The sequence below is a fragment of the Asticcacaulis machinosus genome, from assembly GCF_028550435.1.
Classification (GTDB): domain Bacteria; phylum Pseudomonadota; class Alphaproteobacteria; order Caulobacterales; family Caulobacteraceae; genus Asticcacaulis; species Asticcacaulis machinosus.
Genome location: NZ_JAQQKV010000001.1, coordinates 1,323,158 through 1,438,500 on the forward strand (window position 1 = coordinate 1,323,158; position 115,343 = coordinate 1,438,500).

Genomic DNA, 115,343 nt, shown 5'->3' on the forward strand with positions numbered 1-115,343 from the left:
CAATTCCATAAGGGCACATGCCATACCATGAGCGCACGCTAATCTCTTCGGGAACACCCTGCCCTTTGAGAACTTTCGATACGGTCAGTGTTATGTAGTCGTTTTTACGGTCAAGGCCACCTGCAAAAGCTTCATTTCCCCCAGATCGACGCTCACCGATAACGATCACTTCAGCTTTATGAATCGTGTCTGGCAACGACAAAGCCTCTCCGCAAGGCTGACAAGCCAAAGCGTTAAAACCAATAAATACTGGAACAACGCCCAATACCCATGAGTTTATATGACGTTTAATCCGTCCCATCTGCATCCCCTTTATGAACTTCTTTAATCGCCTTACTCAGTCTCTTTTCAATATCCATCGCTGGATGCAAGACGTTGAGAACTTCGACACGCCCAAGTTTTGCATTATGGCGGTAAATGATCAGATGGCTGCCGACCGCGTAGGCCAGATAAGGCGGCGGAATATCCGGCCTTGCACGGCCAATGCCGGGCCGTTGCGCCAGTTTTTCAAAGGCCGCGAACAGCCCCCTCACATAGTTAGCGGCTTTTTGGTCATTCCACTGGCGGGCTGAGTAATCTTCAATTTCGCGAATGTCGCGTTCCGCTTGCCGCGAAAGCGAAAATTTTCCCGCACTCAAGCCTCTTTCCTGCGGGCACGTCCCTCAGCAATTATGCTTTCCGCCGTAGCGTCGGAAAACTCGCCGTCATCCAATTCTTTAGCACTAATGGCTAAAAGCTCCCACAGCGGATTGCGCTCAAGCGGCACCCGCTTAGCCTGATCCTGACGGATGAGGTGCCTGATATATTCGCTGGCGCTATATTGCCCCGCCTTGGCTTGCTGCTCGACATAGTCGCGCATGGCGTCGGGCATGGAAATGTTCAATGTGCTCATGATAAGCTCTCCGTGCTTGAAATCTAACACATGGCCAAGCCTTGTCAAACCTTGGCCATGTGAGCGCAGCACTAACAATCCCCTTACAAACTCTGACACCCTTCCCCTTTGCCTTGAGGGCGATCTGAGCCTATAGTTTCATAGAACAACCATAGGGGATGACCGCATGAAATGGGATCTGGGCCGCAGAGGTGGCGTCGAAGACCGCAGAGGCTTAAGCGGCGGCGCGATTGCTGGTGGCGGTGGCATCGGGGTGATTGTCATCGCCCTGATCGGTTATTTCCTTGGGGTTGACCCGCAGCAACTGACCCAGATCGTTAATCAGGCCCAAGGCCCCACCCAACAGGCCGGTGTCGAGGGCACGCCCGCGGACGAAGAAGGCGCGTTTGCCGATGTCGTCCATACTTCGGCCAATGATGTCTGGGGCCGGATTTTTCAGGATTCCGGCCGCTCATACCGCCCGTCAACCGTTGTGCTCTATACCGAAGGCACCTCGACCGGCTGCGGCTACGGTCAGGCGGCGATGGGGCCATTTTACTGCCCGGCCGATGAGCGGGTCTATCTTGATCTCAACTTCTTTCAGACGCTCGATACCCAAATGGGTGCCGGCGGGGATTTCGCTAAGGCCTATGTCATCGGTCACGAAGTCGGCCACCATGTCCAGAACGTGCTGGGCCTCAGTGCGCGCGTGCAAAACGCCCAAGGCCGCCTAAGCGAGGCCGAAGGTAACAAACTGTCGGTCAGGCTGGAGCTTCAGGCCGATTGTTATGCCGGTATCTGGGCGCGGCAATCGAACGATCAACTGAACTGGCTGGAGAGCGGCGACCTTGACGAAGCCCTGCGCGCGGCGTCGGCGGTCGGTGATGACACCCTGCAAAAGCGCTCGACCGGCCATGTGGTTCCGGACAGCTTCACCCACGGCTCCTCAGCCGAGCGGATGCAGTGGTTCAAAACCGGCTACAACTCCGGCAATCCCGATTCATGCGATACGTTTGGGTAAGCCCTATTTTGCCCTTATTCTGAGCGGTTAATAACCGTCAGGCCTCAAAGGATAGCCCCTTGCGTTCGTTTTATTTAGCTGCCGCCCTTGCCCTGTTTGCGCCCTCTGTCATGGCCCAAACCACCTGCCCGGCTGATCCGGTAGTCGCCACGGGCTATGAAACCTGGCCCACACCTGCTGAGGTCAATGCCGCCACTAATGCCGCCAATGCCCCCTTCCTTGAGACCGGCAAGGCCTACAAAACCACATTGGTCGCCACCCCGCAGGTAACCTTTGCCGCTGAACCGGGCCGTAAGTCCGAAACCGCAAGCTTTTCCGGCCTGATGATGGTGCATATCGCAGATAGCGGCACCTACGGCGTTGCGGCCTCCAGCGGCGTCTGGATTGATCTGATCAAGGATAAAACGCCGCTGAAATCCATCCGTCATGGCCACGGCCCTGACTGCTCCGGCATCCGCAAAATTGTCAGCTATGATCTGCAACCGGGCGATTATGTGCTGCAAATCGCGTCCAGCAAGACGCCCGATGTGACCGTCCAGATACAGCCCCTGCCCTGATCGGTAAAGTTTCCGCGAACGGCAACTTTTTGCTTTGACATTTCCAAATCCGCGCTATGTTAGCTTAACAAAAAGCCCCGTGAACAGCTAAGGGGCGCGTACCTACAGGCATTAGCGGAAACCGGATATGAACCTGATTGACGGGATCAAGCGCGAATTTATCTTTCTCAAGCGGCTGGCGCGGCTGCTGAAGCGTATCAAGCCGATCGACCCCAAATCGTCCAATCTGGTCTGCGATGATTTTGAACGGGTGGTTGACAGCCACGGCGGCGCGTCCGCCATTATCTTTGATGGCAAAAGCCTGACCTACCGTGATCTGGATGCGATGGCTAACCGCTATGCCCACTGGGCGCGGGCACGCGGCCTCAAGATCGGCGATACGGTGGCCCTGCTTATGCCGAACCGCGCCGAATATATCGCCGTGTGGATGGGGCTGAACAAGGTCGGCGTGGTCACCGCCCTGATCAACAATGGCCTGACCGGCGCAGGCTTAGCCCACTGCATCAATATCTCCGGCGCCAGCCATACGATCGTTGACCAGAGCACCCGTCATGCCTTTGAGGACATAACCTCCCAGCTTAGCCACCATCAGACCGAGTGGGTGCTGGGGATGGATAAGGATCATGAGACGGACACCATCCGCAGCCTGGATCATGCCCTGCGCGGGGTATCGTCGGTGCGGCCGGATCGCCAGATCCGTCAGGACATGACCGCCCATGATACGGCGCTTTATATCTATACCTCCGGCACCACCGGCCTGCCGAAGGCCGCCAAGATTTCCAACTCGCGCGCCCAGCTTTATATGCAGGCCTTTGCCGGCATTTCGCGCATGAAGGAAGGTGAGCGCATCTATATCACCCTGCCGCTGTACCATTCGACTGGCGGGCTATGCGGGGTAGGTGCAGCTTTGATGAACGGGGCAGCGATTGTCCTGAAGTCACGGTTTTCCGCCACCCAGTTCTGGAGCGATATCCGCACCTATAACTGCCAGTACTTTGTCTATATTGGCGAATTGTGCCGGTATCTGGTGAACCACGAATCGCCCACCCCGGAAGATGAAACCCGCCACAGCCTGAAGATGGTCTTTGGCAACGGCATGCGCCCCGATGTGTGGAAGACGTTCAAAGCCCGCTTTCGTATTCCGGTGATTATCGAATTTTATGGCTCAACCGAAGGCAATGTGTCGCTGTTCAATTTCGATGGTCAGGCCGGGGCTATCGGACGCGCCCCGCCTTACCTGCGCAGCGCCTTTAACATCCGGCTGGTCAAGTTCGATGTCGAACAGGAACTGCCGGAACGCAACGCCAAGGGCCTGTGCATCGAATGTAAGCCTGATGAGATCGGCGAAGCTATCGGCATCATTGGTCAGGACGCCCGCCATTCATACTCAGGCTATGCCGATAAGGCGGCTTCGGAGAAGAAAATCCTGCGCGACGTCTTTAAAAAAGGCGACATGTGGTTCCGTACCGGCGACCTGATGAAGCAGGATAAGGACGGTTATCTCTATTTCGTTGACCGCATCGGCGACACCTTCCGCTTTAAGGGCGAAAACGTCTCAACCTCCGAGGTGGGCGAGGTTTGCGCCGGTGCACCGGAAGTCGAAGAGGCCATCGTCTACGGCGTCGAAGTGCCCCACTATGATGGCAAGGCCGGCATGGTCGCCCTGATCGTTCGTGACGGGTTCAGGATCGAAGACTTCTGCCAGCATGTTCTGGCCGGTTTGCCGAGCTATGCGCGGCCGCGGTTTGTACGCCTGCTGCAACAGGCCGAGACCACCGGCACCTTCAAGTACAAGAAGATGGATCTGGTCAAGGTGGGCTTTGATCCGGCCGAGGTCAGCGATCCGTTATTTGTCATGAAGGAAGACGGCGGGGTTTATGAACCGTTCGATGCCGCCTGTTACGCGCGGTTAGTGTCGAGGGCGTACCGGCTGTGATCCCTAATTAGCCCCAGCTTTCGCTGACGCCCTGACGGCGGGCCGCCACCGGTGATGCGGTCGCCAGCGGCAAGTCGGGGCTGGGGCGACCAAACAGGTAGCCTTGCCCGAACTCAATGCTTAGTTGGCGGGCCATCTCATCCATTTCCGGATTTTCGATCATCTCGCCGATAACCTGACAGCCCAGTTCGTGGCTTAAGGACACAATTGAACGGATCAGGGCGCGTTGGCGGTTATCATTCACGGCCTCTCTAAGAAACGGCCCATCGATCTTGACGAAATCGACCTCGAACTGGCGCAGATAGTTATAGGACGCGGCCCCCGACCCGAAATCATCAAGGCACACCCGAAAGCCCATCTGGTGCAGCCAGGATATAAAGCGGCGGGCGGTCTCGAAATCCTCGACCTCACCCGTTTCGGTAATTTCAAACATGATGCGTTTGTTAAGGGCGCGATAGGGCTGGATCAACTTGCGGAAGTCATGGCCGAACTGCGGGCTTGAAATCGACTGGCCCGACACATTTACCGCGACCACGGCATCCTTGTGAGCCTCGACCGCCGCCAACACCTTGGCGCATACCGCCAGATCCAGATCGTGAATCAGGCCGATCTGTTCGGAGAAATTGATGGTCTCATAAAGATTGCGGCCATCCTTGAGGCGCAGCAGGGCCTCGTGATGGTGCACACTACGGTCATACAGTTTCACAATCGGCTGATAGAAAACCAGAAAATCGGAGCTATCAATAACCGACTTGATTGAAGAAAACTCGGCCACCGTCGAATCCATCGCTGCCGCCAGACTGTCTTCGATCGTCGGCGGCTCCATGTCCGGCGTCTTGGCAAAGGTCGTAGTGATATAGGCCAATGCCTTTTTGATCGACGCCGGATCAAGACTACCGGTCGCCAGATGGATCGACATCATCTTGGGCCCCAAAGCGCCCTTGGCCAGCCCGACCGACTGACCGGCGGCATCGATTTCAGCCATCAGCCGCGCTTCGGCCTGCGCATCGTGGCTGTGCTTCAATACGCCAAAGCTGTCGTCGGGTAAGGCCGCACTCTGGCCGCCCACCGAATTGGCCCGCAGCGCGGCGGCAATTTCCTGCATCAACTGGGCCTGAAGATCATCGCTCAGGCTTGAGCGTACCTTGGTCAGGCCTTTGAGCTTGATCAGGGTCATATCCAGATCAGCCGCACCCGATGCGCCATCACGAATGATGTTAAGCGCCAGTTCATTGAACCGCTCCGCCGTCACCAGCCCCGATCCATCGTGACTGGCTTCATTATCGGGGCGAACCTGATTAAGCACACTGAGGGTCAGGTGAATATCATCCGGGCGGGACGGAATAAAACAGGCCCCGACATTGACCAGGATGGGGGCCTTACCCTCAGCTTTCAGATAAACAGCGACCGGGTCGATACGGCCCTTTTGAAGGGTATCCTTCAGTTTACGCTCGACAAAAACCTGATCGTGCGCCTGAAACAGTTCAATAACGGGACGACCTTTGAGGGCCGCGGCATCCGCGCCCAAAAGGGTGCGCGCGGCACCGACGACCGACTTGACGGTGAGGTCATGGCCGATCTCGATAAGCAGATCCGCCGCGGCCAGAGAATAGGCAATATAGCTATCCCGCTGGGCCTTGTAATTGTCACTCATGCCGCTGGCCTTTTGCCATGCCTGTCGTGTAGCACGACCGGCCTTAATACTCAGAGTTTAAATCGTATACCCGTTAATCTTTATAATTTTCCTAATGGCCAAAGAATTGACAGCGGCGCGCGTGTGTTGGCAAAGATCGCCGTGTACCCAAAGGATTTCCTATGCCGAACCTGCCCATCAGCGTGACCACGATCGGCCTTCTGATCGCGTCAAATATCTTTATGACCTTTGCCTGGTATGGCCACCTGAAGTTCAAGACCGAGAAATTATGGGTAGTTATTCTGGTCAGTTGGGGGATCGCGTTTTTTGAATACTGCCTGATGGTGCCTGCCAACCGCATCGGCTACGGTACGTTCAATGCCGTACAGCTAAAAACGATACAGGAGGTCATTACGCTGACGGTATTTGTAGCGTTTTCGGTCTGGTATCTGGGTGAGCCGCTGAAATGGACGACCGTGATCGGCTTTACCCTGATCGCAGCAGGCGCCGCGTTTATATTTTACAAGCCCTAAGTGAACGATATGACACCTTCTCATCCTCTCGACCGGCCGGTATGGAGTGCCCTTAATTCCGGCTGGGCACATTTGGCACGCGGTCATGATCGGGCGCTACGGCTTGATCCGGCGTTTGGGCCGTTTGCCGCCAGCTTTGACGGATCGCCGGAGCCCTTAGCCGGCTTGACGCCGGGGCCTGATGGGTTTTGGGTGGTGGAAAGCGGCGCGGTTTCGGCCCCAGAGGGATTCGAGGTCGTTAAGCGCGCCCCGCTACATCAGATGGTGGCCTCACACATAACGGCGGGTGGCGAGGATTTTCAGGCGATTGAACTTAACCACACCGATGGGGCCGAAATGCTGGCTCTGGCCCGCCTGACTGAGCCCGGCCCGTTTGCTGAGCGCACCCACGAACTGGCTCAGTTTGTCGGGATAAAGCACAACGGGCGACTGGTCGCTATGGCCGGCGAGCGCATGAAAATTGACGGTTTTTCCGAAGTCAGCGGCGTCTGCACCCATCCTGACTTTCGCGGCCGCGGCTATGCGGCAGGCCTGATGCGCACTGTTGCCCGCCGCATCCTCGCGCGGGGTGAGACAGCCTTTCTGCACACCTATGCCGACAATCAGGTGGCGATTGATCTCTATAAATCGCTGGGATTCACATACCGGGCGAGCTTAGTGGCGACGGTGTTAAGGCCGGTAATAAGCCTCCCATAGCTTGTTCCGAAACTTGTAACTCGGATCGACCCGTTGCTTTAGTTCAAAATATTCCGGCGCACGCCCATAGGCTTTCAGAAACTGTTCCCGTGTTGCATGGATCTGGTAAGGCAAGTAATAACGGCCGCCATTATCCAAAGCCGCATCTATAAGTTCACGCGTCCAGACTCCTACCGCCTGTTTATCCGCCTCGGTTGTGCCTTGTTGGTAGTAAAGAACAAATGAAAATACCTCGGTCGGCGCCCACGACAACAGGGTGTCCTGATCTGGCAAGGCATGCCGAATTGCTACATTAAGTACATTTACCTTACGATCATTCAATATGGCACGTAATCGAGGTACAAACGCATCGAAATTTTCAACCGGAATAAAGTATTCCTGCAAAACATAAGTCGTTTTCTCTCGCGATTCAGGCTCTATGCTGCCCACATCCAGACTGGCCTCATAGTTTCGCCACGCGACACGTGGTTCTGCATAAATCGCAGGATCGTAAATATATTGTTTGACCTGTTTGCCGAAAAGACCGTTCGAAAGCCATCCAATAAGTGAGCGTTTTGTACTACCCGCCGGGTTTGGTGGCGCCAGACGATCCTGAATATCGACCGGCTTCGAAGTTGTGCTGATTGTGACAACATTCAGGTCTTTATATTCATTAGGATATAGGGTCGCATTATGAAACACTGCCGTCTTCGATCCGCGAATATTCTCAAAAAACCAGGCTTTATAATCTTTAACTTTCATTCGCATCGCTACGCGTTCAACCGACACATTATCAGTTAGGTTCAGTGTGGCCTCAACAATGACGCCCAAACCGCCATAGCCTCCGATAGCACCGAAAAACAGTTGCGGATTTTCGGTGCGGCTAGCCATTACAATCGATCCATCCGCCAAAACCATCTTTATCGAGTCAACGGAGCGTACAATCGGCCCCTCCCCGACATAGCGCCCATGCGCATTGACACTTAAAGAACCACCCACTGTGAAATTGGAAAAGCTCTGCATAATCCGCATCGATAGATTTTCGGGATCAATGACTTCCTGAACGGCGCGCCAGCTTATACCGGCTTCAACCGTTATTTGTTTACGCGCCAGATCGAGCTTCAAATCCCGGTTCATCTGGCGCATATCGATAAACAGGCAGGCTTCACACGCGGTTTGACCGCCCTGACTGTAACGCCCCCCACCAATGGAAATTGGCCCGTTATGACTGCCCACTAGCTGACTGATTTCCAAGACAGACGTTGGTGCTATAACCCGCTCAACCATTATTGGGTTGAGCTGTGTAATATCATTGACAGTTTCCTGCGCTGACGCTGCCATTTGAAACGGCAATATCACGACCAAACAGACCAAAAGCTTGACGTACAGGCGCTTAAACATGACATCCCCCATCATCGAAATTTGAACATTGTTCAAAACATAATTTCAGTCAAGCGTTTTCCATAAAAAAAAGCGCCAACCTGTCGGCGAGCGCTTTCGTAACTAACGGGTGCAGGGGGTATTGTTAGTGCGCTACCACTGCGCTGCTTGAGCGCAGGCTCTACCGGGCGAGCCTAGTGGCAACGGTGCTGAAGCCAGTTTAACCCGCAACTATAGCAACCTTGAAAACAACGACTGGCTCGCTATGCTACGCTCCTTGAGGGGCATTTTAGGGGGACAGTCATGGGGAGAATCATCCGTTTAACGGTCACGGCTGGTATTGCTGTTCTGTTCGTATACTTATGCGAGATTGGATACTTGCCCAGCAGCAGAAGTTATGGCGATCCGCATATTTTGCCTCCGCTGTTCTCAGCCTTATTATGGGGCCTGTTAATTGCGGCTGTGATCTGCTTCGGCTGGTTCCCATATGACACCAAAACCACTGCCGAACCCGTGCGCGAAACGTCATCTGGCCTGACGGACTATGGTGTTGAGGCCTATGCCGCGCAGTACGGTGCTATAGATAAAGATCCTTATATTTCAGGTCGCATTGTTATGGTCGTTATAATTTTGACCTACGCCTTTGTATCGGCATTTATACCCGATTACGATCTTGCTGACGAGGTGCCGCTCAATCGTGGCATTTTACTGGTTCTGTCAGGACTGAGCGGGGGGTACTGGCTTTATCGCCATATTCTGCGCCGGAACCTGATGGCCACAGTACAAAATGCAGCCATTACACTGGCCCTGTTTTCGGGTTTCTACGCACTTTATGTCTTTGATATCTTTGCCATGACCATTGAGCGCGATCCGTATGAATTTGATATGATTGCGCTCTACGCGGCGGCCGCGTTGGGTATCAGTGCCGGGTTAATAGCTGCCGGTACCCCTCCGTCCGCTTCGCGGCCACCTCCCCATCTTCGCCAAAAGGCTCGATAGGGAGGAGAAACAAAACAGGCGGGGATGTCGCCATCCCCGCCTGTCTTGAATTTTCTTAACTGTCCGTGATAACCCGCTGCGGGATGGCGAAAAGGACTGGCTTTTGAGCACCTGACGCGACGTGTACATTGGGTACACGAGCAAAGGCGCGTATAAAAAGACGGTTCTTTGCAGCCCGCCGCAGCAGGGTTAACGGGCGAACTTCTGGAACTTGATCCGGTGCGGGATCAGGCTGTCGGTACCCAGACGACGCTTTTTGTCTTCCTCGTACATTTCAAAGTTGCCTTCGAACCATTCGACGTGGCTGTCGCCTTCAAAGGCAAGGATGTGGGTTGCCAGACGGTCAAGGAACCAGCGGTCGTGGGAGATAACCACGGCGCAGCCGGCGAACTCTTCCAGCGCCTCTTCGAGGGCCTGCAGGGTTTCGATATCCAGATCGTTGGTCGGCTCATCGAGCAGGATGACATTGCCGCCGGACGCGAGGGTTTTGGCGAGGTGGACGCGGTTGCGCTCACCACCGGACAGCAGACCGACCTTCTTTTGCTGGTCGCCGCCCTTGAAGTTAAAGCCACCGACATAGGCGCGGCTGTTGATTTCGCGCTTGCCGACAATCATCACGTCGGTGCCACCGGAAATGGCCTGCCAGACGGTGTGCTCAGGGTTCAGGTCGTCGCGGCTCTGGTCGACATAGGCCAGTTTCACCGTCTCACCAAGGCGAAGCGTCCCGGCGTCGGGTTGCTCCTGACCGGTGATCAGCTTGAACAGGGTCGATTTACCGGCACCGTTCGGGCCGATAACGCCAACGATACCGTTAGGCGGCAGGCGGAAGGTCAGATCCTTGAACAGCAGCTTATCGCCGTATTCCTTCTCAAGGCCGTTGACTTCGAGCACGACGTTACCGAGGCGCGGGCCGGGCGGGATCTGGATGGTGGCAAAGGACTGAGCCTGACGCGAATTTTCCTGTTCGCGCACCATTTCGTCATAGGCGGCCAGACGGGCCTTGGACTTGGCCTGACGGGCCTTGGCGCCGGAGCGCACCCAGTCCAGTTCCTTGGTAAGGGCGCGTTGGCGGGCTTCGGATTCCGATTGCTCCTGCACCACGCGCTTTTGCTTGGCCTCAAGCCAGCTTGAGTAATTGCCTTCGTGCGGGTGGCCCTTGCCGCGATCGAGTTCCAGCGTCCACTTGGTGACCTGATTGAGGAAGTAACGGTCGTGGGTGACAAGGATCACGCAGCCCGGAAACTGCTCAAGGTGGTGCTGAAGCCACGCCACCGATTCCGCATCCAGGTGGTTGGTCGGTTCATCGAGCAGCAGCATGTCAGGCTTTGAGAGCAGCAGACGGGCAAGTGCTACCCGGCGCTTTTCACCACCCGACAGCTTGGTCACGCCCGAATCGTTAGGCGGACAGCGCAGGGCGTCCATCGCCATTTCAATGCGGGAATCAATATCCCACAGGTCACCGGCGTCGATCTTTTCCTGAAGCGCGTTCATTTCCTCCATCAGTTCGTCGGAGTACTCTTCGCCCATAAGTTCGGCGACCTTGTTGAAGCGATCAAAGGTCTTTTTTTCTTCGCACCAGTCGATGACGTTTTCCCAGACGGTCTTGGAATCGTCCAGATGGGGTTCCTGCTGCAGGTAGCCCATCTTGGTACCGTCGGCGGCCTTGGCCTCACCGGAGAATTCTTTGTCGAGACCGGCCATGATCTTGAGCAGGGTCGATTTACCCGACCCGTTAACCCCGACCACGCCGATCTTGGCGTCGGAATAGAAGGAGAGCCAGATGTTCTCGAAGATTTTCTTGCCGCCGGGGAAGTGCTTGGTCAGCCCCTGCATCTGGAAAATATACTGTTGCGCCATGTCTACGGGCACCTTTTTTAGGAGCGCATTCCGAAAAGTGTGAAGCGGTTTTCGGATTCAAATGCGCGTTAAAACAATAGTGGTTTATGATTGCGGCGGGTTTAGCTGAGGGGCCGTTAAATCTCAAGGCTTAATGTGCTTGATGCGGCGGGCGTCATGGGGTCTATTGCGCCGCCAGACGGTAAATAAAGCAGGGACAGGGCATGGATCGGCGCAAGATTTTGACAGGGTTTGGGGCGGCAATGGTGGCCGCATCTCTGCCCCGCACCGGCGCAACTCAGGACGCCCGAAACCTGATCCCCATCCGATTTTCGCCAGATGAGATTTTCCGCACCACGGTCTGCCTGCGCCCGTTCAGAGCCGCCGGACCACGGATTGAAGCCGAAGATCTGGGTCGCAAACGGATTGTGCATAATTACGGCCACGGCGGTGCGGGCTGGTCTCTGTCATGGGGCTCAGCCGAAGCGGCGGTAAAACTGGCTATGCAAAACCGTCCCAAATCTATTGCCGTCATCGGGGCCGGAGCGATTGGACTTACCACGGCTTTGACGGCCCAAAGGGCGGGCGCTGAGGTTACCATCTACGCCAAAGAGCGCTTCCCCGATGTGCGCTCGGCGCGTGCCACCGGCACCTGGTCGCCGGATTCGCGCGTCGCCAAAACCGATGCTGTCGCGGCGGACTTTGCGGATCAATGGGAGCACATGGCGCGACGGTCGTGGGGTCTGCACCAAAGCTATGTCGGACTGGCGGGGAACCCTGTTGAGTGGATGGATCATTACTATCTGCGCAACCCACGGCCGCCCGCTGCCGATGCCGCCCCTCATGTCGATCCCGGCTTTCTGTACCTGGAGCAGCGCTTAGGCGACATCGTGCCCGCCTCACACGCCCTCACGGCCGATCAGCATAGGTTTAATGCCGAGCAGGTCCGCCGCCGAAGCGTGCTGACCTTCAACATCGCCGCCCTGTCGCATCAGTTGACCGAGGACTTTCTGATCGCCGGTGGCCGGTTTGTGCCCATGACGTTTGAGGCACCGTCTGATCTTAACCGACTGAAAGAAAAGGTCATTATCAACTGCACGGGTTACGGGGCACGCACCCTGTTTAAAGACGAAACGATCACGCCTGTGCGCGGCCAGATCGTGTGGCTGCCGCCACAGGCAGGCGTCCACTATGGCTTCATGTGTAAGGGCGTATTTGTGGTCGCCCGCAGAGATGGCATTGTCGTTCAGGCTTTAGGGCCGGACGAAAGCTTTGGCTGGAATGATGACAATGAACAGCCTGATATGGCCGCCGCCAAGGCCTCCCTGGCCACGCTAACCGACGTATTTAAATCGTAGTTTTGGCGAACACCGAGGCCATGATGGTCTCCAGCCCCGCCTTATCGGTTTCATCGAATGAGGCGTGGTGTTCGGAATCAACATCAAAGACCGCAATCAACTCTCCCGACACATCAAACACCGGCACCACGATTTCAGAATTGGAGCGCGAATCGCAGGCAATGTGCCCCGGAAAGGCGTGGACATCCTCGACAATAATCGTTTTACGTTGCGTCGCCGCCGCCCCGCATACACCGCGTTTGAAATCGATACGCAGACACCCCAGCGTCCCCTGATAAGGCCCGATCACCAGTTCATTAACGCCTTGGGCCTTTTTCACCGCATCGACCACGTAAAAACCGGTCCAGAAATAGTAATCGAAGGCCTGAGCCAACAGACAACTGACGGTCGCCATGCGCGCTACGATATTTGCCTCGCCCTCAAGCACCGCCTCGATGTCACGCTTGACCTCGGCATAGGTTTCAGCTTTGGACAGCTTGGATGCAGTGGAAACGTCAGGGTTCATGGGTGAAAACTCCGGCACAGATTTTAACTTCACCCCATATAAGAATTCGGCTGTCACGCGCCAGCCGCACTCAACGCACAGGGGAATTTCAGGGCTAATTAACCACAAACCCTACGGAATTTTTACGGCTTTTCTACTTTACCCCTAGCCTTTTATCGTGCATTAGAGCATGATTGTTACTGGGTTGATACGTGCGCCGGGGTGGCGTTTTTTAAGTGCACGAACCAATCTTTTGGCCAAGCCGCGACAATCCGGCAACGCCTTTTATAATTGCTGTCGTTCGGGGGGAACTAAGCTTGACAGTTTTGGCAATCCTCACGACAAGTTTCGTTAACCATGTTTTAAGCCGACGCTGTCGGGGCGATTTTTGATGTCAAAATGTGACGGGACACAACCGGAGACGGGCGAAAAACACGCCGCGAACTTCGGGCGCAGGGAGACGAAGACCCCGACGTGGCGTAAAATGTCACGCATCGGCGCGTTGTCTCTTATGGCTGTCTGCGTCAGCCTGACCTTAAGTGGCTGCGACCGTCCGTGGTGGAAGTGGGGCCGCGGCGGGCCCGGTGACGAAGGCGGCTATAGCTGCCCGCGTCCGGCCCTGATGCAAAACGCCGGTTTCAACGATCAGGAATTTGAAATCCGTTACTTCCGCCGGGCGGCGTTCAAGAACGATTTCTTCGCTCAGCTTGAACTGGCGGATCGCTACGCGGCTGAAAAATCGACTGATAAAAATCTCGAAGATCCGATCGAGGGTTCGGTGTGGCTGGTGATGGCCCTGGCCAATCAGGAAGGCTACGCGCCGATGAACCGCATCCTGACCAATGACGGGAAGCTGGCCTCGCGCTATGACAAGTGCCGGGCGTTCGAGCGGGCACGCGCCTATCGCCGTCTGGATCGTAATCTGGCCATGATGGATATGAGCGAGCGCGATAAGGTGCGCGACCGCGTTCTCTATATATTATCGACACTGGGGGCGGATGGTTTCCGCACCCTGGGTCGGCTTTATGATGTGCAGTACGGCCCGATGGGTGAGCCGGCCGACAACCGCGAAGCCGTGCGCGCCATGATGCGCAATTCTGACGATGGCCGCCGCAATGTCCGCAGCCTGTTTCAGCGCTCGGACGTCGATGCTTATCTTTATAACTACAAAGCCACAGAAACCGGTGATGTCGGTGCCTACGTCCTGCTGAAGGATTTTGAGCGCTCGGCTGGTGACCGTAAGGACTACGCCTCCTTCGTGGTCGGTAAGGCCAAGCGCTGGGTGGCGCCTTATGAGTTCTACCCGCCCGAAGCTCCCGGCGGCGGCGTGCCGCATTCGGATGAAAGCATCCGTTCCGACGCGCAGGATTATGCGCTGGTGCGCATGGAAGAACTACCGTTCCTGCATGTCGGACGCGCCCTCGTCTATCTGGATCTAACGCAGGTTCTGTATTCCAGCCCGTCCGAAGTGCCTGCTGATACCCTGACCGGCCTGCGTGCCATTCTGGGCAAAGCCACGACCGGACGCGCCGAAATGGTGCGTATGACCAATGCCGAAAAGCTGCGGGCCATTCAGTTGGCGGCGATTAACGGCTCATCGCAGGCGCAACTGGCTCTGGCGGTCATGTATTCCGAAGGGGTGGGCGTGCCGGCTGACTATGCGCGCGCCTTCTACTGGTATCAGCAGGCCGAAAAGCAGGGCTCACCTGAAGCGCGCTTTGCGATGTCGACCTATTTCGCACTCGGTCTGGCGGGTGTGGCCGATCAGTCCAAGGCGTCGGCTGTGGTTCTGCGACTGGACTCGGCTATGGGTGGCTACCGCCCCTCGGCCCAGCGTCTGCGGGCCATACTTGAGCAGGTATCGCGTAATCCGAACGGATAAGACTTTGAGGGAGCGCCGCGGCATTTAAGGATGATGACCATGTGGATGCGTAAAGCGATGAACAAACTGGCGAAACCTGCGCTCGGTGCTGTCTCCGGGGCGTTAGCGCTGGGTTGTGTCTGGCTGGCGTCCGGGGCGGTCACGCGCGATGTCGCTTCGGCGCAAATGCCGATGGGTTACAATGCCGCTAAGGTCGAAGCCCTGACCCGCCCCTGCTTTGGCGTGCTGCTCGATCCGCGCCTGAAAACCTGCGGCGGTTATCCCTATTATCCGTATCGCTCCAAGTACGGCTATTACGGCAGCCCACGCACCATCACGGTTAATTGCGATACCTACCGCGCCGATCCGAACCGTCCTGATGCCTGGATTGAGCGCCAGATCGAAAAGCTGCCGTCCTATTCCAAGGTGCGCTTTATCTCGAAGACCCGTTCGTGCGTGATGTCACTGCGTCTGGAACGCTCTATCATCCTCGAAGGAGTTTCGACCAACCACCGTATCCCTGCGATTGTCGCCCGCCACGGCTCACCCTGTATCCGGATTGAACCCAGCGCCGATCTGGTGGTGTTACGCAACATCAGCCTGTCGTCACAACGCGGCGACAACACCTCCTGCATATCCTCGTCAGGTAAGGAACTGACGCTTGAGCAGTCGCAAGTGCGCTATGACGGCGACGCCCCGGCAGTCGATATCGACGCGGGCCGGTTCAATCTGGTCGATTCCACGCTGGTTGCGCGCACACTCACGGCGGCGCTCAGTGTCCGCAATGCTGAGTTGTTCAGCCAGAACAGCTACATCGCCACCACCTATCATGGCCTGAAAGCCAATCTGGTCGGCGACAGCCGCCTGGAAGGCATTACCTTCATTCAACTGGCCGACTGGCATGGCTTTGAACGCGGCCAGAATGCCCGCGCCATCGATATTACCCTGTCGACCTATAAGAGCATCATCACCCTCAACCGCCTTCAGGTGCTGAACTTTGCGCAAGGACTGCACATCGAAGGGGTAGGCGAAGGTCTGATTTCAAACTCGCTGTTTGAAAACACCGAACACGCCATTGTCTCTGATCTGGATCGTGTCCGCATCCTGAACAACTTCATCATGGCGCGTGAAATCGGGATCGATGTCACCCGCGGCGAAGCCTTTATCGGCGGCAACAAGATAGCACTTGTGCGCACGGCGGGTATGCTGGCCAAGGACGGGGCGAAAATCCGCGCCGTTGATAATATGATCGATGCCGATCCCGAAGGCTGCCGTCACCTGAAATGGGGCGATCTTGATCCATCGGTGCGCACCTGCACGCCGTGGTATAAGGGGTCTGAGTTCGAAGTCCCTGGCGGCCCGGTCTATGTCTCCGGCCCCGAAGGCCCGGAAGAAGTCGCTGAAAGCCGCCGCTCTGCCATACTGCAACTGTTTGATGATTTCTGGCCCAAAGTGCCGGCATCGCTGGCGGAAAACGGCTACACACCGTCTAACTACGTCGCAGATCCTATCCGGGCCAATAACTAACGCTATCGACAGCTATTCACCAAAACAAAAGGCCCGAACCTTAGTTCGGGCCTTTTAGTTATCAGAGTAAAGAATATTACCAGCCGTCTTCGCGGCATACATCGAAATCAGCGCCCTTATCGGTGCCACCTTTGACGCCCGTAGCCGTGCGCTGCGGCTTGTTCTGCACTGAGTATTTGTACTCATCGCCCTCATTGGAGGCATGGGTTTCAGTGCGGCTGGCCGTGTCATAGGTCATGATCTGTGGGGCTTTTTTGCCGTCCGTCTTACGCACGCAACGGCTGGCCTGCTCACTGGTCGATAAAACCGCAACCGGCGATGTGTAGGTGCTAACGCAGCCCGACAGCATAGCGCCCGCTCCCAAAACCGCGATTATTAACTTCACACGCATCACATCCCCCGAAATATGGTTAACGTCGCATAATGGCATATTTCAAAAGCCATTCAAAGCCTTGAATCTTGGACATGCTATAATGACATCAGGCGTTACCTGCCCGCCACGGCCGGGCTGTGATAAGAAGCTGGCATAGGCGCCGTCTCATCAGGATGATCGAACATCAGAACACTGAACGCCTGCGATTCGCCGGTTCCGGCGGCATTGGCCCCCATCACAGGATCGCTGGCATAGGTCGACACGCACCCCGTCAGGCCTGCCGCTGCCACAACCACCATTCCGATCCATATGCGCATACCGTTTACTCCCTTAATCCGCTCAGTCTGACCGAAGTTCGATAAATTTCTGATGGTCTAAGTGCAGCCAAAAATAAAGGGCGCGAAAGCCCCCTTCGCGCCCTTTGCAATTTATCCTTTTGAGATCTTACAGCCCCAAGGCCTCCATCTCTTCGTCAGAAATGTCGAAGTTGGCATAGACGTTTTGCACGTCGTCATCATCGCTGAGGGCATCGATCAACTTCATCAGGGTGCGCGCCTGATCACCTGCAATCGGTGACAGGGTTTGCGGCTTCCAGATGAACTTTGTCGATTTGGGATCGCCCAGAACCTTGGACATGGCTTCGGTGACAGCGTTCAGGTCTTCATAGGCCGTGAAGATGAGGTGACCGCCCTCTTCCGGGTCTTCGTCGGTCTCGACATCGGCGGCACCGGCTTCGATCGCGGCTTCCATGATGGCGTCCGCCGATCCGGCTTTCAGCGGATATTCGATCTGGCCCAGACGATCCCACATGAAGCTGACCGAATTGGATTCGCCCAGATTGCCGCCGTATTTTGAGAAGAACGAGCGGACATTGCCGCCGGTACGGTTGCGGTTATCGGTCAGGGCCTCAACAATAATGCCGATGCCCGCCGGGCCAAAGCCTTCGTAGCGCACGTCTTCTAAGGTATCCGCATCGCCGGCGGCGCCTTTTTTGATGGCGCGGTCGATATTGTCCTTGGGCATGGACTCGGCCTTGGCGTTGTTGACCGCAAGTCTCAGGCGCGGGTTCATAGCCGGGTCAGGCATGCCCGATTTCGCGGCCACGGTGATGTCGCGCGACAGCTTGGAAAACAGCTTTGAGCGCACAGCATCGGCGCGCCCTTTTTTGTGCATGATGTTTTTGAATTTACTATGGCCGGCCATTAGTCCTCACTCACAAAAAAGTTTCGGCGGCACAGCCGCCAAATACATTTTTTGTGTTTTCAGTATCAAAGTTGGTTTGTGCTGGTTCTAGCCAAAACCTAAACCTCTGGCAAGGTCGGCTTAAGGCGTCCGCCGAAACGGATCGGCTCAATACGAAGAGCCAGACCGGTTTTATCGTCGGTTTCGACAAACACCCCGCATACGGTCGCGGGGCCTGACGCCGGGCGATAGCGGTCGCGGGAAATCCGGGTCGTAAAGCGGCGCAGAGGTTCTTCCTTATCATTGCCGATCACGCTGTCATAGTCAGCACAAGCTCCGGCATCGGTCTGATAGGCCGTCCCACCGGGCAGAATCTGGGCATCGGCGGTCGGAACATGGGTATGGGTGCCGACCACCAGTGAGGCGCGGCCATCGCAGAAATGGCCCATCGCCATTTTCTCTGAGGTCGCTTCACAGTGCATGTCGATAACAATCGCATCGGCGGCCACGCCCAGCGGACAGGCCTCCAGTTCCTTGTCGGCGCTGGCGAACGGGTCGTCCATCGACGCCATGTGAACGAGGCCCAGCAGATTGACCACCAGAATAGATTTACCGCTTTCGGTCTGAAACAGATTGGCCCCTCGCCCCGGCGCATCGGCCAGACGCGGATAGTTATTGGGTCGGATCAGGCGCGGCTCACGCACAATATAGGTCAAGGCTTCTTTCTGATCCCAGCTATGGTTGCCCAGCGTCAGGCAATCAGCACCGGCCTCAAACAGTTCGCGGGCGGTATTTTCGGTAATCCCGAACCCTGACGCGGCGTTTTCGGCATTGACGATGACGAATTCCAGCCCCAGCTTTTTGCGGATCATCGGCAGATGTTGCGTCAGGCCATCCCGGCCAGATTTACCAACGACATCTCCGAAAAACGCAAAGCGCATAGTTTAACTTTCAGACGCTGATCATGCCGTTTTCCGTCAGGATGAGATCAAGGCACTGATCATGGGGTTCAAGGGGAACTTCGTCGAGCTCCTGCCCCGCAAAGCCAATGCCCCACGCTTTAATCTCTTTTTGCGATTTAAGAAAGTCCAAAGCGCGATCATAAAACCCGCCACCATAACCCAGCCGCCCGCCCTTACGGTCAAAGGCCAGAAGCGGCACCAGCACGACATCGGGCAGGATCATGGGCTTATCGGCGTCGGGCTGGCTGATGCCGTAAGGGCCGAGTTCCAGATGATCCCCCAACTCGAAGCGGCGAAAGGCCATGATAAAGCCCCCGCCATCTGCCGGTATCAGGCACGGCAAAGCCAGCGCGCAGCCTTGCTCCGATAGTTTTTGCATAAATGGCAGGGGAGATAATTCGGACTGAATGGGCCAGTAACCGGCCACGACCCCCGCCGCATCGATATCAGCCATATGGGTCAGCCGATCACCTGCAGTCGGATCGGCCTGAGCCAGCCCCGCCCGATGGGCTTTCATTTCCGCACGCAACAGGGATTTATCTATCATCATGCGCGCGTGCTCCACGCACGCATGGTTCTAAAAAGTGAAAAATTTTCGCAGAGCCGCCTCAAGAAAATTTTTCTCCTTATTGATTACATTGAAAAGTATTTGAGGCGTAAGCCTCATAACTTTTCAATGAGGTATTCTGTGGCGGCGCCGCGAGATCCGTTGCGAAGCGTTTAAATCCACTCAGACCTGACAAGTCAGGTGGGAGCCATGTGATAGAGACCACGGTCTCAGTCAGGGACAGCCCCCGTTCTAAGAGATTAAGGTCAGAAGGATTAGGTGATCGCTGACGTGAACCGCAGCAAGACCCGCCACCGATCAATGTAAGGCCTTGGGCTCACATCGGCAAGAGTGCGGATTTTTATATTTTATGTCCCGGAATGGTAGCGATAACGTCCGGTCGGGGACACTGCTGATATGGCGCAAGTCAGCAAAAAAGACATCGATGTCATAAATTATGACTTCACAGACACGAAATCCCGTTTTATGACTCTCCCCAACCAAAATTATAATGCCGATACTGATCAACCTGACGATCTACAAGGGACACGAAACACATGCGGATTTCCATTAAACTGGCCTTGCTGGCCTCAGCGGCGACCTTAAGCCTCAGCTTCCCCGGCTATGCGCAGGCCCAAGCCCCCGCCGCATTGGCCGAACCGGCGCAAAAACCGTGGCTGAACGCAAACCAAAGCGCTGACGCCCGCGTTGAGCAAATTCTGAAAGAAATGACTCAGGCTGAAAAGCTCACACTGGTGTTCGGGCATTTCGCATCCGACGGCGCATGGATGAACGTGCGCGGCGACATCAATGGCCTGAACTGGACGCAGCCCAAGGACAGCCGTCACCAATCCGCCGGTTTTGTGTACGGCGTGCCGCGCCTTGGCATTCCCCATCAGTGGCAAACCGATGCCGGTGTTGGCGTGGCGTCCCAACGCGGGCCAACCCCCCGCCTGCGTACCGCCCTGCCGTCAGGTATGCTGACCGCCGCGACCTGGGACCGCGATCTGGCCTTTAAGGGCGGAGCCATGATCGGTAAGGAAGCGCGCCAGTCGGGCTTCAACGTCCAACTGGCCGGCGGCGTCAATCTGGTGCGTGAACCGCGCAACGGCCGTAATTTCGAATATGGCGGCGAAGATCCGCTGCTGGCCGGGATCATTGTGGGTGAGCAGATCCGCGGCATTCAGTCGAATAACATCATCTCAACCGTCAAACACTATTCCGCCAATGCGCAGGAAACCAACCGCTTTACCCTGTCGGCCAATATGTCCGATAAGGCCGCGCGCGAATCCGACCTTTTGGCATTTCAGTTTGCGATTGAGGTCGGCAATCCGGCCTCGGTCATGTGCGCCTATAACCGCTATAACGGCGTCTATGCCTGCGAACACCCGTACCTTTTGACCGAAGTCTTGAAAACCGATTGGGGCTATAAGGGCTATGTCATGTCGGACTGGGGCGCTACCCATTCGACCATCCCGGCGGCCAATGCCGGCCTTGATCAGCAGTCAGGCTATCCGTTTGATAAATCAAACTATTTCGCGGGCCCGCTCAAAGAAGCCGTCGATAATGGCTTTGTAAAGCCTGAGCGTCTGGATGACATGGCGCGGCGCATCCTGTGGGGCATGGTCTCGACCGGCCTGTTCGATAAGCCGATCGATCAGACCAAGGTGGCCGACGCCAATATCGACTTCGCCGCAAATGCCAAGGTCACTCAGGCCGATGCCGAAGGCGGGATCGTCCTGCTGAAAAATGAGCGCAACCTGCTGCCGATTGCCGCCACCGCCAAAAAGGTCGTGGTCATCGGCGGCCATGCTGATAAGGGCGTCCTGTCAGGTGGCGGATCGTCGCAAGTGTACGGCCTCGGCGGCAATGCCGTGCCCGATACCTCAAAATACGCCAATGAGTTCCCCGGCCCGATCACCTATTATCCCGACGCCCCTGTGGCCGGGATCAAGGCCCGCACAAAAGCCGAAGTCGTCTACCATGACGGTAAGGACATCAAGGCCGCCGCCAAGGCCGCGCGTGGTGCTGATGTGGTCATCGTCTTCGGCTCCCAATGGACGGGGGAATCCTTCGATGCTGAGCTAAAGCTGGATCACGGTGGCGACGCCCTAATTGATGCGGTTGCCCGCGCCAACAAAAAAACTGTGGTCGTGCTGCAAACCGGCGGGCCGGTGTTCATGCCGTGGCTATCGAAAGTCGGCGCGGTCGTTGAAGCCTGGTATCCGGGCTCCAGCGGCGGCACCGCCCTTGCCCGTGTTCTGACCGGCGAAATCTCACCGTCGGGCCGTTTGCCGGTGACCTTCCCGGCGTCACTGAGCCAGTTGCCCCGCCCCAAGCTGGATGGTGATAATTCAAAGCCAGATCTGCGTCCCGATGTGAATTATGACATCGAAGGCGCAGCCATTGGCTATAAGTGGTTTGACCTTAAGGGCCATAAGCCTTTGTTCGCCTTTGGGCATGGCCTGAGCTATTCGACCTTTGCCTATTCTGATTTGAAGGCCACGGACGCTAACGGCAAGTTGACCGTATCGTTTACCGTCACCAATACCGGTAAGGCCGAGGCCGCCGATGTGCCGCAGGTCTATGTCTCGCCGGTGGCGGGCGGCTGGGAAGCCCCCAAACGGCTCGGAGGCTGGGATAAGGTCAACCTGACACCAGGCTCGTCCAAAACCCTGACCGTCACCGTCGATCCGCGCTTGTTGGGGGCATATGACACACCGTCAAAGACCTGGAAAATCGCCGCAGGGGATTACAAGGTCTCACTGGCGAAATCCGCGGTAGATACCGGTCAATCGGTCACCATCGCCTTGCCGGAGCGGACGCTGAACGTACAGGGGAAGTAAAAAGAGAACTCCCCCTGATGCAGGGGGAGCTTGAAATGAAGTTTAACTTCGTTTCAAGAGGGGGTTACCTTGGTTCCGTTTACCCCTTCTGAGATCAACCCATATGGGCTGATCTCAGCTCCCCCTCCAAGAGGGGGAGTTTTTTCAAGCCTTATCCGCCACCAGCTTTTCAAGACGTTCGGCGGCGTCGGTAATGGCAAAGGCGGCGCGGCGTTCCATTTCATGGGCACCGGCCGACATACGCGCGGTGGCGGATTGCTGCTCTTCCAACTGGACTTTCAGATCCTGCATCTCATCGATCATCAGCAAGGCCGCCATCAGGAACAGGCGCACCTCCCCGATCGAGCCGACATCGCCCACGACCATTTCGACATGTTCATCAAACAGGCGGGCCAGTTCCTGCACGCGGCCTTCCTGACCGTCAGCGCAGCCTACCGTATAGGGCTTATTGTTGACGCGAACCGTGACCTCAGCCATCAGGCAGCCTCCCCATTATCTTTCAGAATTTTACGGATTGACTCCGCCGCCTCACCCAGCGCCTCGAACGCGCCATTGGCGGCATCGGTCACCGCCTTTTCACGCGCCTTGGTCTCCTCCAGCTCTTTCGAGAGCATAGCATCCGGCAAAACACCATCCGCCGGAAAGGACACATCACCGTGTTGCAGCATACTCAGACGGTGCTCTACCGCCAGCAGGGCCTTATCCAGCCGCTCAACCGCACCCGTTAACACCGAACCGGGCTGCCCCGCCTGTGGGGGGGTAAGAGGAGTATCCATTACCTGAGCTCTCTTCTGAACTTTAGGGCCATATGCCTCTGAAAACACTTTACATAACCGATAATGACCTAAAGAGTCTAAACGAAAAGACGTATTTTTTCAAAAGAAGCTATACCCATCCCTGCCCGCATGGGTTAAAGGCAGCGGCAAATTCATTAATCCGCTTGCGGATTCACGTCATTTATAGTCACGCGCATCTTGTCCCAAAACCGCTTAACACTTTTGGGGATGCGCTTTTAACCCCGCCGAGACCCGCCCATGTCTTCAGATATTCTCAGTTCCCTGACCGCCAAGCCTTCACCGACCGTCATGGCTGATGCCGTGCGCGTCCTGTCGATGGAAGCGGTACACCGCGCCAAGTCAGGCCACCAGGGCATGCCAATGGGCATGGCCGATGTGGCAACCGTCCTGTGGACGAAGTTTCTGAAGTACGACCCGAAAAACCCCGACTGGGCGGATCGCGACCGCTTCGTGCTGTCGGCCGGTCATGGCTCGATGCTGATCTATTCGCTGCTGCACCTGACCGGCTTTAAGTCGGTATCGATGGACGATATCAAAAACTTCCGTCAGTGGGGCTCAGCCACCCCCGGCCATCCGGAATATGGCCACACAGCCGGGATCGAGACCACCACTGGCCCGCTGGGTCAGGGTCTGGCGACCGCCGTCGGTCTGGCTATGGCCGAGCGTCATCTGAATGCGCGCTTTGGCGACGATCTGGTCGATCATAAAACATGGGTCATCGCCGGTGACGGCTGCCTGATGGAAGGGGTGTCGCACGAAGCGATTTCGCTGGCCGGCCGTCTGAAGCTCAATAAGCTGATCGTCCTGTGGGACGATAACAATGTCACCATCGACGGCGTGGCCACCATTGCCGAAACCGGCGATCAACTGGCCCGTTTCAAGGCCGCTGGCTGGGCCGTTAAGGCCGTTGACGGTCATGATCATGGTAAAATCGCCGCCGCCCTGCGCTGGGCCACCCAGCAATCAAAGCCCGTCATGATCGCCTGTAAGACCAAGATTTCCAAGGGCGCTGGTCCCAAGGAAGGCGATCCGCATTCCCACGGCTATACGCTGTTTGATTCCGACATTGAACTGGCACGCAAGGCGATGGGCTGGGAGGCCGAGTCCTTCACCGTACCGGCACCGATTAAAAAGGCCTGGGAAGCCGCCGCCCGTAAGGCAGCCAAGCCGCGCAAGGACTGGGAAGCCGCTTTGAAAGTCAGCAGCCACGCGGCCGATTTCAAACGCGCCATGACCGGCGAACTGCCCGCCAAAGCATTTGAGGCGCTGGATGCCCATATTGCTCAGGCGCTGGAAATCAAGCCCGCCGATGCGACCCGCTCGGCGTCGGGTGCCGCACTGGCGCAACTGGTGCCACATATTGATGACATGGTCGGCGGGTCTGCCGATCTGACCGGATCGAACAACACCTTCGTCAAGGGCATGACGGCTTACGACACCGACAATTACGGTGGACGTTACGTCCACTACGGCGTGCGTGAATTCGGCATGTCGGCAGCCATGAACGGCATGGCACTGCACGGCGGCGTCATCCCCTACTCCGGCACCTTCTTTGTGTTCTCGGACTATAGCCGTCCGGCGATCCGTCTGGGCGCTCTGATGGGCATCCGCACGATTAACGTGCTAACCCACGATTCGATTGGCGTTGGCGAAGACGGCCCGACCCACCAGCCGGTTGAGCACCTGGCGTCGTTCCGCGCCATGCCAAACCTTTTGGTGTTCCGTCCGGCCGATCAGGTCGAAGCCGCCGAATGCTGGAAAGCCGCCCTGAAATCAACCACAACCCCGTCCCTGATGGTGCTGTCGCGTCAAAAGGTGCCCGCCGCCCGCGAAACCGGCGACAACCTGTCGGCCAAGGGCGCTTATGAAATCCGCAGCGCGTCGTCCGAGGCCAAGGTGTCGATCTTTGCGTCCGGCACCGAAGTCTCGGTCGCCATCGCCGCCCAGAAAGAGCTTGAAGCCCAAGGCGTTGCGACCCGCGTCGTCTCGACCCCGTGCTGGGAACTGTTCGATGCGCAGGATGAGGCCTACAAAGCCTCAGTTATCGGCTCCACACCGGTCAATGTAGCGGTCGAAGCGGCTGTCTCGCTCGGCTGGGAAAAGTTTATCGGTCAGGACGGTATCTTTGTTGGCATGACTTCATTTGGGGCGTCTGCGCCGCAAGACGTGCTCTATAAACAATTCGGTATCACCAAAGAGGTTGTGGTCGAAAAAGCTTTGGCAGCCCTTAAGTAATATTGAATTTTCTAAATAAAAAAGCGCGTCCGGTATCGGCCTGGCGCGCTTTTTTTGTGGCCGATAATAAATATTCAAAAAAAATCCACATGGCTTATTAATTTGACCTTATGGATTTAAGGCTATAGAACGGACTTTCGATCTATTCTTGTCTGCTAATTTGTTTTTGCGGTTTACTAAAACCGTATCGGCGAACTTCCATTCAATTATCGAAACGAGCGAGGCACGACGCAATTTTGCGGATGTGCGTATACACACTGTCATTGAAAGGGTTCGTCATGAGCACAGGCACAGTAAAATGGTTCAACGCCACCAAGGGTTACGGTTTTATCGCCCCTGAAGACGGTTCGAACGACATCTTCGTTCACATCTCGGCCGTTGAGCGCGCGGGTTTCCGCAGCCTTAACGAAGGTCAAAAGCTGTCTTACGAGCTGGCCCGCGATCCTAAGTCCGGCAAGATGTCGGCTGAGAAGCTGGAAAACGCATAAGCTTTCAAAAGCTTAGATGTTTCGGAAAAGGTCGCATCTTCGGATGCGGCCTTTTTTATTGCCATGCCGACAGTTATGTCGCTTGAAAAAATATCGTTTGAAACTATCATTCTGCGCAACAACTCACCCGGATATAAGCGCGCCACGATATGACCTTTAGCTTTCGCTCTCTTTTGCCGAAAGATTTATCCCGATCGTCGGCGATCCTGGACGATCAGGGGCTAAAAGCGCAGGCCAAACACACCGTATTTGAAGATATCTATGCGTTCGCCATTGGCTGTTCGTTCATCGCCCTTGGGCTGGTGCTGCTGAAAACCGCAGGCCTTGTCACCGGCGGCGTGGCCGGGATCGCGCTTTTGGTATCATACCTTGCGCCCTTACCGGTCGGGCTTTTGTTCAACCTGATCAATGTGCCGTTTTTTATATTCGCGCTCCTGAGCATGGGCTGGCGCTTTACGGTTAAAACCGTTGCGGTCAATATCGCCATCATGGCTATGGCGGCTTTGTTCCCGCATCTGTTTACACCCGCGCACCTTAATCCGGTTTTTGCCTCCATTTTTGGCGGCACGATCATCGGCATGGGGATTTTAGCGCTGGCCCGGCATGGTGCAGGCGCGGGCGGCACCGGCGTTCTGTCGCTTTACCTGCAAAAAACGCGCGGCATCAATGCGGGTAAAACCCAGTTGGTATGCGATGCCCTGATCATGGCCGCCTCGGTCTTTGTGGTCAGTCCCATGAACCTGCTCTACTCGGTCATCAGCGCGGCGGCCATGAGCGCCGTCATGATGACCTACCACAAGCCCCAGCGCTATCTGGGACATTAGGTTCGCCCCTCACCCCCCCCCCCTCTCCCCGCTTGCGGGGAGAGGGACAACGTGCGATAGCGCGCCCTCAAATAGAAAAGCGATAGGGCAGCTAAATAACTCCTATGTACGATCCTGTTTTAGATACCCTTGTCCTGCCGCTCAACGATGGCCTTATTGATCTGCCTGCGGACGGCAAGGCTTTGTTCCTGCGGGCGCGGTCCGGTTTGGCCCTGCGCGATTACCGCGAACAGCTTATCTGCGAACAAAGTTTCAAACCGGCGCTCGATGCCCTGACGCAACAGGGGTTTATCGCCCGCCCCGAAGGTGATGAGGCCCGCTATGCCTTGACGCTGGTTCTGCCGCCGCGTCAGCGTGAGGAATACCGCGCACTTCTGGCGCGCGCAGTAACGTCCACGGCCGACGGCGGCACGGTTATGGCGTCAGTCTCCAATCTTGAGGGTGCCAAGACGGTTGAAAATGACCTAAAGGCCCTGACCGGCGATATCTCCAGCCTGTCAAAAAACAAGTGCCGCGTATTTTGGGCAAAGATCAAGGCTTCCAGCCTCAATGGCGACCTGATTGAGGCCTGGTCAAAACTCGATGCCGTGCGCCCGATTGAAGGGGGCCGTTTCCTCAGCCGCCCCGGCCTGTTTGCCTGGGACCGTATCGATGCGGGGTCAAGGCGACTGGTGGAAACCCTGCCCCCGCTGACTGGCAAAGGCGCCGACCTGGGGGCGGGTTTTGGCTATCTGACGGCGGAAATTTTCGCCCGCCACGCCGGCGTTACGCACATAAGCCTTTATGAGGCCGAACAGCGCGCGGTAGACTTGGCGCGTCAGAACCTGACCGACCGGTCGGTCGATGTCCACTGGCATGATGTCACCTCTGGGATCAACGGTGAGTTCGATTTTATCGTCTCCAATCCGCCGTTTCATATCGACCGCGCCGATAAGCATGATCTGGGAAAGGCCTTCATCCGCGCCGCGGCGTCAGCGTTGAAGCCCAAGGGCGCATTCTATATGGTCGCCAACCGCCACCTGCCCTACGAGGACACGCTCAAAACCGCGTTCAAGGTGGTAAAAATACTGGCCGACGATGGCGCTTACAAAGTGTTTGAGGCCTCTACGCAAAGCGAAGCCTCAGTGAAGAAAAAGCCTCGGAAACATGAAACTACCGAGCCAAAAAACGCCGCCTTCAAAGGCGAAACCTTAAGGCGCAGATCCTGATGCGCCTCGTGAAACACCTCGCTAATCTGGGCTATGGGTCGCGCAAGGATGTCCAGAAACTGATCCGCATGGGCACCTTTACCGATGCGGACGGTGAACGCCTGACCGACGACGCTAAAATCGGCCACGACGATATCCGCTACAAAGGTCGTCCGCTCGATCCTGATCATGGCGTTGTGCTTTTGATGCACAAGCCGGTTGGCTATGTCTGCTCGACCAAGGACACCGGTCAGTTGGTTTATGAACTGCTGCCCGCCCGTTTCGGTGAGCGCAAGCCGGTGCTGTCCACTATCGGGCGGCTGGATGCCAATACGTCGGGCCTGCTGCTGTTTACCGATGACGGCGATTTCCTGCACCGGATCATCTCTCCCAAAAATCACGTCCCCAAGGTCTACGAGGTGACACTGGCGCGACCATTGAATGGCCATGAAGGGGCGATTTTCGAATCCGGCACCCTGTTGCTGGAAGCCGAAAAAGAGCCGCTCAAACCCGCCTTTCTTGAGGTCACGGGCGAAAAGACGGCCCGCTTGACGCTTTATGAAGGCCGCTATCATCAGGTTCGGCGCATGTTCGCGGCTGTCGGCAACCATGTCGAGACTCTGCACCGCGCCCGCATGGGAGAACTCACTCTGGACGACCTCAAGCCGGGTAAGTGGCGGATACTGAAGCCGGAAGATATCCAGAAACTGCTGGCGCGAAATGTAGCCTGACCCGGACATAGGTTATGTTACAATCGTGAAATCTTATTGCCCCACATGACGGTCATAAGCGGATATAATCCTAACGACCGCAAACCCACGGCAAAGCTCATGACCCAGACCGCTTCGGCTTCCTCAGCCCCCGCCAACACTCCGTCGATCAAGACCTCCCGCCTGCTGGTCGTTGATGACGACCGCGACCTGCGTGACCTGATTTCCGATTTTCTGGGGCAACATGGTTTTGAGATTCACACGGCTTCCGGCGCGCGCGAAATGGATCGCGTGCTAATGCGCGGCGATATTGACCTGGTGGTGCTTGATTTCATGATGCCCGGCGAAGACGGCCTGTCGATCTGCCGTCGCCTCAATGCGGCCAAAGGCCCGCCGGTGATCATGCTCAGTGCCCGCGCCGAAGAGGTTGACCGGATCGTGGGGCTGGAACTGGGGGCGGACGATTATCTGGCCAAGCCCTTTCATCCGCGCGAACTGCTGGCGCGCATCCGTGCGGTTCTGCGTCGTGGCGAGCAAGGCCCGCGTAATGATGGCGCGTCGCCCATCACCCATTTCTTCGGCTGGCAGCTTGATAACATCAAACGCATTCTCATCCGCCCCGACGGCGTTCAGGTGGCGCTGAGTAATGCCGAGTTTGAATTGCTCAGGGTGTTTCTTGACCGTCCGGGCCGCGCCCTGAGCCGTGATCAGATTCTGGATTTCCTGCACGGCCCCAATTCCGAAAGCTTTGACCGCGCCATTGATGTTCAGATCAGCCGTCTGCGCCGTAAGTTGAATGACGACACGCAGGATGAAATTATCCGCACCATTCGCGGCATCGGCTATATGTTCAGGCCGCTGAAATAAACATGACCCAGAAATAAAGCATGACTGAGAAAAAGCATGACTAAGATCGGGGCCCCGCCCCGCAAACGCATATTGCCTGACTTGCCGATCTTCTGGCAGGTGCTGGGCATGGCGCTGATGGTGCTTGTCCTGTCGCTGGCGATCAATATTCTGATCGTGCTAAAGGCCCCCTCCCCGCCGCCGCAGGGCTATACCCTGACCGAAGCGGCGCAAGCCTTGAAGACCAGTCAGGTCAAGCTGAAAACCGGCCGCACCCTGCGCGCCGAGACGGTGGCTGAAACACCCGGCTTCGTCTCGCGTCAATTGGCAGAACCCGACCGCGCCCATCCGTTTGAAAACTTCCTGCGTGAACGTCTGGCAAAGGTTTTGGGTGTGCCGGCAACGGATGTCGTCGTCGATGGCCGGCTGAAATCCCGCAACGGCTTTGGCGGTCCTGGCCCCGGCCCGCAGCGCTGGATAGCCCCCGGCCCTGACGGGCCGCAATTTAAAAGCCCTGACGGGCTGCAGTATAAACGCCCTGACGGGCCGCAGCCCAGAGGGCCGAATGAGCCACCCCGCAACTTTGGGCCAGATGGCCCGCGCGATGACCTCAGAATGCTTGGCCGGGATTTCCGAGCATCGGAATTACCCGAAAGTCTGGACACGCAGGTAACCTTTCCGGCCTTTCGCGCCGCATGGAAGCAGGCCGATGGCAAATGGCGCGTCCTGATCCCACCCAAGCCCTTTATTGAACCGTGGCAGAGAAACCTGCTGTTCGGATTTTTACTGACCGCACTGGCCGTCACGCCGCTGGCCTTTTACATGTCGCGTCGCCTGACGCGACCGATCCGCGCCCTGGCCGAAGGTGCACGCACATTGGGCTTTGACCATGATGCCGCCCCGCTTAAAGCCCGGGGCCCCAAGGAAGTCCGTGCGGCAACCCATGTGCTGAACGACATGCAGGTCAGGCTCAAAAAACAGGTCGAATCGCGCACCGCTCTGATTGCTGCCATCGCCCATGACCTGAAAACCCCGCTGGCAAGGTTGCGGTTGCGGATTGAAAACCTGCCCGAGCCAACGCGTGACAAGATCAGTCAGGACATCGCGCACATGGACAGCCTGATCAATTCCGCGCTGGGTTTCGCCAGTGCGGAAAAAATGGCTCAGACCCTGACCAAGCTTGACCTGTCGTCCCTGATAGAAATCCTGTGCGAGGACAATGCCGACATCCACAATGTCACCTGCGGCGATATAACCGAAAACATTACGGTGCTCGGCAACGACATGGCCATCCGGCGTATTGTGACCAATCTGGTTGAAAATGCCTGCCGGTACGGCGACGGCTGTGAGGTCATTCTGAGCGCGTCCGGGCCGCAAGCCGAAGTCATTATTCGCGACCACGGCCCCGGCATGCCGTCAGAGGCGCTTGAGGCCGTCTTTGAGCCGTTTTACCGGCTCGAGACGTCGCGCAACCGCGATACCGGTGGCGCGGGTCTGGGACTATCGGTTGCCCGATCCTTAAGCCAGTCGATGAACGGATCGCTTCGGCTTGAAAACCGCTACGAGGGTGGTGTTCTGGCGGGGCTGGATGCCGTCTTTAGCCTGCCGCGGCTTTAGGCCGCAAGCGCGTGAGTTGAAACTGCCTGATAGCGTTATCATATGGCCGTTAAGACCGATTAGGTCTTGACTTGTCAGGGGTTTGGGCCAAAACGAAACCCGCATTTGATCTACGCTTCCGCCCGTCAGGACGGTTTCAAAATCTACTATAAGGGAAGCTAAAATATGGCGTTACGTGTTGCGATTAACGGGTTTGGCCGCATCGGTCGTCTGGTTCTGCGCTCGATCATCGAGAATAACCGCACCGACATCGAAGTGGTCGCGATCAACGATCTGGGGCCGGTGGAAACCAATGCGCACCTGCTGCGCTACGATTCGGTCCACGGTAAGTTTCCGGCCGAAGTTAAGGTCGACGGCGACACCATCGTCATTACCGCCAATGGCAAGACCTACGCCCCGATCAAGGTAACCGCGATCAAGAACCCTGCCGAACTGCCGCACAAAGAGCTTAAGGTCGACATTGCCTTTGAATGTACCGGCATATTTACCTCCAAGGAAAAGGCTCTGGCCCACGTCGAAGCCGGCGCCAAGAAGGTCATCATCTCGGCCCCCGGCGACAATGCCGACAAAACCATCGTTTACGGTGTCAACCACGACACCCTGACCGCCGATGATGTGGTCATCTCCAACGCTTCGTGCACCACCAACTGCCTGTCGCCGGTCGCCAAGGTCTTATCCGATCTGTGCGGCATTGAGCGTGGCTATATGACGACCATCCACTCCTACACCGGTGACCAGCCGACGCTCGATACCATGCACAAGGACCTGTACCGCGCCCGCGCCGCAGCCCTCAGCATGATCCCGACCTCGACCGGTGCGGCCAAGGCTATCGGGCTGGTTCTGCCGCAACTGAAGGGCAAGCTGGATGGGTCATCGATCCGCGTGCCGACCCCAAACGTTTCGGTTGTTGACCTGAAAATCGTGCCGTCGCGCCCGGTCACCGCCGAAGAAGTCAATGCCGCCATCATCGCCGCCGCTGACGGCCCGATGAAGGGCGTACTGGCCTATACGGATGAGCCTCTGGTGTCTTCGGACTTCAACCACAATCCGGCGTCATCGACCTTTGCGCTCAAGCAAACCCAAGTGATCGACGGTCAGTTGGTGCGTATCCTGACCTGGTACGACAACGAATGGGGCTTCTCGACCCGCATGGCGGACACGGCGGTCGCGTTTGGGAAATTCCTCTAGGATCATGGCTTAAGAACCTCCCCTGATGCAGGGGACCGGGCCGCCGGAGCGGGGTGGCCCGAAGGGACGGGTGGGGTTAAAGCTATGCGACTGTGGCACTTTAATGGTTAGATAATGGACAAAAGCAAACAGCCCCAAGTCGTTCGGTTCAGTGTCGCTAAATGGTTGTTGCTATCTGCGATTACAGGCTTCTTATGGTTTCCAATAACATTTGGATCTATGATTATTCCTTACGTCGGGAGTCAGATAGCTGTTGGCTTTGTCTTTACACCGATCATCTATCTTATGATCTTTGTGGGACGCGCCAATGATTCAAAAAAGCAAAATGGCTTGCCCACGACTGTAGCGATTTGGGCACTCGGTTTCCTCCAACTCATTATTATTTTTGTTAGCCTTTTGGTCTTTGTGACCTTGGTTTCATCGCTTCCCAACGGGCGAGACTGGATAGACATTGGTGCACATATCGCCTGACAACTTCCGGCCCCTAAGCTCTCACCAACGTCATCGTCCTCACCTTTTTATATTGAAGATGTATTTAGCCGAGCGTTCCTTTAAAACCTCCCCTGATTTCAGGGGAGGAGACCGCGCGAAATGGCGAAGCAATGAGATGCGGTGGTGGGGTTAAATTTTGACGTAAAACGTATGGCGCCTTTACCCCACCACCGCTGCGCTAACGCTTGCGGTCCCCCTCCCCTCCAAGAGGGGAGGTTCTAAACCAAATCCCCTCAGTTCTCTCCAGCCGATCATACATGCGCCTTTCTCGCTTGAAAGATGTATTTGTCCGTGTAAATAATGGTTAACAGCATCGGGGGATGACATGGACGTTTTACAGCAGATATTCACTCCACCACCACCGGCGCAAGACTCCGGTGAGAGCTGCCCCAAACCCATTAAGCCGTTTTCCAGCATGGGCGCACTGGCGCTCACTCTGGTTACGGCCACCCTGATGAATATCTTTCTCAGATACATCTATATTTCGACCGGCATTACGGGTGCTAAGGTCGCCACGATCGCCTTCGGGTTGATTTTCTATGGTCTATGTATTTGTTTTTATATTGCTTTAGCCCTTCGCCATCAGAAACGCTCCGAACCGATTATCTATCCCGGGATGCTTGAAATCGCGCTAACCGTTTTCTTTCAGGTCTTGCTGATGGCCGGTACGTTTTACGGGGCGGTGAAATTGCTGAAAGCGGTCCCGATCGTGCATTGAATTCATACGGTTCTTGCTCTAATCCGAAGGCAGACAGAGCGAGAATGGAAAAATCATGCCTTTTAAAACCCTGGACAGCCTCAAAGACGTAGCCGGCAAAACTGCCTTGGTGCGGGTTGATTTCAACGTCCCCGTCGATGGCGGAAAAATCACCGATGATACCCGCCTGCGCGTCGCTTTGCCGACCATTCAGAAACTGACCTCAAAAGGCATGAAGGTCGCACTTTTGGCCCACTTTGACCGCCCCAAGGGCAAGGTCGTGCCGGAAATGTCGCTGGCTTTCGTCGCCCCCGCCCTGTCGAACCTTTTGGAAGCGCCGGTATCGTTCAGCGATGACTGCGTGGGCGATGCAACCAAGGCCCTGATCACCAATATGGCCGACGGCGGCGTGATCCTGCTGGAAAACGTCCGCTTCCATGCCGGCGAAGAGAAAAACGATCCCGAATTCGCCGCGCAACTGGCCGCTATGGGTGACATCTATGTCAACGACGCCTTCTCCGCCGCCCACCGCGCCCATGCCTCGACCGAAGGTGTGGCCCACCTGATCCCGGCCTATGCCGGTGAGTCCATGCGCCGTGAGCTAGAGGCGCTCGATGCCGCGCTCGGCACGCCCGTGCGTCCGGTCATCGGCATTGTCGGTGGCTCTAAGGTTTCAACCAAGCTTGACCTGCTGAAAAACCTCGTCACCCGTCTGGATACCCTGTCGATCGGCGGCGGCATGGCCAATACCTTCCTTTATGCGCTCGGCTACGACATCGGCGGGTCGCTGTGTGAAAAGGACATGGCCGACACAGCCCGTGAGATCATGAAGCTGGCCGATGAAAACCACTGCGAAATCCTGCTGCCGGTCGATGTGGTCGTCGCACAGGAATTCAAGGCCCACGCCCCGTCGCGTGAACTGTCGATTGATGACGCGCTCACCCCTGACGATAAAATATTTGACGCAGGTGCGAAGACCGTGGATATACTGACGGACGCAATTTCTAAGTCTAAAACCCTTATTTGGAATGGCCCTTTGGGCGTATTTGAACTGCCGCCATTTGATAAGGCCACGGTTGCCGCCGCCCATTTTGCGGCAGCGCAAACCAAGGCAAAGCTTCTGACCGCCGTTGCCGGCGGCGGTGACACGGTCGCCGCTCTCAATCATGCCGGTGTCGTTGATGACATGACGTTTGTGTCAACCGCCGGTGGCGCGTTTCTTGAATGGATGGAAGGTAAGGAACTGCCCGGTGTGTCAGCCTTGAACGGCTAAGCACAGGTAATAGTGAGTAACCACCTCAAAGGATTGGATTTTTAATCCTTTGAGGCCCATAATGACAAAAAACATAAAAAGGGCCGATAACAGGCGGCCATGACCAAAAACTAAAGACCATAACCTTCGCCGCGCTGGCATATTTTGACGCGGCGGCCATTTGTAAACACGAAGCATGAAAGAGGGAAAATTCCATGGCTCGTATCAGTTTACGCCAGCTTCTCGACCACGCAGCCGAGAATAATTACGGCGTACCGGCCTTTAACATCAATAATATGGAACAGGGGCTGGCCGTCCTTGATGCCGCCCGCGCCACAGAATCGCCCGTGATCATTCAGGCCTCCCGCGGGGCCCGCAACTACGCCCACGACATCATGCTGGCCAAGATGATTGAGGCCCTGATTGAAATCTATCCGGAAATTCCGCTGGTGATGCACCAGGATCACGGCAATTCGCCGGCTACCTGCGCAACCGCCATTCAAAACGGCTTTTCATCCGTGATGATGGACGGCTCGCTCAAGGCTGATGCCAAGACCCCGGCTGATTTTGAATACAACGTCAACGTCACCAAGACCGTCGTCGATTTCGCTCATGCCTGCGGCGTGTCGGTCGAAGGCGAACTGGGTGTGCTGGGATCGCTGGAAACCGGCATGGGCGAAGCCGAAGACGGTCACGGCGCCGAAGGCGTGCTCGACCACTCGCAGCTTCTGACCGACCCGGATCAGGCCGTTGATTTCGTGGCCCAAACCGGTGTTGACGCTTTAGCCATCGCGATGGGCACCTCGCACGGCGCCTATAAGTTCTCACGCAAGCCGGACGGCGAAGTGCTGGCCATGAACGTGATCGAAGAAATCCATAAGCGCCTGCCCAACACCCACCTTGTGATGCACGGGTCGTCGTCGGTGCCGCAGGAACTTCAGGACGTCATCAACGCCTATGGCGGAAAGATGCCGCAAACCTACGGTGTGCCGGTCGAAGAACTGCAAAAAGCCATCAAAATCGGCGTGCGCAAGATCAATATCGACACTGACTGCCGCATGGCCATTACCGGCGTGATCCGCAAATACCTGATGGAAAACCCAGAAGGCTTCGACCCGCGCGGCTACCTCAAGCCCGCCAAGGAAGCGATGCAAAAGGTCTGTCATGACCGCTTCGTACAGTTTGGCACAGCCGGCAATGCCTCCAAGATCAAGGCCCGCTCGCTGGCCTCGATGGCGAAATACTATTCGTAATCAGGCCCACGCCTTTACGTAACAATGCCCTGCCCTCACCGGCAGGGCTTTTTTATTTGGCCTTGCTCACAATCGGCTTGACTCCGGACTACATTTGTAGACTGATAAGATTACAAATGTAGTCCGGAGGAAACCCATGTCCAATACCCCGTTTACGCCCGTTACCATTTTTCTGGATGCCGCACTGCCGGTTCAATTCCTGATCCTTGCGTTACTGATCGCCACAATCGCCGCTATTGTCATTTGCTTGCGCAAGCTATCGCAGGGCCCGCGCCTTGCGGGTGGTTCAGCCTACCTGAAAGGATTGCGGCTGGGTGGCCCCTTGGCTGGCTTTGTCGGTGCCGCGTTCGGTGGCCTGAACATGGCCATCGGTTTGTCGAACGTCGGCACCCTGCCGCCCATTGCTGTGCTGGCGCCGGGATATGCCGAAATCATGGCCCTGATCCTGCTGGGACTGATCACAGGCTCGGTAGCGGTCATTGCCAACTGGGCGGTTGAGGCCCGCATCGACCGTACTGTACTTGGAGAATAGGCGTGACCGCGCCTCATATTCCCCTTCACATTACAGATGCTGAAAGCGTCATTCTGACGGCGCTTTGGCAGCACGGCCCGCTAACGCCCACGCGCCTGATCAGCGACGTTAGATCCGGTCGCGACTGGGGGGATTCAACCATAAAAACCCTGATCGCCCGCCTGATGCACAAGGGCGCGATCCGGTCTCAGCGTGATGACGGCATTCTGCGCTATCATGCCCAGATTACCCATGACAGCTATGCCGAGGCCGAAATTCGCGACCTTATCAAGCGACTGTTCGGCAATGATGCTGAGGCGTTCACGGCGTTTATCGCTGAGCGCATAAAGATCTGATCCACACGTCTCTCAACAACTCCTAAGCGAGGCATCCCCGCGCTAAGGTAAACTGGCCCTACGCCAACCACTGGATAGTTTTCCCGGCGGCATCATTTTTTGTGCACCGCCGTTGTCTGATACATTGACAGGCCAGACCGGTTTCTGATTAATAGCGCCATTCCTTGGGGAGTAGCCGGAACCACCTCTCAGGTTCCACCAGTGTCGTCAGCACGTAGTCCTGCATCAGGACTTCCGGCACGGTAACCCGCTTTACACAGCGGGGCGGCAAGACCGGGGGTTTGGGCACTATGTCCATGCCTGAAACCCTGTCTGCCTGTTGAGGTTCCAATATGTCTGTCGGTACGCCGTTATTATGGTCGCTGTTTGCGGCCTTTGTTGTTGTCGCTCTGTTGATCGACTTTTTCGCCATGAACAAACAGGGCGCCCATAAGGTCTCTATGAAAGAGGCCACCATATGGTCGCTGATCTGGGTATCGGTCAGCTTTGTGTTCGTAGGCTTCCTGTGGTGGTACATGGGCGGCACGGGCGCAGATCTGGCGGCCAAACAACTTGCCGACACCAAAGCGCTGGAATTCATCACCGGCTATGTGGTCGAAAAGGCGCTGGCGGTCGATAACATCTTCGTCTTTTTGATGCTGTTCACCTATTTCGCGGTGCCCGCCGAATACCAGAAACGCGCGTTGATGATCGGGATTCTGGTGGCGCTGGTCTTACGCGGGGCGCTTATTCTGGTTGGCGCCTGGCTGATCGCGCAGTTCCACTGGATTCTATACCTGTTCGGGGCGTTTCTGGTGTTCACCGGCATCAAGATGTGGCTGGCGGCCGGTGATGAGCCTGACCTTGAGGCCAATCCGGCTCTGAAATGGGTGCGCAAACATTTTACCATTGCCCCGAATTTCGACGGCGAAAAGTTCTTCACCAAGGTGGGCGGCCTGAAGATGGCGACCCCGATGCTGGTGGTCGTTATCCTGATCGGCATCATCGATGTGGTGTTTGCGGTCGATTCCATTCCGGCGATCTTTGCCATCACCACCGACCCGTTTATCGTCCTGACTTCGAATGTGTTTGCGATTTTGGGCCTGCGCGCCATGTACTTCCTGCTGGCGGGCCTGCATGAGAAATTCCATCTCCTGCCCTACGGTCTGGCGTTGGTACTAGTGTTTATAGGCACCAAGATGCTGTTGCTGGATATTTATAAGGTGCCGATCGAGTGGTCGCTGGGCGGCACGGCGGCGATCCTGACGGTGACCATGCTGTTGTCAGTCCTGATCAAGCCGAAAAGCGATACGCCGCATGGGGCCTTCCCGTTCGACTCTAAGAAGGATGCTACGGACAAGCCGGAGTAAACATGGTCGGAATGATCCTTCATAGAATCATTCCGCTCAAGCCGCCATTGCGGCGGCGGCCAAGGTGGCAGAGCCACCGCCCGGCGAGGGACTAAAGACTAACGCGCGGGTTTGGCAAAAATCTGTACCCAGTACCAGCGATAGGCCTGCTTTTGCCCCGCCAAGGGCCGGTCGTCGGGCTGATAACTTAGGGCGATGCCGGTGTCCGTCATCGTGCAGCTTAAGATATTAGCGCGGTGGCCGGGGCTGTTCATCCAGCCATCGACCACATCGTCAGGGCGCATGTGACCGGCGGCGATGTTTTCAGCGACCATGATCCAGCGATAGCCGGAGGATACCGCCCGCTGCCCTGCCGATGTGCCGTCCGGGCCTTTGTGGGCAAAGAAATTTTGCCGCGCCATAGCATCGGCATGACGCTGGGCGGCGCGGGCTAAGCGCGGATCGAAGTTTAGCGGATCACAGCCCCTGTCCTCGCGTTCGGCATTAATCAGATCAAAGACATGGGCGACATTGCCATTGTCGTCATAGTCCTGAGCGGCCACCGGCCCGGCCCATAAACCCGCCATAATAAGCAAACTTAAAACACGCAAAGCTCACCTCCATACCTTGGAGCAGATTTCACCTATGAGTATGGCTTTGATAGGGCTGCGTCTTCCTCCGCCCCATTTATGGGGAGGAGAAAACTCAACCATGATACTGCGTGACTCGCGCGACTTCTTCTTTTGAACCCAGCACGACGCCGGTGCGCTGATGCAGGGCGGCCGGTGCAATATCGAGAATACGCTGATGACCGTCGGTCGCCGCCCCGCCCGCCTGTTCGATCAGCATAGAGATCGGGTTGCACTCATAAAGTAGCCGCAGCTTGCCGTTTTTGCCGCTGGTGCGCTGATCGACCGGATAAATGAACACCCCGCCGCGCGTCAGGATGCGGTGAATATCCCCAACCATGGACGCCAGCCAGCGCATGTTGAAATCGGCGCCACGCGGGCCGTCCTTGCCGGCCACGCACTCATCAATATAGCGGCGGACAGGTGCTTCCCAATGGCGATGATTGGACATGTTGATGGCAAATTCGCGGGTTGCCTCGGGGATAGCGACCTGATCGCGGATCAGCACCCACTCGCCGCGATCATGGTCAATCGAAAAGGCGAAGGTGCCTGCCCCCAGCGTCAGCATCATGGTCGTTTGCGGGCCGTAAGCCGTATAGCCTGCCGCGACCTGCTGATGGCCGGGTTTCAGGAAATCGGCCTCGGTCACCGCCCGCCCTTGGGGTGCCTCAAGCACCGAAAAGATCGTGCCGACTACGCCGTTGACATCAAGATTCGATGACCCATCGATGGGATCGAACACCAGCAGATACTCACCGCCATCAGCTATCGGATGCAGGGTATCCATTTCCTCAGACGCCACCGCCGCCACGCGGCCATACCAGCGCTCAGGCTCCAGCATCATGTCGTTGGCGATGACATCCAGTTCCTTTTGCACCTCGCCCTGCACATTTTCCTGCGCCAGCGCGCCTTGCTTGCCGGTAATGGCGCTGTTGTTGACCGTCTGACCGATATCGCGGCAGGCGGCGGCCATATCGAGCACCAACGCTTTCAGATTGGCGGGCACCGTAGCCGGCAGGGATTCCAGAAATTGGTTTAAGGTCGGCAGCATGAAAATCACTTATGAAATCTGAGATGGGAAATAGTGCGTTCAAAATTTATTGATACGATTTTGACGTACCTTGCAAGCCGGTAAACGCTGTCACCAAAACGGTTTTATGGATATGCGCCCAAAGCGCAGTCTGGCGATCACGGTTTGGTCTTAATTGCCGCGTAAAAGCCGTCATTTAAACGACTCGCCTTTTAGGTGTGAAACCATTTGGAAACCATTTCCTCATTAGGATAAGCTTAACCAATTCCCAGATTCGTAATGCGGCCCATGCTCTGACTGAGCAGGGTTCATTGTTTGGTTCAGAGTACCGTGCCGATGTTTGACCCTCGTACCCCTTCCAAAAGCTATACCCGCCGCGGCACCGTGCTGATGGCGCTGGCGGCATTGGGCGGCAGTGCGGCCGTACCCTATCTTACCGCCAAGCCCGCGCCGAAACCGGCCTCCAAAGCGCCGACACTGAAACGCGCCCCCCTGAAAGACTGGCCGAGCCTGACCCAGATCGCGCAAACCATGATCGACGATAAGCTGACGCCCGGTCTGTCGCTGACGGTCGCCCATAAGGGGGTTGTGCTGTTTTCCCAAGGCTTTGGGATGGCCGATGTGGCCGCCCAGCGCGAGGTCACGCCACAAACCACCTTCCGCATCGCCTCGATCACCAAGCAGTTCACCGCCGCCGCCATTATGGCCTTGGCCGAAGACGGCAAGCTGAGCGTCCATGATCCGCTGGCGCGCTTCCTGCCCGATTTTCCCAAGGCCGATAAGATCACCCTGGCCCAGTTGATGAGCCATACCTCAGGCATGGGTGACTATGTCAATGGCCAGAGCCATGTGGTGCTGGACAGTGCCCGCGACCGGGATTTCAACGGTACGGAACTGTTGTCGATCATCCGCGCCCGTCAGCCGCTGTACCGCGCCCAACCGGGGGCCGCCTGGCTCTATTCCAATTCGGCCTTTACCCTGTTGAGCATTATTGTTGAGCAGCTATCCGGCATGTCGTTCGCGCAGTTCTGCGCCGAGCGGTTGTTCCAGCCCGCAGGTATGACGCAGTCGTCGATTGATACGGTGGATACAGTCATCACCGGCGGCTCTAACGGCTATCGCCCTGAATTTCGTGCGCCGCATGGCTTTGTGGAAAATAAGCCCCTGTCGGCGACGTTTATCGCGGGTGCCGGTGCGATCCGCTCCACCACCGAAGACCTGATCCTGTGGCACCATGCCCTGATGAACGGCAAGGTGCTGAAGCCCGACAGTGTGGCCGCCATGATGACCCCGGCCCTGCTGAAGAACGGCCAACCGGCGTTTGAACGGCGTGGGGCCGAGCCGCTGGAGTACGGTTTTGGTCTGGGGCTGGGTCTTGAGGATGAGCGACGCTTTGCCACCCACGGCGGGCGGATCAATGGCTTTACCGGCCATCTGCGCAGCTATCATGATGACCAGTTGACGCTGGCCATCCTATATAACTGTGACGGATCGGGTGCTGCCCAGTTCATGCCGATGCAGAAAAAGCTGCGCAAGGAAGCCTCGAAACTGGGACTGGCTGAAGCCATCTCAGCCTAACCCATTGCTTAAAGTGGAAACCGTGGCAAGGTGAGGTCATGTTACCCTTGCTCGCCGCCGCTACGGCCTCTGCCCTGCTGATGATTGCGCTGTGGCTGAGACATGTCGCTTATCTTCCCGGACGGACAGATATCCGGCTGGGGCTCATCTCCGGATCAGCTTTTTATATCTATCTGGCCAGCCAAAGACCTGCATGGCTTTTGCCACTGGTGCTGGCGGGCCCGGTGGCGTGCAACCGCAGCCTCAAGGCCGGATTTGAACTGCCCCTGCGCCGACCTGTGACCGACGCAGGTGTGGCGGTTATACTGCTCACGGCGGGCTTAACCGGCTATATCTGGCCGCATGACGCGATGGCCGCGCGTCTCTATGACGGGCTGGCGCTTTATCTGTTTTGCGAACCGCTGGGGCTGATGATCCTGAAATGGTCCGACGATATGGTCGAGGGCCGCAGACGTTTGCGCGTGGCCCTCATTGGCATCAGCGCCATCATCGGCCCGGTAGTGGCCATCGGCACCGCCACCGGATCAGGTGAGACGGCAGCCACCATCGGAGCCGCCCTGACCCTGACCTTAAGTTTTATCGTTTCGGCCTTTGCCCCACGGCTGCTGAACACATGGCGCGCGCCGCCAATAACTCCATCATCTACGCCCGCCCTCGATGCCCGTGAGCAAAAAATTCTTGGCCGGCTGCGTGCCCTGATGGCAACAGACGAAGCCTTTCGCGATCCGGCGCTTACCCTGTCCAGCCTGGCCCGCCGCCTTGAGGTGCCTGAGCACCGTCTGCGCCGCATCATCCATCTGGGCGAAGGTGGGCGCAACTTCAGCCTCTATCTCAACAGCTACCGGATTGCCGCCATCAAAGCGGCCCTCGAAACCGATGAGGACATAACCATCCTCGCTCTGGCGCTGGAGGCCGGTTACAATTCGCTGTCGGCCTTTAACCGTGCGTTTATGGCCTCGGAAGGCGTCACCCCCACGGCATACCGGCGCGCCCGCATGGCGGCCCGGACCGCAAACCCAATCGCTGCGACTGAACCGGCGCCCGACACCACCACCGCCGTCAAGGCTACCTGATCCTTAAGCAGGGTGGCCGCAGCCACCGTAATCAGCGCCCCGATCAGGCCCGACATCTTAAAGGCATGTTCCGCCGGATTGAGCCACAGACGCCAATGGGCGGGCAGCAGGGTCTTTGCGACATCATAGCCGCCATAAAACAGCGTGGCTCCGATCACGCCCTTGACCAGACCCGACTCCCAAAAAAACGAGCCCCCAGAGGCCGACAGAATAAGCAGCGTCACCCCGCCCAGAAACATCATCAGGGCCGGAATCACATCGGCCATCTCACGCCCGTTGTTTTTAAGGTGCAGCGCCCTCACCCCCGACCATAGCTGATAGGCCACCAGAATACTGATGCCGATCAGATCGGGCCGCGCCCGAAACATTAACGCGCCAAACAGGGCGCTGGCCACCGTCAGAGTGATAATCCCCACAACGATCCGCCCGCCCAAGCGGTGCACCCTGTCGCCCTTGCGGCGGGCCAGCAGGAAAAGCCCGCCGATGATGGCGACCGATCCGGACACAACATGGATGATAATATTGAGGGTATGAATGGCCTCTGACGTCATCGTAACAAACTCCTTAAGTTGAGGAGTCTGATTTTGGCGCGGCCAGTGCTGCCCATCCGGTCGATTTCAGAAATCAGTCAGACCGTTCAGCCAGATATAGAACCTCAGAAAAAGTTAGGCTCTTGCGCCCGAAGTCGCGCCTCATATTCTCCGACGCTGGCCATCGCGCCGGATCTCCAATCCGGATCTACCACACGACCTAAATCCCAAGCCTGCCATGCCCTGTCCATTTCATAGTTACTGTAATGGTGATCACCAAGGTCCTTGAAGGCGTTAGAGGCGAAGGGATAGGCCGCAATATGAATCCAGTAACAGTCCTTGAGCGATGGCATGGAACCCCAAATCGCTTTATCCCACCTATCCGTCCCCTTAGATGTGCGGACAAGATTGGCAAATGTGACATAGCGGAATGTCCCAAACCTCAAACCATCAAATTGCTTAGCTCCGGCCAGATATTTAGCCGCCGCCTCTCGCCCCTCGGACACTTCCGTTGATCCCGCCAGATTCGACGCTTGCCAGAATTGAGTGGTCTTTGGCCCCTCAATCGTTTTCGTAAGTACCGGCCCCAGCGCTCTGATCTTAGCCAGTCTACCTGAATCGGGCTGCAACTCGGCGGTATATTGCTGGGTGATCAGAAAGAACCACATCAACGCCTGTTCCATCTGATCCGATGCCGCTGCCGATTGCATCTGCGTCAAGGCCTCATCGAAACCGGGCTTTGGCGATTCCATAGTTCCGGCAATGGCTTTCAGGGATGATTTTAAGCCTGACGCATATACGGTATTGCCTTCAGACATTCTGACAATGGCGGGTTTAAGATGGGCTGGCAGCGGGTATTGCGCTGTGAGACGCCGCACATTTGAAAACCTGATAGTCTCAGTGGCCCGTCGGTTCGCGTGATTACTTTCTATAGCTATTCCATGTGGAATTTGGCCGTTCTCCAAAACAGCCTTCAGTATTTGCGGATGCAGCCCCACATGGCGGGCGAAATAGCGCGCTATGGCCTTGCGTTCAGCATCTGAAAAAGGTTCGCCAGCATTACTTAGCCGTGCAACGGCTTCGTCCTCAACGGACCAGACGATCTGCTCACCCGCCTGACTTTGCACCAAGGGAAGCGATGTCTTATCAACCACAGCCAGTTCCTGTTCTGGCCAATAGCTGGCAAGCTTGGTTTCCTGTGCCGACTTTTTATCACCGGTGGCCATATTCAACAGCGACTGCAAATAACGCCGATTTTTCAGCTCCAAAATACGAAATGCCGGACTGACAAAACAGCTATCGTTGTTAAATTCTGTGTCCGTAGCTTTCCAGGTCATTGTACGGCACAGGGCAAAGTCATCGAGGTAGCGCGCATCTGCGGCTTCAACATAAATGAAGTCCGAAGCGAGCGTGACCTTGCCGCTTTCTGTTTGCACAGCTCCGTCTTTAAATCGGACTTCTTTTTGGTAGGAGAATTCGATCGTCGGCGCCTCCGCAGAGCGGGCACCACGAATGCGCGGGGCATCCCAATCCGGTGATACCGTCGCGGCCTGACATATGACGGCTGATATTCCCCACAAGACGACTAATAAGCGCTTTAACATCTTCCCCCCCTTTACACTCACCTCAGACTTATCGTCAGCCATTTCAATCTGTCAACTTTGAGCCGCAACACGCCCGCTCACATTCCGCAAGCGATCGTGATCTGTTAATTCATCCTTAATGCTGAAAATTCATTGACCCCGCAGCCTGTGGCCCCTATGTGTGCCGCCGTTTAACCTGAGCCCACCCAAGGAGTGCCAAAGCCCATGACCACTGAATTATTAAAAGGTGTTACGGGGGTTCTGGTTCTGGCCGATGGCACCGTCTATCAGGGCATAGGCCACGGTGCGTCCGGTTCCGCCCTGGGCGAAGTGTGCTTTAACACCGCCATGACCGGCTATCAGGAAATTCTGACCGATCCGTCTTACATGGATCAGATCGTGGCCTTCACCTTCCCGCACGTCGGCAATGTCGGCGTCAATCCGGACGATGTTGAGCAACTGGGCAATGATCCGACCCGCGCGGCTAAGGGCGCGATCTTTCGTGACGCCCCGACCCCGCCGGCCAACTGGCGCTCGACCATGAGCTTCAACGACTGGCTGGTATCACGCGGCGTGGTCGCTCTGTCGGGCATCGATACCCGTGCCCTGACCAAGCGTATCCGCGAACACGGTATGCCCCACGGCGTCATCGCCCACGATCCGAACGGTAATTTCGATATCGCCGCCCTGCAAAAACAAGCCGCTGAGTGGGCCGGTCTGGTCGGGCTTGATCTGGCCATCAAAGCCACCTCGGCGCAGTCTTCGGACTACACCACCGACCTGTGGCAGTGGCCGGAGGGCTACAAGGACGGCACCAGGCATGAGCACAATGTCGTGGTCATCGACTATGGTGTTAAGCAAAACATCCTGCGCGCGCTGATAGGTATCGGCGCGAAGGTCAAGATTGTGCCTGCCGAGACCAAGGCCGAAGACATTCTGGCGCTTAAGCCCGATGGCGTATTGCTGTCGAACGGCCCCGGCGATCCGGCGGCCACCGGCGCCTATGCCGTGCCTGAGATTCAGAAGCTTGTGCAGTCGGGCAAGCCGGTGTTTGGGATTTGTCTGGGCCACCAGATGCTGGCTCTGGCGCTGGGTGCGAAGACCGTCAAGATGGATCAGGGCCACCACGGCGCCAACCATCCGGTCAAGGACATCACCACCGATAAGGTTGAAATCGTGTCGATGAACCACGGTTTTGCGGTCGATCGCGAGTCCTTACCTGCCGGTGTGGTCGAGACCCACGTGTCGTTGTTTGACAACACCAACTGCGGCATTGCGCTGGCGAACCAGCCGGTGTTTTCGGTTCAGCACCACCCCGAAGCCTCCCCCGGCCCGGTCGATTCTTTGTATCTGTTTGAACGCTTCGCCGGATATATGAAAGACGCGAAGGCGGTTGTGGCGTGACCCTTAAGAACTCCCCCTGTTGCAGGGGGAGCTTTCTTTTAAGCCCAGCTTAAAAGAAAGAGGGGGTAATTACCCCACCACCACGCCGATAAATCGACGCGGTCCCCGGCACCGGCCGCCCCCCTCCCCTGCAACAGGGGAGGTTCTAAGTGAGATTAACCAAACATAAAGGGTTGCTTTACGGCCCCCAAGGCTCTAAAGCACCCGCTTAGCCTACATCAAAAATGACCTGAAATGGTCGCCCGCCCGTAACCGGATTTGCGTTTTCGCTCATCCGCTATTTGCGCACGAAAGTATCAGAAGACCTATGCCCAAACGTACCGATATTAAATCCATCCTCATTATCGGCGCCGGTCCGATCGTCATTGGTCAGGCCTGTGAGTTTGACTATTCCGGCGTTCAGGCCTGTAAGGCATTGCGCGAAGAAGGCTACCGGATCATTCTGGTGAACTCCAATCCGGCGACGATCATGACCGATCCCAATATCGCCGACGCCACCTATATCGAACCGATCACCCCTGATATTGTTGAGAAAATCATAGCCAAAGAGCGTCCCGATGCGCTGTTACCTACTATGGGCGGTCAAACGGCGCTGAACTGCGCGCTGGCGCTGGATGCCGCAGGCATCCTTACCAAATACAATGTCGAAATGATCGGCGCCAAGGCCGAAGTCATCGATAAGGCCGAAGACCGCCAGAAGTTCCGCGACGCTATGGACAAGCTCGGCCTAGAGTCAGCCAAGTCGGCGGTCGCCCATAGCTGGGATGAGGCCGTGGCGGGCTTAGAGGCCATCGGCGGCCTGCCCGCGGTCATCCGCCCCAGCTTTACGCTGGCCGGCACCGGCGGCGGCATTGCCTACAATCAGGAAGAGTTTAAGGAAATCGTCGAACGCGGCCTTGACCTTTCCCCCACCACCGAAGTCCTGATCGAGGAATCCATCGTCGGCTGGAAAGAATATGAGATGGAAGTCGTGCGTGACCGCGCCGACAACTGCATCATCGTCTGTTCCATTGAAAACGTCGATCCAATGGGTGTGCATACCGGTGATTCGATCACCGTCGCTCCGGCCCTGACCCTGACCGACAAAGAATATCAGATCATGCGCTCGGCCTCGATCGCCGTCCTGCGCGAAATCGGCGTGGAAACCGGCGGCTCGAACGTGCAGTTCGCGCTCAACCCTGCCGATGGCCGCATGATCGTCATCGAGATGAACCCGCGCGTGTCGCGCTCTTCCGCTCTGGCCTCCAAGGCGACCGGCTTTCCAATTGCCAAAATCGCGGCCAAGCTGGCGGTCGGCTATACGCTGGATGAACTGTCCAACGACATCACCAAGGTCACCCCGGCCTCGTTTGAGCCGTCGATCGACTATGTGGTCACCAAGATCCCGCGCTTTGCCTTTGAGAAATATCCGGGCTCTGAGCCCCTGCTCGGCACCTCGATGAAGTCGGTCGGTGAAGTCATGGCCATTGGCCGCACCTTTGCCGAGTCGGTACAAAAGGCCCTGCGCGGTCTGGAAACTGGCTTGTCCGGCTTTGATGAGGTCGATATCCCCGGCGTGAAAACGGCGGAAAGCGCCCATGCCGTGCGTGAAGCCGTGGTGCGTGAGCTGGGTCGCCCGACACCTGATCGTCTGCGCGTGATTGCTCAGGCTTTCCGTCATGGGTTGAGCGTCGAAGACATCAACGCCGCCTGTGCCTATGAGCCGTGGTTCCTGCGCCAAATTGAAACCATCGTCGCTGAAGAAGCCAAGATCACAGCGCTTGGCCTACCCGCTGATGCCCATGCCATGCGCCTCCTTAAAGGCCTTGGTTTCTCCGATGCCCGTCTGGCGACTCTGACGCAACAGACCGAGGCCGAAGTGCGCAATGCCCGCCGCGGCTTAGGCGTGCGTCCGGTCTTTAAGCGCATCGACACTTGCGCGGCGGAATTTGCGTCGTCGACCGCCTATATGTATTCGACCTATGAAACCGGCGCGCTCGGTCAGGTGCCGGAATGCGAAGCCGCCCCGTCCGACCGTAAGAAGGCCATTATTCTGGGCGGCGGGCCGAACCGGATCGGACAGGGCATCGAGTTCGACTACTGCTGCTGCCATGCCGCCTTTGCGTTCAAGGACATCGACCTTGAAGCCATCATGGTCAATTGCAACCCTGAAACCGTGTCGACCGATTATGATACTTCCGACCGCCTTTATTTCGAGCCGCTGACCGCCGAAGACGTGCTGGAGCTGATCAGCGTTGAAATGTCCAAGGGCGAACTGGCCGGTGTGGTCGTCCAATTCGGCGGCCAGACCCCGCTTAAGCTGGCTCAGGCGCTTGAGGACGAAGGCATCCCTATTCTTGGCACCACGCCCGATGCGATTGATCTGGCCGAAGACCGCGAACGCTTTCAGCAATTGCTGAAAGAGATCGGCCTGCGCCAGCCGATCAACGCGATTGCCCGCTCCCCTGAAGAAGCCTTTAAGGCCTGCCACGAAGTCGGCTACCCTATCGTCATCCGCCCGTCCTATGTGCTGGGTGGCCGCGCCATGGAAATCATCCGCGACGATGAGCAACTGACGCGCTATGTCACTGAGGCTGTTAAGGTTTCGGGGTCTTCGCCCGTCCTGATCGATCAGTATCTGTCGGCAGCGATTGAGGTCGATGCCGATGCGCTCGCCGACGGCGACACGGTGTTTGTGGCTGGCATCATGGAACATATCGAAGAAGCCGGCGTCCATTCCGGCGACTCGGCGTGTTCGCTGCCGCCGTTTTCACTCAAGCCCGAAACCGTCAAAGAGCTTGAGCGTCAGACGATCGAACTGGCCAGGGCGCTTAAGGTGCGCGGCCTGATGAACGTGCAGTTTGCGATCGAAAACCCCTATACCGACCCAAAGATCTACGTGCTTGAGGTCAACCCGCGCGCCTCACGGACCGTGCCGTTCGTCGCCAAGACCCTGGGACAGCCTCTGGCCGGTATCGCCGCCAAGGTCATGGCCGGTAAGCCCCTGTCGGGCTTTGGTCTGAAGCCGCGCGATTACCGCCATGTGGCCGTAAAAGAAGCCGTCTTCCCGTTTGCGCGTTTTGCCAATGTCGATACGGTGCTTGGCCCTGAGATGCGATCGACCGGCGAAGTCATGGGCCTTGACTGGGTGCGTGACGGCGAAGAGATGATCGACGCGTTCTCACGCGCCTTTGCCAAGTCGCAACTGGGCGGTGGCACGGTTCTGCCGACATCGGGCACCGTGTTCGTTTCGGTCAAGGATCAGGACAAACCCACCATTATCGAACCGGTCAAAACCCTGCTGGCACAGGGCTTTAAGGTCGTCTCGACCGGCGGCACCTGCGACTATCTGGCCGAACAGGGCGTTGCGGTTGAGCGCATCAAAAAGGTGCTCGAAGGCCGTCCTAACATTCTGGATGCTATGAAAAACGGTGAGATCCAGCTTCTGTTCAACACCACCGAAGGCAAGCAGTCTCTGGCCGATTCGTTCTCTATCCGCCGCACGGCCCTGATGATGAAGATCCCCTACTACACCACGGCCTCCGGGGCTGTGGCGGCTGCGCGGGCTATTGCGTCCGGCCGCAAAGAGGACCTCGACGTGCGATCCATTCAGGAATACGCATAGTCCTTATTGCCGTTCAAAAATTAAACCCTCCTGCGATGCGTATCGCGGGAGGTTTTTTTACACCGTCTTCCCCGGCTTCACGATTTCGTGTATGGTCGCGTGATCGGCAGGGCATTTATTTCGCACTTGCAAAATGTGATTTCACGGCAGCGATCGGCTTTGGTATGGCGGAGCGCTATTTTTAACCAAGGACATATTCGGTTTCATGAACCTGCTGGAACGTGTGGATACTCTGCTGGGCGACAAAAAAGATCTGACCAAACAGATCGCACTGGTCGCCGCCCCCATCCTGATTTTCCTGTGGTTTTTTCATCCGGCCGTGCTCGACCCGACCAATGTAAGCTGGCTGTTCCAGAAAGACTGGGGCCAGCATGTGCTGGGTTGGCACGCCTTTCGTTATGGCGCTGATGGCTTCAACCATCAGAATTTGCTGGCTCACCCGACGGGTTTGAGCGTCATCTATACCGACTCCAATCCGCTGTTTGCCCTGCCGCTGAAGCTGATATCTCCGCTCCTGCCCGCCAATTTCCAGTATATCGGGCCGTGGTTCCTGTTCTGCATTTGCGCCCATTTTTATCTGGCCTATAAGCTGCTGGAGCGCCACGCCCCGTCATTTTGGGCGGCGCTTACCGGTGCCATTCTGCTGACGCTGGTGCCAACCCTATTCAACCGCATCATGCACGATACGCTGGTGGCACAATTCCTGATCCTGTGGGCGTTTTACATCTATTTCGAGATCAATGAGCCGCGCCGCAAAGCCATTCATTGGGCGATCATGCTGGGGGTGACGGGCTTTATTCACCCCTATATTCTGATCATGGTGCTGGCCCTGTGGGGCGGTGAGCAACTCCGCCGCGTCTGGCCGCAACTTATGACGCGTGAGTTCGTGCAGGTCGCCCGCACCGTCGGGGTGGCAATTCTCACCTTGCTGGCGCCCATCATTACGCTCGGCCTGTCAGGCGCCTATGCCGCAGGTCAAAGTGCGGGCAGCTTCGGCTATGGCTTCTATTCTATGGGCCTTGACGCCCTGTTCAATCCGGCACGTAAGGATTTCACCTTCGGCGGTCTGGTCTCGGTGCCTCAGGACTCAGGGCAGGCGATGGAAGGCTTCATGTATATGGGCGCAGGGCTTTTGTTCCTGATCGTCGCCGCCACTGTGTTGTTTTACCGCTCAGAAAGCGCGCGCACTATTCGCGACACCCTGTTAAAATCGGTGTGGCTGATCGGGCCATTTGCGGTGTTGTTCATCATTGCTTTGTCGAGCAAGGTGCAGTTCTACGACATTGAAATCTTTAAGTATGAGACGCCCAAGGCCCTCGACGGCGTACTGGGCATCATGCGGGCGTCTGGGCGGATGTTCTGGCCGATGGCCTATTTTATGGTGCTGCTGGCGATCCTGACCGTGTACCGCACCCGCCTCAAGACCGTGGCAATTATCCTGCCCTTGGCTCTGGTGATACAGGTCATCGACATCGCCCCGTTTGCCAAGTCGGTGCACTCCGAAACCGCGATGGCCGCCAACCGAACCGTCTATCAGAAGGTGCCGTCAAAGCTGTGGGACGACCTGATCACCAACTCTGATCTGGTGTCGTTTCAGCCCGCCAATGCCCACATCAATAAGCGCCTGTTTTATGAGCTAACCTGGCGCTCGGTGTCCCACGCCGTGCCGGTAAACACCATGTACGCGGCCCGTCCACATCCGCGCCAGACCCAGCTTGAGCGCATTGCTCACACCAATTTTGTGGAGGGTAAGCTCGATCCGAATACCCTCTATGTCTTTTTCAATAAGTGTCAGGCTCCGGCCGGCGCGCAGGCCCGTCTGCGCGAACTGGACGGCGTGTTTATCCTGCCACCGGTGAAGATGCTGGATAAACTGCCTGCCGATCCGCAGGTACCGGGTATCGAATACGGCGAAGACTATAACTTCACCTGGAACGCACAGGGCGCCTGCTTCCTTGAGGACAACTGGCTGTCGCCTGACTCAAAAGGCGTATGGAGCCGCGCCGGTCAACCGGCAGAGCTTAACCTGCCGCTGGCCGACCGACCACGCCATGACATCAGCCTGTCGATGAGCCTGTTAAGCTTCCTGAGCGGCAATAAAACAAAGGTTTATGTCAATGATCGCCTGCTGACGCACCTTGATCTTACGACCCAGATCACCGACCATGAAATTGTCATTCCGCGCCGCTGGGTTAAGGGCAAATCCCTGAACATCCGCCTAGAGCCCGATATTGAGGCCTCGCTCAAGCCGTCGCCCAAAGCGTCTGCCAGCGCCCGCAAGCTCGGCATCCGGCTTTATGACCTGCGCCTGAGTGAAACCAAGGGCTGAAAACAGTTCGCAATCCCTTGAATTCTCAGTGTGCCCGGCTATAGTCGACGGGCATTGGGGGCGGGTTTAAATTACCGTAGCATTGTTGGGCTAAATCCAGCGAACTTCGTTTGCACGCCTGCATCCGTTCGCTGTTTTTAAGTCTGAGACCATGCCTGATAATTCGTCTGCGCCCTACCATACGGTTCTGAAATTCACAGCCCCTATCCTGCTGTTTCTGCTGTTTTTTACGCCGGACATACTTGATCCGACCAATGTCGGCTGGCTGATGCGCGGCGACTGGGCGCAGCATTTTCTGGGCTGGCATGCCTATCGTAACGGCGCCGACGGCTTTAACCATCAGAACCTGCTCGGTTATCCCACGGGTCAGAGCGTTATCTACACCGACTCAAATCCGTTTCTCGCCTTTCCGTTCAAGCTGATTTCCCCCCTGCTGCCCGATTATTTCCAATATATAGGCCCGTGGTTTTTGCTATGTATCTGCCTGCATTATTTTATTGCCTATAGGCTGGTGTCACGCCATGCGCCGGGGCCGTGGTCAGCACTGGCCGGCGCGGTTCTGCTGACCCTATTGCCGACGCTTTTTGGGCGTATCGGCCACGATACGCTGGTGGCGCACTGGCTCATTCTCGGCGCAATTTATATCTTTTTTGAGGTTGATGGCGAAAAGCGCAAATGGATTGCCTACAGTGGGCTGCTGGCTCTGTGTGGGTTTATCCATCCCTATATTCTGGTCATGGTTCTGGCGATATGGGGTGCTGACTGGTTGCGCATCCTTGGCCCGCAGTGGCAAACCAAGGACGTGAAGGGGCTTGGGGTTTCAGGCCTTAAAATGGCGGTGACCTTACTGGCACCCATTGTAGCTCTTGCGATTTCCGGCGCGTTTTCTGGCTCCAGCGCCAAAAGCGGCGGGTTTGGCCTCTATTCGATGGGGCTGGACGCACCGTTCAACCCGTCCAACAAATCCTTCATGCTGCCGTTCCTGTCGGTACAGCAGGACGAAGGACAGGCCTTTGAAGGCTTTCAGTATCTGGGCCTTGGGCTTTTGTTCCTGATCGGGGCGGCCATCTGGCTCTACCGTAAATCCGAAGAGTCACGCACCGTCAAAGAGATACTGATTAAGGCCAAACCGCTCAAATGGCCAATGATCGCGCTGCTGGTGCTGGCTATATCGCACAAGATCCAGTTTTATAACATATTGCTCTTAAAACTGCCCCTGCCGGATTTTCTTGAAGACCTGTTCAACATCGTGCGGGCCTCAGGCCGCCTGTTTTGGCCAATCGCCTATCTTATGGTGTTTCTGGCGCTGCTGACGCTGTACCGGTCACGCCCGAAGACCATGACCATCGTCCTGTCCGCGGCCGTTGTTTTGCAATTCATGGATTTGTCAGGCTTTGCCACCCAGACCAAGGGCCTGACGGCGCGCGCCTCTGACCGGACCGTCTTCACCATCGCCAAAAGCCCTGAGTGGGATAAGCTGATCAAAGGCAGCGATCTGGTGTCGTTTCAAGCCCCTTCGGTCCATAGCAACCAGCCCCTGTTCTACGAAGTGACCATGCACGCCGTCTCCCATAAGGTGCCGGTCAATACTATGTATGCCGCCCGTGATAACCTCAAACAATCGGCATTGGAGTATGAAGAATATAAGCGTTACCTGAACGGTCAGCTTAATCCGCACCACCTTTACGTCATGCTCAACAAATGCCCTGCCCCCAAAGGGGTGGAGCATCGTCTGCGCGAACTGGACGGCATCTGGGTCATTCCGCCCGCCGGGCTGGAAACCCGGCTCAAGACCATTCCGCAGGTGCCGACATTTGAGATCAATAAACCCCACCCCATAACCTGGGACAGTCCGGCAGCGTGCCTGTTTGGTCAGGGCTGGCGGCTGCCGGAGCGGGTCGGCGTGTGGACCGAAGGGCCAAAGGCTGAGGTCAACATCTCCCTGCCGGCCCCCTCCCTCACCGCTATGACTTTGGATATCAATGCCCGCGCCATGAAGGCGGCTCAGGTCGATATCTATGCCAATGGTGTGCCGGTCGGCCGATTCGAAATGCCGAAAAAGGATGCCGACTATTCGGTCACTATTCCGCAAACCGTAGCGGCTCAATCTCAAACGCTGAATATCCGCTTTGTGGTAACCCCGCCCCCCGAAGACTTAAAAAAGCCCCTACAGAAAGATCTGAAACCCGAACATTTACGGCTTAAGATTTCAAGTTTCACCCTCAAAAACACCTGAAATCATAGCCTTAAGGCCCTCGCAATTTAAGGGGTTTAACCTTGCGGCAAAACACGATATAAGGCCGCCCCGGATGAAATCCCCCTTTGCGTTTTATACAGTTTTTAGTCGCGAAGATCGCTTGCAACCGGCATAAACCGTATCTATCTTTTCACTTCGGTCGTAGGCACCCTCGACCGGACGTGAAATCTTTTTTTTATTCCTCTGGGTGCATTTAAGAAATCAATCGCACATGGAAAAAGTGCCGATGACGGGCGAAGGCTATCGCGCCCTCGACGAAGAATTGAAGCGTTTGAAGTCTATTGAGCGTCCAACCGTGATTGCGGCGATCTCTGAGGCGCGCTCGCACGGCGACCTGTCGGAAAACGCCGAATACCATGCCGCTAAGGAGCGTCAGGGCTGGATCGAAGGCCGAATCGCTGAGATCGAAGATAAGATCAGCCGCGCTCAGGTCATCGATGTGACCAAGCTGTCGGGTGAGAACATCAAATTCGGCGCGACCGTAACCGTCGTTGACGAAGACACCGAAGAAGAAGGCCGCTATCAGGTGGTGGGCGAACACGAAGCCGATGTGAAATCGGGCAAGATTTCGCTGACCTCGCCGCTATCGCGCGCCATGATGGGCAAGGAAGTCGGCGATGTCGTCGAAGTCCCGACCCCCAGCGGCGTCAAGGCCTATGAGATTCTTAAGGTCGAATGGATCTAGGCTGATCGCAAAAAAGTTTGAGGCTACGCCTCAATACATTTTTCGCGTAACATTAAAGGTCAAAGACTTGCTCGGGGCGGCCCGTCGCAAGTCTTTGGCTTTTTTAGTAAATGGAAGACATGACGGCCTCTGACGATACCCTGCATATTCCCGAAGGGCGACCGCTGACCATCTGGGCGGTGTCGGACGGGCGCGCGGGCATGGAAAATCAGGTGCTGGGGCTGGCGCAGGCGATTGCGCGCAAAACCCACGCCCAGATCGTCACCCGCCATATCCGCTATCGCCGCCTGTTTGATCGCTGGCCAACGTTCCTGAAGCTATGGCCCGATCAGATGCTTAAGCGCGATTCCGATCCGGTCGGACCGCCCTATCCTGACATATGGATTGCCGCTGGCCGCGCCACCCTGCCCCACAGCCTGCGTATGAAAGCCGCCTCACAGGGTAAGACCCTGGTGGTGCAGCTTCAGGACCCGCGTGCAAATCTGAGCGCCTTCGATCTGGTCGTCGCCCCCCAGCATGATCAGGTAACCGGCGATAATGTGCTGTCGATTCTGGGCGCCCCTCACCGCATCACAAAAGAACGACTGGCCGCCGAATTCGCACCGTGGGCCGAACGCTTCAAAGACTTCTCCGGCCCATTCGTGGCCGTACTGATCGGTGGAAAATCCAAGTCCCATGACCTTAGCCGCGACCGCGCCGAGACGATGGCTGCCGATATCCGCCGGGCTGTTGTAGCCACTAAGGGGACATTGCTGCTGACCATTTCACGCCGCACGCCTGAGGCCGCCCGCGATATATTGGTGAGCGCCCTCAAAGACCTGCCCGGCCTGATCTACACCGGCGGCGGCGACAACCCCTATTTCGCCTTCCTGCACAAGTGCGACCACATCTTAGTCACCGAAGACTCGATCAATATGGCGGTTGAAGCGGCCGCGACCGGCAAACCCGTCCACATCCTCAGCATGGATCGCCGCTCGGCACTGAAATCAACGCGCAAGTTCGATGAGTTCCACCGCGCTTTGCAGGACTACGGCGCCGCGCGTCCTTTTAATGGTGAGTTGCGCACATGGTCATATACGCCCTTGAATGAAACCGCCCGCGCCGCCGAAGCCGTGCTCGCGCTACTAAAATCACGAGCGACACCATCTTAACGGATGACAATCGCACCCCCGATACCTATCTAAAGACCCATCGCGTAAGTTTGCGCAAATCCATTTCACGCCTGATCAGAAGTTAGCCTCATGTCCCTTCCCCGCCCCTTGCGTTGCGCCATCATCGGTTCCGGCCCCGCCGGCTGGACCGCCGCCATCTATGCCGCGCGCGGCCTGCTGCATCCGGTGGTGTTTACAGGCCCACAGGCCGGTGGCCAGCTCACCATCACCACCGATGTCGAAAACTATCCGGGCTTCTCAGAGGTCATTCAGGGGCCGTGGCTGATGGATCAGATGCAGGCTCAGGCCGTGCACATGGGCACCGAAGTCATCAACGACATCGTCGTCAAGGCTGACCTGAGTAAGCGCCCGTTCCTTCTGGAAACCGAAACGGGTGCTACCTACCTTGCCGAAACCGTCATCATCTCGACAGGCGCCCAAGCCAAGTGGCTGGGGCTGGACTCAGAAAAAACCTATCAGGGCTTTGGCGTGTCGGCCTGTGCGACCTGCGACGGGTTCTTCTATCGCAATAAGGTCGTGGCCGTCGTCGGCGGCGGCAACACCGCGGTCGAAGAAGCGCTGTTCCTGACCAAGTTTGCCTCAAAGGTTTACCTGATCCACCGCCGCGAAGAGCTGCGTTCGGAAAAAATCCTCAGTGAGCGTTTGCTGGCCGACCCGAAGATTGAGCCGATCTGGAATGTCGGCATCGATGAAATCCTAGGCGACACCAATGAATTTGGCGCGGCGGGGGTCACCGGTGTGCGCCTCAAACACGTTGAAACCGGCGAAAAGTACGAAATCCCGCTTGATGGGGTGTTCATCGCCATTGGCCACGCCCCATCTTCGCAACTGTTTGCCGGTCAGCTTGAAACCAATTCCGGCGGCTATCTGCGCGTCCAGCCGGGCACGCCCAAGACCGCAATCGAGGGCGTATTTGCCGCCGGTGACGTGACCGACGATGTCTATCGTCAGGCGGTTACCGCGGCGGGTATGGGCTGCATGGCCGCGCTGGAGGCCGTGCGGCTGCTGGCCGAAGAAGACCACCATAAGGGCCAGAACCACGAAAACCCGGCCAAAATCGGAGCGTACTAAAATAGTAAACTGACACTGCACTGTCATACGCTACCCCTAAAAGGCTCCTGAGTTTTCAAGGAGCCTTTTTCATGCGTGCCTCACAGATATGGTCATCCGCTTGCCTGACGGCGCTTATGGTGCTGACAACGCAGGCGTCTGCGCAAACGGATGCGGCAAACCCATATTATAGTGCCGCGCAAACGGAACTGAGCCGGAAACTGGCCGTTCAGCCTAATACGTCTAAGGCCCGCAACATCATCATCTTTGTCGGCGACGGCATGGGGGTATCAACCACGACCGCGGCCCGGATTCTGGCCGGACAAGAGGCGGGCAAGGACGGCGAAGCCTATGTCATGACGATGGACGCCCTGCCGTTTTCAGGGCTGGTCAAAACCTATTCCCACGATTCGCAGGTGGCCGATTCGGCTCCGACCGCCACGGCCCTCATGTCCGGTGTCAAAAGCCGCAACAGCATTATCGGCCTGAGCCATGAGGCTGAGGTCGGCAACTGCGCGTCGGCCCAAACCACGCGTGTGGCTTCCCTGATCGAACTGGCCGAAGATGCGGGGCTGGCGACCGGTGTCGTGACCACGACCCGCATTACCCATGCCACCCCGGCCTCGGCCTATGCCCACACTCCGGAACGGGACTGGGAAGACGACGTGGAATTATCCAAGGCCGTGCGCGCCGAGGCCTGCGTCGATATCGCCCGCCAGTTGATAGAGTTCAATCATGGTGACGGGCTTGAGGTGGTGCTGGGCGGCGGGCGGCGTCATTTCCTGCCGCAAACCGTGGCCGATCCGGAATATGCCGATAAAAAAGGCCGCCGCAAGGATGGCCGCAACCTGATTGCCGACTGGCAAAAAGCCCATCCCAAGGGTCAGTATGTCTGGGATGCCAAGGGGTTTAAGGGCCTTGATCTCACCGCCAAAGGCCCGATCCTGGGGCTGTTTGAACCCGATCATATGCAGTACGAAGTCGATCGCGCCAGGGACAAGGCCGGGGAGCCGTCGCTGGCGGAGATGACCGCGCTGGCCATCACCCGCCTGAAATCCAATCCAAAAGGCTTTGTGCTGCTGGTCGAAGGCGGACGCATCGATCACGCCCATCACGCCGGTCAGGCCGGGCGCGCCCTGCATGACACCGTCGCGCTCGATAAGGCGTTACGCACAGCGCAGGAGATGACCGACAGCCGCGATACCCTGATTATCGTCACCGCCGACCACAGCCACGGCCTGACCATGAGCGGCTATCCGGCGCGCGGCAACCCGATTCTGGGGCTGGCAAAAGATTCCGAGGGGAAAGTGATCAAGGCGGCCGATGGCAAGCCCTACACGACGCTTACCTATGCCACCGGCCCCGGCGCCGAGATCAACAAACCGCGCGGCGACATCAGCGCCGTCAACACCGAGGATCCCGATTACCATCAGCAGGCCCTGCTGCCCGCCCCGTCCGCCGCCCATTCCGGTGAAGACGTGGCGGTGCGCGCCTCAGGCCCGTTCGCGCACCTGCTGCAAGGCACGATCGAGCAGAACCTGATTTTCCACGTCATGCGACACGCGGCGCAGATACCTGCACCATAGGATTTTTTACGGCACAAACGCCGGATCGACCACTGCCCAGAAGGCTGATTTCGGATTACCCGCCGTATCAAACAGTAACGGTTGATTCAGGCGCGTCACCGGGAAAGTGGTAAGCCAGCTATGGTTATCAGCCACACCCCAGGTCGTAACTGACTTCACGCTGGCGCGGGCAGCAAACACATTATACAGCGCCCGGTATTGCAGGGCCTGTGCGCGCAAGGTTGTGGTCACTGCCGCCGATCCGGCGACCAGTCCCGTCTGGCACCCCGTCTGATTGGCAAAGCATGAGCCCGGATCAGTGTAGAACGACACATCCAGTTCGGTGACATGGTTGATCAGGTTTTTCGCCTCAACCTCGATCAGGGCTTGCTGAACCTGTGCGGCGCTGGGATAGGTCGTCGAAATATGGAACTGATGCCCCACCCCATTAATCGGCACGCCGCGATCAAGCAGTGTCTGGATAATCGTCATATAACGGGCACGTTTGCCGGGGTCTTCGGTACTGTAATCATTGATAAACAGCTCGACATCGGGATCGGCGGCGCGGGCGGCGCGAAAGGCGATATCGAGATAGCTGTCGCCGAAAATCTGGTACCATTCCGAATTACGATAGGTTGATCCGGCATCATCACTGGTCGGTTCATTGACCACATCCCAGGCATAGACCTTACCCTTAAAATGGGTGACGACATCTGTGATATAGGTTTCAAGTCGCTGCCGCACCAGCGCCCGAAACGCCGTCATATCGCTGCGGTCACCGGCAAAGAACCATGCCGGCGTCGACTGATGCCACAGCAGGGCATGGCCGCGCACGGCGATGTTGTTGGCCTGCGCGAACGTCACCACCTGATCGGCCGGGCCGTAATTATAGACCCCGGCACTGGTGCCCATCGTCTGGGCCTTCATGACGTTCTCAGCCGTGATCGAACCCGCGTGCTTGATCAGGATCGCCTGACTTGGGGCATCATTTATCCAAGTCGGATCGGCGGTGAAGCCAACCTTGAACTTTGCATTGAAGAAGGTCTTAAGCGCCGGTGCGGTGGCCGGATCGGGCAGGTTGCCAGCACTTGATGATGATGAAGACGAACTCGAAGAGGCCGAACTGCTTGAGGACGATGATCCGCCCCCGCCGCCAGAGGAACCGCCTCCTCCGCCGCCACCACCACAAGCCGCGGTGGCCAGCATAGCGCCTGCACCGGTCGCACCCATGAGGAAGCGACGGCGATTATGTGCCGTTGTCTGTGTCATTGTGTTTCTCCCGTTGTTAGCGCCTCTATTTTGGATCGGGCGCTGTTAGCGGTAACAATGACAGATGTCGATAAGGTGTCAATACACCCAAGGTATTGTAATATAATAGCTATTTTTGTCAGACTTACTCATCGTCCAGCGATGGGGCTTTGCGCCCTGACTTGACCGTCGCGCGGATCGCCTTACCGACCAGTCGGCGTTTGACCGCACCACGGGTTGGTTTGGTGGCGATACGCGGGGGCGGGGGCGGCGCGGCAGCCTTTTGCAGCAGTTCAACGAACCGTTCACGGGCGGCTTTGCGGTTCATGTCCTGAGTGCGGTGCGTCTGGACAAACAGCACCAGCACCCCTTCCTGCGTCACTCGTCGGCCGGCCAGCTTGATCAGCCGCATCTTGACGTCATAGGGAATGGTCAGGTTCTCAAAGATCGAAAACCGCAGCTCAACCGCGGTCGAGACCTTATTGACGTTCTGCCCGCCCGCGCCCGATGAGCGGACAAAGTTTTCCGTCAGTTCGGCTTCATCGATGGAAATGCGGGGGGTAATGAACAGCATAGCCCGGTTTGTATCCAAACCGGGCTATGATTCAAGAGAAGAATACCCCCTCTTCGCATCGATAAATCGAAGCGAAGCTCCCCCTGCTACAGGGGGAATTCTTTAGGACAGTGTCGCCTTGATCATCCACAGGTGCTTTTCGTGGGCGGTCAGGCGTTGGGTGGCCAGATCAGCCGACGACACATCACCGACCTCTTCCGACAGTTCGACCACGCTTTTTAAAGTCGCGATGACCGTCTCATGACCCGATTTCAGGTCTTTCAGCATCTCTTCGGATGAGAATGTCGGATCGCCATCCTTGATCGAGGTCAGGTTACCGAGCGCCGAACCCGACTGCGGGGCCAGTTCGCCAAGCGCGCGGATGCGTTCAGCAATATCGTCAATCGCGTTCCACATTTCGGTGTACTGCTCCATAAACAGGCTATGCAGCGACGAAAAGGTCGGGCCCGTCACGTTCCAGTGGTAGCCGTGAGTTTTCTGATACAGCGTATAGCTGTCGGCCAGAAGCTTCGACAGTTCGTGAGCTACTTTTTTGTCGTGATCGACAGCAGACGCTTTGGAAGCGGGCATGGCTTTATCTCCTTATGAATCCGGTATGGGATATATGATAATGCCCACATAAATATGCAATTAAATCCTTCGGCATCACCCGAAATGAGCCATAAAAACTGTTGCTTAGAATGTGCGTCATGTCACCGCATCGTCATATTTATTTGGCCGCTGCGCAAAATGGGCTTGAATAGTTCCGAGATAGGACTATTTTAATGATACCTTATGCTAAAAATGAGCATAAGGTATTGCCCTTGCGGTTGTACAGGAGAGGCCCATGCCTTCGACTACCCTTGAGTTCACGCCCGCCGCTAAGGCCCCGCCTGTAGCTCTGGACTTTACGCCGCAGGTCGAAGCCGAAACCGCCGAAATCTATGCGCGCCTCAAAGGGAAAGTCTCCCCCATCGAATGGCAGCTTCAGGCCCCGCTGATTGCGGAGATTAACCGCCTTAAGCGCGAAATGAACGCGGTCATTCTGGCTCACAACTATATGACGCCGGAAATCTTTCATGGCGTCGGCGATTATGTAGGCGATTCCTTAGGTCTGGCTCGTGAAGCCGCGAAATCCAAAGCCGACATTATCGTGCAGGGCGGCGTCCATTTCATGGCCGAAACCTCAAAGATTCTGGCCCCTGAAAAGACCGTGCTGATCCCCGATCTGCGCGCCGGCTGTTCGCTGGCGTCGTCGCTCAACGGTGAGCAACTGCGCCTGATCAAGCAGCGCTATCCCGGCCTGCCGGTCGTCACCTATGTCAACACTACCGCCGATGTGAAGGCCGAAACCGACATTTGCTGCACCTCGGCCAATGCGGTGCAGGTTGTCGAACACATTGCCAAAGAATGGGGCGTCGACCGCGTGATTATGGTGCCGGATGAGTTTCTGGCCCGCAATGTGGCGCGCCAGACGAACATCGGCATCATTGCCTACAAAGGCGCGTGTGAGGTTCATGAACGCTTTGATGCGTCGGACATCGCCGATGTGCGCGCCGCCCATCCGGATGCGATCGTGCTCGGCCACCCCGAATGTCCGCCGGATGTGATCGCGGCCTGCGATTTCACGGGTTCGACCACCGCCATGATCGACTATGTCACCGACCATAAGCCCAAGCAGGTCGTGCTGGTGACCGAATGTTCGATGGCCGATAATGTCGCCGCCGATGTCGAAGGCGTCGAGTTCCTGCGCCCGTGCAATCTGTGCCCGCACATGAAACGCATCACCCTCGAAAACATCTACGCCTCGCTGGTCAACCGTCAGTATGAAGTCACCGTCGATCCGGCCATTATCGACAAAGCCCGTATCGCCGTGCAGCGCATGATCGACATGCCGCCTCTGAAAGTCCCCGCGCGCTACGACATGATCAAAGCCCGCCACCATGTCGATGTTGAGTTGATTAGCTAAGGTTTGTCTTCAAAGAACCTCCCCTAATTTTAGGGGAGCCGGGCGGCCGGTGCCGATACCCCCGAAGGGGGGTGGTGGGGTTAAACCCGCTGAACATGAACCCCACCCGTCATCCGATCCTGACGGATCGTCTGCCACCCTCCCCTCCCTGAGGGGAGGTTCTAAGAAAACGCCCCTCTAAGGACAGTCTGGAGGCCCGCATGGCCGCTGAAACCTACATTCATAACGGCCCGCTGGTGATCGGCGCAGGACTGGCGGGGCTGTCCGTCGCCCTTCATACCGCGCCGCTTAAAACGCTGGTGCTGGCACCGGTGGCACTGGGCGTGGCCTGTTCGTCGGCCTGGGCGCAAGGCGGGATTGCCGCCGCCCTGTCGGATCAGGACACCCCCGAAGCCCATGCCAAAGACACCCTCGATGCCGGGGCCGGTATCGTCGATCCGCTCGCCGCCAGGACTCTGACCGAAATGGGCAAGCATGTGGTTAAGCAACTGTCTGACCTTGGTGCGCCCTTTGACCGCAACACCGATGGGTCGTTTGTGCTCAACCGAGAGGCTGCCCACGGCCTGGCCCGTGTCGCCCGCGTCGGGGGCGATCTGGCCGGCAAGGCCATCCTCACCGCCGTCGCCGATGCCGCCCGCAACGCCCCCCATATCGAAATCTGGGAGCAAGCCTTCGCCACCGGCCTGATCACGTCCCCCGACGGCGCGGTCATCGGCGCAGTCGTGTCACATGAAGGCAAGACCCTGCATGTCTATGCGCCGGTCACGGTCATGGCGTCCGGTGGCCTTGGCGGACTTTATGCCGTGACCACTAACCCGCCCAACCTGCGCGGCGACGGCATGGCGATGGCCGCCCTTGCCGGTGCGGTGATCGCTGACCCTGAATTTGTGCAGTTTCACCCGACCGCGCTTAATGTCGGCCTCGACCCGGCCCCTTTAGCAACCGAAGCTTTGCGCGGCGAAGGGGCGACCCTGATCGACAAAAACGGGGTGCGCTTTGTGCTTGAGGATCACCCTGACGGCGAACTGGCCCCGCGTGATATCGTAGCCCGTGCCGTCCATAAGGCCAATGTCAGCGGTCGGGGGGCGTTTCTTGATGCCACGACGGCGATTGGCGACCACTTCCCCGCCGAGTTCCCGACCGTGTTCGCCTCCTGCCAGAGCGTCGGTATCGACCCACGCACAGAGCCCATGCCCGTCGCCCCCGCCGCCCACTATCACATGGGCGGGATTTCGACCGACATCCACGGTCGCTCATCGCTCAAGGGGCTTTACGCCGTTGGCGAATGTGCCTCAACCGGCGTACACGGGGCCAATCGTCTGGCGTCCAACTCCTTACTCGAAGCCGCAGCCTTCGGGGAACGGGTCGGCCTTGAATGCGCGCAGACCTTAAGTGACACACCGTTCACACCTGATACTGCCGCGGCCGCCATCCCGGCTTTACCGCCGGTTCTGCCGCCCGAAACCCTGCAAAGCTTACGCGACGCCATCAGCCGCTATGCCGGTGTCGTGCGCGATGAAACGGGCCTGAAAACCCTGCTGGAGCAGATCGAAGACCTTGAAAAGCAGTATGCCGGATCGCTGGCGCTGATAAATGCGCGCCTGATTGCACTTTCGGCCTTGCGCCGAAAGGAAAGTCGGGGTTCTCATTACCGTAGCGACTACCCCATGCTCAGTGACCGCGCACAACGCACCTTCACCACATGGTCACAATGTAGCGCTACGACACCGGAGCCCCAACTGGAGATCTTCTGATGGACAAAGCCGTAGCCCCTGCCAAAGCCTTAAGCATGATGACGGGTCTGCCAGACATATTGGTCGAGCCTGTTATCCGCGATGCTTTGCGCGAAGATCTGGGGCTGGCGGGTGATGTCACCGGCATGGCCTGTATCCCGCCCAAGGCGCGCTTTAAGGCCGAGTTCCGCGCGCGCGGCAATGGTGTCACCGCCGGTATCGACTGTGCCCGTCTGGCGATGGCTTTGATGGATCATCAGGTACGGTTTGAAATTGTCGCCCCGGACTCGACCCACGTTAAGGCCGGTGATGTTATCGCCCGCGTCGAAGGCAATGCCCGCGCCATTCTGGCCGCCGAGCGGGTGGCGCTGAACATGCTGTGCCACCTGTCGGGGGTGGCGACCCTGACCCACAAATTTGTCGCCTCTATCGCCGATCTGCCCGCCCGCATCGCCTGTACGCGCAAGACCACGCCCCTGCTGCGCGGCCTTGAAAAACATGCCGTCAAATGCGGCGGCGGCCACAACCACCGTTACGGTCTGGATGACGCCATCCTGATCAAGGACAACCATATCGCCGTCTGCGGCGGCGTCGCTCAGGCCATGGAGCGCGCCAAGGCCGCCGCCGGACACCTGATGAAAATCGAACTCGAAGTCGATTCCATCGCGCAGTTGAAGCAGGCCCTGCCGTTCCAGCCCGACGTGCTGCTGCTCGATAATTTCACGCTTGATATGTTCAAGGAAGCCGTCAACCTGGCTAAGGGCAAGACGATCCTTGAGGCATCCGGCGGGGTCAATCTCGATACCGTGCGCGCCATTGCCGAAGCCGGGGTCGACATTATCTCGATCGGTGCCCTGACCCACTCCGCGCCGGTGTTCGATATCGGACTGGATGCGGTGTAAGCGCATTCCAAAAAGTGTGCAGCGGTTTTTGGATCAAATGCGCGACAAAAAATGATCTCATCTCAAAACGCTTAAGGGCGTTTTGAGATGGAAAGTATTGTATTTTGGCGAAAGTTATTGTACAAAAATAAGTACAAGGATGCCGCCATGAAACATGTCACCTATTCCACTTTTCGCGCTGATCTGGCCAATATGCTGGATAAGGTCAATGACGATCATGTGCCGCTGCTGATTACCCGTCAGAACGGCCGTCCGGCGGTCGTCATGTCGCTGGAGGATTTCGCGTCATGGCAGGAAACGGCCTATCTGATGGCCAGCCCGAAAAACGCGGAAAGACTGCGCCGGTCGATTGCTGAACTCGAAGCGGGGGGCGGCACTGTTCGCGACCTGATCGAAGAATGAAGATCATATTCGCCGAGGATGCCTGGGACGATTATCTTTTCTGGCAATCTGATAAAGCCCAACTCAAACGCATCAATGCGCTCATCAAAGATATACGCCGCCACCCGTTTGAAGGCATCGGCCAACCAGAGGCCCTCAAGCATGATTGGGCTGGCTTCTGGTCGCGCCGCATAGATCAGGAGCACAGGTTTATTTACCGCGTGATGGATGACGCAATTCTTATAGCCCAGTGCCGCTACCACTACTGAGCCGCCTCTGCACCCACTGGCTTAAGGGGCGGTCAACCATCGCCTCAAACACAAACGCCACCACAATGGCCGTGACAATCCCGCTGCCCCACACGGCCCACTGCGCAGGCATGGACAGATCAAACCGGTCGGTGAGTTTCGGGATCAGGGCAAACCACACGGCTCCGACCAGCGAATGGGTCAGGAACAATGAAAACGACGCCCGCCCCATCTGATGAGTCAGGTGATTGCCGCGCAAGGTCACGGCCCCGCCAAGGCCAATGATAGCCGCCAGCAGAGATAGCCCAATCACATCGCTGATCAGTCCCCGCCCTTGGGTTTCCAAAGCCACAATCGCCAGCACCGCCGCCGCAAGGCCTGCAAAAAAAGATGATTTTCCAATACTCACCGGTGCCAGTAGCCGCTCGATCAGGGTGCCAGCCACAAACAATGGCACCGCCCGCATCAGGGCAAACCGAAATGGCAGGTCGGCAAAAGCGTGATCGACCGCGTGTGCCCCCGCAAAGGCCGCCACCATGAGCCCCGCCAACAGCGCTGATAAGCCCGCACGCGACAGGGGCTGCACATGTCGGGCATAAAGCGCAAAGGCGGCATAACACACTATCAGGGCTGACAGGGTCCAGGTCGGCACGTTCCAGCCCGGTTCCTCAAATCCGCCCCAGCCATGCACCATGAACATCTGCGCCACAAAGTCGGTCAGGCTGTATTTTTCCGGATTATTCGGCGGATAGCCAAGTGCTGTCCCGCCCATGATCAGCACCGCCAGCAACAGCAAAACCACCATATGCGACGGCCACAACCGCCCGATCCGGCGCATCATGAAGGGCCCCGCTGTGATGCGCCCGGCCGCCAGTCGCGCCCCGTAGGCCCGTGACAGCACAAATCCCGACAGGATCAAAAAGAAATCGGTCGCCAGCCAGCCCTGATCAAACACCGGCGACAACTCAGGCAATATGACCGGCGCGTTCTGACCGAAGTGATAGATCAGGATAAAGCCTGCCGCCAGAAACCGCAGGACATCAAGACTTGTGGCCCCTTTGCGCGGGGCGGTCTCAACTCTGGTGTCGCGGGAATCTCTGCTCATACAACCTCTTAAATATCCAACGCTGAGGCTGTGCAATAAGCGAGCCTAAAAAAAAGCCCCCGGCCGGTAAAGGGCGCGGGGGCAGTTGGCTCGAAAGAAACGCTTTAGGCTTACTCGAACTTATTTCTTTGCCGCTTTGGGATCTACCGGTTTGGGCGCTTCACGCTTAATGCCTGCCTGTTCGCCCGGCTTCATGAACTTAACCAGCACCCGCTGACCGATCAGGAATGGCGCGTCGTTGGCCGTGACCACCACCTCGACCACTCGTTCGTCGGAGGCTTCGTTGCCACTGTCGGATTTCAGCTTGCGCGCCCCAAAGGTGGCCGCGATACGCTTAACCGACCCGATATAGACCTTGGTCTGATCGACTTCAGGGATAATCTCGACCGGCTGCCCTACGGTTACGTCCGGGATCGAGCTTTCGACGATTTCAGAGCGGATGATGCGTTCAGTCTTCGGCTCCAGATCGAACATGGTCGAGACGTTCAGGGTCGATGCCCCCGCGCCCGGATTGGCATAGCGGCGAACAATACGGCCATCAGCGGGCGCGATGATACGGGTCAGTTCCAGATCGTACTGAGCCTGAGCCAGTGAGGCGCGCGCGGTCGCCACTGATGCCTGTTGTGAGGCCAGAGTGGCCTCAGCCTCACGAATGGCATCGCGGGTCGAATCGAGCTTGGTGCCTGCAACAAAATTGTCCTTGGCCAGCGCATTATAGCGCTCAAATTCGCGGCGGGCGGTATCGAGGCGCACCTGCGTCAGGCGCATGGCCGCAGTCGCTTCCTGCACGGTGGCCGAGGCGCGCGCCACGGTCAGACGGGCAGCGTCATCTTCCTGCTTGGCCAGAATCTGGCCCTTGGTGACTTCGTCGCCTTCCTGAACAAAGACTTCCTGCACGATGCCGGCGCGGCGGGCAGCCACTTCGATCACGCCCCCTTCAACATCGGCCTTACCGTTGGCGATAGCGGCATAGGGGCTGGGCGGAGCCTTGACCTCTGCCTTTTTTTCGTCAGGCTTTGGCATTCCGCAGCCCGACAGGCCCGCCGCCGACAGCACCGCGACGGGCAGGGCCACCAGCATGGTTTTCATAAGATTTGAGCGTCTGACTGACATGTTGTTTCTCGTGTACATCTTAAATAATTCAGGTGAGCGGCGTAATCTGGCGGTCATCCAGAATCTTGCCATCTTCCATGTGAATAATGCGGTCGGCATAGGCTTCAAGGCGCGGATCGTGGGTCACGCAGATCACCGCCGCCCCATGTTCTTTGGCCGCCCGGTGCAGCAGTTTAATGACCACCTGACCACTCACCGAATCGAGCGCCGAGGTCGGCTCATCGGCAAACAGCAGTTGCGGATTTTTCGACAGGGCGCGCGCAATGGCGACCCGTTGTTTTTCCCCGCCCGACAATGCGGCCGGAGTCTGCTTCAGGCGGTGGCCAAGCCCCACTTCCTCAAGGGCGGCAATCGCACGCCTGCGGGCTTCGGTCTTGCTGGCCTTGCAATATTTCAGCACCTGCTCGACCTGCTGGGTGGCATTAAGCGCCGGAAACAGGTTGAAGCCCTGAAAGATGAAGCCGCAGTGATCCAGACGGAACTGATCGATCTTTGACTTCTTCTTTTTCCACAGGCTTTCACCCAGAGCAATAACCTCACCTTCATCAGGTTTCATTAGCCCGGACAGGGCGGCAATCAGGGTGGACTTGCCCGAACCGGACGGCCCCATCACCATAGTCACCTGACCATGATAGGCGTTGAAATCGACGTCTTTGAGCACCTGTTGTTTGGTTTTGCCGATCTTATAGCCCTTCGACAGGCCCTTGGCATCAATGGCTAGTTTTTCACTCATCGCAACAGATCCGCAGGCTGGCTCTTTTTCAGGACGCCCAGTGACAACAGACCGGACAGGACGGCGATCGTCAGCAACATGGCGCCGATCGTAAGGATGGACCAAAGGGGATAGTACATGGTCAGGTTAAACGCCCCCGCCAGCGCATTGACCCCCATCAGCAGAATGGCCGTCATCCCAAGCCCGGCGATACCGACCCAGAAGCTAAGTTCCATGATGATCAGGTTCAGCGCGCCCATCGACACCCCTAAGGCGCGCAGAGACGCAAACTCCTTGATATTGGCCAGGATAGCCCCCTGAAGGGTCTGCCAGGTGATGACCACCCCGATGAATATCCCGACCAGCAGCATGAAGCCCAGAATAATCACGATGAAGGATTCTTTGAACATCGCTTCCTGATTTTTCTCGGACAGTTGCGCGCGAGTCCAGGCCTTATACTGGCCCTTGCCCATGCTATTGAGTTCTTCGACCACCTGATCGGTACGGGCCGGATCGGCCACCTTAACCAGCAAAGATCCGACGCGCGGCCCTTCATCGGCGAGATTCAACAGCTTGGCGGTCTGGCGTGAGGTAAATACCATAGCGTTAAACAGGCTGGGATAGTTGGCAACCGTGGCGCGCACCGTGACAGTCCGGCCGTTCATAGTGGCCTTATCGCCCACCTTCACCCCCAGCTTGGCCAGACTGCTCTGATCGATCACCACCGTATAGGGTTCCTGAAGCGCCATAATGACATCTTCGTTGAAGTCATTAGGCATGGTCACCGCCCCCTTGACCGGATCGACCACTATGGTCTGAACCCCGTCGCGCTTGGCGGGCTGACCGGCTGCCGGAAAGTTTGACCACATGGCCCAGCGGACAGTGTAGGGTTGCACCTCTACGACTTCAGGATGCTGAAAAAGGGCGGGGATGTTGCGCCTAGGCTGGGTTGCCCCGCCAAAACCTTCGGAATCAGGCGGCAGAACCATCAGATGGGCCGGAGAACGGTCAATGGTGGCCGAAAAGGTCTTGCCGATCCCCATGAACATACCGACCAGAGACAAAACCAGCAAACCGGCCACAGCCAGCGCGATAACGGCCGCCATATACCGGCGCCATTCAAAAATCAGGGTAGATAAAGCTAAAGACATAGAACCCCTTCCTCACTGGGCTCAACATGTTAGCTTTTGCAACAAAGGTCTAATTAAATCGCTGTAATGCGCATTACCGTTTGTTTATGCGCAGTCCCACTTCCTTTGCACCGCCGCTGAAATCGTGAGATTTGAGTCAGATAATAGCCGACAAGCGCCGCAGGTAGACTAACTACCTGCAAGCGCAGACTGCGTATTAGCTGGCCAAAGACCGCGATTTCAAATGTCGTGCTTGGCAGCGATAAAGTAGGCCGCTCCCGTCCAGACGGTGATGGCCGCGGCGATCCAGATCAACCAGTTAGCGATCAGGTCAACAATCGGGAGATGTGCCGGATCAAAGTCAAAGGCCCCCCAGCTTTGGGTCAGTAATAAAACGCCCAGCGCCACAAGCTGAATGGTCGTCTTCCACTTGGCCAGCAGGGTCACCGGCACGGCCACACCGCGACCGGCGGCGGCTTCACGCAGGGCGCTGACGGCAAATTCGCGAAACAGGATCAGGGCGGTCGGCAGGGCGATCACCGGCTGGGCGCCCAAAGCAAACAACCCAAGGATCGTGCCGCAGACCAGAATCTTATCGGCGATCGGATCAAGAATGGCGCCCCAGCGGGTTTCCGCGTGCAGTTTGCGCGCCAGATAACCGTCGGCGAAATCGGTCACCGAGGCCACCACAAAGGCGACGCAGGCCCATCTTTGCATGGCAAACTGGTCATCGATGGTAAGATACGCGCTCAGAAACGGCACGCCCCCGGCTGCCCCGGCCAGCAGCACGAACATGACCAGCCCGACCACCAGACGCACGGCCGTGATGGCATTAGGAATGGGGCTGACGGCTTCTTTGGTCATGGGGAATCCCTGCGATCTGAACTGGTTGTTCTTTTGGCATTTAATTACACTGCGCTCAAGACCCGCGCTCAAGGAACGAAGTGTTAGCGCAACAAAAAAACTCCGCGCTCAAGGGGCGAACTGGGCCGCCACTGCGGTGTTAGCGCAACTTAATTTGGGCGAGCCTGTCTCACAATTGCACAACCGTAAGCGGGCATATGTCCCGCAAACGATGAGTCCGCGACAGGTAATGCGCTTACGCACCTATCCACAGGCGAATCCATCCGCCGGATTTTTATAAATATATCATAAAGATAGCGGGATTGGTCTTTATCAGGACGGTTTATCCCATAAGCGGACGGCGGCGGCCCGCTTTATGCACTTAAGGCACCAAATGGCCAAAACGGCGTGCAAACGTCTGACTGGCTTTAGGTTTTATGTCGAAAGGCCGGTAGTATCATGTCGTTAATGTCCCCGTTCCACAACGAAGCGTCAACTGAGCGCCGCGACCATAGCTGGCTGGGCTGGGTATTTCTGGTCTCCTGGGTGGTTGTGATCGCGCTGACGGTCATGGTTCACAAAACTGCAACTGATTTCACCCATGCCTACGCCCTGCCGGTTATCGCAGGCAGCCTGTGGATGTCGGTCTATCTGCTGTTCCTGACGCCGGACCTCAAGGCCGAGTAAAGCAGACCTGAAAATTAGCCGTGAAAATAGTCATATATTTTCTGCGCCATAGCGGCATTGATGCCTTCGATCTTCATCAGGTCTTCGACGCGGGCTTCACCCACTTCGCGGGCCGAGCCAAAGGCCTGTAGCAGGGCCCGCTTGCGGCGCGCACCGATGCCATCGATCTCATCCAGCGGGTTTTTAGTCATTGCGGCGGCCCGTTTCTGACGATTGGCGCCAATGGCATAACGGTGGGCTTCGTCGCGTAGCCGTTGCAGGTAGTACAAGACCGGCGACTTGGGCTCCATCATGAACGGCAGCCGCCCCGGCATGAAAAAGCGCTCCATGCCCGCATCACGATTTGGCCCCTTAGCGACACCGACGATTTTGATATCGCTCATGCCCAATTCGTCCATGACCCCCAGCACGGCATCAAGCTGCCCCTGCCCGCCGTCGACCAGCACCAGATCCGGCCGCCCGAAACCTTCGTCTTCTGACGCATCGGCCGCGCGGTTCTTAAGGCGCAGGAACCGCCGGCGAAACACTTCGCGCATCATGGCATAGTCATCCCCCGCCACCGTATCGAGGTCGCGGATGGTGAATTTGCGGTACTGCCCCTTCATGAACCCTTCGGGGCCGGCCACCACCATGCCGCCAACGGCATGGGTACCACCCAGATGGGAGTTATCGTAGATTTCGATGCGCGTCGGGGGCGTCTCAAGCCCAAAGATCTCCGCCACCCCTTGCAGCAGTTTGGATTGCGCCGACTGTTCCGCCATCCGCCGCCCCAGCGCCGCCTTGGCATTATTGAGCGCGTGCTGAACCACATCGAGCTTTTCACCCCGCTGCGGGCAGGTGATCTGCACCTTGCGCTCTGCCTTGAGACTCAGCGCCTCCATCATCAGGTCGGGTTCGCTCAATCCATGAGACACCAGCACCAGCTTCGGCACCGGTTTGTCCTGATAGAACTGGCCCAGAAACGCATCAAGGATATCACCCTCAGAATCTGAGATATCAACCCGCGGGAAATAGGCCCGGTCGCCCCAGTTCTGCCCCGCCCGGTAAAACACACTCTGGACGCAGGCATAGCCGCCTTCGGCATGGACGGCAAAGACATCGGCCTCGGCCTCGTTCAGCCCCACCGACGACGACATGACGACGTGATTTAGGGCCCGCATACGGTCGCGCAGATGAGCGGCGCGTTCAAATTCCATGTCCTCCGAGGCCCGCATCATGCGCGCCGACAGATCTTCGATCACCGCGCGGCTCTTGCCATTCAAAAAGGTCTGGGCCTGCTTGACGAGTTCACCATAAGCCTCAAGGCTGATTTCACCGGTGCAAGGTGCTGAGCAGCGCTTGATCTGGTGCAGCATGCACGGACGGGTGCGGCTGGCATAGACACTGTCGGTGCAGGTGCGCAGCAGAAACGCCCGTTGCAGGGTATCGAGCGTGCGGTTGACGGCCTGGGTCGAGGCAAACGGCCCGTAATATTCGCCCTTTATGCTGTGCGAGCCGCGATGTTTGGTGATCTGCGGCGCTTCGTGATCCTTGCGTACCAGTATCTCCGCAAAGGATTTATCGTCGCGCAAAAGGACGTTGTAACGGGGCTTCAGCGACTTGATCAGCCGCGCTTCAAGCAGCAGCGCCTCACCTTCGGTTTCGGTACGCACCAGCACCATCTCACGGGTCAGCGACACCATGCGGGCGATGCGGTTGGAATGGAACCGGCCTTGGGCGTACTGAAGGATACGTTTTTTTAAGCTCTTGGCCTTGCCGACATAGAGCACCTCTGAGTCAGTACCGATCATGCGATAAACACCGGGCTTATCGGGGGCCAGGGCTGCCTCTTTGCGGATCAGTTCACCGCCGATCAGAAGCTCATTCACGGCCTCAAGATCAATCGGCGGCATGATCGGCGTATCTTCCGGCAATGTCGGTTCGGTGGTCAATCGGGGTTCCTTATTCGGCTCCCTCTCCCCGCATGCGGGGAGAGGGCTGGGGTGAGGGGCACTTGCAGAGCGTGAAACTAGCGTCACAACCTGCAAGTATCGGCGCCGTTTTGCCCCTCATCCGACCTGAAGAAACGATAATACCGTTTCGTCAGGTCACCTTCTCCCCGTGAACGGGGAGAAGGGAAAGACTCGAAGCTCATCAGATGGATAAATAAGCTGCACTTTGACCAATACAATCTCTTTTTGTTCTCATCACGGCATTTTGCCCCTTGTCATTTTGGCCAAACCCGATACGGAGCGGCCCAGAATGTCGACCGCGCACCCCGAAATCAAATCCGAGATCAAAGCCCTGACCGGCCTGCGCGGGATCGCGGCCATCTATGTCGTGCTGTACCACATGACGGGCCATTACCGCTTTCCGGACGCCATTCGCCCGTTCATAAAGCACGGTTATATTTCCGTAGATTTGTTCTTTATCTTAAGCGGTTTCGTCATGGCCCTAACCTATGGCAAGCTGTTTATCGACGGAGTTAAGTGGCCGGACTATAAACGCTTTCTGCTGGTGCGCATCGCGCGGGTCTATCCACTTTATCTGTTGATGACTGTGATCACCGCGATCCTGATTGTGACGGTACTGGGCAAGACCTACTTCCGCGAAGACCTTGTGCGCGCGATCCTGCCCAACCTGACCATGACCCAGGCGTGGGGACTGGCCAATTCGATCGTGCGCCCGACCTGGTCGATCTCGACCGAATGGATGGCTTACCTGCTGTTTCCCCTGTTCGTATGGGGGGCCTTGCGGGTGCCGAAACGATGGGCAATGGCAGGCGTGGCGTTCAGTTTATGCGTTCTGGCCCTAATCGCCTTTGGCCCGACATTTTTGGCCAAAACCGAGCTTTTGCGCCGCACCGGCCCGCTTGATATCGCCTCCTCCTATGCGCCGGGGACCATGCTCAGGTGCCTGACCTCGTTTTTTATCGGTCTGGCCGCCTACAGGTTCAGGGATTATGTCAGCGCAAAATGGGTCACCCCGACCGTCATCGCTATCCTTGCCCTTCTGCTGTGGCGCTTCAGCGACATCGCGCTGATTGCTCTGTTTATGGTGCTGATCATGGGCTTAAGCCACGATGAGGGATCCATTGCCCGCGCCATCAATGTCAACTGGGTGCATGGGCTGGGGCTGTTATCCTATGCCATCTACCTGATCCACGACGCGGTGCTGTATCTGATGTTCAAGGCCGCCCCGCCCCTGCCTGGCCCCAAGGAGCTTTGGCTGATCATCAGCTTAGGTCTAATCATCGGCCTGTCGGCACTGGCTCACTATGGCTTTGAGGTGCCGTCGCGGCGCTATATCCGCAAATACGTCAAATAGGATTACCAAAGAGGGTCTGTCGGAAAGCCGCGCATGGCCTCATTGATCCGGTTCAGTGATCCGCGATTGGTATCTTCGGGCAGGTCGTCGATCGCAAAAAAATCGACATTCTTGATTTCCCCGTGTGAGGTCATGTCGCCCGCCTCAAACTGATCGACCCGAAACAGCAAGACATGATCGCCGGGAAAGAACAGCTCATTGGAGTGAACGGACAGCAGCTTCGGCGGCTCAAGCGCAATGACACCCGCCTCTTCCTTAAGCTCACGCACCACGGCATCGCCGGCCGTTTCGCCGGCATCGACGCCCCCGCCCGGCAGCCACCAGCCCTTGAGATAGGTATGCTCGACCAGCAATACCCGCTCACGCTCATCAACCACCAGCCCGCGCACGCCTAAGGTCTTGCCCCGCGTCATGCGCGAATGGGCAAAGAACAAAGGCCGTGTGTAAGGCTCAACGACGCGTTTCCAGTCTTCCATGCAGGCTACTTTTTATCTAAATTATTATTTCAATCTTCATATAACATATAAAAAGACAACCCACCCGACGCAAGGCTTGTCACGGCTAAACGGTCGGGTTAAGGCAGTAACATAATCGTTTAGGAGATAATGATGGTAGCCATCGGTGTTCTGTCCTGCTTTCTGGGTTTCATTGTGTTGCTGAACCTCATCGATTTCGGTCGTATTGACTAAGACTGCCCGCAAATCGGCACTGGTAACGGGAGCGGCCAAGCGCATTGGCCGCGCCATTGCCTTTGAGCTGGCCCGTCAGGGATATGATATCGGCGTCCACTATGGTCGCTCCGACGCAGATGCGCGTAAGCTTAAAGATCAATTGTTGGCGCTGGGCGTCACAGCCGTGACCGTCCAGGCCGACCTGAGCGACACGGGCAGCGTCAAGGCTCTGCTGCCCAAGGCGGTCGAAGCGCTCGGCCCCATCAGCCTGCTGGTCAATAATGCCTCGGTCTTTGCCGATGACCGGCTGGGGTCGATGACCGAGGAAAGCTGGCAATCCCATATCGACACCAACCTTAAGGCGCCGATCCTGTTGTCGCAGGCCTTTGCCGCACAGGCCGAGGTGCCGGACGGCGCCTCGATCATCAACATCATCGACCAGCGGGTGCTGAAACCCTCCCCGCCGTTTTTCAGCTATGGCCTGTCCAAGGCGGGCCTGTGGCACGCCACGCGGACTTTGGCGCAGGAACTGGCGCCTAAAATCCGCGTCAATGCGGTCGGTCCCGGCCCGACCCTGCCGTCGATTCACCAGAGCGCCGAGGATTTTGCCGAGGAAGCCCGCTCGATCCTGCTGCAAAAGCCGACCACACCCGAAGAAATCGCCGCCGCCGTCGCCTATCTGGCGCAAGCGTCGTCTGTTACGGGACAGATGATCTGCGTCGATGGCGGCCAGCATCTTAACTGGCGCACCCCCGATATGGCGGGGCTGTAGCTTAAGAACCTCCCCTGATTTAAGGGGAGGATGTCACGTAGTGACAGGTGGGGTTAACCTCACTTTCAGCGCCGAATTAACCCCACCACCGCTAACGCGGTCCCCCTCCCCTAAAATTAGGGGAGGTTCTTAGTTTGACATCATGCCCTATATAGGATTTAGCAACCCTAAGTTTTTTCGCCTGTCTTGAGCACAGTATGCCCCAGATTCAGTTCACCCGCCGCTTTTCCATGGCCCACCGCCTGCGCGCCGACGCCTCGTCGAAGTGCCTGACCCCGCATGGCCATAACGAGTTCGTCAAGGTGACCTTAAAGGCCAAGCCCTCGGCCCCGGCCGTTGCGTGGGGCCACCGCAACTATGCCTTAAGTTTTGAGGCCCTGAAACGCGACTGGCACGCCTTTGTTGACAACGCGCTCGATCACGCTTTTCAGCTTGGCCATGACGACCCGATGATCGGCTATTTCCGCAACCATGAGCCGCACCTACTGCCGCGTCTGCTGGTCATCACAGGCGACCCGACGACTGAGGCCGTAGCGATGGCGCTCTATCATAAGCTTAATGCCATCCTGTCCGCCCATGTGCCGGATTTCGAATGCGTGCGCTTTGAGATCGAAGAAACCCCGACCAACAGCGTCATCCTGACCCTCGAGGATCTGGCCGAATGTACCTTTAATTTCGGGGCCTGGACGCACCGTCCCGACCAAAGCATCAACGATCTGGAGCCTGGACATAACTTGGAATTTGGCGCATGAACCTGAAATCTCGTAAGATTTTTGTCCGGGGTTTAAAGGTTGAGGCCGCCATCGGCATCTATGATCATGAACATGGGCGAACCCAGCCCCTGATCATCGATGCGGTGATCACGGTCGGCACCCATCCCATCCACGGCCTGAAAGACACGCTCAACTATGAGCTCGTCGGGCAGTTTGCGCGCGACATTATCGCCCGCGGCCACATCAAGCTGGTGGAGTCTCTGGCCGAGGACATCGCCACCCACCTGCTGGAACTGCCGATCGCACAGGCCGTCGAGGTCACCATCAACAAACCCGAAGCCCTGTCCGATGCCGATCAGGCTGGCTGCACGGTCGTCCTTGAGCGATGAGCCATAAAGCTGCCCTTGCCCTGCTGGCGCAATACAATTCGTGGATGAACGCCAAACTGATCGAAGCTATCCGCGGCTTAAGTCACGAGGATTTGTGGGCCGATCGCGGTGCTTTTTTTGGCTCGGTCATGGGTACGCTCAACCATCTGATCGTCGCTGACATCATCTGGGGTAAGCGCCTGGCCGGTCATGCGACCAGCGGCGCGCTCACGCCAATCCATGATTACCCCATGCCTACCGGGCTAAATGCCGTCCTTTTTGAGCGGCTGGAGGACTATATTCCCGCCCGTCAGGCGCTTGACCAGTTGATGATCGACTATATCGGCAGCCTTGATGACGATATGCTGGAAACCCCGCTTAGCTATGTGCGCGGCAATAATGAGCCCCACACCAAGGCGCTCGGCCTCGTCCTGACCCATATCTTTAATCACCAGACTCACCACCGCGGTCAGATCACGACCTTGTTGTCGCAAATGGGCATCGATGTAGGGGTGACGGATATACTGGCTTTGGTGCCCGAACTTTAACCCCTTGCGTCCGGTGGAGTTTTGCCTAAGTTAGACCGGTCTTTATTTATTAGTCAGTGATCATGTCCCCCGAAACGCCTGCCCCTATTTCCGAAAAACCTGCGTCCCAGCTCAAAGCCTTTTTCGGCAATCCGCGTCTGGTGCCGATGATCAACTATCTGCTGTTCTTTATCTTCCTGATGAGTCTGGGCTTTACCGGGATTTTGGCGATTACATTGATTTACCTGTTTCAGGACAATGCCCCCGACTGGCTGAAATCCCACTATGAATTTCAGAAGCGCACCTTCTGGATCGGGATTCCTCTGGTCATCGCACTGATCGTGATTACCGGCCTTAAAATCCCGTTTCTGGCCTGGGTGGCGTTCGGCAGTGTCTTTATCTGGACGGTGGGTCGCAGCGTGGTCGGTTTCAACCATCTGGTTCACAACCGCCCCTACCCCACCCCCAAAGGCTGGTTGATTTAATTACTGGCCTTCGGGCGGAACCACCGACATATCAAACAGGTTCATCTTCACATCACCGGGCATGATCACATCGCCGCCCTTCATGCTGGCCGGACACGCACCCACGCGGCGCGATTTGACGGTGATATTGACGACACGGTTCATATGCTCCAGCGCCGCCCCGGTTGTCTGAGACCGCGCGGTAAAAGTATAGTTGGACGTATAGTCGCCAACAAATTTGCCGTTGATTTCGGTCTTGCCGCCTGAGCCCATGTCACATTCGGCAATCATGGCCCAATAGGGCTTGCCATCTTCGTCTTCCATGCGCGACACGGCCGTTTTGGTGCACTTGTCGCCCGACAGGTCATTGCCGGTGATCCCTAAATGCTTATCGGTCTCGGCATCGATGCAGATTTTCATGACCGGCGCCACCCCGTCAGAGCCTTCTTCGGAATAGGCTGTCTCCCACAAACCGGGCTTGCGGGCGGGCATGGTATCCATCGGCGGGGGCTTAGGGGCTTCGACCACCGGGGTCGGCGCAGGCGGCGGCGCCTCTTCCTTTTTGCCGCAGCCCGATAAGGTGGTCACAGCTACGACAGCGGCGGCAATAAAGTATGAACTCCGCATAGTACCTCCGCTGACACGACGATGACCCGCATTCATAGGAAATTATCCCACGGATAGCGAGTCATTTTCGGTTAACAGCCAAAAGGCCTAGTTGCGCTTAGTGATCGCCTGCAAGGTTTGCAGCGTGCGCGGCAGTTCATCAGCCAGACGGCGGCACAGTTCGCGCGATCCGACCGAATAGATATCCCCGCCATCGGCGATATCGAGCGCCATCTTGGCGGTGGCTTCCAGCAGCACTTCAAACTCAAGGATCTGCTCACGCGCCAGACGCTTGGCTTCTTCCTGAAGCTTGCGCACCCGCTCATTGCGGCTTTCGCCCTTGGCCAGATAGGCCTCGGCCATACTGGCGGTCACGCTAACCTCTGGCAGATTCATCGACGGCATATCGAGCGCAATCGTGGCCAAGGTCCCATTGTGAGGCCCGCCATCGCCGTTAAAGGCAGCGTCGATGACATTGCTGTGGCCATTCATGTGCCCGTTGGCCGCATGACCATTTGAGCCATTGTCTTTGCCGTTCGGCTTGGAGACAGGCGGCACGACATTTAAACGAGTTCTACGCATCCTATTAAACCCCACAATCCGTGTTTTAACGCGCTTTACAACCGGACACTTCGTAGTGACCAAGCCGAGTTATGCACAGGCTGGGCCACGCTGAAATGCGGCCATATTACCCATCGTAAAGGCGTTTTTCCCTTTTCGTGCCACATTAGCACATTTAAGTCTCAGCGGTGTGACATTTTGCAACAGACAACGCGTGATCACAGCCTTGTTATTTACTTATATTTATAGGAACAGCGAGCAAACACCAGTGCGCAAATAAAGCCCCCTTCGGTCATTAAAAAGCGATAGGCATAATTATTGAGACAATGAATTGTGACCTTTGTAGCACACCTTACTGAGAGTACAGCACATTGCGCTTTATCAAAGTCCGTATGTACAGAATCAGAGCCCCCATAAGGACACCTATCAGGGCCGGCATAAACCACATATCGCCGGTCGCCGCGATACCCGCGGACAGAGCATAGAGGTAAACCCCGTAAGCGGTCGTGCCCAGAAGACTCAAAACCACCCCCCACAGGGCACTGCCGCGGCGCAGGATAAACAGCCCCGCGCTGATCACCCCCGCCCACACCGACAGGGTCCACGCCCCCGTAACCCACAGGGGCAGCGCACTGAAATAGGCGACTTGCGCCTCGGTCATACCAGACGCCCGGTAATAGGCCTCCCGCTGTGTGACGCTAAATATATAATCCGATGCCGCCAGCACGTTCCACACGGCCCAGAGCGCGCCGATCAGCCAGCAATGCCACGGCGCACGATTAAGGGGGATAGTCATATCTGATCTCCTTCAGAGTTTAGGACTGCCCCATGCACGATTTTGGTTCCGCGATCGTCCTGGCGTACAGGCGCGAACTTCACACGGCTGCGAAATATGTTAGGCCTGTACCCAAAAAGAGCGGCGGGAGAGGACATGAGCGATATCATCAACGGGCTGGCGACCGTTTCATTGGGGATGATCCTGCTTTGCCTGTCTCTGTTAGGGATACGCCCTGACCTGAGGGCCCGCCTGCCGCTGGTGCTGGTTTTAAGCCTTGTCGGGCTGATCCTGCTGCCTGCGGCCCTGCCTCATACTCTGGCGCCAAATATATTGCCTTTTGGTCTGTGGGCGCATCTGGCCCTGGCCCCCGCCCTGTGGCTCTATGTTGCGGCCCTGACCGCAGACACTCCCTTTGCGCTCCGCAAACATCATTTGCGCCATGCCCTCATTCCCGTTTTTGGCCTGATCGTGCCAGCGCTTACGCTTCTGCTGCCCCTACCGGTGCGTGAGGCCATGCTGATGCGCGGCGAAGCCGTAAATGAGCCGTGGGCGCTTGGGCTTGCCGTCATGGCATTTGGGTTGATCCTGTTATGGATCGGGCAATCCAGCGTCTATATCTGGCAGATTGAGCGACGCCTGAGCACCTACCGAAAACGATTGCGCGACGTCTATGCCAATACTGATGGACGGGAACTTCGGTGGCTGAGCCTTGTGACCGCCCTGATCGGCGGGCTGTGGGGCCTTCTTCTGCTCTCAACCGCCATAGAGGCGATGGGGGCAACCTCACCCGTTCCAGCGTCCGCTCTGTACCTTCCGGCCTTTTTAGGCATATGGGCGTTGGCTGTGTTTGGCCTGTCCCAGAGGCCAGGATTTGAAGGCCGCTATGCCGAAGCCGCAGATGCGTCGGCAACACAGGCACAGGCAAAATACAGCCGCTCCGCCCTCACCGAACCTCAGGCCCAGCGCATCGCCGCGCGTCTGGATAAGGCCATGCAGGATCAACAGCTTTATCTCGACCCGACCCTTTCACTTCCGGCCCTGTCAAAACGGGTCGGCATATCCGCCAACAACATCTCCCAGACGCTCAACGGCCATCTGAACGAAACCTTTTTTGAATATATCAACCGCTGGCGCGCCGAAGCGGCCCGGCCCCTGCTGATGGAAACCGACAAGACGGTGCTGGAAATCGCGCTGGAGGTCGGCTTTAACTCTAAATCCGCCTTCTATAGCGCCTTCCGGCGGGCCACCGGCACCACGCCGACCGCCTGCCGCAAGGCCGGTTAGCTGCTACCACTAATCATATCTTTAGCAAACTCCAGATCGAGCAGCTTCAGCCGCTTGACCTCATCGCGCAGGCGAGCCGCTTCCTCGAACTCCAGATTACTAGCGGCTTCGCGCATCCGGTTCTCAAGGTCTTTGAGCGTCGCCTGAAAGTTGGAGCCCAGAAACGGCTTGGCGTCTTTTTCGGCCACGCCCATCGGCACATTGACCCGATCGGCCTTCTCATAGGGGCTGTCGAGGATATCGGCGATGCCGCGCTTGACCGATTCCGGCGTGATGCCATGCTCGGCATTATAGGCCAGTTGCTTGTCGCGGCGGCGGCTGGTCTCCGCCAGAGCCCGCTCCATCGATCCGGTCATCTTGTCGGCATAGAGGATCACCCGTCCGTCGACATTACGCGCCGCCCGCCCGATCGTCTGGATCAGCGAGGTTTCCGACCGCAGGAAACCTTCCTTATCGGCATCCAGTATCGCCACGAAGCCACATTCGGGGATATCCAGCCCCTCCCGCAGCAGGTTGATCCCGATCAGCACATCAAACGCGCCCAGCCGAAGGTCGCGGATGATCTCGATCCGCTCCAGCGTGTCGATATCCGAGTGCATATAGCGCACCCGCACCCCCTGCTCGTGCATATACTCAGTCAGGTTTTCTGCCATCTTTTTGGTCAGAACCGTCACAAGGCTGCGATAGCCCTGTTTAGCGACCTGGCGCACCTCGGCAATGACATCATCAACTTGGTTCGCGCCGTCTTTCGACACCGGACGTATCTCAACCGGCGGATCGATCAGGCCGGTCGGACGAATGACCTGCTCAGCAAAGACGCCTTGGGTACGGTCCATCTCCCAGTTGCCGGGCGTAGCGGACACATAGATGGACTGCGGGCGCATGGCGTCCCATTCCTCGAACTTGAGTGGCCGGTTATCGAGGCACGACGGCAAGCGGAAGCCGTATTCCGACAGGGTCGATTTACGCGCAAAGTCGCCCTTATACATGCCGCCGATCTGCGAAACCGAGACATGGCTTTCATCGACAAACAGCAGGGCATTCTCCGGCAGATATTCAAAAAAGGTCGGCGGCGGATCGCCCGGATTACGACCGGTCAGATAGCGGGAATAGTTTTCGATCCCTGCACAGGCCCCGGTCGCCTCCATCATCTCAAGGTCAAAGGTCGTGCGCTGCTCAAGGCGCTGAGCCTCCAGCAGCTTGCCCTCGGCGCGCAGTTGATCAAGGCGCAGCTTAAGCTCGGCCTTGATGCGGTCGATGGCCTGCTTCAGGGTCGGGCGCGGGGTGACATAGTGGCTGGCGGCATAGACCTTAAGGTCGTTCAGATCGGCGGTCTTCTTACCCGTCAGCGGATCAAACTCGGTCAGGGCCTCGATCTCATCGCCAAACAGCGAAATCCGCCAGGCGCGGTCTTCGTAGTGGGCTGGAAATATCTCGATAACATCACCCCGCCGCCTGAAACTACCGCGCTCAAACGCCATATCATTGCGCTTATATTGCAGGGCCACCAGATCGGCGCGCAGTTGTGCCTCATCGATGATCTGACCGACTTTCAGCTCAAAGGTCATGGCGGTATAGGTCTCGACCGAACCGATACCGTAGATGCACGAAACGGATGCCACAATGATCACGTCATCGCGTTCCAGAATCGCCCGTGTCGCCGAATGCCGCATCCGGTCGATCTGCTCGTTAATCGACGAATCCTTTTCGATATAGGTGTCGGTGCGCGGGACGTAGGCTTCGGGCTGGTAATAGTCGTAGTAAGAGACGAAATATTCGACGGCATTATCGGGAAAGAACGCCTTGAACTCACTATAAAGCTGGGCGGCCAGGGTCTTATTGTGGGCCATGATCAGGGCTGGCCGCTGGGTCTGTTCGATAATCTTGGCCATGGTGAAGGTCTTACCCGACCCGGTCACCCCCAGCAGCACCTGATCGCGCTCATGGCCCTCAATCCCCGCCAGCAGATCGGCAATGGCCGTTGGCTGATCGCCGGCCGGTTCATAGGGCGCATTGAGGCGAAAGCGCTTACCGCCCTCGGACTTATCGGGCCGCTCAGGCTTATGCGGCACCCACAGAACAGGACTGACGTCCTGAACAAAGCCCCCCGAATGATCCGAAAAGCCGGACGGGGCCATATCTGAAACGGAAAACGGCGCGATGAGATGAGCCGACGTGCTGAGAGGAGAACGTGTCATGAACACAATGTAGCTTTTTAAAATAAAAATGAAAGGTGCCAACACAAAATGTTTCACCCGCCCCCTTTTCAGCCCCGTCCGTCCGCACACCGCCTATTGACATGTATTCGCTGGAAAGGGGCCCGCGCGAATTTCCTCATAGAGATCAAGGCCATTTACCCCCTCTGTGGATAGCCGCATCGCTCAATACGGTAAAAATCGCAGCGCCCTCCCGTTTAAAACTTTATTAACAGGCCATTAAATTGACTAACGATCAGCGAATACAGAACAGACCAACAATAAAAATCAGGCAAAACGAAGAGCGAAAGTAATTTGTACTTACAAAATCATGTCAATATAAATCGCATTAACTATGACATCCGCCCCTTATGAACTGTAGCTATAGTCTATTGTTTTGAGGCAGAACTGTGCTAAGTTCAGAACATATTCATGGCGAACACATTTCCGCCACATTTGTGATGTTAACCGCACCTCCGAACGCGGTGGCCCTGTTATCCCTGCCAAGTGCTTCAGGGCGCCCGCGCGGCAAAAAGCCGTAGGTTCAGACTTTAAGTTAGTACGCTTAAGCCGAGTTGAATTTTACGCACCTTTTCCGGGGAGCCTCAAAGGCTCTCGTCACATAGGACTCGAAACCTTTGGTTTTGAAACTCAACCTGCGTGTTCCGAAGATGAACCTCAAAGACCGCACCAAAGCGCGGGCTATGATGGCGGCGTCATCGATCGGTCTCCTGCTGGGCGCTGCCGTGGGCGCTGCCTGGCTGGGCGGCCACATGTCACGCAACTCCAATGTCCACTTTCAGGCCGAGCGCCTGCTTGACGTTGCCGATAACGGCTTCGCGGACGAACACTTTCTGAATATGTCAGCCGTGGCACCGGTGCGGGCCACACATAACCCAATCGCCCTCTCTACCGATCAGGCCTCCATCGACCGCAGCGCTATGGCCATTGCCATGCGTTACGATCCCGCCGTCAGCCCGTCTCAGGCCCTGCGCGACCGTCAGTCGATCCTGCTGGCGCAAAACCTGTCCTCCTTACGCGCCGATCCGCATCGCCCTCAGCGTCAGATCCGCACCCGCAAACAGGGCGGAGATGACGCTCAGATCGTTCAGGCCAGCTTAGGGATGGGCCTTAGCAAAGAGGGCCTTCTGGGCCGGCCTCGTTCTCAGGCGGCCGCCCCCTTTGCGCTTGAGGGCCGCTCCCGCAGCGATATGGACTGCCTGACTCAGGCCGTCTACCACGAAGCCCGCGGCGAAACCGAAGCCGGTCAGCGCGCCGTAGCTCAGGTTATCCTGAACCGCGTCCGCCACCCCGCCTTCCCCAAGACCATCTGTAATGTGGTCTATCAGGGCGCCTATCACCGCACCGGCTGCCAGTTCAGCTTTACCTGTAACGGTGCTTTGGGCCGCCGCGTTGAAAACTGGGCCTGGAAGCGCGCCGAGAAGATCGCCTCTGACGCCCTGTCCGGTCAGGTGATGGCCAGCGTCGGCACCTCAACCCATTTTCACACCACTCAGGTCAATCCGTCATGGTCAGGCCGCATGGATCGCATTGCCACCGTCGGCAGCCACGTCTTTTATCAGTTCAAGGGTGCCCGCTCCCAGATGGCGCGTAACAACCGCGGCATCAGCCCGTCAGCCGCTCCACAACTGGTCAAGGCCCCCGAAACCGAAGCTGTGATCGAAGCGCCCGCCGATGACGTTACGACCGTTCTGAACCGTCAGCAGGCCCCGGAAATTCGGGCCATGCAGGTAACCGATACCCTCAAAGGTACGCCCGCAAATGAGCTGGTCAGCACCCTGACCAAGCCCGCCAAGGCCGCCCCGCCTGAAAAAACAGCCCCCGGCAACGCCTCTTAAGACTAAAAATCGGCCTGAAATCGTTAATGGCTCAAAATTTAAGGCCCTGCCCTCCGGCAGGGCCTTTTTCACACCAAAGCCATACCAATGAATACCTTAATCGCGCCAGATGAGGCCTGACTGCGGCCGCAACGGGCATTGCCGCCCCCCAAATATGGTTAACGCCACGCCCGGTAACCATCTTCCTTTACCCTGTTAGGAATTCGACAACTATAATCTGACATGTTTGCGCCCAAGGCTTGAGGTCTGCGACTCATGCCGTGAGGCCGATTGATTCGGTACTCACGCACCGACCCGTGGATCACAGGCGATGGAGGATGCTCTTGAATATCAGGGGGGCAGCTTCTTGTTTATGAATCTGGACTGGACCGGGGGAAACCCGGCAGGCATTAAGGGGCCACTCATGACGAAGCCAACCAAGATCCGCACCAAGGGCGGCGGCATCAATATTTCCAACTGGTCATTCACGCTTAAGTTCATGGCGCCGGCCGCCGTGGCCACCGCGCTGATCGCCGCTCTGGCGGGCGGTGCGATCTACACCATGAACCAGCAAAGCAAGGCCATTGACGCCATCAATAACAAAAGCCTGCCGCAAGCCGTCGAGATGGGCGAGATCAAGGCTGAGATCCGCGAAGCCAACGGCGAGTTCTTCCGCATCCTGACGGCTCAGGCCGCGGGTGTCGGCACCAACTCTGCCGCCAAATCCGCCGAGGTCGTCGCCGACATTGGCAAGATCGAAACCCACATCAAGCAGGTCGATGCCACCGTCACCGACCCGGCCCAGAAGAAACTGCTGGGCGAACTGTCCAAGGAAGTGAAGACCTATAAAGAAGCCGTGGATTTCGCCGGTCAGGTCATGGAATTGGACTTCGCCTCGGTCGTCGGTTTCCTTGAGCAGTTCGATGCCGGTTACGCCAAGATGTCGGACCTCAGCGACCAACTGATCAAGGCCAGCGTCGCCTCAGCCAAGGCCGACGGCACCAAGGCTCAGCAAACCCAGAATTCGGCTATCGGCCTTCTGACCATCTTCGCCGTCATCATGGCCGCCGCCTCCTGCACCATCGCCTATCTGTTCTCGCGCACCACGGTCGCCGGCATCAACCGCATCGCCAAGACAACCGAAGAACTGGCCAACGGCAATCTGGGCGTTGACATCAGCGCCCTGGCCCGCCGCGACGAATTGAAGTCGGTGGTCGAAAGCCTGAACGTGTTCAAATCGAACGCCGAGGAAAAAGAGCGCCTGATGGCTATCGAAGCCGCCACGGCCAAGACCCGCGAAGAGCGCGCCCGTCAGATGTCCGAGCTGGCCGAACGCTTCCGTCACGAAGCTCAGGATATGCTGGATGCGCTGGGTTCCGCCGCGTCTGACCTTGATGCCAACGGTCGCACCCTGCTGACCATCGCTCAGGAAAATGAGCGCCGCTCGCAATCCGCCGTCTATTCGATCCGCAACTCGGCCGATAACGTTCAGAACGTCGCCTCGGCCACGACTGAGCTTTCCGCCTCGATCGGCGTCATTGGTGATCAGGCCGTCCGCTCGGTGGAGATCGCTGCTGAGGCCGTGTCTGAAGCCGACCGCACCAACGACAGCATGGCCGAACTGAGCCGCGCCGCTGACCAGATCGGCGAAGTGGTCGACCTGATTAACGCCATCGCCCAGCAAACCAACCTGCTGGCCCTGAACGCCACCATCGAGTCGGCCCGCGCCGGTGAAGCCGGTAAGGGCTTTGCGGTTGTGGCCTCAGAAGTGAAGTCTCTGGCCCAGCAAACCGCCAAGGCGACCGATGAAATCCGCGATCGTATCAAGGACATTCAGGGTGCTGCCCAGAACGGCGTCAACGCCATCCGCGGCATCGGTGAAACCATCAAGCACATGAACGAGATCGCCGCCTCGATCGCCGACTCGGTACATCAGCAAGGCGACGCCACCAACGAAATCGCCCGCAACGTCAACGAAGCCTCTGACGGCACCACGACCGCCTCGTCTTCGGTCGAGCAACTGTCAGCCTCAGCCGCAGACACTGAAAAGGCCTCGACTGAGATGCTGGGCGCCGCCCGTCAGTTGACTGACCGCACTCAGGCGATGAGCGAGAACATCCGCCGCTTCTTAAGTGAATTAACTGCGGCTTAACTATAAATACTAAAAATCACGACTATAGTTACACCATGTAACGCAAAGAGAACGGAGAAGTGCTTACTTCTCCGTTTTTTTGTTGTTTTGATCCGTTTCTTTTACGTCGCTTTAACTGTGCTCTTATATATTGGCCTTCTCCGTACCCCATTCAGAATGAGTGATCTTTACATGCGCAAGTCCCTTTTCATCGCCACCGCCTTTGCTGTCAGCGCCCTGTCGGCCCAAGCCTTCGCCGAGTGCGATGAAGCCCAGGAAGGCGTCGCCGGTAAGGCCGTAGCCGCCGCCGCGAAAACCGAAGTCTCCAAGGCCGTTCCCGTCACCGGCAAGCAGATGGTGACCCTGAACACCTGCGAAGTCCGCGCCGGCACCACCATCGTTGACTATAAGTATAACTTCCTCGGCGCCGATGGCCTGTACTGGGTCGAAGGTTCGGCCAAGGTTGCCGGTGGCGCCGTTTCGGAAATCAAGCTGCGCAAGCTGTCGCCGAACCTGGCCGACGCTTCGGGTAAGGCTGGCGTGAAGCTCGCTTCGAACTAAGCCTGAATAATAATAAAAGAGAAAGCCTCTGCGTGAATAACGCAGAGGCTTTTTTATTTGCGCTAACACCGCAATGGCGGCCCAGTTCGTTCCTTGAGCGCAGCGCTTTATTTAGGTCAACTCAGGAACTACTTCTTACCTGTCGGTTTATAGTCCTGAGGACGACTGCCTGCGCCCGATGATTTCGGCCGGTTATTGACCAGGATGCCGCCCAAAAATGCGAATGAATTCAGGGCGTGTTGCATGTTTTTGTCGTTGTCCTTCAATTTGCGTCTCCTTTTCCAACAAACATAACAAATGGACAAAGAGACGCGTCGCGGCTCGCAGGGGTTTTCACCCTCTCAGTCGTCGTCGCGTCACCCACATATGGTGACACAGAATTTACCAAACGCAAGAATTAATCCGAACCCTGAGCATATATTTTTCGTAAAAATATATAATATATTGTTTTATAACAAAATTTATGATAGTCAAATTTTACAAAAACGAAAATACAGCATCCGAAAAATCCCACATCCCGATTCACTCTATAAAAACCATCTTCGGTTAGACTGATCCCCAAGGCGTAAAAAGCGCCGCCACAGATGGTTGGTTGGGATCAAATCCTATGTTGAAGTCAGCTGTTATACTTACATGCGCCGTCGCCTGCGCTTTGTTTACGGGCCACACGGTTATGGCGCTGGATGATAATCTCTCGGCGCAATCCGTAAAAGCCGAGGTCATGCCGGTTCAGACGATCCCGTCCCCGCCCGCCAACAGTGGCAGCACGACCTCGATCCCAAAGTCTCAGGACGGCCACTACTGGGCCGAAGCCCGCGTCAATGACGCCTCCGTGAAATTTCTGGTCGATACCGGCGCCACCATTGTCGCCCTCACCCCGTCCGACGCCCTGCGTCTGGGCGTCGATGCCGATGAGCTGAGATACGACCGTCAGGTCACGACCGCGATGGGCCAGACCGCCGCCGCCGTCGTCAAACTGCGCTCCGTCCATATCGGCCAGACCGAAGTGCGCGATGTCGACGCCATCGTCATCCGTGAGGGCCTGAGCACATCCCTGCTGGGCATGAGCTATCTCGGCCGCCTGTCGGGCTTTGAAGCCACCCGCACGGCGCTTATTTTGAAGCCGTAACCCATGCGGGTGCGCCCTCCCGATCGAGGACGGGGAGGCTGACGGCTTTTTCCGATTTTTTAAGTAAAGAGCCCCCACCACCATCCGGCTCCGCCGGACGGTCCCCCTCCCCATTAAAATGGGGAGGTATAAGTGTAACTTTTTCTTATACTCCCCCGACGTGTCGGGGGAGGTGGCGCGCCAAAGGCGTGACGGTGGGGGGCTTCTTAGCCTTAGCTGCTGTCCGGCACAGACTGAGGCCGATAAGCGGCCTTAAAGGCATCCCTGCCGTCCAACTCAGGCACCACAGGCGCACTTACAGTCTCGGACGCAATCTCACTGGCGTCATCGTCCAGACCATCATCCTCAAAGCCATAGCCTTCAAACTCATCAACCCAGTCTGTAGGTGACGCAGGCTCTGGCTCTGGCTCTGGCTCTGGCTTCGGTTTAGCCAGACCCCAGCGCGCCAGAAACTGCTGGTAATGAAGTTCGTTCTCGTGGCGGCACTCAGCAATTTCCTCGTCTGTGCGCTCACGCGGCGGCGCTTTGCGTTCAGCCGCATCAACACGGGCATATAACCGCTCGATCAGCAGCCCCACGCGTACGGTGCGCTCCATCTCGGCCACATCTTCCGGCGGCGGCAGATCCTCCAACTGATCCAGCATCCGGTCGGCAAAGGCGCGCAGCCGCGCCCGCCGGTCTTCGGGCGTATAGCGTTCGGTTGCGGGCGCGTCAGGAGTCATCCCGTAAGCATGGGGCAAACGGGCACAGCGGGGATAAGTGGCGCTGGATTGTCAGGCCGCGAAGGCGTTATATGTTCACCACAACCGCAAAGGAGGCCTGCGTGGGTTACGATTATCTGGATCGCCTGATCACGCCTGCGGTCAAGGCCGCGCAAGGTGCCAACGGGGCGGCAAGCCTGTGGGAGCGCAATCATGACCGCCCCTCAGACCGCTTTACGCCAGCCGAGGCCGCCTTTATCGCCCAGCGCGACAGCTTTTACATGGCCAGCGTGTCAGAGAACGGATGGCCCTATGTTCAGCATCGCGGCGGACCGGCAGGCTTTCTAAAGGTGCTGGATGACACCCACCTTGGGTTTGCGGATTTTCGCGGCAATCGCCAGTATATCAGCCTGGGTAATGTCAGCGCCGATGACCGCGTGTCGCTGTTTCTGATGGACTATCCCCATCAGGCCCGCCTTAAGGTGCTGGCCCATGCGTCGGTGCATGATCTTAAGGCCGAGCCAGACCTGGCCGAAAAGCTGGCCACGCCGGGCTATCGCGGGGTGGCCGAACGCGGGATTGTGCTGAGGCTGGAGGCCTTTGACTGGAACTGCCCGCAGCATATCACGCCCCGCTTCACCGCCTCAGAGATCGAGACCGCCACCGCCCCTATGCGCAACCGCATTGCCGAACTGGAGGCCGAGGTCGCCGCCCTGCGCAAGGCGGGGGTATAACCCCTTCTCCTCCCTGTGCTTTCTCCTCCCTGTTGCGCAGCAATGGGGAGGTGGCGCGGCGAAGTCCGCGACGGAGGGGGACGGCTGAGGCACTACCAACGCACAGACTTTTGAGGCGTTACTTCCAAACGCCGCTCAGGCATTGAGGGCGGCGCATTCCCCCTCCGTCACGGAGTTGGAAGATATCTAATGACCTTACCTACTCGGATCTTACAGGTATCCGCCGTACCTGAAAGCCCGTTTTCGACGGCTCAAATCCAGCAGCTTCGTAAAAGGCGAGAGTTGAGGGCTGTTTGGAGCCGGTCATAAGCATCACCTTATAGCACCCTTGTGTCCATGCGCGATCCACCGCTGCAGCTAAAATGGCTTTTCCATAGCCTCGATTACGATAGTCGGCGTGAGTGACCACGTTCTCAATCAGCGCATAAGGGGTACCGCCACGGGTTAGATTTGGGATGACTATGAGGGTGCAACTTGCCACCAATTTAGCGTCAAGGCAGCCAATTAATATGTTGCTACCATTGTAGCGGAGAAACTGTTCTAAGACGCCAATGGCTTTATCGGACGGACAGCGAGTGTCCTGCGCGTCAAGATAACGGTATAAGTCCAGCAGTCCCGGCAGATCGGCCTGTTCCGCAGAACCGATAACAAGTGTTGTCATGTCGGCAATCCCGTTATGACCTTCTGAACAGTCGCATAGGCTTCGCGGCGGGCGTGGGCGGCGGACATAGCGTCATGGACGGCGGCGATGGCCATATCCAGCACCTCAATACCGGCGCCGTCGCGGATAGATTCCACCGTCATAATCCGCCGGAAAGCGCGCGCGCCGGGCAGGCCGTGCATGATCCCCAGCATGTGGCGCGTCATGGCGGGCAGGCTGACGCCCGCCTCCAGTTGCGCCTGCATATAGGGCCGGTAGGCCTCAAGCGCCTCAAACGGGCCGATGTCGCCGCCTGCGCCAAACAAACGCCGATCGACCTGACCCAGAAAGGCCGGTTCCTGATAGGCGGTGCGGCCCAGCATCACCCCATCAACGTGCATCAGGTGCTCATCGATCGCCTCAAAGCTGGTGATGCCGCCATTGATGACGATGTTCAGCTCCGGATGGGCGCGTTTCAGAGCATAGACCAGCGGATAATTCAGCGGCGGGATGTCGCGGTTTTCCTTGGGCGACAGGCCTTTTAACCACGCTTTGCGCGCATGGACGATAAAGGTGTTCACCCCGGCCTTGGCGCAGGCCTCAATAAGCGCAAACAGGGCGGCTTCCTCGTCCTGATCATCGACGCCGATGCGGCATTTGACGGTGACGGGCAGGGTCACAGCCTCTGCCATCGCCTGCATACAGTCGGCCACAAGCTGCGGCTCGCGCATCAGGCAGGCGCCGAACGAGCCTGACTGCACCCGCTCGGACGGGCAGCCGCAATTGAGATTGACCTCATCATAGCCCCAGTCCTGCGCGATCTTCGCACACGCCGCCAGTTCATCCGGTTCCGATCCACCAATTTGCAGCGCGACCGGATGCTCAACCGGTGAATAGCCCAGCAGTTTTTCGCGGTCGCCGTGGATGATCGCCCGCGACGTCACCATCTCAGTATAGAGCAGCGCCTCCTTGGTCAGGGCGCGGTGAAAGGCACGGCAATGCCGGTCCGTCCAGTCCATGAGCGGGGCAACGGCAAATTTATGCGACTGGGTTCTATTCATTTTTACTGGATTTCAACGACGGAAAACGAGACTGACTAAGACCTTTGCGCGGCCTTATAGCGCTTCATATCGCAGATATGAAGGCGGCCCGCAAAGAATCAGATGTCGAGAAATGATTCAGGCGCGGTACAGCCGCCCCTCTCGCCCCGTAAGACGGATCGTTTCGCCGGATTTGAGGGATACCGCCAGCGAGGATGCCCCCCATACCACGCGGGTTTTTCCGGCTTTTTTAGCGGTAAGGCTCACCTCGGTCACCGACCGGTCGCGCCATGACAGGGCCACCTCAAAACCGCCCCTGGCTTTCAGTCCGGTAAAGCGCCCCTGCGGCCAGGCTGACGGCAGGGCGGGCAATAGCTCAATCCGGTTGCCGTGGGTTTGCAGCAGCATTTCGGCTATCCCCGCCGCTCCGCCAAAGTTGCCGTCAATCTGGAACGGCGGGTGGGCGTCAAACAGGTTCGGGTATGACCGGCGCGGATGCAGCAGGCGCTCAACCACACTATAGGCGCGGTCGCCGTCCTTCAGGCGCGCCCACAGATTGATGCGCCAGCCAATCCCCCAACCGGTGGCGTCATCGCCTCTGATTTCCAGCGATTTACGCGCCGCGGCGGCCAGTGCGGGCGCAGCTTCGACCGTGATCTGATCGGACGGATGCAGGGCATAAAGGTGCGAGACATGGCGGTGATGAATATCGGGCGCGTCCATGTCCCAGTCGGCCTGCCATTCCTGCAACTGACCGGCCTTACCGATCTTTTCCGGCGGCAGTTTGGCCCGCATGGTAAGGCACGCTTTGGCAAAGGCCGCATCGGTTTTCAGCACCTTAGCCGATTGTGCCACATGGGCAAACAGGTCGCGCAGCAACTGATTGTCCATCGCCGGCCCCGCACTGAGCGATGAGCCCATCGGGTGGCGATTTTCCGGAGAATTGGACGGATTGGTGACCATGTAGCCGGTGTTCGGGTCTTTGATCAGGGTCGCCAGATAGAACGCGGCGGCCCCCTTCATCAGCGGATAGATGCGCTTCAGATAGGCGGTATCGCCATTATAAAGCCACGTCTCCCACAGGTTCTGCAGCAGCCACGGCCCGCCCATCGGCCACAGGGCCCACACCGCACCGTCCGGCGGCGAAGCGACGCGCCAGACATCGGTATTGTTGAAAATGACCCAACCCGGCGCGCCGTACATGTCCCTGGCCAGTTTGGCGCCGGTTTCGCTGAGGTCTTCGACCATGCACACCAGCGGGTCCATCATCTCGCTCAGGTTACAGACCTCGGCGGGCCAGTAGTTCATCTGGGCATTGATGTTGAGCGTCCATTTGGACTGCCAGGATGGATTGAGCTTATCGTTCCAGATACCTTGCAGGTTGGCCGGTTGACGCGACCCGCGCGACGACGACATCAAAAGATAGCGCCCGTACTGCAGATAAAGCGCCGATAATCCGGGGTCCTTGCCTTCGCCAAAGCGGGCAATGCGCTGATCGGTCGGCAGTTTGGCGTTTTCCCCCTGCCCCAGATCGAGGCTGACCCGCTCAAACAGCGTTTTGTAATCCTTGAGGTAATCGTCTCTGATGGCGGCATAGCCCTTGCGCGAGGCCTTGGCCAGAACGCCTGCGTTAAACGCGGCAGGGTCACCCGAAATATCATTATAGCGGCGATAGCCCGTGGCCGCCGTGATCAGAATGACCACATCCTCTGCCCCCGTGACATAGACGCCGCCTTCACGTGCCGTCAGTGTGCCGGTGGGAGAGATGACCTGCGCGCGCACCTCAAAAGGCAATTTGCCTTCAACGCCCTGCTGGGTCGGACTGACGCCGCGGATGATGATCGTATTCCCCAACGTTTCAATCTCGGATTTTTGCGGGCTGGACAGGCCGATATCCACCGTGACCGCCTTGCCCTTATCACCCGACAAGCGCACCACCATGACCTGATCGACGGCGGAGACAAACACTTCGCGACGATGACGGGTCGAACCCGTATTAAATTCCGTCGCGACCATGCCCGCCTCAAGATCGAGGCTGCGCTCATAGCGTGAGGTGTTATCAAGTCCCGGAAACAACAGGATCAGATCACCGATCGGCTGATAGGCCATCTGTTTATTGGGCGTACTGATCAGGGTATCATTGGCCAGTTTTTCAGCCTCAGCATACTTGCCTTCAAAGACCAGTTTCTGAACCTGCGGCAGGCCGTCTTTTGACCTTGGGTTGGTCGGATTGTAAGGCCCGCCCGCAAAGAAGGTATCCTCATTGAGCTGAATGCGCTCAAAGGCCACGCCCCCGAACACCATGCCGCCCAGACGGCCATTCCCGACCGGCAGCGCCTTCACCCATTCATCGGCCGGGCGATCATACCACAGCCGCAGATCACCTTTGTCCGGCAGTGCTGCCACCGGCTGCGCGGACGCCAGCGGGGCCATGACCGCCCCTGCACTGACCGCGGCCACGCTGGTCATCAGGTGGCGACGATTGAGTTCGGACATGGGTTGCCTCCTGCAATGGGCGCGGACTTTGTGGATCTGTTGCCGCAGCTTTGTTTCCCATATGAAAGTTAATACCATTAGCAGCACTATTGCAAGATATTGCACTATTGTGCTTGAAAAAGATTTTTTCAATGGAGTGATCTCCTGCGAAACCCTTTTGCCGATATAGGCGGGCGCGTCTTGCCAATAATCTGACAACGGCATAGTCATGGGATCATGCCCAGATCCGAATCCAAAACCCGCCCGCAGCCGTCGATCAGCACCTATGCCGCCCCCGCGCTGGAAAAGGGATTCAACGTCATTGAACTGCTGGCAACAGAACCGCAGGGCCTGACGATTTCGGAGATCGCGGCCCGGTTAAAACTGCGCTCTATCAGCGAAATCTTCCGGGTGATCGTGGTGATGCAACGGCGCGGCTGGGTGTTTCGCGACCCCAAGACCGATAAGGTGACAGTGACGTACAAGGTGCTGGAACTGGCCTTTCGCGCGACACCGGCGCAGGAACTGACCTCGGTGGCCGCCCCCCTCATGCACGATCTGGCCGATGAGATCGATCAGTCCTGCCATCTGGTCATCAATACCGGCGTGCGCGGGCTTGTGGTCTTACGTCAGGAAACACCGGGCCCCACCGGCATGGTCGTGCGTCTGGGGTCGGACATCCCCTTGCCACAAAGCTGTTCCGGCCATGTGCTGCTGGCCTTTGCCGATGCGACCCAACGTACGGACGCACTTAAAGGATGGGACGGCGCCCCCCACGACCACGCAGCCCTCAACGCCCGCCTCGATAAGGTCAGGCGGCAGGGTTATGAGCAGATGCCGAGCGCCAGGACCCGCGGCGTCACCGACATGAGCTATCCGATATTTGGCTTTGATGGCGCCGTCTCAGCCGCCCTTACCGTGCCGTTTCTTGAGGTCATCGACGGCACGCAGATCATCAACCGCGACGAAGCCCGCCTGCGGCTGGGGGCCTGTGCCCGCGCCATATCTGGCAAGCTGGGCAACCGTTTGCCATCGTAATCATTCCTGATCCTCGTGTGTGAGCCGTGTCAGAAACGGTATAATCACGCCCCTTGTCAACTTTCACAAGCGGTAGTAACTATCACATATGATTTTCAGAGGATCTCATGAAGTCCGTCATATGTGAAGCCCCGCACGCACTGGGCATAGGTGAGCGTTCCCTCCCCGAACGACACGCGGGCGAAGTCCTGATCCGCATCGGCCGCGTCGGTCTGTGCGGCACCGACTATCATATCTTTGCGGGCAATCAGCCGTTCCTCGCCTATCCGCGCGTCATGGGCCATGAACTGGCTGGCACTGTGGCGGAAACCGACGCGGGCTCAGCCTTCCGAGAAGGCGATCTGGTCACCGTCAATCCGTACCTGCCCTGTGGCCGCTGCATTGCCTGCCGTAAGGGCAAACCCAACTGCTGCGTCGATATCCGGGTCTTAGGTGTGCACATCGACGGCGGCATGACTGAGTTTGTGTCCGTGCCGGAAAGTGCCGTCATCGCCGTTGAGGGCTTGACCCCGGATCAGGCCGCAATGGTTGAGTTTCTGGCCGTCGGTGCCCATGCCGTCCGGCGCGGCAATGCCAGGGTCGCAGACCGCGCGCTGATCGTCGGGGCCGGGCCGATTGGGGTGGGTACAGCTCTGTTTGCCGCCATGTCCGGAGCCGATGTCACCCTGATCGATACCAGTTCTGAGCGCCTGACCTACGCGCGCGAGCGGATCGGCATAGCCCACACGGCCGTGGTTGATGCGCATGTCGACACCTATCTGAGCGACCGCACTGACGGCGAATTTTTCGATATCGTCTTTGACTGTACCGGCAGCGCCAGAGCTATTGAGAAAGGCTTCGCTTACGTGGCGCACGGCGGGCGCTATGTGCTGGTCAGCGTCGTCAAGGACACCATCAGCTTTGCCGACCCGGAGTTCCATAAGCGTGAGATGCAGTTGATCGGCAGCCGTAACGCCACCTCAGAGGACTTCGCGCGGGTCATCAGTGCCATCCGGCAGGGTCATATACCGACCGATGCCTTGAAAACCCACAGCTTTGCCCTGTTTGATCTGCCGCAGGTCATCCCCGACCTGATCGCCCATCAGGGCTCGGTACTAAAAGCCATAGCCGAGTTGTAACACCCGGCGATCATCGAAACCGTCAATTAAAATAACATCAGCGAGGCGATGCCCATGTCCTATACCAAACGTGATCTTCTGCGCAGTGCCACCGGCCTCGGATTGGCCTCGGCCCTGCCCGCTCAGGCGGTGGAACTGGCTGAACCCGGCTTCGATACGATTGCTGAGGGCAAGTTCAAGCCGAACTGGAAATCCTTTGAAACCGATTACCAGACCCCGGACTGGTTCCGGGATGCCAAGTTCGGCATCTGGGCGCACTGGGGGCCGCAGTGCGTGCCCGAAGCGGGCGACTGGTATGCGCGCAACATGTATATGCAGGGCAGCGGGTCATATAAGCACTTCGTCGATACCTATGGTCATCCCGCCGACACCGGCTTCATGGATCTGCTGCCTAAGTGGGAAGCCGAGCATTGGAACCCCGATGATCTGCTTGATCTCTATACCAAGGCCGGGGCCAAATATTTCATGGCTATGGCCAATCACCACGACAATTTCGATATGTACGATTCAAAGTTCCACGACTGGAACTCGACCCGCATTGGCCCGAAGAAGGACATCATCGGTATCTGGGAAAAGGCCGCCAGGGCGCGCGGCCTGCGCTTTGGGGTTTCCAACCACTCCGCCCATGCCTGGCACTGGTTTCAGACGGCCTATGGCTATGACCCCGAAGGCCCGCGCCGGGGTGAGCGCTATGACGCCTATAAGCTCAATGCGCTGGATGGCAAAGGCAAGTGGTGGGAAGGGCTTGATCCCAAATCGTTTTACGGCGATCCGGTTATGGCCTTGCCCGCGGGTTTCGACACCATCACCGCCGCCAATGCCTGGCATGAACTGAACGACCGGGTCTGGGACGAAAAGCCGCCGCTCAACAGCCCGGCCTTTGTGCGCCAGTGGTATCTGCGCTGCAAGGATCTGATCGACAGCTATAAGCCTGACATGGTCTATTTTGATAATTTCGATCTGCCGCTGGGGCAGGTCGGCCTCGATATCACGGCGCACTATTACAATGCCTCTGCCCAGTGGAACAACGGCAAGGTCGACGCGGTCGTGAACATCAAACCGCATGGCCCGTTCAATGGCGGCGTGGTGGCGGATGTCGAGCGCGGTTCAAAATCACAAATTGATGAGCGGCCTTGGCAGACCTGTACCTGCATCGGGCAGTGGCACTATAACCGGCGGCTTTATACCGAGAAAAAATACCTGCCTGCCGCCGATGTCATCCACCGCCTGTGCGATATCGTCTCAAAGAACGGCAATCTGCTGCTGAGCGTGCCGGTGCGGGCCGATGGCTCTATAGATTCTGAGGAACGTCGCATTGTCGAAGAGATTGCCGGCTGGATGGCGCGCTTTGGAGACGCCATCTACGGCACGCGGCCGTGGCGGGTGTTCGGCGAAGGCCCCACTCAGGTCGGCACCGGCATGTTCGGCGAGCGCGACCAGAAGTCCTTCACCAGCGAAGACATCCGTTTCACGACCAAAGATAAGGCGCTCTATGCCATTCCTCTGGGAAGGCCCGCCGGTTCCGTGACCATCAAATCGTTGAGTGCGCGAGAACAGCGCCGGGTTAAGCGCGTCGAAGCTGCAGGCCACCCCGCCCCCCTGACCTTCCGTCAAAGTGACGCGGGGCTGGTGATTGATGTGCCGCCCGCCGCCAGCCACGACTTTGGACTGGCTCTGAAAATCTTCGGGGTGATTTGAGGAAGAGACGTTTCAATGACCGCAATATCCAGACGACAACTCCTGGCCGGTTCAAGCGCGTTGGCCGTGACCCTGAATGGCATTCTGCACAGCGCTCCGGGTTTTGCGGCCACGCCGTTCCGATTGCCCGAACTGCCGCCCATGCCCGACCTCGCACCCGCCCGCCCCGAAGAGTCGGTCGATATGGCCGACCCCAGCGAATGGGCCGAGACCAAACTCTCCTTCCCGATCGCCGACGGGCCGTTTGGTTCAAGCTGGCCCGAGATTGAGAAGGCCTATCCGGACAAGGGGACAGAATGGCTGAGAGAAGCGAAGTTCGGCATCTGGGTACATTTCGGTCCTCAGGCTGCCGGTAATTCCGGCGACTGGTACGCCAAGTATATGTATGATCCCACGGGGCGTTGGGGCAATAAGGCTTACGACAACCATGTTCGCAATTTCGGCCACCCTAGCGAAGTCGGCTACAAGGATATCCTCAAGGACTGGAACCCGACCAACCTGCATCCGGATACGCTTGTCGACCTCTATAAGAAAGCCGGTGCCAAATTCCTGCTCGTTCAGGGCGTGCACCATGATAATTACGACAACTGGGATTCCAAGTACCAGAAATGGAACTCTGTAAACATTGGCCCTAAACGCGATCTGTTGGGCGAATGGGTGACTGCGGCGCGTCAGGCCGGGCTCAAGTACGGCGTCACCTTTCACCATGAATATACCTGGTGGTGGTGGCAGACGGCGTTTGGGGCCGACACAACCGGCCCGAAAGCGGGTGTTCCTTATGACGGCCATCTCACAGAGGCTGATGGCAAGGGCACATGGTGGGAGGGCCTTGATCCCCGGATGCTTTATACGGTGAACCTGCGCGAATATCGGGGGCTGGATACGCGCTGGGCACCGGCGCGCGGTATATTCCAGAACCATGAGAAATACGCGGAATGGTACGCTACATGGTGGGCGTACCGCATCATGGATGTCATCGAGAATTACGATCCCGACTTCATCTATACCGATGGGGACTCACAGAACCCCTACACCGGTGAAAAGAGCGGCACCGGCGCCAAGAACGATGCCGCCAGCCGCGTGATTGCCCACTATTACAATCGCACGAAGGCCCGGCGAAACACGGTCGACACGTTCAGCGTCATTAAATTCAAAAAGCCGACCAAGGGCTTGGTCACGACCGAAGAGGGCGGCTTTCCCGAAGGGATCAAGCGCGAACAGCCGTGGATCGGTGAAGTGCCGATCGGCGACTGGTTCTACGGGCCGGGCTTTATTTATGAAGCCAGCTCTGTCATTCGTTATGTGCTGGAGACGGCATCAAGAGATGGCGCATCGGCTGTGTGTATTCCGATGCGTCCCGATGGTTCACTGGACCCCGAGTGTCTCTCCCTGCTGAGCGAAGTCGGAGAGTGGATGGCGCTCAACGGCGAAGGGATTTATGGAAGCTCGGCCTGGCGCGTGCTCGGCGAAGGTGAGATGATTGATGGGAAACTCAAGGTCGCGCGCAAAGGCGCCCTGGGCGTACGTCAGCATTCGGTGTCCTTCGACCAGAGGGATTTCCGTTTTACGCAGGGACGCGATGGGGCCGTCTATGCCTTCTGCCTTGTGGTGCCTGAGGCAGGCACCAGACTTACGATCCGAAGCCTTGCGGACGACGGGACTGACAAGGTGAAGTCTGTCCATCTGCTTGGCCGTGACCGTCAGCCCAAATGGAAGCACACATCGGATGGATTGACCATCGAAGTCCCTCGCAACCACGGCCACAGCATCACCATGAGCTTCAGGATAGTTACAACGTGATGTATGCTGAATGCTTACCGGTAATGACAATCTTACCACATCAAGCCAACAGATTGCCCACCTGAGCGCTGTGTGCACTGATCATGACATAGATTGTTCGGTCTAGATAGGCACTCTAAATCGGTTCTCCGGGCGGAATGCGGACATCATAGCGCCCGCTGGCCAGAAGCGTCTTCATAGCCTCAGAATCGGCAATCAGTTCCGAAAGCCAGGCGTCCTGCGCGGCCTGAAGCGGGTCTTTCGACTTTGCTTTTTTGAGCTTACTCCCCAGCGCCTTGAGTCGGCCTGAGACCACCGCTGCCGCGACCGGTGACAGCACCGCGTCATTGCGCCCGGCAATCGCGCCCGGTGTTGTGCCCAGCGCCACGCCATTGATATGGCGCGCCAGCATCAGCACGGTGCGCATCTGCACCCTGCGCGCCGCTTCGGCTTCCATCGGGGTTGCAACCGATGGAGCAAACACCGCCGATATGACGCGGTCGAGCACGGCCTCCAGCTTCAGCGCCTCACCATCACGCACTTCGGCGACGGCGAGCCGGTTGAGGCGTTCGGGTGCAAACAGGGCCGACAGGGTCACTTCGGCGGCGGTTTCAGTGGCCACGCCCGGGTCGAATGACCGGCCCATGCGGCTGCCGAAAATCTCGGTCTCATACTGCGGATCGGCATCCCCTGTCGTCTGGGCCGCCAGCAGTTTCAGTTGCACATCGCTTAAAGTTAGTTCCGAAGGTTTGAGCGTGGCAATCAGGGCGTCCAGCGCTGCCGATTGTTGTGAAATCGGCACCGGCGTCAGCACGGCTTCCGCCCCGCCGCCCTTGACCGGATAGGCATAGTCCGTGCCGCCGATCAGCTTGGCGGTGGCCGACACCTGATAGCGATGCAGCAGAAACACCGGCACCAGACGGCGGCGCAGTTCATTGACCGCCACCCCTTCAGGCAGGCTGTTCAGGCCAAAATTAGTGAGCGCAATCCGGCGCACCTGCATCAGGTGAGTGATCTCCGCCACCGGATCGGCGCCATTGTCCCACGAACTGGCATAGGGATTGCCGGTCGAATCCGCGCGGCCATCGATATCGGCGCGGAAGCGCAGACGTGCGGCCCCGGCATCGATGCGGTCTTTCAGGCCAGCCTCAGCACCATAAAGGGCATCAACCGAGAACTTATCCCACTCACCGATCCCGACCCCATAGGCATCGGCAAAATCAAGCGCGTCGCCCTTAATGTCGATCCTGGCGACCGGATAGTCCATGACCGAGGTTCGGCCTTGGCCGGAGGCGGCAAAATTGTGCTGAAAGCCGAGCGCATGACCGACTTCGTGGGCCGAAAGCTGCCGCGCCCGCGCCAGAGCGATTTCGACCGGATCGTTAGGGCCGCCTTTGGCGGTTTTGTCGACCCCCAGCATGGTCTCGAACATGATGATGTTCTGGCGGATGCGCTGGGAGCCCAGAATAACCGCCCCGCGCACAATCTCGCCGGTACGCGGATCGGTGACCGTCTGGCCATACGACCAGCTTCGCGTCAGGCGATTGGCCCAGAAGATGACATTATAGCGCGTATCCATCGGATCAACACCTTCGGGCAGAACCTCGACCCGGTAGGCATCGATATAGCCCGCCGCCTCAAACGCGTCTTTCCACCACAGGGCCCCGTCAACCAGAGCGCTGCGGATCGGCTCAGGGGCGGAATTATCAACATAGAACACGATCGGTTTTTTGACGGTGGAACGCGCTGCCGACGGATCGGTCTTTTCCAGCCGGAATCGGCGCGCCAGCCGCGTCACGAGAGCTTGCCCCAGCGGTGCGGAAAAATCAGTAATCAGAATATCATTTTCGGCGGTGCGCGGATCAAATACCCGCGGCGTATAACCGGCATCGGGCAGGCGGATGAAACTGTGGTGCATGACAAAGGTCAGGCTGGTCGGATCAGAGGCGATATTGCTGATTTCACGGCCCGGATTTTCCGACGCGAAGGTAAATATGGCATCCATCTCAAGATTATCAGGAAAGGCCTTGACGGTTGTGGTGTCGGTCAGGGTCAGCTCAGGGGCGGCACGAAACGTGCCCTGCCCTGAACGGTTAAGGCTGTCGCGCATCCCCCAGGCGTCACGGGTCAGAAAGGCGGTGATGTCGACGATTACCGATCCGTCACCAAGGGTTGCCACCACCGGCCCGGCCCAGACCGCCGAGTCGGGAAAGGCGTCATCGACGGCCTTGGCCTCTTCTTTCGTGCCCGACGCCTTGAACTCCGGCGTCTTATATTCGGCCAGCACCTTGCCGCCGATTTTGCGGAATTGCAAAAGGCGGGTCGGGCCGAACTGACCACGCTCAGGGCGCACGCTGGCCGAGCCCATGCCTTCCTTGATCAGGGTGTGGTGCAAAACCTCCGTCATCACCCCGTCAGCCTTGGCGGGTGGCAACTGCATGAACACCCGCCCCCCGGTCGCATCGACAAACAGCGGCAGCAGGCCGTCAAGGCGCTTATAGGCCGCCGATTGCGCCGCCCAGCCGGGGGCAGGCGCTGAGGCCGCGGGCTTGGTCTGCGCCAGCGCCAGCACCGGCACCGGCGCAGACGCCATAAGGATAAGGGCCAGAAGGGTTGAGACCTGATAATTTGCGTGCCGCACCGCGTACCTCATTGATAAAAATCACAAAAACAGAAAAATGATCCGCGCCGTCGCTTCCCGGCGCGGATCAGGCCCAAAAGACAGAACCAAGGGGGATAGGGCCGAGTTACATTTTAAGTTTACGCGCATCTTATCCAAAAACCGCTGCACACTTTTTGGGATGCGCTTCGCTTATTTCTTGGCCGCTGGCAGAACCGCAGGCGCCGGATATTTGACGCCAAGCTGCTCCAGATAAGAGCTATACTTGGTCGGATCGTAATAGAGCGGCTCCATCTGCGGACGCAGACGCTCCATCGTTTCCTTATTGAGATGAATGGCTGGTGTATCTTCGGCCGTCAGAACCGGATCATATTTCATATCCTTAAACTGGACGGTCTGCTGATAGTCCTTGGCGGACTGCACCAGTGACGGGGTCGTCACAATATCCATGATGGTCATGGCCAGAACCTGAGCGCCATTGACCGCCCCTTTGTGGGCAATAGGCGTGGCCATAGCGATGGCGGCGGTGACGTTATGGCCGATGGTGTTGGGGATATTGGACGGGAAGCGGATGGTGATGGTCGGCACCGTCCACATGATATCGCCAATATCGTCTGACCCGCCGCCCATGGACGGCCCGCGCGTTTCAGGCGTCGACAGAGGTGCCAGTTTCGTCGTCAGCGGTTTCAGCGCAAAGCCGTTGGTTTCCTGCACAGCCTTGGCAAAGGCCTGATCATCAGCCGACCATTTGGGCAGGCCGACCTTCTGCATATTGGCATAGGCCGCTTCGGCCAGAGGTTTATTACCATAGTTCGGCGCCGCATAGCCCAGAACGCGGCGGGTGACCGTCGTGCCGGTGGCTTTGGCCGCCGCCTCTGAGATCGTGTTGCCGGTCTCATAGAGGTTGCGGATAGACTCGAAGGTCTGCTCACGGAAATAGTACCAGACGCTGGCCTCACCCGGCACGATGTTGGGCTGGCTGCCGCCATTGGTGATGATGTAGTGCGACCGCTGCGTCACCGGCAAATGCTCGCGCTTCATGTTCCAGGCGGCGTTCATCAGCTCCACTCCGTCAAGGGCGCTGCGACCGGCCCACGGCGCACCGGCCGAGTGCGAGGTCTTGCCCTTAAAGGTGTATTCGACTGACACCATGCCGTTATTGCCAGCCGGGCCCCATGAGGTGCCCAGTTCATTGGCCACGTGGGTGAAGATCGAGACATCGACGCCTTTGAACACGCCGTCACGGACATAAAACGCCTTGGTCGCCAGCAGTTCTTCGGCCACACCGGGCCAGATCATCAGACGTCCCTTGATGTTGTTGGCGACCATCACATCTTTGGCAGCCAGAGCGGCCACGACCACCAGCGGCATACCGGAGTTATGGCCTTCGCCGTGACCCGGCGCGCCCGGCAACTGCGGGGTAATCACCGGATTACCCGGCACCTGCGACAAGCCCAACAGGCCGTCGATATCAGAGCCTAGTGCAATCATCGGGCCGCCCTCACCCCACGTTGCCGTCCACGCGGTAGGTATTCCCGCCACGCCACGGGTGATGGTAAAACCGTTCTTTTCCAGAATGCCCGTGACGTACTCAGAAGTTTTATATTCCTGAAAACCGGGTTCGGCGAAGCTATAGATCGAATCGACCATTTGCTGGGCCAGAACGGCGCGGTCTTTCACCCCCGCCTGCGCGGCGGCTTTCAGCTTGGGGCTGGCCTCAGCCGCAGCCAGAGTTGGGGCGGTCAGGCAGGTCGCCAAAAGGACGGCCATGAGTGAGCGTTTGGAAATGTGCATGAAGTTTACTCCGTGAGACTGTATGATTATTTGCTGGTTTTGGCGGCCGGCGGCACAGCGACCGCCGGATATTTGACGCCCAGTTGCTCAAGGTAGGAGCTATATTTGGACGGATCGTAATAGAACGGCTCCATCAGCGGCCGCATCCGTTCCATCGTTTCCTTGTTAAGGTGGATGGCAGGCGTATCTTCCGCCGTCAGCACCGGATCATATTTGACATCCTTGAACTGCACAGTCTGCTGGAAGGCCTTGGCCTCCTTCACCAGTGACGGGGTCGTCACGATATCCATGATGGTCATGGCCAGAACCTCAGCCCCATTGACAACGCCTTTGTGCGCAACCGGCGTCGCCATAGCCATCGCAGCCGTCACATTATGGCCGATGGTGTTGGGCACGTTTGAGGGATAGAAAATGGTGATGGTCGGCACCGTCCACATGACATCGCCAATGTCATCTGAGCCGCCAAAGTTCATGCCCGCCCGCATTTGCGGCGTCGACAGGGGTGCCAGTTTGGTCGACAGGGGCTGTACCTTAAAGCCGTTGGTTTCCTGCACGGCCTTGGCGAAGGCCTGATCGTCCGCTGACCACTGCGGCAGACCGACCTTCTGCATATTGGCATAGGCGGCTTCGGCCAGAGGTTTATTGCCATAGTTGGGCGCGGCATAGCCCAGCAGCTTACGCGTCACGGTCGTGCCGGTCGCCTGCGCCGCCGCCTCTGAGATGGTATTGCCGGTTTCATACAGATTGCGCACGGAGGCGAAATCAAGCTCACGGAAATAGTACCAGACGCTGGCATCGCCGGGGACGATATTGGGCTGGCTGCCGCCATTGGTGATGATGTAGTGCGACCGCTGGGTCACCGGCAAATGCTCACGGCGCATGTTCCACGCCAGATCCATCCACTCCACGGCATCGAGCGCCGACTTACCCGCCCACGGCGCACCCGCCGAGTGCGAGGTCTTGCCCTTAAAACTATATTCGACCGACACCATACCGCTCAGCATCGGGCCCCATGACGTACCCAGATCATTGCTGACGTGGGTGAAGATCGAGACATCGACGCCTTTGAACACGCCGTCGCGGACATAAAACGCCTTGGTCGCCAGCAGTTCCTCGGCCACACCGGGCCAGATCATCAGACGGCCCTTGATATTGTTCGCCACCATCACATCCTTGGCCGCCAAGGCGGCAACGACCACCAGCGGCATACCGGAATTATGGCCTTCACCGTGGCCCGGCGCGCCCGCAACCTGCGGCGTGATCACCGGATTACCGGGCACCTGCGACAGGCCCAACAGGCCGTCGATATCAGAACCCAAGGCAATCAGCGGCCCGCCCTCACCCCAGGTCGCGGTCCAGGCGGTGGGGATACCGGCGACACCGCGCGTAATGGTGAAGCCATTTTTCTCCAGAATATCGGTAACGTACTCAGAGGTTTTATATTCCTGAAAACCCGGCTCGGCGAAGCTATAGATCGAATCGACCATCTGCTGGGCCAGAACGGCGCGGTCCTTGACCCCCGCCTGCGCGGCGGCTTTCAGCTTGGGGCTGGCTTCGGCAGCGGCCAGTGTTGGGGCGGTCAGGCAGGTCGCCAGCATCAGGGCGCCAATTAAACGTCTGGACAATTTCATACGCGTTTACTCCCGCAGGATAGGTTAGTTTTTAAAGGGAATGCGTGTGCCCGCACTGGGCACAAAAAAGGCCCTGCCGAGGGGACGGCAGGGCCTTCGCCGGATCAGAACTCCATCCGCAGGCCAACGCGGTAGACGCGGCCCATGACATCATAGAGCCCACGGTTGGTTTGCAGATAGGCCGGGGTGTTTTCGGCCCCAAGGTTGGACGGGTTGGACAATAGCACCGGATCCTTATCCATCAGGTTCTTGATGGACATATAGGCTTCGGCCTTAACGCCACCAATCTCAATGACGCGGTTGACCGCCACATCAAAATAGACCGCCCCGTCAACTGTATTGTCGTTGATGGTGTAGTAAGGGGCGACGCTGGCCGGACAGGCGCTGGTGCATTCGGTGTAGGCGTTCGACAGAACCCCGTCGGAGACCCCGCGCGCCGTCAGATTGATCGTCCACGGATCAAGCTTATAGAGCGCTGTAATGCGGTACACCCAGTTCGGCGTTGACGCCGAGTTGGAACCGGCAAAATCGATGGCCGTCACGCCATCATCGGTGATGTTGGTGATGTAGTGGGTCGCCATACCGCGCAGGCTCAAAGATCCGCTGGCCTTTGAGTACACATCGGCCAGATTGAAGCGGTAGGACGCTTCGATATCCATGCCGCGCGCCAGCATACGGTTGAGGTTGTCATAATAGAGGTTGATGGTCTGCAGCGTCGGGCCGCTATAGATCATGTTGTTACAATAGCTCTGGATACCGTTGATGTTACAATAGTCCGCGACCTGCTGGGCGGTGACGAAGCTGATGACGCCCTCGACTTCGATGTCATAATAGTCGACCGACGCTTCAAAGCCTGGCCAGAAGCGCGGGCGCACCACCACACCGACACCAATACCATCGGCCACTTCGGGCTTCACCAGGGTCGAGCCCTGAAGGTTCTGGACGAAGGCGACCGACGTGCCGTTGATGGCGACCGAGTTGGAGCGGGCCGTGCCGGAGTCGTAAAGCTCCGACAGGTTCGGCGCGCGGATATCCCGCGACATAGTGTAGCGCAGCTTGATGTCTTCGATCGGCGCATAGGTGAAACCGACCTTCCACGGACGAGCAGGCCCCGATGTGGAGTAGTCCGCATAGCGGAAGGCGGCGTTCAGATCAAAGCCCTTGAACATCGGCACCACGGCTTCGACATAGGCTTCGGCCACTTCGTAGGAACCGGTCGAGACCTTGAAGTTACCGTACTTCCAGCCGCTCTGGTACTGCGGCGGCACAAAGCCGTCCATCGCTTCACGACGCCACTCCGCCCCGAAAGCCAGAGAGATCGGCCCGGCCCAGCCCATGATGTCGCTGGTCGAGAAGTTGAGCGCCGCCACGTCCTGCTCAAAGCGCTGCTTACGGGTCGGTGTGCCCAGCACATAATCAAGCGCTGCGGCACTGGCGACACCTGTGCCGAAACGGTTGATCGGCACACAGCCATTGGTCGGATTGGTCAGGGTCGAGCGACAGACAATCTCAGTCGTGCCGGGGCGGAAGACCGCATCCGTCGCCAGGGTCAGAAGAGCATTATTATAGGTATCGGTCAGGGCTTCGACCGTATCGGTGATCCCCATCTGATAATAGCTGTCCCACTTAAACCCTAAGCCGAGCGCATCAAAGGTGCCGTCAGCCCCGACCACATAACGTTGGGTTTCGCGCTCCATAGTGCTGCCCGACGCCGGCATGTCGCCATTGCTGGTGCCCATGACAAAGGAGGTAAGCCCGGCATTGGTCATGGCGGTGCGGACCGATGCGGGCAGGTAGGCATTGTCTGAGCGGATCGTGACACCGGTCGTGGTCGGCTGGATGTAATAGCTCAGACCTTCGTACTTGGCGTAAGACGCCTGGGCGAACACGTTCAGATACGGCGTGACCTCATAGCTCAGGCGCGTAAATAGGCTGTCGCGGTCATCACCCGCCACCAGACTGTTGGTGCCCAGCATACCCGATGTCGGATACTGCCAGTTGCCACCCAGCATCCACTGGCCCGATGACGCGCCATAGGTCAGTTGGTTGACCGAACCACCTTCACCGAAATAGGTGCCCCTCAGCGGCCCGGCCGTGATCAGTCCGCCCGGTGTCAGGCTTGATAAACCAATGCCGTCAGAGACGATATAAAAGGGCTGCCCCGCCGCCGTATTGGGATTGCGCATCGAGAAATAGCCTTTTTTAGCCCAGTCGCGCGCGGTATAATGCACCCCTTCCTGCTTGGCTTTTTCGTAGCTCAGCAGGAAATGACCGCGGTCATCGGCAAAGCCAGTGCCATAGGTGGCGTTAAGCTTCCAGTTTTCGGCATCACCTTCGGCGGTTTCGCCGTATTCAGCCGTCGTCTTGAAGCCGGTATATTTCTTATCAAGGATAAAGTTGACCACCCCGCCGATGGCATCGGAACCATAGGCCGACGACGCCCCGCCGGTCACGACTTCGACCCTCTCAATCAGAGACTGCGGGAAGGTATTGGTGTCAACAAGGCCGGTGGCGGACGAAATCACCGAACGCTGGCCGTCAAACAGCACCAGCGTGCGGCCCGTCCCCAGAGCCCGCAGGTTCAGGGCACTGATGCCTGCCTGACCGTTCGACAAGGCCCCCGAAGAGTTGGAAGCCGTCGCACTGCCCTTAACCGAAGGCAAGGTGTTGACGAAATCGGCGATATTGGCGGGCGCCTCAGCCTTGATTTCTTCCCGGCCCAGCACGTTGACCGGGGTCGGGGCGGCAAAGCCGTTGCGCACAACGCGCGAACCGGTCACCACAACTTCCTGCACCTCTTCCTCAGCGGAATCCGGTGCGGGCGCCGGGGCTTCCTGCGCCCATACAGAGCTACAGGTAAATAATGCGACCAATGACGTGGCGGTTAGTAACTTTGGAAACCTTGTTTTCGACATACTAAATCCCCTTATGTGTCGAAGTGTGGTTTCCTCCTGTAATATTTATGTGGCTGATGCCGGCAATTACGCGCCGCGGAACTTTATAAACATGACGTTAACATGACGATGGGTTGAATATCTCGGAAATTTCAGTCTATTTATTGCCATATGGTTTGAAATCAGAACTAAAACAGGATTTTTTTGATGAATTTCGATACGAAGCGGCTTGATGCTACCGATTACAAAATCCTGCGCCAATTGACCGAAGACGGGCGAATGTCGGACGTGGCTTTGGGTGAACGGCTCAACCTGTCAAGTACTGCCGTAGCCCGCAGGCGTAAAATTTTAGAAGAATCCGGCATAATTTCAGGATATACAGTTAATCTTAATTACAAAACACTGGGACTTAGCATTATTGTTATAGTCTCCATTGAGCTTTCTTCTCAGGCCGAACACGCCTTGAATGATTTTGAACAGGCCGTCTTAAGAAGTCCGTCTATGTCTTTCTGTAGCTTTGTTTCCGGAGATACCGACTTTATTATGATCCTGAACGTAGCCTCATTTGAGACTTACGACTCGATTTACCGCCGCGAATTGTCGACCCTGCCCCACGTTGCCAAGATCAGAAGCAGCTTTGTTATGCGGGAAGTCAGAAACATAACAACCCCACCGATAGTATTCCACGGATAGACTAAAGACTAATGCCCTCGCGGAAACGGGAAACCGCATTTTAACAATGACGCTTGCGATGTTTCTATATATGGAATAACGTCCCATATTGCACCAAACAATCTCGGCAAGACACAGTGCCTCCTGGTAAACTGCCGAGACAAACTGCATTCAGGCGCTCATCCCCAAGGCGGAATGCGATAGGCCCCTTTCCTAAAAAGAGAGGGGCTATTTTTTGATCAGCAAAAATCACTTTTGCGCACAATCGCCATTATAGGGCTTGAGTCCGCACTGTATCCATAATTAGAATGGCATCCTATAATAATTAGGAAACGTCTGATGCCAAAAGGTTTGCGTGCGCGTATCGCTCTGTACCCCCTCGTGCTGGCCCTGACCGTGCCGGGGCTGGCCGTATCCGGTCTGGCCGTCTCGCAATCAGCGGTGCCGACCGCCACGCGCGGCATTACCCCAAATCTTGAAGGACAGGTCGCGACGCCAATGCGCTACCGGCCAGAGGGCGGCGATTTCGTTATTCGCAATGGCGCGGAATATTTCAACCGTGCGCTTTACGGCGGCCACACGGCGTTTCGGGTCGATGCCGGGGATAAGCCGGAGTTCTCGCTCTATCTGCCCGGCCGTGGCGGCAATGTGCGGTTGGGCGTGCGCACCACATCGGGCGTGAAGTGGTTCAATGATGCCGCCACCATCGAGACCCGCTACCGCCCCGGTGAGATGCTCTACACCATCCGCGATCCTCTGCTGGGGCCGAATGGACGGATCGAGCTTGAGGTCGTAGCCTATCACTCTGTTGAAGGTCTATCTGTACGCGCCTCCGGCCACGCCCTGCCCAAGGGCGCGGAACTGGTGTTCGCGTTTGGCGGCGGCAATGGCGTGCGTGGTAAGCGCGACGGCGACATCGGCACTGAAAACGTGCCGATCAGTGAATATTTCCAGTTCAAGCCGGAATATGCCAAAGACACCCGCTACGGCCTGACCAAGCAGGGCTTTACCGCCGATAGCGTCAATACGGGCCTGACCGGCACAGTGTCCGCCCCCGCCACGATCCGGTTGGCCGATGCGGAAACATGGGCTGATCCGGTAGGGCTGCTGACGTCATCGCCCGACGCCGCCATCAAGGTCGTGGTCGGCCACCTGAAACTGAGCGACAAGCCCGTCTTCCTGACGGTGCAGGTCACCCGCAAAGGGGCTGCCCCTGAACTGGGCGATTACCGCAATGTCACCGCGGGCAACACCGGCACGGCTGCCAATACCGTCACCACCATAGCGCCCTACGCGGCCAAAGACCTCGCCGCCCAGTTTGATCTGACCCGCCGCCATTTCGAGACCCTGCGCAACCGTGTGCGCACCGAGACACCCGATCCGCACCTTGATGCCGCTATGGGCGCGCTCAATGTCGCCGCCGATGCCCTGTGGGACGTCAATGACAACGGCGGCGGGATCACTCACGGGGCGATTGCCTGGCGGGCACGGCTTTTGGGCTGGCGCGGGCCTTATGCGCTGGATGCGCTGGGCTGGCACGACCGGGCGCGGCAAAACCTGAACCTGTGGACGCGCAAACAGAATCTTCAGCCCATCCCCGATCAGGTCGCCCCTGCCGAAGACGCCACCAATCTGGCCCGCAATCCGGTCGGCCTGCACACCAATGGCGACCTGTCCAACACCCATTATGATATGAATATCGGCTTTTTCGACGCCATGTTCCGCCACATCCTGTGGACCGGCGATCTGGATTACGCCCGTGAGGTCTGGCCCACACTAGAGCGCCATCTGGCGTGGGAGCAGCGCCTGTTCCGCCGTGAATTTGGTCCCGATAAATTGCCGCTCTATGAAGCCTATGCCGCCATCTGGGCCTCGGACGACATGCAATATAGCGGCGGCGGGGTCGCCTATACCACCGCCTACAACCTCTATCACAACCGCATGGCCGCCCGTATCGCGCAGCTTATCGGTAAAGACCCGGCCCCCTATGAGGCCGAAGCCACGCTTATCGCCAGCGCCATGAAAACCCACTTGTGGATGGAAGATCGCGGTGCATTCGGAGAATTCAAAGACTATCTGGGCCAGCAGATGCTGCACCCCAGCTATGGCGTCTGGAGCTTTTACCACACCATGGATTCCGGTGTGCCCAATGCCTTTGAGGCCGCCCGCATGGCCTATGATGTGGAACGCAGCTTCAAGCCCCTGCCCGTCACCGGCGAAGGGGTGCCCAACGACCGCCCCTACCGGATGCTGCCCAGCACCGACTGGATGCCCTATAGCTGGTCGATCAATAATGTGGTCATGGGCGAAAACCTGCACACGGCGCTGGGACTATGGCAGGCCGGAAGATCCGACATGGCTTACGAGATCACCCGCGGTGGCATATTGGCCAGCTTCTTCATGGGCATAGCACCCGGAAATGTCGGCAGCCTGAACTATCTTGATGTCTATCGCCGTGAAAGCCAGCGTGACTTTGCCGATGGCTCCGGCGTCATGTCGCGCACCGTAGTTGAGGGTTTGTTTGGCGTAAAGCCTGATGCGCTTAGCCGGACGCTTACGCTCACCCCCGGTTTTCCGTCCGAGTGGGATCACGCCCGCCTGACCCACCCGAACCTGACGTTCGGGTTCAAGCGCGACGGTGAAACCGATATCTGGACGGTCAGTCAGACTGAGACCCGCTTTGATAAGGTCGTGCTTGATCTGCCTGCCCGTCAGGATGGCGTCAACGCCGTGACCGTCAATGGCCAGCCGGTGCAATGGACGGCTCTCAAAAGCGTTGGTACGCCCAAACTGCGCATCGAAGGCCCGCTGGGCGGGCACGCCGAAATACGCATAGTTTGGTCGGGTCAAGCCATTGACGCGACCAAAACCACAACCGTGGCAACCACTGCCCCGTTCAGCGCCAAACGTCAGGGCGCGTTTGAATGGTACACGCTGGAGGCTGCGGCGAAGCCCCCTGCAAGCTGTCCGGTCAAGACCCCCGTCTGGGCGAACGGCACCGGCGCGACCGAACCGGTCGATATCACCACGGCCTTTAATGATAAGGTCACGGCGATCTTTGCGCCGGGCAAGTACCGCTCGCCGCGCTCACCGTTCGTGTCGCTGGCCATGCCGGCGCAGGGCATCGGCGCGTGGGCCGGTCATGTTAATGCCACGGCCAATATCGATGATGCGGCCTTGCGCGCATCGGGCGGGCAAATAACGCCGATCAAGGGTTTAAATTTCAAAACGCCGGCGGGTGACGGCAACAACATCGCTTTTGCGTCCCTGTGGGATAACTACCCTGATGAGGTCAGCGTCAAGCTTACCGGCAAGGCCAAGCGCGCCTATCTGCTGATGGCCGGATCGACCAACCATATGCAAAGCCGCATCACTAATGGCGAGGTTACCGTGACCTATACCGACGGAACCACCACAAAACTTAGCTTGCGCAACCCCGACAACTGGTGGCCGATCGAGCGCGACTATTTCATCGATGACTACCAGTTCCGCCTGTGCGGCGAAGCGCCCGTGCGCGTCGATCTGAAAACCGGTAAGGTCTGGGTGCCGGGGCCGGACAGCAAAGGCCGCAAGGATCGTGAAAAGATCGACGGCGGCGCGGCCAATGTGCTTAGCGTCGATCTTGATCCGTCCAAAACCCTCAGAAGCCTGAGCGTGAAGGCGGTGGCCAATGAGGTTGTCATCGGCCTGATGGGGGTCAGTCTGGAGCGCCCATAATCAGGGGTGCTTCAAACGCCACTGATCAAAGGCGTTAAGGGCGCGCTGAGGGTTACGGCTGAACCAGGCGTAGCCCTTACGCCCGCCCAGTTCGACATCGGCCACGGAATCATAGATCGCCTTTGAGCGCGCCCCAAAGATCGGTTGCAGGGTCTTGAGGTCAAGATAGCGCCCCCAGATCGGCAGGGCGTCCGGTTTATCGATCAACCGGCGGGCGTCAATCGCCTCGACATAGGTAAAGTCCTTGCCTTCGATGGCCAGAGATTTAAGCGCGGCGACACCTGACCTGATCGCCGCCTTCATCTGCGGCGTCGGGTCGGGATAGGTCATCAGATAAATCAGCAATGCCCCGCTGTCGGTTGAGCTGAGCGACGGCATCTCAAAATTACGGGCCGAACAGGGCGTTAGGGTCAGGGCATCATACTGCGGCGCCCACAGCATCGGCTTACCATCGACCTTGACCTGAAGCGCCATAAATACTGCAATCGCCGCCCGCTCGGCCGCCAGCAGACGCACGCGCAGATCGGCGGGCACAAAGGCATAATCCCCCTGCCCGCGACCGGCTTCCCCGATCAGAGCTGTAACCGAAATCATGGCATTGTCATTGAGCGTCAGGGCATCATGATAGCCGCCTTCCAGCGGCCAGACCTGCGGCCAGCCACCGTTCGGGAACTGGGCATTAAGGAAATAGGTAAGTCCCTTGATCGCGCTGGCCTTAGCCGCCGCATCGCCGGTTGAGCCAATCACGCGGGCCAGAAACCGGATTTCGTGGATGGTTGCGCCATTATCGGTGGTGCCGACATAGTGCCATTTGGGATCGGTCGGGATATCGAAATCGCCCACCGGCCGTTTCGGTTCTTCGCCGATGACATAGGCCTGACCGCGGGCGCGGGGCGGGGCGTTGCGCGGCTGGTTCTTGCCCCAGCCACCGGCGGGCGTCTGAAAGCTTAAGATATTGGCGGTGATGAGTTTAGCCTCATCCGTGCCGTACCATTCGGTGGGCTTATCCAGCGGCATGGTGTTTTGCCCGTTACCATCGTCCGGATCAGCGGGAATTTCCTTTAAGCCTGTGCGCTCGGCCCGAAGGGCGGCCTTATCGGCGGCCATTTGCGCTTCTGAGCGCTGAAAATAGGTTTTCCACGCGGCGCGCTCCTGAGCCGGAAGGGCCTGAATGCGCGCCGCACTCAACGGCGGAAACGGAACGTTTTCACCAATTTGCGCCGCCCTTGCGGCCATCGGCAGAGTCAGAGGCATAATGGCCAGGCCCGACAAAAGCGTGCGACGATCCATAAGCGTTTCCTTTTTATGCTTTTAATTCAGGGACTAAAGCCGTCATTGCGACGGCGACTAAGGTGACGGAGCCACCGCCCGGCGAGGGACTATAAAGACGGCAGCAGGCCTTCGGCCTTGACC

At 57.6% G+C, this 115,343-nt stretch carries 101 protein-coding genes and 1 other RNA gene (2 of these 102 running past the window's edge); 59 read left to right on the forward strand and 43 right to left on the reverse strand.

Translation table 11 applies throughout. The features are described 5' to 3' along the window. The 3 genes in view from PQU98_RS06160 to PQU98_RS06170 are tightly spaced (each overlapping or abutting the next) and all read right to left on the reverse strand, a layout consistent with a single transcriptional unit that may run on beyond the window. Window positions 1–301 carry the 5' portion of a hypothetical protein gene (locus PQU98_RS06160; protein WP_272744029.1) on the reverse strand. 170 nt of this gene lie to the left of the window's left edge, so the window shows 301 of its 471 coding nt (coding positions 1–301); it begins with the start codon at window positions 299–301; its stop codon lies off the left edge, out of view. After that, on the reverse strand, window positions 288–638 hold the full coding sequence (locus PQU98_RS06165; RefSeq protein ID WP_272744030.1) for a type II toxin-antitoxin system RelE/ParE family toxin: 351 nt from the start codon (window positions 636–638) through the stop codon (window positions 288–290). Before PQU98_RS06165 ends, PQU98_RS06160 begins: the two co-directional genes overlap by 14 nt. After that, entirely contained in the window at window positions 635–892 is a 258-nt protein-coding gene (locus tag PQU98_RS06170; RefSeq protein ID WP_272744031.1) for a ribbon-helix-helix domain-containing protein, read from the reverse strand. The genes PQU98_RS06165 and PQU98_RS06170 overlap by 4 nt, the downstream gene beginning before the upstream one ends. Window positions 893–1,058: 166 nt before the next feature. On the opposite strand from PQU98_RS06170, the gene ypfJ reads away from it, so the two are divergent. From ypfJ to PQU98_RS06185, 3 genes are all read left to right on the forward strand, one after another. Continuing rightward, window positions 1,059–1,892, forward strand: coding sequence for a KPN_02809 family neutral zinc metallopeptidase (gene ypfJ / locus PQU98_RS06175; RefSeq protein ID WP_272744032.1), 834 nt, complete (start codon window positions 1,059–1,061; stop codon window positions 1,890–1,892). A gap of 59 nt (window positions 1,893–1,951) precedes the next feature. After that, window positions 1,952–2,449 carry a hypothetical protein gene (locus tag PQU98_RS06180; RefSeq protein WP_272744033.1) on the forward strand — a complete coding sequence of 166 codons (498 nt, stop codon included), beginning with the start codon at window positions 1,952–1,954 and terminating at the stop codon, window positions 2,447–2,449. A gap of 127 nt (window positions 2,450–2,576) precedes the next feature. Beyond that, a complete protein-coding gene (locus PQU98_RS06185; RefSeq protein ID WP_272744034.1) occupies window positions 2,577–4,385 on the forward strand; it encodes a long-chain-acyl-CoA synthetase in 1,809 nt (602 codons plus the stop codon). A 7-nt stretch (window positions 4,386–4,392) separates the two neighbouring features. Here the strand turns inward: PQU98_RS06185 and PQU98_RS06190 are convergent, their stop codons facing one another. Continuing rightward, window positions 4,393–6,039, reverse strand: coding sequence for an EAL domain-containing protein (locus PQU98_RS06190; protein ID WP_272744035.1), 1,647 nt, complete (start codon window positions 6,037–6,039; stop codon window positions 4,393–4,395). Window positions 6,040–6,200: 161 nt separating this feature from the next. Between PQU98_RS06190 and PQU98_RS06195 the strand changes: the two genes are divergently transcribed. Next, a complete protein-coding gene (locus PQU98_RS06195; protein WP_272744036.1) occupies window positions 6,201–6,551 on the forward strand; it encodes a DMT family protein in 351 nt (116 codons plus the stop codon). Window positions 6,552–6,560: 9 nt separating this feature from the next. Then, the gene (locus PQU98_RS06200) at window positions 6,561–7,247 is read left to right on the forward strand and encodes a GNAT family N-acetyltransferase (RefSeq protein ID WP_272744037.1); all 687 of its coding nucleotides are present in this window, start codon (window positions 6,561–6,563) and stop codon (window positions 7,245–7,247) included. Here the strand turns inward: PQU98_RS06200 and PQU98_RS06205 are convergent. After that, window positions 7,221–8,627 carry an FAD-binding oxidoreductase gene (locus tag PQU98_RS06205; protein WP_272744038.1) on the reverse strand — a complete coding sequence of 469 codons (1,407 nt, stop codon included), beginning with the start codon at window positions 8,625–8,627 and terminating at the stop codon, window positions 7,221–7,223. The two genes, PQU98_RS06200 and PQU98_RS06205, sit on opposite strands and share 27 nt — an antisense overlap. A 282-nt stretch (window positions 8,628–8,909) precedes the next feature. Between PQU98_RS06205 and PQU98_RS06210 the strand changes: the two genes are divergently transcribed. After that, a complete protein-coding gene (locus PQU98_RS06210) occupies window positions 8,910–9,605 on the forward strand; it encodes a hypothetical protein (protein WP_272744039.1) in 696 nt (231 codons plus the stop codon). Window positions 9,606–9,794: 189 nt separating this feature from the next. Here PQU98_RS06210 and ettA read toward each other — a convergent pair whose 3' ends face one another. Further along, window positions 9,795–11,462, reverse strand: coding sequence for an energy-dependent translational throttle protein EttA (gene ettA, locus PQU98_RS06215; protein ID WP_272744040.1), 1,668 nt, complete (start codon window positions 11,460–11,462; stop codon window positions 9,795–9,797). Between the two features lie 203 nt (window positions 11,463–11,665). On the opposite strand from ettA, the gene PQU98_RS06220 reads away from it, so the two are divergent. Continuing rightward, complete coding sequence (locus PQU98_RS06220) at window positions 11,666–12,799, forward strand: FAD-dependent oxidoreductase (RefSeq protein WP_272744041.1); 1,134 nt, start codon at window positions 11,666–11,668, stop codon at window positions 12,797–12,799. Here the strand turns inward: PQU98_RS06220 and PQU98_RS06225 are convergent. Then, on the reverse strand, window positions 12,789–13,304 hold the full coding sequence (locus PQU98_RS06225) for a GAF domain-containing protein (protein WP_272744042.1): 516 nt from the start codon (window positions 13,302–13,304) through the stop codon (window positions 12,789–12,791). The two genes, PQU98_RS06220 and PQU98_RS06225, sit on opposite strands and share 11 nt — an antisense overlap. A gap of 463 nt (window positions 13,305–13,767) precedes the next feature. Between PQU98_RS06225 and PQU98_RS06230 the strand changes: the two genes are divergently transcribed. Then, entirely contained in the window at window positions 13,768–15,165 is a 1,398-nt protein-coding gene (locus PQU98_RS06230; protein ID WP_272744043.1) for a tetratricopeptide repeat protein, read from the forward strand. Between the two features lie 39 nt (window positions 15,166–15,204). Further along, a complete protein-coding gene (locus PQU98_RS06235; RefSeq protein ID WP_272744044.1) occupies window positions 15,205–16,671 on the forward strand; it encodes a hypothetical protein in 1,467 nt (488 codons plus the stop codon). Between the two features lie 76 nt (window positions 16,672–16,747). Here PQU98_RS06235 and PQU98_RS06240 read toward each other — a convergent pair whose 3' ends face one another. The 6 genes from PQU98_RS06240 to ssrS form a co-directional block, all read right to left on the reverse strand. After that, complete coding sequence (locus PQU98_RS06240; RefSeq protein WP_272744045.1) at window positions 16,748–17,056, reverse strand: hypothetical protein; 309 nt, start codon at window positions 17,054–17,056, stop codon at window positions 16,748–16,750. Window positions 17,057–17,157: 101 nt separating this feature from the next. After that, window positions 17,158–17,361, reverse strand: coding sequence for a hypothetical protein (locus PQU98_RS06245; protein WP_272744046.1), 204 nt, complete (start codon window positions 17,359–17,361; stop codon window positions 17,158–17,160). A gap of 127 nt (window positions 17,362–17,488) precedes the next feature. Then, window positions 17,489–18,247: a YebC/PmpR family DNA-binding transcriptional regulator gene (locus PQU98_RS06250; RefSeq protein WP_272744047.1), complete on the reverse strand. Its 759-nt coding sequence runs from the start codon at window positions 18,245–18,247 to the stop codon at window positions 17,489–17,491. A 98-nt stretch (window positions 18,248–18,345) separates the two neighbouring features. Then, on the reverse strand, window positions 18,346–19,167 hold the full coding sequence (locus tag PQU98_RS06255; RefSeq protein ID WP_272744048.1) for a TIGR00282 family metallophosphoesterase: 822 nt from the start codon (window positions 19,165–19,167) through the stop codon (window positions 18,346–18,348). Window positions 19,168–19,177: 10 nt separating this feature from the next. Beyond that, window positions 19,178–19,738 (reverse strand): 5-formyltetrahydrofolate cyclo-ligase, encoded by a 561-nt coding sequence (locus tag PQU98_RS06260; RefSeq protein ID WP_272744049.1) that lies wholly within the window; start codon window positions 19,736–19,738, stop codon window positions 19,178–19,180. Between the two features lie 140 nt (window positions 19,739–19,878). Beyond that, window positions 19,879–20,043, reverse strand: a non-coding RNA gene (gene ssrS / locus PQU98_RS17125) — 6S RNA. A gap of 249 nt (window positions 20,044–20,292) precedes the next feature. Here ssrS and PQU98_RS06265 point away from each other — a divergent pair. Next, on the forward strand, window positions 20,293–22,581 hold the full coding sequence (locus PQU98_RS06265) for a beta-glucosidase family protein (RefSeq protein WP_272744050.1): 2,289 nt from the start codon (window positions 20,293–20,295) through the stop codon (window positions 22,579–22,581). 144 nt (window positions 22,582–22,725) lie between these two features. Here the strand turns inward: PQU98_RS06265 and PQU98_RS06270 are convergent, their stop codons facing one another. Together PQU98_RS06270 and PQU98_RS06275 are read right to left on the reverse strand one after the other, a co-directional pair. After that, window positions 22,726–23,058 carry a cell division protein ZapA gene (locus PQU98_RS06270; protein ID WP_189485686.1) on the reverse strand — a complete coding sequence of 111 codons (333 nt, stop codon included), beginning with the start codon at window positions 23,056–23,058 and terminating at the stop codon, window positions 22,726–22,728. Then, window positions 23,058–23,357 carry a hypothetical protein gene (locus PQU98_RS06275; RefSeq protein WP_272744051.1) on the reverse strand — a complete coding sequence of 100 codons (300 nt, stop codon included), beginning with the start codon at window positions 23,355–23,357 and terminating at the stop codon, window positions 23,058–23,060. The genes PQU98_RS06270 and PQU98_RS06275 overlap by 1 nt, the downstream gene beginning before the upstream one ends. A 258-nt stretch (window positions 23,358–23,615) precedes the next feature. Between PQU98_RS06275 and tkt the strand changes: the two genes are divergently transcribed. From tkt to PQU98_RS06345, 14 genes are all read left to right on the forward strand, one after another. Further along, window positions 23,616–25,613, forward strand: coding sequence for a transketolase (gene tkt, locus PQU98_RS06280; RefSeq protein WP_438263859.1), 1,998 nt, complete (start codon window positions 23,616–23,618; stop codon window positions 25,611–25,613). 278 nt (window positions 25,614–25,891) lie between these two features. Continuing rightward, window positions 25,892–26,101, forward strand: a complete 210-nt coding sequence (locus PQU98_RS06285) for a cold-shock protein (RefSeq protein ID WP_189485683.1) — start codon at window positions 25,892–25,894, stop codon at window positions 26,099–26,101. Between the two features lie 149 nt (window positions 26,102–26,250). Next, window positions 26,251–26,925: a YitT family protein gene (locus PQU98_RS06290; RefSeq protein WP_272744052.1), complete on the forward strand. Its 675-nt coding sequence runs from the start codon at window positions 26,251–26,253 to the stop codon at window positions 26,923–26,925. Between the two features lie 104 nt (window positions 26,926–27,029). Beyond that, entirely contained in the window at window positions 27,030–28,133 is a 1,104-nt protein-coding gene (locus PQU98_RS06295; protein WP_272744053.1) for a class I SAM-dependent methyltransferase, read from the forward strand. After that, window positions 28,133–28,843, forward strand: a complete 711-nt coding sequence (locus tag PQU98_RS06300; protein WP_272744054.1) for a pseudouridine synthase — start codon at window positions 28,133–28,135, stop codon at window positions 28,841–28,843. Before PQU98_RS06295 ends, PQU98_RS06300 begins: the two co-directional genes overlap by 1 nt. 99 nt (window positions 28,844–28,942) lie before the next feature. Continuing rightward, a complete protein-coding gene (locus tag PQU98_RS06305; RefSeq protein ID WP_272744055.1) occupies window positions 28,943–29,689 on the forward strand; it encodes a response regulator in 747 nt (248 codons plus the stop codon). Between the two features lie 36 nt (window positions 29,690–29,725). Further along, the gene (locus PQU98_RS06310; RefSeq protein WP_272744056.1) at window positions 29,726–31,285 is read left to right on the forward strand and encodes a HAMP domain-containing sensor histidine kinase; all 1,560 of its coding nucleotides are present in this window, start codon (window positions 29,726–29,728) and stop codon (window positions 31,283–31,285) included. 165 nt (window positions 31,286–31,450) lie between these two features. Continuing rightward, window positions 31,451–32,473 carry a type I glyceraldehyde-3-phosphate dehydrogenase gene (gene gap, locus PQU98_RS06315; protein WP_272744057.1) on the forward strand — a complete coding sequence of 341 codons (1,023 nt, stop codon included), beginning with the start codon at window positions 31,451–31,453 and terminating at the stop codon, window positions 32,471–32,473. A 114-nt stretch (window positions 32,474–32,587) separates the two neighbouring features. Continuing rightward, entirely contained in the window at window positions 32,588–32,944 is a 357-nt protein-coding gene (locus PQU98_RS06320) for a hypothetical protein (RefSeq protein WP_272744058.1), read from the forward strand. 346 nt (window positions 32,945–33,290) lie between these two features. Beyond that, window positions 33,291–33,683 (forward strand): hypothetical protein, encoded by a 393-nt coding sequence (locus tag PQU98_RS06325; protein WP_272744059.1) that lies wholly within the window; start codon window positions 33,291–33,293, stop codon window positions 33,681–33,683. A 55-nt stretch (window positions 33,684–33,738) separates the two neighbouring features. Continuing rightward, window positions 33,739–34,935 carry a phosphoglycerate kinase gene (locus PQU98_RS06330; RefSeq protein ID WP_272744060.1) on the forward strand — a complete coding sequence of 399 codons (1,197 nt, stop codon included), beginning with the start codon at window positions 33,739–33,741 and terminating at the stop codon, window positions 34,933–34,935. 194 nt (window positions 34,936–35,129) lie between these two features. Further along, window positions 35,130–36,167: a class II fructose-bisphosphate aldolase gene (gene fba, locus PQU98_RS06335; RefSeq protein ID WP_272744061.1), complete on the forward strand. Its 1,038-nt coding sequence runs from the start codon at window positions 35,130–35,132 to the stop codon at window positions 36,165–36,167. Window positions 36,168–36,303: 136 nt separating this feature from the next. Continuing rightward, window positions 36,304–36,699: a hypothetical protein gene (locus tag PQU98_RS06340; RefSeq protein ID WP_272744062.1), complete on the forward strand. Its 396-nt coding sequence runs from the start codon at window positions 36,304–36,306 to the stop codon at window positions 36,697–36,699. Between the two features lie 2 nt (window positions 36,700–36,701). Next, complete coding sequence (locus tag PQU98_RS06345) at window positions 36,702–37,034, forward strand: BlaI/MecI/CopY family transcriptional regulator (RefSeq protein ID WP_272744063.1); 333 nt, start codon at window positions 36,702–36,704, stop codon at window positions 37,032–37,034. A 148-nt stretch (window positions 37,035–37,182) separates the two neighbouring features. On the opposite strand, the gene PQU98_RS06350 is transcribed toward PQU98_RS06345, so the two are convergent. Then, window positions 37,183–37,332 (reverse strand): hypothetical protein, encoded by a 150-nt coding sequence (locus PQU98_RS06350; protein WP_272744064.1) that lies wholly within the window; start codon window positions 37,330–37,332, stop codon window positions 37,183–37,185. Between the two features lie 34 nt (window positions 37,333–37,366). On the opposite strand from PQU98_RS06350, the gene PQU98_RS06355 reads away from it, so the two are divergent. Further along, the gene (locus PQU98_RS06355) at window positions 37,367–38,383 is read left to right on the forward strand and encodes a TerC family protein (RefSeq protein ID WP_272744065.1); all 1,017 of its coding nucleotides are present in this window, start codon (window positions 37,367–37,369) and stop codon (window positions 38,381–38,383) included. Between the two features lie 98 nt (window positions 38,384–38,481). Here PQU98_RS06355 and PQU98_RS06360 read toward each other — a convergent pair whose 3' ends face one another. Together PQU98_RS06360 and PQU98_RS06365 are read right to left on the reverse strand one after the other, a co-directional pair. Next, the gene (locus tag PQU98_RS06360) at window positions 38,482–38,949 is read right to left on the reverse strand and encodes a CAP domain-containing protein (protein WP_272744066.1); all 468 of its coding nucleotides are present in this window, start codon (window positions 38,947–38,949) and stop codon (window positions 38,482–38,484) included. A 118-nt stretch (window positions 38,950–39,067) separates the two neighbouring features. Further along, window positions 39,068–40,042, reverse strand: coding sequence for a class 1 fructose-bisphosphatase (locus PQU98_RS06365; protein ID WP_272744067.1), 975 nt, complete (start codon window positions 40,040–40,042; stop codon window positions 39,068–39,070). Between the two features lie 315 nt (window positions 40,043–40,357). On the opposite strand from PQU98_RS06365, the gene PQU98_RS06370 reads away from it, so the two are divergent. Next, complete coding sequence (locus tag PQU98_RS06370) at window positions 40,358–41,599, forward strand: serine hydrolase domain-containing protein (RefSeq protein ID WP_272744068.1); 1,242 nt, start codon at window positions 40,358–40,360, stop codon at window positions 41,597–41,599. A 38-nt stretch (window positions 41,600–41,637) separates the two neighbouring features. After that, complete coding sequence (locus PQU98_RS06375; protein WP_272744069.1) at window positions 41,638–42,672, forward strand: helix-turn-helix domain-containing protein; 1,035 nt, start codon at window positions 41,638–41,640, stop codon at window positions 42,670–42,672. Between the two features lie 655 nt (window positions 42,673–43,327). Here the strand turns inward: PQU98_RS06375 and PQU98_RS06380 are convergent. Then, window positions 43,328–44,806 carry a hypothetical protein gene (locus PQU98_RS06380; RefSeq protein ID WP_272744070.1) on the reverse strand — a complete coding sequence of 493 codons (1,479 nt, stop codon included), beginning with the start codon at window positions 44,804–44,806 and terminating at the stop codon, window positions 43,328–43,330. Window positions 44,807–45,010: 204 nt separating this feature from the next. Between PQU98_RS06380 and carA the strand changes: the two genes are divergently transcribed. The 8 genes from carA to PQU98_RS06420 all read left to right on the forward strand — a co-directional run bounded on the left by carA (window position 45,011) and on the right by PQU98_RS06420 (window position 58,872). Then, window positions 45,011–46,189 (forward strand): glutamine-hydrolyzing carbamoyl-phosphate synthase small subunit, encoded by a 1,179-nt coding sequence (gene carA / locus PQU98_RS06385; protein WP_272744071.1) that lies wholly within the window; start codon window positions 45,011–45,013, stop codon window positions 46,187–46,189. Between the two features lie 307 nt (window positions 46,190–46,496). Then, window positions 46,497–49,793, forward strand: coding sequence for a carbamoyl-phosphate synthase large subunit (gene carB, locus PQU98_RS06390; RefSeq protein ID WP_272744072.1), 3,297 nt, complete (start codon window positions 46,497–46,499; stop codon window positions 49,791–49,793). Between the two features lie 205 nt (window positions 49,794–49,998). Beyond that, window positions 49,999–52,122 (forward strand): DUF6311 domain-containing protein, encoded by a 2,124-nt coding sequence (locus tag PQU98_RS06395; protein WP_272744073.1) that lies wholly within the window; start codon window positions 49,999–50,001, stop codon window positions 52,120–52,122. Between the two features lie 151 nt (window positions 52,123–52,273). Next, complete coding sequence (locus tag PQU98_RS06400) at window positions 52,274–54,358, forward strand: DUF6311 domain-containing protein (RefSeq protein WP_272744074.1); 2,085 nt, start codon at window positions 52,274–52,276, stop codon at window positions 54,356–54,358. A gap of 232 nt (window positions 54,359–54,590) precedes the next feature. Beyond that, on the forward strand, window positions 54,591–55,064 hold the full coding sequence (gene greA, locus PQU98_RS06405; protein ID WP_267527390.1) for a transcription elongation factor GreA: 474 nt from the start codon (window positions 54,591–54,593) through the stop codon (window positions 55,062–55,064). Window positions 55,065–55,183: 119 nt separating this feature from the next. Then, window positions 55,184–56,215 carry a mitochondrial fission ELM1 family protein gene (locus tag PQU98_RS06410; protein ID WP_272744075.1) on the forward strand — a complete coding sequence of 344 codons (1,032 nt, stop codon included), beginning with the start codon at window positions 55,184–55,186 and terminating at the stop codon, window positions 56,213–56,215. Between the two features lie 90 nt (window positions 56,216–56,305). Next, window positions 56,306–57,307: a thioredoxin-disulfide reductase gene (gene trxB / locus PQU98_RS06415; protein ID WP_272744076.1), complete on the forward strand. Its 1,002-nt coding sequence runs from the start codon at window positions 56,306–56,308 to the stop codon at window positions 57,305–57,307. A 71-nt stretch (window positions 57,308–57,378) separates the two neighbouring features. After that, window positions 57,379–58,872: an alkaline phosphatase family protein gene (locus PQU98_RS06420; RefSeq protein ID WP_272744077.1), complete on the forward strand. Its 1,494-nt coding sequence runs from the start codon at window positions 57,379–57,381 to the stop codon at window positions 58,870–58,872. Between the two features lie 6 nt (window positions 58,873–58,878). Here the strand turns inward: PQU98_RS06420 and PQU98_RS06425 are convergent, their stop codons facing one another. The 3 genes from PQU98_RS06425 to PQU98_RS06435 all read right to left on the reverse strand — a co-directional run bounded on the left by PQU98_RS06425 (window position 58,879) and on the right by PQU98_RS06435 (window position 61,243). Then, window positions 58,879–60,120 carry an endo-1,4-beta-xylanase gene (locus PQU98_RS06425; RefSeq protein WP_272744078.1) on the reverse strand — a complete coding sequence of 414 codons (1,242 nt, stop codon included), beginning with the start codon at window positions 60,118–60,120 and terminating at the stop codon, window positions 58,879–58,881. 124 nt (window positions 60,121–60,244) lie between these two features. Next, window positions 60,245–60,673, reverse strand: a complete 429-nt coding sequence (gene arfB / locus PQU98_RS06430) for an alternative ribosome rescue aminoacyl-tRNA hydrolase ArfB (protein ID WP_272744079.1) — start codon at window positions 60,671–60,673, stop codon at window positions 60,245–60,247. A gap of 102 nt (window positions 60,674–60,775) precedes the next feature. Then, window positions 60,776–61,243, reverse strand: a complete 468-nt coding sequence (locus PQU98_RS06435; RefSeq protein ID WP_272744080.1) for a Dps family protein — start codon at window positions 61,241–61,243, stop codon at window positions 60,776–60,778. A 256-nt stretch (window positions 61,244–61,499) separates the two neighbouring features. Between PQU98_RS06435 and nadA the strand changes: the two genes are divergently transcribed. The 5 genes from nadA (at window position 61,500) to PQU98_RS06460 (ending at window position 65,906) form a co-directional block, all read left to right on the forward strand. Then, entirely contained in the window at window positions 61,500–62,621 is a 1,122-nt protein-coding gene (gene nadA, locus PQU98_RS06440; RefSeq protein ID WP_272744081.1) for a quinolinate synthase NadA, read from the forward strand. Window positions 62,622–62,821: 200 nt separating this feature from the next. Beyond that, window positions 62,822–64,375: an L-aspartate oxidase gene (locus PQU98_RS06445; RefSeq protein WP_272744082.1), complete on the forward strand. Its 1,554-nt coding sequence runs from the start codon at window positions 62,822–62,824 to the stop codon at window positions 64,373–64,375. Continuing rightward, window positions 64,375–65,256: a carboxylating nicotinate-nucleotide diphosphorylase gene (gene nadC, locus PQU98_RS06450; protein WP_272744083.1), complete on the forward strand. Its 882-nt coding sequence runs from the start codon at window positions 64,375–64,377 to the stop codon at window positions 65,254–65,256. Before PQU98_RS06445 ends, nadC begins: the two co-directional genes overlap by 1 nt. A 147-nt stretch (window positions 65,257–65,403) precedes the next feature. Next, window positions 65,404–65,658, forward strand: coding sequence for a type II toxin-antitoxin system Phd/YefM family antitoxin (locus tag PQU98_RS06455; RefSeq protein WP_272744084.1), 255 nt, complete (start codon window positions 65,404–65,406; stop codon window positions 65,656–65,658). Then, window positions 65,655–65,906, forward strand: a complete 252-nt coding sequence (locus PQU98_RS06460; protein WP_272744085.1) for a Txe/YoeB family addiction module toxin — start codon at window positions 65,655–65,657, stop codon at window positions 65,904–65,906. The genes PQU98_RS06455 and PQU98_RS06460 overlap by 4 nt, the downstream gene beginning before the upstream one ends. Here the strand turns inward: PQU98_RS06460 and PQU98_RS06465 are convergent. The 5 genes from PQU98_RS06465 to pgsA form a co-directional block, all read right to left on the reverse strand. Next, the gene (locus PQU98_RS06465) at window positions 65,878–66,990 is read right to left on the reverse strand and encodes an acyltransferase family protein (RefSeq protein ID WP_272744086.1); all 1,113 of its coding nucleotides are present in this window, start codon (window positions 66,988–66,990) and stop codon (window positions 65,878–65,880) included. The genes PQU98_RS06460 and PQU98_RS06465 overlap by 29 nt on opposite strands. A gap of 120 nt (window positions 66,991–67,110) precedes the next feature. Beyond that, a complete protein-coding gene (locus PQU98_RS06470) occupies window positions 67,111–68,103 on the reverse strand; it encodes an HlyD family secretion protein (protein ID WP_272744087.1) in 993 nt (330 codons plus the stop codon). Window positions 68,104–68,131: 28 nt separating this feature from the next. After that, window positions 68,132–68,836, reverse strand: coding sequence for an ABC transporter ATP-binding protein (locus PQU98_RS06475; protein WP_272744088.1), 705 nt, complete (start codon window positions 68,834–68,836; stop codon window positions 68,132–68,134). After that, complete coding sequence (locus PQU98_RS06480) at window positions 68,833–69,966, reverse strand: ABC transporter permease (protein WP_272744089.1); 1,134 nt, start codon at window positions 69,964–69,966, stop codon at window positions 68,833–68,835. The genes PQU98_RS06475 and PQU98_RS06480 overlap by 4 nt, the downstream gene beginning before the upstream one ends. Window positions 69,967–70,185: 219 nt before the next feature. After that, a complete protein-coding gene (pgsA, locus tag PQU98_RS06485) occupies window positions 70,186–70,809 on the reverse strand; it encodes a CDP-diacylglycerol--glycerol-3-phosphate 3-phosphatidyltransferase (protein WP_272744090.1) in 624 nt (207 codons plus the stop codon). 438 nt (window positions 70,810–71,247) lie between these two features. Between pgsA and PQU98_RS06490 the strand changes: the two genes are divergently transcribed. Continuing rightward, a complete protein-coding gene (locus PQU98_RS06490; protein ID WP_272744091.1) occupies window positions 71,248–71,475 on the forward strand; it encodes a hypothetical protein in 228 nt (75 codons plus the stop codon). 14 nt (window positions 71,476–71,489) lie between these two features. Here PQU98_RS06490 and uvrC read toward each other — a convergent pair whose 3' ends face one another. Beyond that, window positions 71,490–73,367 (reverse strand): excinuclease ABC subunit UvrC, encoded by a 1,878-nt coding sequence (uvrC, locus tag PQU98_RS06495; RefSeq protein ID WP_272744494.1) that lies wholly within the window; start codon window positions 73,365–73,367, stop codon window positions 71,490–71,492. 349 nt (window positions 73,368–73,716) lie between these two features. Here uvrC and PQU98_RS06500 point away from each other — a divergent pair, with 349 nt between their 5' ends. Then, entirely contained in the window at window positions 73,717–74,781 is a 1,065-nt protein-coding gene (locus PQU98_RS06500; RefSeq protein ID WP_272744092.1) for an acyltransferase family protein, read from the forward strand. A gap of 2 nt (window positions 74,782–74,783) precedes the next feature. Here PQU98_RS06500 and PQU98_RS06505 read toward each other — a convergent pair whose 3' ends face one another. After that, complete coding sequence (locus PQU98_RS06505; protein ID WP_272744093.1) at window positions 74,784–75,257, reverse strand: NUDIX domain-containing protein; 474 nt, start codon at window positions 75,255–75,257, stop codon at window positions 74,784–74,786. A 205-nt stretch (window positions 75,258–75,462) separates the two neighbouring features. On the opposite strand from PQU98_RS06505, the gene PQU98_RS06510 reads away from it, so the two are divergent. The 5 genes from PQU98_RS06510 (at window position 75,463) to PQU98_RS06530 (ending at window position 78,317) form a co-directional block, all read left to right on the forward strand. Further along, entirely contained in the window at window positions 75,463–76,224 is a 762-nt protein-coding gene (locus PQU98_RS06510) for an SDR family oxidoreductase (RefSeq protein WP_272744094.1), read from the forward strand. 197 nt (window positions 76,225–76,421) lie between these two features. Then, a complete protein-coding gene (locus PQU98_RS06515) occupies window positions 76,422–76,976 on the forward strand; it encodes a 6-pyruvoyl trahydropterin synthase family protein (protein ID WP_272744095.1) in 555 nt (184 codons plus the stop codon). Next, window positions 76,973–77,326 carry a dihydroneopterin aldolase gene (locus PQU98_RS06520; RefSeq protein WP_272744096.1) on the forward strand — a complete coding sequence of 118 codons (354 nt, stop codon included), beginning with the start codon at window positions 76,973–76,975 and terminating at the stop codon, window positions 77,324–77,326. Before PQU98_RS06515 ends, PQU98_RS06520 begins: the two co-directional genes overlap by 4 nt. Continuing rightward, window positions 77,323–77,853 carry a DinB family protein gene (locus PQU98_RS06525; protein ID WP_272744097.1) on the forward strand — a complete coding sequence of 177 codons (531 nt, stop codon included), beginning with the start codon at window positions 77,323–77,325 and terminating at the stop codon, window positions 77,851–77,853. The genes PQU98_RS06520 and PQU98_RS06525 overlap by 4 nt, the downstream gene beginning before the upstream one ends. A 62-nt stretch (window positions 77,854–77,915) precedes the next feature. After that, entirely contained in the window at window positions 77,916–78,317 is a 402-nt protein-coding gene (locus PQU98_RS06530) for a DUF4870 family protein (protein ID WP_272744098.1), read from the forward strand. Here the strand turns inward: PQU98_RS06530 and PQU98_RS06535 are convergent, their stop codons facing one another. From PQU98_RS06535 to PQU98_RS06545, 3 genes are all read right to left on the reverse strand, one after another. Beyond that, window positions 78,318–78,923, reverse strand: a complete 606-nt coding sequence (locus PQU98_RS06535) for a DUF3617 domain-containing protein (RefSeq protein ID WP_272744099.1) — start codon at window positions 78,921–78,923, stop codon at window positions 78,318–78,320. Window positions 78,924–79,010: 87 nt separating this feature from the next. Then, window positions 79,011–79,484 (reverse strand): hypothetical protein, encoded by a 474-nt coding sequence (locus tag PQU98_RS06540; RefSeq protein WP_272744100.1) that lies wholly within the window; start codon window positions 79,482–79,484, stop codon window positions 79,011–79,013. 331 nt (window positions 79,485–79,815) lie between these two features. Beyond that, window positions 79,816–80,259 carry a hypothetical protein gene (locus tag PQU98_RS06545; protein ID WP_272744101.1) on the reverse strand — a complete coding sequence of 148 codons (444 nt, stop codon included), beginning with the start codon at window positions 80,257–80,259 and terminating at the stop codon, window positions 79,816–79,818. Window positions 80,260–80,394: 135 nt separating this feature from the next. Between PQU98_RS06545 and PQU98_RS06550 the strand changes: the two genes are divergently transcribed. Next, complete coding sequence (locus PQU98_RS06550) at window positions 80,395–81,525, forward strand: helix-turn-helix domain-containing protein (protein ID WP_272744102.1); 1,131 nt, start codon at window positions 80,395–80,397, stop codon at window positions 81,523–81,525. Here PQU98_RS06550 and uvrB read toward each other — a convergent pair. Further along, window positions 81,522–83,663 carry an excinuclease ABC subunit UvrB gene (gene uvrB / locus PQU98_RS06555; RefSeq protein ID WP_272744495.1) on the reverse strand — a complete coding sequence of 714 codons (2,142 nt, stop codon included), beginning with the start codon at window positions 83,661–83,663 and terminating at the stop codon, window positions 81,522–81,524. The two genes, PQU98_RS06550 and uvrB, sit on opposite strands and share 4 nt — an antisense overlap. A 695-nt stretch (window positions 83,664–84,358) precedes the next feature. Between uvrB and PQU98_RS06560 the strand changes: the two genes are divergently transcribed. The 4 genes from PQU98_RS06560 (at window position 84,359) to PQU98_RS06575 (ending at window position 89,379) form a co-directional block, all read left to right on the forward strand. Next, the gene (locus tag PQU98_RS06560; RefSeq protein WP_272744103.1) at window positions 84,359–85,579 is read left to right on the forward strand and encodes a cell wall hydrolase; all 1,221 of its coding nucleotides are present in this window, start codon (window positions 84,359–84,361) and stop codon (window positions 85,577–85,579) included. A 403-nt stretch (window positions 85,580–85,982) separates the two neighbouring features. Continuing rightward, window positions 85,983–87,710 carry a methyl-accepting chemotaxis protein gene (locus PQU98_RS06565; protein WP_272744104.1) on the forward strand — a complete coding sequence of 576 codons (1,728 nt, stop codon included), beginning with the start codon at window positions 85,983–85,985 and terminating at the stop codon, window positions 87,708–87,710. Between the two features lie 171 nt (window positions 87,711–87,881). Continuing rightward, window positions 87,882–88,250, forward strand: coding sequence for a hypothetical protein (locus PQU98_RS06570; RefSeq protein ID WP_189485641.1), 369 nt, complete (start codon window positions 87,882–87,884; stop codon window positions 88,248–88,250). 607 nt (window positions 88,251–88,857) lie between these two features. Beyond that, entirely contained in the window at window positions 88,858–89,379 is a 522-nt protein-coding gene (locus PQU98_RS06575) for a retropepsin-like aspartic protease family protein (RefSeq protein WP_272744105.1), read from the forward strand. Window positions 89,380–89,591: 212 nt separating this feature from the next. Here PQU98_RS06575 and PQU98_RS06580 read toward each other — a convergent pair whose 3' ends face one another. Beyond that, complete coding sequence (locus PQU98_RS06580; RefSeq protein WP_272744106.1) at window positions 89,592–90,101, reverse strand: hypothetical protein; 510 nt, start codon at window positions 90,099–90,101, stop codon at window positions 89,592–89,594. A gap of 101 nt (window positions 90,102–90,202) precedes the next feature. Between PQU98_RS06580 and PQU98_RS06585 the strand changes: the two genes are divergently transcribed. Then, a complete protein-coding gene (locus PQU98_RS06585; protein WP_272744107.1) occupies window positions 90,203–90,814 on the forward strand; it encodes a pyridoxamine 5'-phosphate oxidase family protein in 612 nt (203 codons plus the stop codon). Window positions 90,815–91,013: 199 nt separating this feature from the next. Here PQU98_RS06585 and PQU98_RS06590 read toward each other — a convergent pair whose 3' ends face one another. The 3 genes from PQU98_RS06590 to PQU98_RS06600 all read right to left on the reverse strand — a co-directional run bounded on the left by PQU98_RS06590 (window position 91,014) and on the right by PQU98_RS06600 (window position 94,990). Next, window positions 91,014–91,475 (reverse strand): GNAT family N-acetyltransferase, encoded by a 462-nt coding sequence (locus tag PQU98_RS06590; RefSeq protein WP_272744108.1) that lies wholly within the window; start codon window positions 91,473–91,475, stop codon window positions 91,014–91,016. After that, window positions 91,472–92,515, reverse strand: coding sequence for a tRNA dihydrouridine(20/20a) synthase DusA (gene dusA / locus PQU98_RS06595; RefSeq protein WP_272744109.1), 1,044 nt, complete (start codon window positions 92,513–92,515; stop codon window positions 91,472–91,474). Before dusA ends, PQU98_RS06590 begins: the two co-directional genes overlap by 4 nt. A 117-nt stretch (window positions 92,516–92,632) precedes the next feature. After that, entirely contained in the window at window positions 92,633–94,990 is a 2,358-nt protein-coding gene (locus tag PQU98_RS06600) for a glycoside hydrolase family 95 protein (RefSeq protein WP_272744110.1), read from the reverse strand. 216 nt (window positions 94,991–95,206) lie between these two features. Here PQU98_RS06600 and PQU98_RS06605 point away from each other — a divergent pair, with 216 nt between their 5' ends. The 4 genes from PQU98_RS06605 (at window position 95,207) to PQU98_RS06620 (ending at window position 100,623) form a co-directional block, all read left to right on the forward strand. Further along, entirely contained in the window at window positions 95,207–96,007 is an 801-nt protein-coding gene (locus PQU98_RS06605; RefSeq protein WP_272744111.1) for an IclR family transcriptional regulator, read from the forward strand. Window positions 96,008–96,114: 107 nt separating this feature from the next. Next, window positions 96,115–97,125 carry a zinc-binding alcohol dehydrogenase family protein gene (locus PQU98_RS06610; protein WP_272744112.1) on the forward strand — a complete coding sequence of 337 codons (1,011 nt, stop codon included), beginning with the start codon at window positions 96,115–96,117 and terminating at the stop codon, window positions 97,123–97,125. A gap of 54 nt (window positions 97,126–97,179) precedes the next feature. Next, the gene (locus tag PQU98_RS06615) at window positions 97,180–98,823 is read left to right on the forward strand and encodes an alpha-L-fucosidase (protein WP_272744113.1); all 1,644 of its coding nucleotides are present in this window, start codon (window positions 97,180–97,182) and stop codon (window positions 98,821–98,823) included. A gap of 15 nt (window positions 98,824–98,838) precedes the next feature. Beyond that, window positions 98,839–100,623, forward strand: a complete 1,785-nt coding sequence (locus tag PQU98_RS06620) for an alpha-L-fucosidase (protein WP_272744114.1) — start codon at window positions 98,839–98,841, stop codon at window positions 100,621–100,623. Window positions 100,624–100,738: 115 nt separating this feature from the next. Here the strand turns inward: PQU98_RS06620 and PQU98_RS06625 are convergent, their stop codons facing one another. The 4 genes from PQU98_RS06625 to PQU98_RS06640 form a co-directional block, all read right to left on the reverse strand. Continuing rightward, window positions 100,739–103,243, reverse strand: coding sequence for a zinc-dependent metalloprotease (locus PQU98_RS06625; protein WP_272744115.1), 2,505 nt, complete (start codon window positions 103,241–103,243; stop codon window positions 100,739–100,741). Window positions 103,244–103,414: 171 nt separating this feature from the next. Continuing rightward, window positions 103,415–105,016 carry an amidohydrolase gene (locus PQU98_RS06630; protein WP_272744116.1) on the reverse strand — a complete coding sequence of 534 codons (1,602 nt, stop codon included), beginning with the start codon at window positions 105,014–105,016 and terminating at the stop codon, window positions 103,415–103,417. Between the two features lie 26 nt (window positions 105,017–105,042). Beyond that, window positions 105,043–106,647, reverse strand: coding sequence for an amidohydrolase (locus PQU98_RS06635; RefSeq protein ID WP_272744117.1), 1,605 nt, complete (start codon window positions 106,645–106,647; stop codon window positions 105,043–105,045). A gap of 104 nt (window positions 106,648–106,751) precedes the next feature. After that, the gene (locus PQU98_RS06640) at window positions 106,752–109,562 is read right to left on the reverse strand and encodes a TonB-dependent receptor plug domain-containing protein (RefSeq protein ID WP_272744118.1); all 2,811 of its coding nucleotides are present in this window, start codon (window positions 109,560–109,562) and stop codon (window positions 106,752–106,754) included. 186 nt (window positions 109,563–109,748) lie between these two features. Between PQU98_RS06640 and PQU98_RS06645 the strand changes: the two genes are divergently transcribed. Both PQU98_RS06645 and PQU98_RS06650 read left to right on the forward strand, forming a co-directional pair. Beyond that, window positions 109,749–110,234, forward strand: a complete 486-nt coding sequence (locus tag PQU98_RS06645) for an Lrp/AsnC family transcriptional regulator (RefSeq protein ID WP_272744119.1) — start codon at window positions 109,749–109,751, stop codon at window positions 110,232–110,234. Window positions 110,235–110,552: 318 nt separating this feature from the next. Then, window positions 110,553–113,930, forward strand: coding sequence for a DUF4450 domain-containing protein (locus tag PQU98_RS06650; RefSeq protein ID WP_272744120.1), 3,378 nt, complete (start codon window positions 110,553–110,555; stop codon window positions 113,928–113,930). Here the strand turns inward: PQU98_RS06650 and pelA are convergent, their stop codons facing one another. Then, the gene (pelA, locus tag PQU98_RS06655; RefSeq protein ID WP_272744121.1) at window positions 113,931–115,220 is read right to left on the reverse strand and encodes a pectate lyase; all 1,290 of its coding nucleotides are present in this window, start codon (window positions 115,218–115,220) and stop codon (window positions 113,931–113,933) included. An 89-nt stretch (window positions 115,221–115,309) separates the two neighbouring features. Beyond that, window positions 115,310–115,343: the final stretch of a hypothetical protein gene (locus tag PQU98_RS06660; RefSeq protein ID WP_272744122.1), read on the reverse strand. The gene runs 2,249 nt beyond the window's last position; the window shows 34 of its 2,283 coding nt (coding positions 2,250–2,283); the start codon falls outside the window, past its right edge; the stop codon is at window positions 115,310–115,312.

Bases quoted from the DNA above. Each gene is read 5' to 3' on its own strand.
- PQU98_RS06170 (WP_272744031.1), bottom strand. From the start codon at position 892: ATGAGCACATTGAACATTTCCATGCCCGACGCCATGCGCGACTATGTC.
- ypfJ (WP_272744032.1), top strand. From the start codon at position 1,059: ATGAAATGGGATCTGGGCCGCAGAGGTGGCGTCGAAGACCGCAGAGGC.
- PQU98_RS06185 (WP_272744034.1), top strand. From the start codon at position 2,577: ATGAACCTGATTGACGGGATCAAGCGCGAATTTATCTTTCTCAAGCGG.
- PQU98_RS06190 (WP_272744035.1), bottom strand. From the start codon at position 6,039: ATGAGTGACAATTACAAGGCCCAGCGGGATAGCTATATTGCCTATTCT.
- PQU98_RS06195 (WP_272744036.1), top strand. From the start codon at position 6,201: ATGCCGAACCTGCCCATCAGCGTGACCACGATCGGCCTTCTGATCGCG.
- PQU98_RS06200 (WP_272744037.1), top strand. From the start codon at position 6,561: ATGACACCTTCTCATCCTCTCGACCGGCCGGTATGGAGTGCCCTTAAT.
- PQU98_RS06205 (WP_272744038.1), bottom strand. From the start codon at position 8,627: ATGTTTAAGCGCCTGTACGTCAAGCTTTTGGTCTGTTTGGTCGTGATA.
- PQU98_RS06210 (WP_272744039.1), top strand. From the start codon at position 8,910: ATGGGGAGAATCATCCGTTTAACGGTCACGGCTGGTATTGCTGTTCTG.
- ettA (WP_272744040.1), bottom strand. From the start codon at position 11,462: ATGGCGCAACAGTATATTTTCCAGATGCAGGGGCTGACCAAGCACTTC.
- PQU98_RS06220 (WP_272744041.1), top strand. From the start codon at position 11,666: ATGGATCGGCGCAAGATTTTGACAGGGTTTGGGGCGGCAATGGTGGCC.
- PQU98_RS06225 (WP_272744042.1), bottom strand. From the start codon at position 13,304: ATGAACCCTGACGTTTCCACTGCATCCAAGCTGTCCAAAGCTGAAACC.
- PQU98_RS06230 (WP_272744043.1), top strand. From the start codon at position 13,768: ATGTCACGCATCGGCGCGTTGTCTCTTATGGCTGTCTGCGTCAGCCTG.
- PQU98_RS06235 (WP_272744044.1), top strand. From the start codon at position 15,205: ATGTGGATGCGTAAAGCGATGAACAAACTGGCGAAACCTGCGCTCGGT.
- PQU98_RS06245 (WP_272744046.1), bottom strand. From the start codon at position 17,361: ATGCGCATATGGATCGGAATGGTGGTTGTGGCAGCGGCAGGCCTGACG.
- PQU98_RS06250 (WP_272744047.1), bottom strand. From the start codon at position 18,247: ATGGCCGGCCATAGTAAATTCAAAAACATCATGCACAAAAAAGGGCGC.
- PQU98_RS06255 (WP_272744048.1), bottom strand. From the start codon at position 19,167: ATGCGCTTTGCGTTTTTCGGAGATGTCGTTGGTAAATCTGGCCGGGAT.
- PQU98_RS06260 (WP_272744049.1), bottom strand. From the start codon at position 19,738: ATGATGATAGATAAATCCCTGTTGCGTGCGGAAATGAAAGCCCATCGG.
- PQU98_RS06265 (WP_272744050.1), top strand. From the start codon at position 20,293: ATGCGGATTTCCATTAAACTGGCCTTGCTGGCCTCAGCGGCGACCTTA.
- PQU98_RS06270 (WP_189485686.1), bottom strand. From the start codon at position 23,058: ATGGCTGAGGTCACGGTTCGCGTCAACAATAAGCCCTATACGGTAGGC.
- PQU98_RS06275 (WP_272744051.1), bottom strand. From the start codon at position 23,357: ATGGATACTCCTCTTACCCCCCCACAGGCGGGGCAGCCCGGTTCGGTG.
- tkt (WP_438263859.1), top strand. From the start codon at position 23,616: ATGTCTTCAGATATTCTCAGTTCCCTGACCGCCAAGCCTTCACCGACC.
- PQU98_RS06285 (WP_189485683.1), top strand. From the start codon at position 25,892: ATGAGCACAGGCACAGTAAAATGGTTCAACGCCACCAAGGGTTACGGT.
- PQU98_RS06290 (WP_272744052.1), top strand. From the start codon at position 26,251: ATGACCTTTAGCTTTCGCTCTCTTTTGCCGAAAGATTTATCCCGATCG.
- PQU98_RS06295 (WP_272744053.1), top strand. From the start codon at position 27,030: ATGTACGATCCTGTTTTAGATACCCTTGTCCTGCCGCTCAACGATGGC.
- PQU98_RS06300 (WP_272744054.1), top strand. From the start codon at position 28,133: ATGCGCCTCGTGAAACACCTCGCTAATCTGGGCTATGGGTCGCGCAAG.
- PQU98_RS06305 (WP_272744055.1), top strand. From the start codon at position 28,943: ATGACCCAGACCGCTTCGGCTTCCTCAGCCCCCGCCAACACTCCGTCG.
- PQU98_RS06310 (WP_272744056.1), top strand. From the start codon at position 29,726: ATGACTAAGATCGGGGCCCCGCCCCGCAAACGCATATTGCCTGACTTG.
- gap (WP_272744057.1), top strand. From the start codon at position 31,451: ATGGCGTTACGTGTTGCGATTAACGGGTTTGGCCGCATCGGTCGTCTG.
- PQU98_RS06320 (WP_272744058.1), top strand. From the start codon at position 32,588: ATGGACAAAAGCAAACAGCCCCAAGTCGTTCGGTTCAGTGTCGCTAAA.
- PQU98_RS06325 (WP_272744059.1), top strand. From the start codon at position 33,291: ATGGACGTTTTACAGCAGATATTCACTCCACCACCACCGGCGCAAGAC.
- PQU98_RS06330 (WP_272744060.1), top strand. From the start codon at position 33,739: ATGCCTTTTAAAACCCTGGACAGCCTCAAAGACGTAGCCGGCAAAACT.
- fba (WP_272744061.1), top strand. From the start codon at position 35,130: ATGGCTCGTATCAGTTTACGCCAGCTTCTCGACCACGCAGCCGAGAAT.
- PQU98_RS06340 (WP_272744062.1), top strand. From the start codon at position 36,304: ATGTCCAATACCCCGTTTACGCCCGTTACCATTTTTCTGGATGCCGCA.
- PQU98_RS06350 (WP_272744064.1), bottom strand. From the start codon at position 37,332: ATGGACATAGTGCCCAAACCCCCGGTCTTGCCGCCCCGCTGTGTAAAG.
- PQU98_RS06355 (WP_272744065.1), top strand. From the start codon at position 37,367: ATGTCTGTCGGTACGCCGTTATTATGGTCGCTGTTTGCGGCCTTTGTT.
- PQU98_RS06360 (WP_272744066.1), bottom strand. From the start codon at position 38,949: ATGGCGGGTTTATGGGCCGGGCCGGTGGCCGCTCAGGACTATGACGAC.
- PQU98_RS06365 (WP_272744067.1), bottom strand. From the start codon at position 40,042: ATGCTGCCGACCTTAAACCAATTTCTGGAATCCCTGCCGGCTACGGTG.
- PQU98_RS06370 (WP_272744068.1), top strand. From the start codon at position 40,358: ATGTTTGACCCTCGTACCCCTTCCAAAAGCTATACCCGCCGCGGCACC.
- PQU98_RS06375 (WP_272744069.1), top strand. From the start codon at position 41,638: ATGTTACCCTTGCTCGCCGCCGCTACGGCCTCTGCCCTGCTGATGATT.
- PQU98_RS06380 (WP_272744070.1), bottom strand. From the start codon at position 44,806: ATGTTAAAGCGCTTATTAGTCGTCTTGTGGGGAATATCAGCCGTCATA.
- carA (WP_272744071.1), top strand. From the start codon at position 45,011: ATGACCACTGAATTATTAAAAGGTGTTACGGGGGTTCTGGTTCTGGCC.
- carB (WP_272744072.1), top strand. From the start codon at position 46,497: ATGCCCAAACGTACCGATATTAAATCCATCCTCATTATCGGCGCCGGT.
- PQU98_RS06395 (WP_272744073.1), top strand. From the start codon at position 49,999: ATGAACCTGCTGGAACGTGTGGATACTCTGCTGGGCGACAAAAAAGAT.
- PQU98_RS06400 (WP_272744074.1), top strand. From the start codon at position 52,274: ATGCCTGATAATTCGTCTGCGCCCTACCATACGGTTCTGAAATTCACA.
- greA (WP_267527390.1), top strand. From the start codon at position 54,591: ATGGAAAAAGTGCCGATGACGGGCGAAGGCTATCGCGCCCTCGACGAA.
- PQU98_RS06410 (WP_272744075.1), top strand. From the start codon at position 55,184: ATGACGGCCTCTGACGATACCCTGCATATTCCCGAAGGGCGACCGCTG.
- trxB (WP_272744076.1), top strand. From the start codon at position 56,306: ATGTCCCTTCCCCGCCCCTTGCGTTGCGCCATCATCGGTTCCGGCCCC.
- PQU98_RS06420 (WP_272744077.1), top strand. From the start codon at position 57,379: ATGCGTGCCTCACAGATATGGTCATCCGCTTGCCTGACGGCGCTTATG.
- PQU98_RS06425 (WP_272744078.1), bottom strand. From the start codon at position 60,120: ATGACACAGACAACGGCACATAATCGCCGTCGCTTCCTCATGGGTGCG.
- arfB (WP_272744079.1), bottom strand. From the start codon at position 60,673: ATGCTGTTCATTACCCCCCGCATTTCCATCGATGAAGCCGAACTGACG.
- PQU98_RS06435 (WP_272744080.1), bottom strand. From the start codon at position 61,243: ATGCCCGCTTCCAAAGCGTCTGCTGTCGATCACGACAAAAAAGTAGCT.
- nadA (WP_272744081.1), top strand. From the start codon at position 61,500: ATGCCTTCGACTACCCTTGAGTTCACGCCCGCCGCTAAGGCCCCGCCT.
- PQU98_RS06445 (WP_272744082.1), top strand. From the start codon at position 62,822: ATGGCCGCTGAAACCTACATTCATAACGGCCCGCTGGTGATCGGCGCA.
- nadC (WP_272744083.1), top strand. From the start codon at position 64,375: ATGGACAAAGCCGTAGCCCCTGCCAAAGCCTTAAGCATGATGACGGGT.
- PQU98_RS06455 (WP_272744084.1), top strand. From the start codon at position 65,404: ATGAAACATGTCACCTATTCCACTTTTCGCGCTGATCTGGCCAATATG.
- PQU98_RS06460 (WP_272744085.1), top strand. From the start codon at position 65,655: ATGAAGATCATATTCGCCGAGGATGCCTGGGACGATTATCTTTTCTGG.
- PQU98_RS06465 (WP_272744086.1), bottom strand. From the start codon at position 66,990: ATGAGCAGAGATTCCCGCGACACCAGAGTTGAGACCGCCCCGCGCAAA.
- PQU98_RS06470 (WP_272744087.1), bottom strand. From the start codon at position 68,103: ATGTCAGTCAGACGCTCAAATCTTATGAAAACCATGCTGGTGGCCCTG.
- PQU98_RS06475 (WP_272744088.1), bottom strand. From the start codon at position 68,836: ATGAGTGAAAAACTAGCCATTGATGCCAAGGGCCTGTCGAAGGGCTAT.
- PQU98_RS06480 (WP_272744089.1), bottom strand. From the start codon at position 69,966: ATGTCTTTAGCTTTATCTACCCTGATTTTTGAATGGCGCCGGTATATG.
- pgsA (WP_272744090.1), bottom strand. From the start codon at position 70,809: ATGACCAAAGAAGCCGTCAGCCCCATTCCTAATGCCATCACGGCCGTG.
- PQU98_RS06490 (WP_272744091.1), top strand. From the start codon at position 71,248: ATGTCGTTAATGTCCCCGTTCCACAACGAAGCGTCAACTGAGCGCCGC.
- uvrC (WP_272744494.1), bottom strand. From the start codon at position 73,367: ATGCCGCCGATTGATCTTGAGGCCGTGAATGAGCTTCTGATCGGCGGT.
- PQU98_RS06500 (WP_272744092.1), top strand. From the start codon at position 73,717: ATGTCGACCGCGCACCCCGAAATCAAATCCGAGATCAAAGCCCTGACC.
- PQU98_RS06505 (WP_272744093.1), bottom strand. From the start codon at position 75,257: ATGGAAGACTGGAAACGCGTCGTTGAGCCTTACACACGGCCTTTGTTC.
- PQU98_RS06515 (WP_272744095.1), top strand. From the start codon at position 76,422: ATGCCCCAGATTCAGTTCACCCGCCGCTTTTCCATGGCCCACCGCCTG.
- PQU98_RS06520 (WP_272744096.1), top strand. From the start codon at position 76,973: ATGAACCTGAAATCTCGTAAGATTTTTGTCCGGGGTTTAAAGGTTGAG.
- PQU98_RS06525 (WP_272744097.1), top strand. From the start codon at position 77,323: ATGAGCCATAAAGCTGCCCTTGCCCTGCTGGCGCAATACAATTCGTGG.
- PQU98_RS06530 (WP_272744098.1), top strand. From the start codon at position 77,916: ATGTCCCCCGAAACGCCTGCCCCTATTTCCGAAAAACCTGCGTCCCAG.
- PQU98_RS06535 (WP_272744099.1), bottom strand. From the start codon at position 78,923: ATGCGGAGTTCATACTTTATTGCCGCCGCTGTCGTAGCTGTGACCACC.
- PQU98_RS06540 (WP_272744100.1), bottom strand. From the start codon at position 79,484: ATGCGTAGAACTCGTTTAAATGTCGTGCCGCCTGTCTCCAAGCCGAAC.
- PQU98_RS06545 (WP_272744101.1), bottom strand. From the start codon at position 80,259: ATGACTATCCCCCTTAATCGTGCGCCGTGGCATTGCTGGCTGATCGGC.
- PQU98_RS06550 (WP_272744102.1), top strand. From the start codon at position 80,395: ATGAGCGATATCATCAACGGGCTGGCGACCGTTTCATTGGGGATGATC.
- uvrB (WP_272744495.1), bottom strand. From the start codon at position 83,663: ATGGCCCCGTCCGGCTTTTCGGATCATTCGGGGGGCTTTGTTCAGGAC.
- PQU98_RS06565 (WP_272744104.1), top strand. From the start codon at position 85,983: ATGACGAAGCCAACCAAGATCCGCACCAAGGGCGGCGGCATCAATATT.
- PQU98_RS06570 (WP_189485641.1), top strand. From the start codon at position 87,882: ATGCGCAAGTCCCTTTTCATCGCCACCGCCTTTGCTGTCAGCGCCCTG.
- PQU98_RS06575 (WP_272744105.1), top strand. From the start codon at position 88,858: ATGTTGAAGTCAGCTGTTATACTTACATGCGCCGTCGCCTGCGCTTTG.
- PQU98_RS06580 (WP_272744106.1), bottom strand. From the start codon at position 90,101: ATGACTCCTGACGCGCCCGCAACCGAACGCTATACGCCCGAAGACCGG.
- PQU98_RS06590 (WP_272744108.1), bottom strand. From the start codon at position 91,475: ATGACAACACTTGTTATCGGTTCTGCGGAACAGGCCGATCTGCCGGGA.
- dusA (WP_272744109.1), bottom strand. From the start codon at position 92,515: ATGAATAGAACCCAGTCGCATAAATTTGCCGTTGCCCCGCTCATGGAC.
- PQU98_RS06600 (WP_272744110.1), bottom strand. From the start codon at position 94,990: ATGTCCGAACTCAATCGTCGCCACCTGATGACCAGCGTGGCCGCGGTC.
- PQU98_RS06605 (WP_272744111.1), top strand. From the start codon at position 95,207: ATGCCCAGATCCGAATCCAAAACCCGCCCGCAGCCGTCGATCAGCACC.
- PQU98_RS06610 (WP_272744112.1), top strand. From the start codon at position 96,115: ATGAAGTCCGTCATATGTGAAGCCCCGCACGCACTGGGCATAGGTGAG.
- PQU98_RS06615 (WP_272744113.1), top strand. From the start codon at position 97,180: ATGTCCTATACCAAACGTGATCTTCTGCGCAGTGCCACCGGCCTCGGA.
- PQU98_RS06620 (WP_272744114.1), top strand. From the start codon at position 98,839: ATGACCGCAATATCCAGACGACAACTCCTGGCCGGTTCAAGCGCGTTG.
- PQU98_RS06630 (WP_272744116.1), bottom strand. From the start codon at position 105,016: ATGCACATTTCCAAACGCTCACTCATGGCCGTCCTTTTGGCGACCTGC.
- PQU98_RS06635 (WP_272744117.1), bottom strand. From the start codon at position 106,647: ATGAAATTGTCCAGACGTTTAATTGGCGCCCTGATGCTGGCGACCTGC.
- PQU98_RS06640 (WP_272744118.1), bottom strand. From the start codon at position 109,562: ATGTCGAAAACAAGGTTTCCAAAGTTACTAACCGCCACGTCATTGGTC.
- PQU98_RS06645 (WP_272744119.1), top strand. From the start codon at position 109,749: ATGAATTTCGATACGAAGCGGCTTGATGCTACCGATTACAAAATCCTG.
- PQU98_RS06650 (WP_272744120.1), top strand. From the start codon at position 110,553: ATGCCAAAAGGTTTGCGTGCGCGTATCGCTCTGTACCCCCTCGTGCTG.
- pelA (WP_272744121.1), bottom strand. From the start codon at position 115,220: ATGGATCGTCGCACGCTTTTGTCGGGCCTGGCCATTATGCCTCTGACT.